A 115,343-nucleotide genomic window follows, 5' to 3' on the forward strand; every position below is an offset into this window, starting at 1 on the left:
GACCTTCCCGGACGGACGCATTCTGCGTACCGCCAAAACGCGTCATCCACGCGGGTATATGGAAGGCCGCTACCTGGAGCGTCAGCACGACGTCGAGGCGGTGGATAAGCCGTTTGAGTTCTTTATGAACCGCTTCCGTCTGCTGGAAGCCGCTCCGCGCGCGGAATTTACGCGTTATACCGGGCTGCCGGAGTCAGTGATTCGCCCGCAGATTGACGAGGCGCTGGCGCAGGGGTACCTGACCGAGTGTGATGTGTCCTGGCAGATCACCGAGCACGGCAAGCTGTTCCTGAACTCCCTTCTTGAGTTGTTCCTCGCTGAAAATCCTGAAGGCTGATTCAGAATTTTACATCCCGTTCTGCTGGCTGAGGGAAAGGCTGGCAGAGTGTGGGGATGGAAACAATACGTTCATACGCAAAGCAGCTCAGACGCGAGCTGACACAGGAAGAAAGACGGCTTTGGTATTTACTGCGCAGCCGCCGTTTCGAAAATTATAAATTTCGCCGACAGCACCCGGTAGGTAACTACATTCTGGATTTCGCCTGTTGCGCGGCTCGGCTGGCCGTTGAGCTGGATGGCGGACAACATGATGAAAATCAGGAATACGATCGACAAAGGACATTGTGGTTAAACCATAAGGACTGGCACGTCATTCGATTCTGGAACAACGAACTCTGGAATAACGAAGAGGCGGTGTTAGAAAGGATCCTTGAAACGCTGCAAGCGCTGCAACCCTCACCCCGGCCCTCTCCCTGAAAGGGAGAGGGGGCAAACATCCCCTCGCCCCTTTGGGGAGAGGGTTAGGGTGAGGGGCTAAGTGAATTACTTCAACGTCCCCACCAGCGCCTTCCGGCTGTCTTCCAGCGACACCACGCGCTTACACACGTCTTTGCCGAACTGCTGGAAATCGGCTTCCTGATTCTTCCACTCGTTCTGAATCGAGGTTTGCAGTCCGCCCAGACTACCCAGTACACCCTGCAAAGGATTACCGCCACCCTTCAGCACCGCTTTGGCGCCCATCTCGTTGATGCTGTCCTGGAGAATGCCGCCCATCGCCTGGTTCACCAGTTGCTGACCGTCGGCACGCACCTGATCGATCGCCTTATAATGGAACGTAAGGCCATCAGAGCGCGTCTCGATAATACGGTTCATCTGCTCTTTCAGCTGCTTATCCAGCTTCGTCAGGCGGGTGCGCATATTGCTGCTCTCCCCCACCTCTTTGGTGATGATTTTATCCAGCGCCACGCGGCTCTTTTCAACGCGGGTCAGCGCGCCATCGTTGATCCAGGGCAGCGCGGTACGCAACTCGGCCTGGTAGTCCATCGCCTGCTCGCGCTGGGCGGCCGTCAGGTTTTGCGGTTTGCCGTTAAAGGTCACGTTGCCATCCGGCGTAATCACCAGATTGCCATTCTCGCCCTTAACCTGCACGGTTTGCGGACTCAGCACCACGTCATCACGCGGGGTGACGCTACATTTATACTCCGCATGGGCGGTGGATCCGATTGCCAGTAAAGCAACAGCCAGCAACGTTTTGCGCATCTTAAACACTCCCTCAGACAAAATGGGCCAGCTAATGCTGGCCCCGTTCTTGCTTTATTAGTCCCACCAAACGTCGAAAAGTTCGCTAACGCGGACATCTTCCAGTTTGTGGTCTTCAAGCCATTTGCGTACCAGCGCCTGATGCTCTTCGGTGCATTTCCCCACTTCCTGGGTGCAAATCAGACCTTCCCACGCCAGATAGCCGCTACCGTCGAAGGCCAGCTTGTTTGGCTCGATCACCTCGTTGATGAACGCATCAACGTCCTGATCGATCTGCTCAACGCTGGTGCCTTCCGGGAAACGCCAGGCAACGGAGAAACCCACTTCCTGGAATTCTTCGATGTGCATCTTTTTACGCAGACGACGGCTACGATTCTTTGCCATTATTTCACCCTCTCGAACATTAAGTCCCATACGCCGTGACCAAGACGATGGCCACGCTGTTCAAATTTTGTCACCGGACGTGAATCCGGACGCGGTACGTAGTCGTTGCTTTCAGACTGATTTTTATACCCGTTCAGGGACGACATCACTTCCAGCATATGTTCCGCATAAGGTTCCCAGTCGGTTGCCATGTGGAAAACGCCGCCCAGCTTGAGCTTACTTTTCACCAGCTCGGCAAACGGTGCCTGAACGATACGGCGTTTATTATGACGCGCTTTGTGCCATGGGTCAGGGAAAAAGAGCTGAACCATGTTCAAAGAATTGTCAGGAATCATTTTGTGCAGCACTTCCACCGCGTCGTGACACATGACGCGCAGGTTCTCAACGCCCTCTTCATGGGCCGTTGCCAGGCATGCGCCGACGCCCGGCGAATGTACTTCAATACCGAGGAAGTTCTGCTCCGGGCGCGCTTTCGCCATAGTGACCAGCGAGGTGCCCATACCAAAGCCGATCTCCAGGGTCACTGGCGCGTCGCGGCCAAACAGGTCGGTGAAGTCGAGCGGTTGCTCGCTGAACTCAACGCCCATCACCGGCCAGTAGTTGTCCAGCGCGTGTTGCTGACCTTTTGTCAGGCGCCCCTGACGGCGGACAAAGCTGCGAATACGGCGCAGCGGGCGACCGTTTTCATCAAATTCCGGTGAAATGACGTCGTTTTTCATAAAAGAGTTGTCTGCTTGTGAGAATGTTCGGGAAACGGGCATTATCCAAAGTTAAGGCTTCTATGCAAGCATGGGAAAGATCCGGTTTACAGCAGATTGACGCTGTGCTGCAATCTGCGTCCCTGATTAAGCGAATCGATGACCATGCAAGCCTCTCAATTTTCAGCCCAGGTGCTGGACTGGTACGACAAATACGGGCGTAAAACCCTGCCCTGGCAAATTGAAAAAACGCCGTACAAAGTATGGCTCTCCGAGGTGATGTTGCAACAAACGCAGGTCGCGACGGTCATTCCTTACTTCGAGCGTTTTATGGCGCGCTTCCCGACAGTCACCGATCTGGCGAACGCCCCGTTGGACGAGGTGCTGCACCTGTGGACCGGGCTTGGCTATTACGCCCGCGCGCGCAACCTGCACAAGGCCGCACAGCAGGTCGCGACGCGCCACAACGGTAAATTCCCGGAAACCTTCGACGAGGTGGCGGATTTGCCCGGCGTCGGGCGTTCGACCGCAGGCGCAATCCTCTCCCTCTCTTTAGGCAAACATTTCCCTATTCTCGACGGCAACGTCAAGCGCGTGCTCGCACGCTGCTACGCCGTAGATGGCTGGCCGGGTAAGAAAGAGGTTGAGAAACGCCTGTGGGAGATAAGTGAAGCGGTCACTCCGGCGAAAGGGGTGGAGCGTTTTAACCAGGCGATGATGGATCTGGGCGCGATGGTCTGTACCCGTTCAAAACCGAAGTGCGAACTCTGCCCGGTAAACAACCTCTGCGTGGCCTATGCGAACCACACCTGGGCGCAGTATCCGGGGAAAAAACCGAAGCAGACGCTGCCTGAACGCACCGGGTACATGCTGCTGATGCAGCATGGCGACGAGGTGTTTCTCGCTCAGCGCCCGCCGAGTGGCCTGTGGGGTGGTCTATACTGCTTCCCACAGTTTGAGGATGAAGCCTCGCTTCGGGCATGGCTTGAACAGCGCGGCATTGCGGCCGAAACCCTGACGCAACTCAACGCGTTCCGTCATACCTTCAGCCATTTCCATCTGGACATTGTGCCGATGTGGCTTCCCGTGTCCTCATTCACGTCGTGCATGGATGAAGGCACCGCTCTCTGGTATAACTTAGCGCAACCGCCATCAGTCGGGCTGGCGGCTCCCGTGGAGCGCCTGTTACAGCAATTACGTGTCGGTGCAATGGTTTAGCATCGGCAAGACAAAGAGGAATGAGTATGGCTAGAACCATTTTTTGTACTTTCCTACAGCGCGACGCTGAAGGCCAGGATTTCCAGCTCTACCCGGGCGACCTGGGTAAGCGCATTTACAACGAGATCTCCAAAGAAGCCTGGGGACAGTGGCAGAAAAAACAGACCATGCTGATCAACGAGAAAAAGCTCAGCATGATGAACCCGGAACACCGCAAACTGCTGGAGCAGGAGATGGTGAACTTCCTGTTCGAGGGTAAAGACGTCCACATCGAAGGCTATACGCCACCGGAAAAATAATAACGCGCAGCTGCTGCCCGGCTGCGCTGCGCTTGCACGGGCCTACGGTTTTGTAGGTCGGGTAAGCGCAGCGCCACCCGGCAACAGCAACCCCAAAGCAAACACAACACGCACTCCCGGAATGATGAAAAAACTTTTAGCGCTAGCCCTTGTTGCGCCGTTGCTTGTGTCTTGTTCTTCCAAAAAAGGCGATGAATACAACGAAGCCTGGGTCAAGGACACCAACGGTTTTGACATTTTGATGGGGCAGTTTGCCCACAACATCGAGAACATATGGGGATTTAACGAAGTTCTTATTGCCGGACCGAAGGACTACGTTAAGTACACCGACGCCTATCAGACCCGTAGCCACATCAACTTTGATGACGGTACGATTACGGTTGAAACCATCGCGGGGACTGAACCTGCGGCGCATTTACGTCAGGCCATCATTAAAACCCTGCTGATGGGCGACGATCCGGGGTCTATCGACCTCTACTCTGATGCCGATGACATCACCATCTCCAAAGAGCCGTTCCTGTATGGCCAGGTCGTTGACCAGACCGGTCAGCCGATCCGCTGGGAAGGCCGCGCCACGAAATTTGCCGACTATCTGCTGCAAACGCGCCTGAAAAGCCGTACCAACGGCCTGAAAGTGATCTACAGCGTCACCATCAACCTGGTGCCGAACCACCTCGACAAGCGTGCGCATAAGTATCTGGGCATGGTGCGTCAGGCGTCGCGTAAGTATGGCGTGGATGAGTCGCTGATCCTGGCGATTATGCAGACCGAGTCCTCGTTCAACCCCTACGCGGTAAGCCGTTCCGACGCGCTGGGGCTGATGCAGGTTGTGCAGCACAGCGCCGGTAAAGACGTGTTCCGCGCGCAGGGGAAATCCGGCACGCCGAGCCGCAGCTACCTGTTTGACCCGCAGAGCAACATTGATACCGGCACGGCCTATCTGGCGATGCTGAACAATGTCTATCTCGGCGGGATTGATAACCCAACCTCACGTCGCTATGCGGTGATCACCGCCTACAACGGCGGGGCGGGCAGCGTGCTGCGCGTCTTCTCAAATGACAAAGTGCAGGCCGCAAACATCATCAACAGCATGGCGCCGGGGGATGTGTACGCTACCCTCACCACCCGCCACCCGTCTGCGGAATCCCGCCGCTATCTGTATAAGGTGAATACGGCGCAGAAGAACTATCGTCGCCGCTAAAAACCAACACCATCCCTCACCCTGCCCTCTCCCCAAAGGGGAGAGGGTGTTCAAGTTCCCTCTCCCCTTTGGGGAGAGGGTTAGGGTGAGGGGGCATCAGGCCGCACTCACTCCACCCCACCCATACGAAAATGCTATTTGCATCACAATCCAGACTGCAAATTAATGTGGATTGCATTTTTTTGCGGGAGGTAACAAAACATAACGTTGCCAACTGATAGAATTGCATCAAATAACAACCCTGAATGTTCCTATAACAACATATCTCCCGCTCACTTGTGAGGAAAGTAACATGAACCTTAAGCTGCAGCTTAAAATCTTGTCGTTTCTGCAGTTCTGCCTGTGGGGTAGCTGGCTGACTACACTCGGCTCCTATATGTTTGTGACGCTCAAGTTCGATGGTGCGTCGATCGGTGCCGTTTACAGCTCGCTGGGCATTGCGGCTGTTTTCATGCCAACGCTGCTCGGTATCGTGGCGGATAAATGGTTAAGTGCGAAATGGCTATACATGCTTTGCCATCTGGTGGGTGCGGGGACGCTGTTTATGGCGGCCGAAGTGACCACGCCGGGGGCGATGTTTATGGTGATCCTGCTTAACTCGCTGGCGTATATGCCAACGCTTGGCCTGATCAACACCATCTCCTACTACCGCCTGAAATCTGCCGGACTGGATATCGTCACCGACTTCCCGCCTATCCGTATCTGGGGCACCATCGGCTTTATCATGGCGATGTGGGGCGTGAGCTTCGCGGGCTTCGAGCTGAGCCATATGCAGCTGTATATTGGTGCCGCGCTCTCCGTGCTGCTGGCGCTGTTCACCCTGACGCTGCCCACCATTCCGGTGTCTAACCAGCAGAAAAACCAGAGCTGGAGCACCATGCTTGGCCTGGACGCCTTCGCACTGTTCAAAAACAAGCGCATGGCGATCTTCTTTATCTTCTCCATGCTGCTGGGCGCGGAACTGCAAATCACCAACATGTTCGGTAATACCTTCCTGCACAGCTTCGATAACGATCCGCTGTTTGCCGGGAGCTTTATCGTCGAACACGCGTCGGTGATGATGTCCATCTCGCAGATCTCCGAGACGCTGTTCATCCTGACCATCCCGTTCTTCCTGAGCCGCTACGGTATCAAGAACGTCATGCTGATCAGTATCGCCGCCTGGATGTTGCGCTTCGGTCTGTTCGCCTATGGCGACCCAAGCGCGTTCGGCACCGTGCTGCTGGTTCTGTCGATGATTGTTTACGGCTGTGCCTTCGACTTCTTCAACATCTCCGGCTCGGTGTTTGTGGAAAAAGAGGTGAAGCCTGAAATCCGCGCCAGTGCGCAGGGCATGTTCCTGATGATGACCAACGGCTTCGGTTGTATTCTGGGCGGCGTGGTGAGCGGTAAAGTGGTTGAGATGTATACCACCAACGGTATTACAGACTGGCAGCCGGTGTGGCTGATCTTCGCCGGGTACTCGCTGGTGCTGTTCTTCGCGTTCATCGCGCTGTTCAAGTACAAGCATGTTCGCGTGCCGAATGGTGCGCAGCCGATCGCGCATTGATTGTTGTGCCCGGTGGCGCTGCGCTTACCGGGCTTACAAAACCAGACCGTAGGCCGGGTAAGGCGAAGCCGCCACCCGGCTATTTTATTGCAGAGAGCACCCACCCCACCGACAGCAAATCCGCGCTGCCGCCCGGACTCAGGTTTCGTTCAATCAGTGCCTTATCCATCTTAAGCAACGCCTCGCGATCCCAGCCGTTAGCCAGCAGTTCCCGCGCGTAGCCCTGAACATAGCGCAGCCCCTGAATGCCGCCGCGTGACACGAGATTACTGTCCTGATTGACCGCCATCAGGCGCAACAGCAGGTCGTGAAGCAACTGTCCGTTCCACTGCCCCAGCGCCTTACGCACCGTCGCAAAGCCGCTCTCCGCCTCGCCTCGCGCCCCGGTTAAGCCGTAATGCTGAAACTGCCGCTCCCCCGCCGTTGCCTGCCCGCTGCGCCCGGCCAGCTCCCGCGCCACCAGCCCGCGACAGATGTTACTTACCTCACAACAGAGGCTATCCGCAGAGATATTTTTCACACGACCGGCGGCGAAGCAGAGCAAACCAAGAGCAAAAATACCGCCCTTGTGGGTATTTACCCCGCCCGTGGCGGCGTACATTGCCTGCTCGCAGGCCATTCCCATTGGGCGGAGAATCCGCAACTGCCGATCGGCAGGTTTGGCCGCATGTGCTTCACCCAGTTCCGCAAACCGGGCAAACCACGGCGTAATCGCCATAATGCTGCGGACAAACAAGGCATGGTCCATATCCCGATGCGAGCCGTTATTGAGCCTGTCCACCAGCCCCGGCTTGGGCGTCAGCTCCAGCTCCTGCCACAGTGCCGCTTCGGCAAGCGCGGGCACATCAATCGGGCGCGGTTTAGTCGCGAGCAAACCAGTCATCGATCGTCTTCTCCACGCGGGAAACTACCTGCTCAACGGGATGGCGCCGCGAACGGGAGCAGGCGTGGGCGGGCTCGTCGCAGATCAGGCAGCGCCTGAGGTTTGCCCCCAGCGACTGGCGTCCGACGTGGCCATGCTGAGGACAGATCACATCCAGGTCCCACAGTCTGCCGAGCGGGTGCGTCTGCTCCAGTTCCGCACAGTGCGCTTTGATTTCCGCCGCCGGATGCGCGACGCACCACAATGCTTCAGGTCCGGTGGGTAGCCAGAGCACCTGGCGGTCCAGCACCTGCCAGCGGTTTTCCCACAGCAGCTGGTCGCACATCTGTAACGCCACGCCCATGGTGTTGCGATAGCGCAGGCTGTCTTTGATTTGCCCGGGCGTGACCAGCGTGAGGGAGATCACCGGTTGTTGATAGTGCGTAAGCCAGTCAGCCTGACGGGCTGCGCGGCGCTCTTTCGCCGCCAGCAGTTCCTCCAGGCTGACACCCGCCCGCACGGGTGTCGCAAAAGTCATACTTCCTCCTTCACCTGTCGCACAGTGTCGATCACGCTGCCGTCGCGGTAGCGGATCACCCCGACGATTTTGTCGGTGAACTCAATCGGTTTCGGTACGCCTGTCAACGAAATCGCTCGCTCATACAGCGCGTTGATATCTACAACCTTCATCCCTGCTTCCATGAGTCGTTCGCGGATCTCCGGGCGCGCCGGGTTGACCGCAATACCGTGGTCGGTGACCAGCACGTCAATGCTCTCCCCCGGCGTGAGGCGAGTGGTAACGCGCTTCACGACGGTCGGGATGCGGCTTCGCAGCAGCGGCGCGACCACAATGGTCAGGTTGGCTGCCGCCGCCACGTCGCAGTGTCCGCCGGATGCGCCACGCATCACGCCATCGGAGCCGGTGATGACATTGACGTTAAAGTCGACGTCGATTTCCAGGGCGCTGAGGATCACCACGTCGAGCTGGTCGCAGCTTGCCGCCTTGCTGCCGGGGTTGGCGTAGACGTTGGTGGAGATCTCCACGTGGTTCGGGTTACGCGCCAGCGAGGCCGCCGCCTGACCGTCAAAACACTGGGTATCGAGCAGCTTTTCGATGAGCCCCTTCTCGTGCAGATCCACCAGGCTGCCGGTGATGCCGCCGAGCGCAAAGCGCGCCTTCACGCCGCTGCGCTCCATCTTCTCTTCCATAAAGCGAGTGCAGGCCGTGGCCGCCGCGCCGGAGCCGGTCTGCATCGAGAAGCCCGGTTTGAAGTAGCCGGAGTGTTCAATCACGTCCGCCGCATAGCGGGCAATCATCAGCTCGCGCGGGTTGCTGGTGACGCGCGCTGCGCCGACGCTGATTTTCGCCGGGTCGCCCACGCTCTCCACCTGCACGATGTAGTCCACCTGATCCTGCACCAGGCTGGCGGGCATATTGGGGAACGGCACCAGCGCTTCGGTCAGCAGCACCACCTTGCGGGCAAACTGCGCGTCCACCATCGCGTAGCCCAGCGAGCCGCAGCACGATTTGCCGTGCGTGCCGTTGGCGTTGCCAAACTCATCGCTGCACGGCACGCCGAGAAACGCCACGTCGATGTTCAGTTCGCCGTCCTGGAGTAGCTTCACGCGCCCGCCGTGGGAGTGAATTTGTACCGGCTCGTCCATCAGCCCGTGAGAGATGGCATCCGCCAGCCTGCCGCGCATGCCGGAGGTGTAAATCCGGGTGATGACGCCGCTTTCGATATGCTCGATCAGCGCGTCGTTGCAGGTCATCAGCGAGCTGGAAGCCAGGGTCAGATTTTTGAGGCCCATCCGCGCCAGCAGCGCCACGACGGTGTTGATCACCCGGTCGCCTTCGCGAAAGGCGTGGTGGAAGGAGATGGTCATCCCGTCCTGCAAGCCGCAGCGCTTAACCGCCTCTTCAATAGAGGCGCAGAGCTTGCGGCTGTGCTTCGCCTCGCTGTCCGCCAGCCACGGCGTCGCGCTGTGGGCGGTATCAAAGGGTTTCAGATCCCGCAGATGGGGGAAATTCATATGGAGAAGTTCTGTCTGATTCATTATGTCATCCTTACCGACGCACGCCGGAGGCCGCCGCGCGCTCCAGCACCACCTGCGCGTGGTTAATAATCGGTGCATCCACCATTTTGCCGTTGAGCGACACCACGCCCAGGCCGTTACGCTCGCCCTCTTCTGCCGCCTCAATCACCCGTTTCGCGTGTTCCACTTCTTCCCGTGTCGGGGCGTAGGCGTTGTGCAGCAGGTCTATCTGGCGCGGGTTAATCAGCGATTTGCCGTTAAAGCCCATCTTGCGGATCAGATCGACTTCGCGCAGGAACCCGGCCTCGTCGTTAACGTCTGACCACACCACGTCGAAGGCGTCGATGCCTGCCGCGCGGGCGGCGTGCAGCACGGCGCAGCGGGCGTAGAACAGCTCGGTGCCGTCGCCGCGCTCGGTCTGCATGTCCATCACGTAGTCAAAGGCGGCCAGCGCAATGCCGATGAGGCGCGGAGAGCTGCGGGCAATCGCCACGGCGTTGATGACGCCAATGGCCGATTCAATCGCCGCCATCACGCGGGTGGAACCCACCTCGCGGCCGCACGCCTGCTCGATACGCTCGAGGTGGCCTTCCAGCTCGTAAATATCGTCCGGGGTGTCGGTTTTCGGCAGGCGTATCACGTCCACGCCCGCGCGCACGGCGGCCTCCAGATCCAGCAGGCCAAACGGCGTGCTCAGCGGGTTAATACGCACCACGGTTTCGATATCCTGATACATCGGGTGCTGCAACGCGTGGAACACCAGCATGCGTGCGGTGTCTTTCTCGCGCAGGGCCACGGCGTCCTCAAGGTCAAACATGATGGAGTCGGGACGGTAGATAAAGGCGGTAGAGAGCATGGCGGCATTGGCGCCTGGCAGGAACAGCATACTGCGGCGGAGTTTGCTCATTTCAGCGCCCCCCAGTTGATGGCCTGTTCATCGGCGGCACGCATCAGCGCGCTTTGCAGGCGGGCGCGAATAACACAGTCCAGCGCCCCTTTGTCTTCAATAATGATTAATCCCTGGTGCACGTTCATGGCGCGCAATGTGTCGTTGACCACCTGGCGAATCTGCTCGCCAAACTGCTTAATCACTTCGCTGTGGATGACGATCTCCAGCTCACCGTGAGCGGGGGCGATTTTCACCATCAGGTCGCTGGACTCCTGCGTTCCGGCCAGCGCCTCCCTTACAATATTCATGATAAATTCCTGGTAGTTAAGCGACTTCGGCACTCGCACGGTAATGCGTTTCGAGGTGCGCGAAGGTGGAGTCCGGGACAATCTCCCGGATCCGGGAAAACTGCTGTGTCTTCAGTAAGCGGCGCACTTCGGACGCCGATATGGCGTTACCGGTGGCCTTGATGCGCGGCATTTCAACCACCTCGATATGCGAGGCCAGCAGGTCGTGCAGCGTCTGGTTGTACTGGCGGGTGATGTCGCAGAACGGCTCCGAGCCGATGAAGCGGTGCGTGATGCCGAGCGCCGGGGCGATGAAGTCCCGGAAGATCAGCACGTCGATCTCGCTCCACGCCTGCTGCACCTTGCCGGTCTCCTTCAGGAAGTAGGCCGGAAAGGTGGCGCGAGAGATGATGTACTGCGAGCCTTCATGCACCACCACGTTCGGCAGATGCGCCACGCCCGCCCGCACCATCTCCAGACGCGCGCTGAACGGGAAGAACGATGCGTCTTCACGCACCACGAACAGATGCAGGGCATCGCACCGCTGCGCCGCCTGCTCCACCAGATGGCGGTGGCCGAGGGTGAACGGATTGGCGTTCATCACGATGGCGCCAATGTTCTCCCCGCACTTGCGCTTCGCGCGCAGGGAACGGCAGTAGCGCGCGATCCCCTGCGGGGTGTTCTCCATCAGCACCGCGTTGTTCCCGCTCTGGGCGATAGGCCAGAAGCCGCTGCGGGCAAAGCGCTCCCGGTTGCACGGCCGGGTGCAGAGGAAGAGGTGAAAATGGCCGCGCTCCAGCGCCGCATTTTCCACCTCTGCCAGCAGACGCGCACTGAGGTTTTCCCCACGAAGCTGCTCGTTGACCGCCACGCATTTGATGACGTTGGCAGCCAGCCCGGCGCAACCCACCAGCTGCGCGCCGGACCAGGCTTCGACAAACAGCGTGATGTCGTTGTCCAGGCCAAGGCCGCTGTCTGCCAGCAGGTAGCGGATCTGGCTTAAGCGTTCCGGGTGTTCCGCCACAACGGTGTGCCGAAAATCAATGGGTTGCGATTGCATGCTGCCGCCTTACTCAGTGCGCTGCCGCGAGCCCGACGGCTGGCGCTTCCACGATCACGTTGCTCAGATGACCGATATGCTCGATCTCCACCTCAATGCGATCCCCCTCCTTCATAAACAGCGGCGGGTTGCGCTTTTTACCCACGCCGCCAGGTGAGCCGGTGATGATCACGTCGCCCGGGCTGAGACGGGTGAAGGTGCTGATGTACTCGATCAGCTCCGCCACCTTGTGGATCATGCTGCTGGTGTTGTCTTCCTGCACCATGCGGCCGTTCAGCCAGGTGCGGATTGCCAGTTGGTGCGGATCGGGGATCTCATCCGCCGTCGCCATCCACGGGCCGAACGCCCCGGTCTGCCGCCAGTTTTTCCCGGCGGTGAACCAGGTGTGCTGCCAGTCGCGGGCGGAGCCGTCCATGTAACAGCTGTAGCCCGCCACGTGGCGCAGGGCGTCGTCGCGGCTGATGTTCTCCCCGCCTTTGCCGATGATCACCGCCAGCTCGCCTTCGTAGTCGAATTCGCTGGAGTGGCGCGGCTTCAGCACCGGCTCGTTGTGGCCGGTCTGTGAGTCCGGGAAGCGGACAAACAGCGTCGGGGCCGGGTTGTGCTGGTCAAACTCCTTGCGCTTGTCGGCGTAGTTCATGCCCACGCAGAGGATTTTTTCCGGCTGGACAATCACCGGTAAGAAGGTGATGGCGTTCAGCGGTACATCCACCGCGTCGTTCAGGAATCGGGTGGCCTGCGCCAGCCCGTTCCCCTGCAACAGCGCTTTAAGGTCGCCATAGCGGTCGCCGAGGCGGCGGCCTAAATCAATCACGCCGTCGGCCTGAACGATGCCGTAGCTGCGTTTTCCCTGGTATAAAAAGCTTGCGAGTTTCATTGTTCTTTCCTGAAAACTTAAACGAGGAAGTTGCCCAGAATCAGCAGAGAGATGGAGACGTTAATCGCCCCGCCGATACGGGTAGCAATCTGGGCGAACGGCATCAGGCTCATGCGGTTGCCTGCGGTCAGGATCGCCACGTCACCAGTACCGCCCTGGCCGCTCTGGCAGCAGGAGACGATGGCGACATCAATCGGGTGCATACCAATCTTTTTGCCGACGAAGAACCCGGTTGCCACCAGCGCGGAGACGGTGCTGATAATCACCAGCAGGTTGGTCAGCGTGAAGGCGGCCACCAGTTCATGCCATGGGGTGATGGCTACGCCAACGGCAAAGAGAATCGGGTAGGTCACAGAGGTCTGGAAGAATTTGTACACCACCTGAGAGCCCTCCAGCAGACGCGGAGAGGCACCGTTGCAGAGCTTCACCAGCACCGCCATAAACAGCATGCCGACCGGCGCAGGCAGACCAATCAGCTTGTGACCGAGCATGCCCAGCATGTACAGCAGCACCGCCAGCAGCGCGCCGGAGGCGATGGTCGTCACGTCCGCTTTGCCGGAGAACGCAGGCTGAGAGACAGTGGCATCGGCATTGGCGCGATTCGGCATCAGCTGGCCTTCACCGGTCAGGTGCGGGTAGCGTTTCCCGAGCTGGTTGAGGCAACCGGAGATAATGATCGCCGTCAGGCCGCCGAGCATCACCATCGGCAGTACGCGGCCGAGCGCCACGCCCTGATCCATATGCAACAGGGTGGCATAGCCGATGGAAAGCGGGATTGCCCCTTCCCCGACGCCGCCCGCCATGATCGGCAGAATGATAAAGAAGAAGATCTGGAACGGCTCGAGGCCCAGCGCCAGCCCAACACCCATGCCGACAATCATGCCGACGATTTCACCGCACAGCATCGGGAAGAAGATGCGCAGGAAGCCCTGGATCAGCACGGTGCGGTTCATACTCATGATGCTGCCGACGATAATGCAGCAAATATAGAGATAAAGAATGTTGGTGGATTTATAGAACTTAGTGGTGGATTCCACTACTACATCCGGCAGCAGGCCGTAATAGACCAGCGCGGAAGGGATAAAGGTGGCGCAAATTGCCGCCGCGCCGAGCTTGCCGACAATCGGCAGGCGTTTGCCGAACTCACCGCAGGCAAAGCCGAAGAAGGCCAGCGTGGCCACCATGACCACAATGTCGCTCGGTAGTTTTCCGCCCAGGCAATCAATCGCAATCAGCGCGCCCGCCAGAACGAACAGCGGCAGAGGTATAATGCCGATTTTCCAGGTATCCATAATATGCCACCAGCGCTCTTTGAGCGATGGCCGCTGAATATCAATCGGGTCGTGGGTAACAGAGAATGAATCGTCAGTTGTGCTCATAATAAGCCCCTTAGTTATTTTGTGCGTTCAGCTTAGAGTCACAAAGGCTTACTTTATGTGAGGGATGGCATATTAAAAGCGAAGTTTTAATGGACACTATGGTTTTAATGGTTTCTTTTATTTAATGTGATTTATGCCTTATTTATTGCCGTGGTTTTTATGGTTTCTTTTCTTAACTGAACAAAGAAATAACATTTATTCATTTAACCTTAAGAGGATGAGACTTTCGGAAAAATCTTTTACAGGCTGCGCTGTGCAAGGGATCACAAGTTTTCGGCAAAGCGGGCATCCTGGCCTTAAAAGATGATATATTCAGCCGACCTGTTGATATCTCGCGTGATAGTTATGAAAGTATCGTTTCAGATCAAGCTGTTTATTTCGCTGGTCGCCTTTTTCTCAGTGCTGTTCGCATTACTGGGCGGATATTATTATGTCGATGTCGGCAGGCAGCTTTATCAGGAAATGAGCGCGCGCGCAAAAATACAGGCTGAAGAAATTGCGCTTATTCCAACCCTGCGAAAAGAAGTCGAACAAAAGGATATCCAGGGCATCCATGACTTTATGCAGAAAATAGCCGCCCGCAGCGACGCCAGTTTTATTGTGATTGGTGACAATAAGGGGCTGCATCTTTTCCACTCCGTGTTTGCCGACCGGGTAGGCAAAACGCTGGTTGGCGGAGATAACGACGAGGTATTACACGGCAAAAGTACCATCACCATCCGCAAGGGCGGGTTAGGCATTTCACTGCGCAGCAAAGCGCCCATTTTTAATGATGCCGGGCAGGTGGTGGGGATTGTTTCGGTAGGCTATCTCACAAGCTATCTGGACACCATCACCGTCAGCAAGGTGGTTAATATCCTGATTGCCGCCGTGCTGCTGCTTATCGCCCTGTTTATTTTCTCCTGGTTCTTCACCCGCAGCATCAAGAAGCAGATATTCTCTCTGGAGCCGCGCGAAATCGGCCTGCTGGTGCGCCAGCAAAAGGCGATGATGGAATCCATTTATGAAGGGGTGATTGCCATCGATGACGATCTCCGCATTGAGGTGATCAACCAGGCGGCGCGTAAATTATTAGGCTTACGCCAGCCCGCCCGCGAACTGCGGGGTCAACTCATCAGCCAGGTGATCGCGCCCGTCCCGTTCTTCAATGCGCAAACCATGCTTGCGAAAGACACCCACGATGAGATCTGTCGCTTTAACGATCTCACGGTCATTGCCAGCCGGGTGCGGATAATGCTGGAAGATGCATTGCAGGGCTGGGTGATCACCTTTCGCGATCGCAACGAGATCGACTCGCTCAGCGCCCAGCTCAGCCAGGTGAAGCGCTACGTTGATAACCTGCGCATCATGCGCCATGAACAGCTGAACCGCATGACTACGCTGTCCGGCCTGCTGCATATGGGCCGTTATGACGAAGCAATTCGCTACATACAGGCGCAGTCGGAACACGCTCAGGAGCTGCTGGACTTTATCTCGTCCCGCTTTAGCTCTCCGACGCTGTGTGGTTTGCTGCTTGGAAAGGCCGCCCGCGCGCGTGAAAAAGGCGTTGAGCTGAGTTTCGATCCGGCCTGCCGGGTGGATAAACCGTTCCTGCCGCTGCTCGAATCGGAACTTATCTCGATCATCGGGAACTTGCTGGATAACGCCATTGAAGCGACCCAGCGTGCACCGCTCCCGCATGCCCCGGTGGACGTGCTGATAAAGCTGAACGAGCAGGAACTGATTATTGAAGTCGCCGACCAGGGCGTCGGCATCACACCGGAGATCCGCGACCGGATCTTTGAGCGCGGCATCACCACCAAAACGCGCGGCGATCATGGTATTGGCCTGTATCTGATTGAAAGCTATGTCACACAGGCTGGCGGTGCAATTGAAGTTGCCGATAACACCCCACGCGGTGCCATTTTCTCACTGTTTATTCCCGCCACGGGAACGGCCCGGCACCCCGTACAGGAACTGGAAGATACCGACTATGCAACATGAACTTATCGACGTACTGATTGTTGAAGACGAGAACGAACTGGCGCAACTGCACGCGGAGCTTATCGGTAAACATCCGCGTCTGAGGCTGGTGGGGATTGCCGCGTCGCTGGCCGACGCGCAGGTACAACTGGAGAGCAAACAGCCGAAGCTGATGCTGCTGGATAACTACCTGCCGGACGGCAAAGGCATCACCCTTATCAGCAACCCGATGCTCACCCGCGCCAACTGCTCGGTGATTTTCATCACCGCCGCCAGCGATATGGACACCTGTAGCCAGGCCATTCGTAACGGCGCGTTCGACTATATCCTTAAGCCGGTCTCCTGGAAGCGGCTCAGCCAGTCGCTGGAGCGTTTTGTGCAGTTTGCCGAACAGCAGCGCGTCTGGAAGATTGTCGACCAGCAGAACGTGGATTCACTCTATCAGTTACAGGCGAAAAACTATCGTCTGGACAACGGCAGCAAAGGGATAGAGGAGAACACGCTGGCGCGGGTGCAAATGCTGTTTAACAACAAGGCGGCGCACTGTTTTACGGTGGATGAGGTGGTGAGCGAGACGGGCCTGAGTAAAACCACCACCCGGCGCTATCTGGAACACTGCGTGGAGGTGGGTTTTCTGACGGTGGAGATGCTGTACGGTAAGATTGGACATCCGAGAAGGATGTACAGGCGTAGTGCGACTTAACTCCCCTCACCCCGGCCCTCTCCCCAAAGGGGCGAGGGTGAAAAGACGGCTCCGTGCAATCCCCTCTCCCCTTTGGGGAGAGGGTGAGGGTCCCTACTTCAATACGTACCCATACAGCCGCTTAATCCCGTCCGCATCCTTCTCGCTGTAAACGCCCTGCAACTCTGGGGAGAAACCCGGCAGCATATTAATGCCCTCTTCCAGTGCCAGGAAGTAGCGCTGTACTGCTCCACCCCAGACTTCCCCCGGCACCACGCACAGCACGCCCGGCGGGTATGGCAGCGCACCTTCGGCGGCAATGCGTCCTTCGGCGTCACGAATACGCACCAGTTCGACGTTCCCGCGAATGTACTCCTGGTTGGCATCCTGGGGGTTCATCACCACGGCAGGCAGGCTCTCCTGACGGAACATCGCCTTCTGTAAATCCTTCACGTTAAAGCTGACGTAGAGATCGTGCATCTCCTGGCATAGCTGACGGATCGTATAGTCGCGGTAACGCACCGGGTATTTCTGATAGATGGTCGGAAGCACATCCGCGAGCGGTGTGTCGTCTTCAATATGCTGTTCAAACTGCCCCAGCATCGCCACCAGCTGCATCAGCTTCTCCGCGCTCTCGGCTGGCGTCAGCAGGAACAGGATGGAGTTGAGATCGCACTTCTCCGGCACAATGCCGTTCTCGCGCAGGTAGTGGGCGAGAATGGTCGCCGGAATGCCGAAATCGGTATAGTGCCCTGTTTCAGCATCAATGCCCGGCGTGGTCAGCAGCAGCTTGCACGGATCGACGAAATACTGCTCGCGGGCATAGCCTTCAAAACCGTGCCATTTTGCACCCGGTTCAAAACTAAAGAAGCGACGTTCGCTGGCGATGGCCTGCGTGGGGTGATCCTGCCATGGCCGCCCCGCCACCACCGGTGGGATAAACGGTTTGATCATATGGCAGTTAGCGATGATGGCCTTGCGCGCTTCAATGCCCAACTCGACACACTCCGCCCACAGCCTGCGTCCGCTTTCGCCCTCGTGGATCTTGGCGTTCACGTCCAGCGCCGCAAACAGCGGGTAAAACGGGCTGGTGGAGGCATGCAGCATGAACGCGTTGTTCAGCCGCTTGTGCGGGCAGAAGCGCGACTGACCGCGAATATGGTTATCCTTTTTATGGATCTGCGACGTTTGTGAGAACCCGGCCTGCTGCTTGTGGACCGACTGGGTCACGAAAATTCCCGGATCGTTCTCGTTCAGTTCCAGCAGAAGCGGAGACGTTTCCGCCATCATCGGGATAAATTGCTCGTAGCCGACCCAGGCGGAGTCAAAGAGGATGTAGTCGCAAAGGTGCCCGATCTTGTCGATCACCTGACGGGCGTTGTAGATCGTGCCATCGTAGGTGCCGAGCTGAATGATCGCCAGACGGAACGGGCGCGCCTCGGCGGCTTTCTGCGGCGCGACGTCACGGATCAGTTCCCGCAGCCAGGCCTCATCAAAGCAGTGCTCATCAATCCCGCCGATAAAACCAAACGGATTACGGGCTGCCTCAAGATAGACAGGCGTTGCCCCGGCCTGGATCAGCGCCCCATGATGGTTGGACTTGTGGTTGTTACGATCGAACAGCACCAGATCGCCACGAGTCAGCAGCGCATTGGTCACCACTTTATTGGCCGCCGACGTGCCGTTCAGCACGAAGTAGGTTTTATCCGCGTTGAACACTTTCGCCGCGAACTTTTGCGCGTGCTTGGCAGAACCTTCGTGGATCAGCAAATCACCGAGCTTCACGTCGGCATTGCACATATCGGCACGAAACACGTTTTCACCGAAGAAGTCGTAAAACTGCCGCCCCGCCGGGTGTTTTTTGAAAAAGGCGCCGTGCTGGTGACCCGGACAGGCAAAGGTGCTGTTTCCCATCGCCACATACTGGCTCAGGGTGTCAAAAAAGGGTGGCAGCAGGTTCTCTTCATACCGGCAGGCGGCAGATTCCAGTTCCAGCAATTCCTGTGCTTTACCCGAGATGATCGCCGTGACACCCTCTGGCACCTCTCCTGGCTCTGTTGAGAACATAAATACCGGTAGCTGAAAGCCCGTACGCTTCAGCAACGCGAGAATGCCGCTGTAGCTTTCAACAACCGTAATGACGACTGCCGCCACATCGGTGAAATCAGTGTTATCCAGCATAACCTTTTCGCGATGCGTAGAAACTTTGGATACCAGCTCGCGGCTGACGGCAATTTTCATGGTTTTCATAGGCGCAAATACCCTCACCGAGCGGTGAGACAGGAAGGAGAAAATTCGCGCAATCATGTCACCTTTTATTTTCAGGTGCAAGAAGGAATCAGTATGCGTTACGCCTCCCAAAGCTAAGCGTAATCAGGGACGAACGTGCCATAATGATGCAATGCCAGTGCTTAAATAACAGGAGTTAAACGTGGTAATTGGACCCTTTATCAATGCGGGAGCCGTATTGCTGGGCGGTGTACTTGGGGCAGTATTAAGCCAGCGGTTGCCGGAGCGTATTCGCGTCTCCATGCCCTCCATTTTTGGCCTGGCGTCGTTAGGGATTGGTATCCTTTTAGTGGTGAAATGCGCCAACCTGCCGGTGATGGTACTGGCGACGCTGCTCGGCGCGCTGATCGGCGAATTTTGCTATCTGGAAAAGGGCATCAATCACGCGGTAGGCAAAGCCAAAAATCTGATTGCCCGACCGGGCAAGGCGAAGCACGGCACGCACGAGTCGTTTATTCAAAACTACGTTGCGATCATTATTCTGTTCTGCGCCAGCGGCACGGGGATATTCGGTTCGATGCAGGAAGGGATGACCGGCGATCCCAGCATATTGATTGCGAAAGCGTTTCTGGATTTCTTTACTGCCACCATCTTTGCCACCACCCTCGGCATCGCCGTCGCCGCGATTTGCGTGCCGATGTTGCTTATTCAACTGGCGCTGGCCACCTGCGCCACGCTGATCCTGCCGCTGACAACACCAGCGATGATGGCAGACTTTACCGCCGTCGGCGGCCTGTTGCTGCTGGCGACAGGGCTGCGAATCTGTGGCATTAAGATGTTTGCAGTGGTGAACATGCTCCCTGCCCTCCTGCTCGCGATGCCGCTATCCGCGCTCTGGACGCACTTTTTCGCTTAAGTTTGCGACGAAATGGTGAGAGAGTGTGCAGTCTGCACCGAAAGCAATAAATTTCGTTGACGCCGGAGGGAGGATCGGGTTTAATGCGCCCCGTTGCCCGGATAGCTCAGTCGGTAGAGCAGGGGATTGAAAATCCCCGTGTCCTTGGTTCGATTCCGAGTCCGGGCACCAAATTTCCTATTAACGGACCTCCACGGAGGTCCGTTTTTGCATTCTGAGCCCGCCAGAATCATTACTTCTGCATTCCCTTAACGACACCCCAACCACTGCGTCAGCAGCGCATGCAGTTTAGCTGGCTCCAGAGGCTTACGGAGTACCAGGTACCCCTCCTGCTCCGCCTCCAGCAGAACCGGTGAATTAAATTCGCCGCTAACTATCGCGCCGCTCATATCCGGCAGACGTTCAAAAAGCGCTTTCAGGATATCGAAGCCGCTTTCGCCGGATCGCAGGCGCTGGTCGCACAGCACGGCGAACGGCGTAAAGCCGTCGTCGATTATGGCAAACGCTTCTTCAGCTGAGGCCGCACAGCGTACGTCGATTCCCCAGACGCTCATCAGACTCTCCCAGGCAGACGTCACCAGCGGGTCGTCATCGACAACCAGGCAGGAACCGTGCAGCGGCGCATAGCGTACCGGCGTGGCGGTGTTATCAGCGGCGGGCGGGGTATCCAGCACGCTATCTTCGCCAGTATATTGGGTAAAGCGCATCCAGAAGCGTGAGCCTTTACCTTCAATGGATTGCATCCCGTATTTCACCTTCATCAGCTTGGCGCAACGGGCAACGACGGCCAGTCCCAGCCCGTGTCCGGCGCTGTCGATCTTCCATGCCAGCTCGGGGCGGTAGTAAGGTGAGAAGATTTTGCCCTTCTCTTCATCGGCGATACCGACTCCCGTGTCCCACACCTCCACCATACACTCGTCACCGCGCGGTCGGATGGCGACCAGCACCCCGCCCTGGAGCGTGTAGCGAAGGGCGTTTTGAATCAGGTTGATCAGGGACTGTCGCACCAGTAGCGGATCGCCCATCACGTAGATATGGCGTTTAGGCCGCCGGATGCACAGCCTAAGCGCGCGGCTGTTGGCCTCTTCACGAAACAGCGTGATGACCGAGTCGAGCAGAGCACCGATATCCACTTTGGTCGGGGCAGAGAGGACATTCCCGGATTCTATTTTGCTGAGATCGAGCAGAGAGTTGAGCATTAAATGTACCGAGCGAACGCTCTGCTGAAGGTCAAGAAGCTGTGGCGTCAGGCTGCCGTCCCGGTTTCGGTGGAGGATAGCTTCGATCAGAAAGCCCATAGCATGCACAGGCTGGCGCAGATCGTGGCTGGCGGTGGTCAGAAACTGATTTTTATCCAGCAGTGCCTGCTCCGCGTCCTCTTTGGCCTGACGAAACTGTTCCGCCAGCCGTGAGCTTTTTTCCTCCAGCAGCGCCTGCTGAATAAAGAACGCATGGGAAGTTAACGCATGGCGGTAAATTGCGAAGCCGTAAAGCAGATTCAGCATGAGCACGATGAACATCAACTCATCCAGCCGCCAGATAATACCGAGGTTCAGCACCCCCCAGGAGGCGAAGAAAAAACGCGTGAAGGTACTAATGACAGGCGTCAGATGTGTCGCATTGGCGGCGACGATGGCGGCGATGCTGATATTAAGTAACAGGAAAAAGTCAAAATTCTGCGTCTGTGGCGTAATTAAATAGAGTGAAGAAATTCCCAGCCCGTGAATAAAGGCGATATTATTAATACGCGGAAGCCAGCGTCGCAGGACGTCCCTCTCACCGTTTTCTTTCGCTTCACGCTGATAGCATCGGTACAATAGTCGTATCGCCACGGCACATAGCAGATAAATAATTATCCAGATAATCGTTGGGCCGAGGTCGTCCCCAAGCATATAAATCCATATGGCGAAAGGAATACCCACAAAGGGCACAGCACTAAAGCTAAATACCAGCCGCAGAAAGGTGTTGTTTAGCAAACGGATCTGCGCCGGAGCAGAGATACCATCATTTTGTAAGCTCTGGAAAAACCTCATTCCGACGGTTCCTGCTTGCCATGCAGAAGCGTGATGGCTTCAACCCGGCTGTTAACGCCTATCTTTTTCAATATATTGCTGATGTGTTCTTTGACCGTGGGCTCAGAAATTGAAAGCTGTGCGGCGATTCGTTTATTTGGCAGGCCGCGCATAATCATATTTAACACGTCTATTTGTCGCGGCGTTAAGTTAAATTTACTTAACTTCTCATTATTGGCCTTAACGGAAATTTCGTTTCCCTCAGGAAACCAGGTCTGATTATCAGTGAGCGCGAAAACGGCCCGCGAGAACATCTCAGGTGGCTCGCTTTTCAATACAAAACCGTGTCCCCCGGCGGCATTAACTTTGCGCCAGATATCATTATTGTCATCCCCGCTGACCACCAGGAGTCGTACCTGTGGGTAAAGTTGTTTTACTTCTTTGAGTAATTTCAGGGCCGTTCCGGAAGAGAGCCAAAAATCGATTACCAGCAAACGTGGCGGGCCATGATCTCTAATTTGTCGGTAGCAATCATCCTCATTCGTCACCACACACGCCTGTTTAAACTGGCAATGTGTAATCAGAAAATTGGCGATGCCGCTTGCTACCAATGGATGGTCATCAACGACTAACGCATAATTCTGTCCCAAAGGAGCCTCCTTTTACCTTCGCATATCTTAGAGTACAGATGAATTATTATCTACCCACCCTACTTTAGGAGGGTTTTTTCGATTAGGAAAGAGAAATATATTATTCGCTGATTTGGGTAAAAGAAAACATAAATACAATCAGTGAAATTAACTGGTTGGATATCAAGGATAATTTATGAAAAAACCACTAATCGTTTTAACCGTTACGTTGATGTTAGCCGGTTGTTCCACGTTGAAAACCGATCAGGCTATTCCACTCCTCCAGGCGGAGACCGCTAAAATGCTGGGATTGGGCTCATCGGATGAAATAACTGTGACCAACGTTAATGGTGCCCAGCCGGACGCACTGGGAGGACAAAAACTCTCTTATCGCGCCACGACGGAAAAAGGGCGTATTTTCGATTGTTCATCGATGATGATGCCGGGAATTTTAGGATCCGCACCGACGCTGAGCGCGCCAACCTGTACACCTGTTGTCACACATAAATAATTAACGCCGCATCAAAAGGCGTACATAAATAACGCCTTTTACATTATCTGGCGTATCTGAGTTTTCATAAAAAAACGATGTTCCTGACATCATGCTAATGAGTACGGAGATAGCCCGTGAATAACTCTACATCGCATTCTTTAGCGGTTAAGACACCGCTTTCCAGACTTTACCTCGCTCTATTTTCCGCGCCGCTGTTACTGTTTTTACCTGCCGATATCGCGCGTGCAGCCGATGCCTTTTTTGATGGCGACTCGCGTATTACCGAAACGCTGGGTTACACCGGTGATGTGTATGTTGGACGTAATCAACGCGGAAATCTGTTGATCGATAATGGCAAAATCACCGCCTATAACATCAATATCGGTCGGCTGTTCGACGGCAAAATTTATGAAAGCGTGGTCACGGTCCGTGGGCCAGACGCTGAGCTTAACGCGGTGAACGATCGGTACGTCCTGCGCGGCGACCTGAATCTTGGCCTCGGCACCCTGCGAGTCGAAGAGGGCGCGCTGGCGAGTGCAAAGGAGATTGTTGTCGGCACCACCCGCGGCTACGACAGCCACCTTATCGCCACGGGTGCTGGCTCTCGTGTGACCAGTAATTTTCTCAGCGTAGGCACCGATCTGGGCGCACGCTCCACGCTTGCGATTGAAGACGGCGCTGCGCTCAATACCGCTTACGATGCACGCATCGGCAACGGTACCGGACCGGGTGAAACCGACACGCTGAGCCCGAAAGCCACCGTCACAGGTAGCGGCTCACAGTGGAACGTTGGCCGTACGTTGACGCTTTATGGCGACCTGGACGTGCTGAACGGCGGAACGGTTAACGTTGGCGGCGTGCAGGTGGCAGGCGTCTCCGGGGCAGGGAAAACCGCCGAGCTGGTTATTGCGGGCGAGGACTCGCGCTTTACCAGCGGCAGCAGCGTGAGCGTGGGCGATTACGGCAATGGCGTGCTGTCTGTGATTGACGGCGGTTCATTTTCCGCTGGCAGCAATGCGCTGATCGTGGGGACATCGGGTTCCGGCTCGAACCGGGGTGCGCTCATCATCGGCAGCCGCGGCAATATGGACACCGGCACGGGTTTAACTGAGCCAACGCTTGGCACGGCGGGCGGCGCAGGTACCCTCGATGCGAAGACGGCAATAAGCCTGCGTGGCGGACTGTTCGGCAGCTATGTCTACTTCAACCATACCGACGGAAATTACATCTTCAGCAACACGATGAGCGGTGAAGGTGATGTGATCAACACCTCCGGGCAGACGACGCTGAACGGCGATCTTTCCGCACTCAAGGCGAACGTCACCGCGCGGGGCGGTAAAGTCATTATTGCCAGCAATATTAATACCCAACCAGAAGACGATATTTTTGACGTCCAGACGCTTAGCGCGGAGAACGGCGGCACGCTGATCCTCAATGCGACGGCGGGTTCAGACGTCAGCAACGGGGTGGGTTACAGCAGCGCCGCGTCAATCAAGTCCGGCGGCACGCTGGGCGGCAACGGGACGCTGGGCCAGACCGAGATCCTGTCCGGCGGACATATCTCGCCCGGCGACGGCACTATCGGTACGTTGACGCTGAAACGCTATCTGAACTTTATCGGCGAATCCTTCTATGACGTCGATATCGCAGGAGATGGCCGCAGCGACCAGCTACTGGTATCGGGCAAAACCACCATCAGCAATCAGGCTAAGGTACAGGTCACCGCGCTGGATCCGCAAACCAGCTATAAAACGGGCCAAAGCTACCGCATTTTGACCTCCGACGGGGGAATTGACGGTGAGTTCGCCGGCGCGATCTCCAAATCCGCCTTCCTCGACGTGGCGCTTAAGCAAAGCACCAACGCCGTCGATCTGACCATCGCGCAGAAAGAGACCGGTGGCGAGAATCCTGGAGGAGAAAATCCCGGAGGCGAAAACCCTGGCGGTGAGAATCCTGGTGGTGAAAACCCCGGAGGCGAAAACCCTGGCGGTGAGAATCCTGGTGGAGAAAACCCCGGAGGCGAAAATCCTGGCGGTGAGAATCCTGGCGGTGAAAACCCCGGAGGTGAAAACCCGGGCAGCGGCAAGCCGGGCATTTTCCAGACCGTGGCCCAAAGCAGCAACCAGTGGAATACCGCTGGCGCGCTCTCCACGCTGACGCAAAGCGGCCCGTCTCTGGCGCTGTATAACTCGCTGCTTCTGCTGAGCGCACCGGAAGCGCGCGAGGCGTTCAACCAGCTTTCTGGTGAAGTTTATCCGTCAATGCAGTCCAACCTGATCGCTGGCAGCACGCAGGTGTTTAACGTGTTAAACCAGCGCATGCAGCGCGCGTTTGATAACGACAGCCTGCCGATACCACCGTTAGCCATGTCGCTGGTGCAGCAGCCGGAGCCGCAAAACAATGGCGTCTGGGGCCAGACCTTCAGCTCCTGGAGCCGAAACAGCGGCGACGGTAACGTGGGCAAGCTGGACGGCAACACCACCGGCTTCCTGCTGGGGGCAGATCGCAAGCTGGCGGACCATAACGTGCGTGTCGGCGGCTACTTCGGCTACAGCCGGGGTGATTACGACGTCGACAGCCGTCGCTCCTCAACGGATACCGACAACTATCACCTTGGCCTGTATGCGGCGGGTCAACAGGATGCGTTCTCCCTTCGCGGCGCGCTGGGGTACACCTGGCACAAGATTGAAGGCGAGCGCAATGTTGATTTCAGCGGTTTCTCGGATCGGCTGAAGTCAGATTACGACGCCAACTCCCTGCTGGCGTTCACCGAAGCGGGCTACCGTTTCGGCCAGCCAGACAGGAATATTGAGCCGTTCGTCAATTTATCGTACATCCGGCTGCATACCGACAGCTTCAGGGAAGACGGCGGTGCCGCTGCGCTGAGCGTCCGTAACGAAACGATGAACACCTTCTACACGACACTCGGGTTGCGCGGTGTGACCGAGCTGCCGAAGCACGTTAACCTCTACGGTTCGTTGGGCTGGCAGCACGCCTATGGCGATAAGAATACCTCTTCGCGCATGGCGTTTGCGGGCAGCGACGCGTTCATTACTCAGGGACAGGCCGTGGATGAGGATGTGATGGTCGGTGATATCGGCGTGAGCGTACAGCTGTCGCGTGCTGCGACGCTGGATGTGGGTTACCAGGGACAATATGGTGCGGATACCCGCGTCAACTCGGTTAACGCCAATCTGCGCTGGTCGTTCTGAATTATTTCCATTAAAAGAACCCGCCCTTGTGGCGGGTTTCTGCTTTTGGCTTCTGACGAAGCTAGGGATCGTTCCCAACCGCGTCCAGCAGTTTGTTTTTAAAGATAAACAAACACGCCTCGTTGAAATTCCCTGCCCCTAACCGCTCTGACAGCACCGTTCGCTTGCGATAGAGGCTTTTAACCGACATATTCAGCTTATCTGCAATCTCTTCCATTGACCTCCCTGCCTTCAGCAACCGGATCATTATCGCTTCGTGTCGACTCAGCCGTAAGTTAAGCAGCCATTTGGTGGTCAGACGCCTGCCTTTCATATCAAGCACCAGATTGAATAACGACGCCATATCCGGAGCCGTAAGCGACGTGTTCATAAACAGCTTCATACTGAGAAGATCCTCCTCTCGAGGACGCATATCCAGCATAACGCAGCAGATCGTTTTTCTCGTTCTGGCCGGATGGCGTATCAGGTAATCATATAAACGGAGCGGCGTACGGCTATCAATCAGTACAGTATATTCATTTGCGTCGGTATCAAATATGTTTCTGTCTATCGAACTGAGGCAAATTATATCCGGGAAAAATAGCCGCATCCCCCTGACAAGGAAACAATCCTGAGTCACTAACACTATTGAAGTCGCCACTAACCATCCCTTTTAGATTAAAGCAAGCCCGCCTCTTAAGAAACAAGAACGCTTTCGTTTATAGCGTTTTACATTAACGGCAAATGTTTTCTGGCTTTGATCATCCCTCAATATGACATTGGTGAGCTAGACTTTTTGCAGACTATCACTCAATGCCTGGCGTTAATTATAAATAAAAAAGAATTTCAGAAAAGTCACTTCTCTGAACATTAAGAATTTTTGTCATGAAACTTCCCAAACATGCACCAGAAAGTACTTTAATTAACTCAGAAGAACTTCATTTTGAATATAACAAAACAGGAAGCAGAGAAAGAAAAATCATTTAATATCAATTAATTAAAAACATCAACCCTGCACTAAATTATCTAAAAAACTTACTTCTCCCAGAATTATCTCAAAACCTCCCAGCCGCTTTTCAACTTATTTATCCCCCAACACATCGGGTGTACATTAAGCCCAATCAGACCACTGAGATGAGGGCTCATAATTACCTTTAAGTAAGTACCCCATAACGTAGCATCATTCAGATTTAATGTTCTCCTTTATGCCCTTTAACGCAGAGTTAAAAGGCGGCCGTGTTATGCAATGGATTCACAATAAACAAATGGCAAATAGATATGGAAAGATCGCTTAGCTTCACTACGTTATTCTTTTATCGCACCACAATATTATTGTTCCTGCTTTTACTCTTTCCTGTTCTGGTTCAGGCTGATGAATCCGTTTATGAGCATCAGATACAACAGGCACGTAACGGTAATTACGCTCTGTTTCTTGATTACCTACAGCGCTATGAGCAACAACATGCTTTAACACCCGGACAGGTTGCGGACTGGTTACAGGTAGCCTCCTGGGCAGGACGCGATGACGAAGTTATCCGGGTCTGGCAGCGTTATGGTATTTATATGCCGCTTCCCGCTCGCGCCATCGCTGCCGTCGCCCAGTCCAGAAGAAACCAAAAAGCCTGGCCATCCGCCTTATCGCTGTGGAAAGAGGCGCTCAGCCTTGCGCCGGATAACGACGATTACCGCATCGGCTATGTGAAGACTCTGGCCGATGCCCGCAAAGATCGCCTCGCGCTTTCGGAAGCCCGGCAGCTGGTTAAAGACAATCCTTCTCCCGCGCACCTTGAGACGCTCTCCTATGTCTGGATGCGCCAGGGAAAAAACAGGGATCGGCTGCTGGCTGACATGCGCGCGCTGAGCGCCGCGCCAGGGAATGAGGCCCTTCTTCGCGAGACGATCGATGCGCTAACGGATAACCGGGTAAGCACGCCCGCACTCTGGCTGTCACAAAACGCGGCGCTCTCTCCTGCGGAGCGCCGCCGCCTTGAGCGTAACGCCGCGGCTGAACGGGTACGCCTGGCGGATGTGCCTGGCAGAACGGAGAAAGAGCGCCTGCGGCTGGCACAAAACGCATTAGATCGCTATCACGCCCTGCTTTCCCGCTGGCAAAACGACCCGCAGGCGGCTGAAGACGTCATCCTTGCCCGTATCGATCGGCTTGGCGCCCTGTATGCGCAGGGTAATTACCGGCAGGTCATTAGCGAATATGAGTCGCTGACGGCCGCACAGCATCCGGTGCCGGACTGGGCCATCGGCTGGGTGATCTCTGCATATTTGCAGGAGAAAAACACCGTTGCCGCCTTCTCGCTTGTGCAACGCTATCCACACTACGCCTCCGATCCGCAGGATGAGGAGCATGCGCTTTTCTACGCCTGGCTGGATACGGGGCAGTATCAGGCCGCCCGCCGCTACGTTGAGCGCGAGACCCGCAGCGTTCCCTGGACCCGCTACGATTTCGGGTCCCCCGCCGCCCAGCCAAACGATCGGTGGCTTACCGGGCAGTCACTCAAATTTAACTATTTGCTGGCAACCAACGCCCTGCCGGAGGCCGAAAAGCTGTCGTATCGTCTGGCGTCAACGGCGCCGGGAAATCAGGGATTACAGATTGATTATGCCGCCCTGCTTCAGGCCAGAGGCCTGCCGCGCGCGGCCGAGCAAAAGCTTAAACGAGCAGAGGCGCTCGAACCCACGAATCTGGAGCTTGAAAAACAGCAGGCTTACGTCGCAATGGACCTTCAGGAGTGGCGCCAGATGGATTTACTGGCTAATAACGTAATTGCTCGCGCCCCCGCCGATCGCAGCGCCCGTCGCCTGGACAGACTCAGAATGGTCCACCATATGTCTGAGCTGCGTCTGAAGGCGGGTAAAGGATTGCACTCAGATAACCCCGTCAGCGGTAGCCACGACATGAACTGGGACGCCACGCTCTATGGCCCGCCCGTGGCGGATAGCTGGCGGCTGTTTGCCGGCACCCGCTATGCCCAGGGGAATTTCGACGAAGGTAAAGGCATCAGCCGCCACCTGTTGGGCGGCGTTGAGTGGCGCCCCCGTGACCTCACGCTCGAAGCCGAGCTCTCCGGCAACCACTATCACGGCAAAAACAGGCCGGGCGCACGGCTCTCAACAACTTACAGCCTGAGTGATAACTGGCAGGTCAGTGGTAACCTCGAGCGCTTGTCACGCGCCACACCCTTACGGGCATTACGCAATGGGATTAGCGCCAACCGGGGTGAAGGTGGGGTGCGCTGGTATCAAAACGAGCGACGTGAATACCAGTTCAACGCCGCAATCAGCCGCTTCTCAGACCACAACCGCCGTCAGGAATACACCCTCTCTGGGAAAGAGCGTCTCTGGCAGACCCCGACCCTGACGCTGGATCTCGAACCGGGGATCGCCGCCAGTAAAAACAGCCTGCGGAATACGCTCTATTACAACCCGGCACGGGATCTGTCCGTGACGGCTGCCCTGTCCGTTGACCATGAGATGTACCGCCACTACGACACCCTCTGGAGCCAGCAGTTCGTGGCAGGCGGGGGCAGCTACTGGCAGAAAAATCAGTCACCTGGCGCCGTTACCCTGCTGGGTTACGGGCAACGCATCCAGTGGAACAACGTTGTCGATACTGGCGTGATGCTGAACTGGGATAAGCGCCCTTACGACGGCAAACGCGAGAGCAATCTCTCCGTCACGTTAGATGCGACTTTACGCTTTTAAGGATGAATATGCTGAACACACGTTTTTCTGTAAGCCTGATCGTCATCGGCTGGCTCTGCCTCAGCGCGAGCCTCTGCGCGCAGCCGCTCTCCTTTATGGCCCCTGAAGAGAGGCCGCAGCTGGAGGCCAGCAAACCCTGGCCGGAGAATCAGTTTTTGGTCCTGGCCTACCACGACGTCGAAGATGATGCCGCCGATCAGCGCTACCTCTCCGTTCGCACCAGCGCGTTAAACGAGCAGATAAGCTGGCTTTTGCACAACGGCTATCACGCCATTAGCGTGCAGGACATTCTGGATGCGCATGAAGGAAAAAAAGCGCTGCCGCCGAAAGCCGTTTTGCTCAGCTTCGACGACGGTTATAGCAGTTTTTACACCCGGGTCTGGCCCCTGCTTCAGGCCTGGAACGTTCCTGCGCTGTGGGCACCGGTGGGCAGCTGGGTGGATACGCCGGCAAATCAAAAAGTTAACTTCGGCGGTCTGATGACGCCCCGCGATCGCTTTGCCACCTGGGATATGGTTCGCGAGCTCAGCCAGTCCCCGCTGATTGAGATTGGCTCGCATACCTGGGCCTCGCATTACGGCATTCCGGCCAACCCGCAGGGAAGCCGTGAACCCGCCATCGCTAACCGTTTTTTTGATAACGCGACGGGGCATTACGAAACCGATGAACACTTCAATCAGCGGATCGCCGCAGACGTACGGAAAGTCACCGATAAAATCACCCAGGTGACGGGAAAAGCGCCGCGTGCCTGGGTGTGGCCCTATGGGGCTGCTAACGGTACATCGCTCGCTATCGCCCAGAAACAGGGCTATCAGCTGGCCTTTACCCTGGAGGACGGGCTGGCAAACGTGCGCGACCTCGGCAACATCCCGCGCCTGCTGATTGCCGGAAATCCGTCGATAAAAACCTTTGCCAACACGGTTAGCCGCGTTCAGGAGTTTGAACCGGTGCGCGTCATGCATGTTGATCTTGATTACGTCTACGATCCCGATCCGGCCCAGCAGACGAAAAACATCAACAAACTCGTCCAGCGGGTCTACGACATGAAAATCAGCCATGTGTTTCTCCAGGCGTTTTCGGATCCGCGGGGCGACGGCAGGATCAGCGCGCTCTATTTCCCCAACCGTCGTCTTCCGGTCCGGGCCGATCTCTTTAATTTTGTCGCCTGGCAGCTACAAACCCGCGCGGGAGTGAAAGTCTTCGCGTGGATGCCGGTTCTCTCTTTCGATCTCAGTCCAGCCTTGCCGCGCGTGCAGCGCCGTGAGCGTCAAACGGGAGAGTTGACCGTGGCCGCCGAGCCCTATATCCGGCTCTCCCCCTGGAGTCCGCAGGTTCGCCAGCAGGTGACGGAGATCTATGAAGATCTGGCCCGCTATGCCAGCTTCAACGGGATCTTGTTCCATGACGACGCAGTGCTGACGGACGTTGACGATGCCGGACAGGATACGACCCGGCAGAAGAGCCAGCGGCTTATCGGCTTTACCCGCACCCTGAGCCAGGCGGTGAAAAACATCCGTGGCCCGCAGATCAAAACCGCGCGGAACATGTTCGCGTTACCCATTCTCGAGCCGGAAAGCGAGGCATGGTTTGCGCAAAATCTGGATGATTTTCTGGCGGCCTACGACTGGACGGTGCCGATGGCAATGCCGCTGATGGAGTCCGTCCCGGCAGAAGAGAGCAATGCCTGGCTGACGCGTTTAGTCAAAGCCGTCGCCGCACGCCCCGGCGCGCTGAATAAAACGATTTTTGAGCTACAGGCCAGGGACTGGGCGCAGAAACCGCAGCGTGCCGTAGCCGATGAACGTCTGGTGGAGTGGATGCGGGTGCTCCAGCTGAACGGCATCAAAAATTACGGTTATTACCCCGACGACTTCCTCAACAACCAACCTGATATTTCACGTATCAGACCTGAATTTTCTTCGTACTGGTATCCTGACAATGACTGATCGCATTATCGCCTTCTCTATTTTGTGTCTGGTATTCGGGTTGCCGTTAGGCGTAGCCGCGCTGTTTACTGGCGAACTGATTCTGGACTTTGTCTTTTTCTGGCCGCTGTTTATGTCCGTGCTCTGGGTAACCGGCGGCCTCTATTTCTGGTTTCAGCTTGAACGGCACTGGTCGTGGGATAACGCAACACCCGCCCCCGCCTTAGCCGGTGAGCCGTTAATCTCGATTCTTATTCCCTGCTTCAATGAGGAACGCAACGCACGGGAGACCATTAGCGCCGCGCTGGATCAGCGGTACTGGAATGTAGAAGTTATCGCCATCAACGACGGTTCTTCTGATAACACGGCGGAGGTACTGCAACAGCTGGCGCGGGAGCAGCCGCGCCTGCGGGTGATTAATCTCGCGGAGAACCAGGGGAAAGCCGTGGCGCTCAAGGCCGGCGCTGCGGCGGCCCGGGGCGATCTGTTGGTCTGCATTGACGGCGACGCCCTGCTCGACCGCGACACCGCGGCGTATCTGGTGGCACCGCTGATTCAGTATCCCCACGTTGGGGCCGTCACCGGAAATCCGCGTATTCGCACGCGCTCAACGCTGATTGGTCGTATTCAGGTGGGCGAGTTTTCTTCAATTATTGGCCTCATCAAGCGAACGCAGCGGATCTATGGCCGGGTCTTTACCGTCTCCGGCGTCATCGCCGCCTTTCGCCGACAGGCGCTGGCGGATGTCGGGTACTGGAGCCCGGATATGATCACAGAGGATATCGACATAAGCTGGAAGCTTCAGCTTCGCCACTGGGATATCTTTTTCGAGCCGCGGGCACTGTGCTGGATCCTGATGCCGGAGACGCTAAAGGGACTGTGGAAGCAGCGTCTGCGCTGGGCGCAGGGGGGGGCAGAGGTGTTTCTGGTTAACCTGCGCAAGATGGCCCGCTGGGAGCATCATCGCATGTGGCCCCTGTTTCTCGAGTACGCCCTATCAACGCTGTGGGCATTTGCCTATGGGGCGACCGTGGTGTTGTTCATTCTCAGCCATATTATCCCTCTTCCCGCGAACCTGGCCGTTGCGAGCCTGTTTCCCCCGGCGTTTACCGGGCTGCTGCTGGGCGTAATGTGCCTGCTGCAATTCCTCGTCAGTTTGTATATCGAGCGGCGCTACGAGCGGAAAGTGGCAGGCTCGCTGTTCTGGGTAATCTGGTTCCCGATGGTGTACTGGATGATTGGCCTGTTTACCACCCTCGTGGCATTTCCGAAAGTCATGCTTAAACGTAAACGCGCCCGCGCGCGCTGGATCAGTCCGGACCGGGGTAAAGGGAGCATTCAATGAACGAGAGTACGTTAATTTTGACTGAACATCGGCTGGCACCGCGTCTTTTCGATGCTGCATTAACGCTGATAGCCTGGGGAGGATTCCTGTTTTTCCTGTACGCCAGGCTGTGGATGCAGTTAACCGAGGAGGGCGATCACCGCTGGAACGCAATTATCGCCTCTTTTAATACAGTGCTGGTTTATCTGCTGATTGCCGCGTTCAACGGCTGGCTGCTGATCCTGTGGTATCAGTACAATCGCCGCCGCGCGCATGTGAGGCGGCGTCATCCGGAAATGTTGCGCCATGACGAGCTTGCCCAAAGTTTTAACGTCACGCCGCAAATTATGTCCGAGATGAGCCAGTACAACCTGCTGACGGTTTACCATGACCAGATTGGCCGGATCATTGATTTGAAGATCAGCGAGCAGCAGGACGAGAAAGAAGAGTAAGAAAAAGCCCCCGCAGGTTATCCGGCGGGGGCTTTTTTTTCGCGGGTATGAATTAGTTATCCTTCACCACAATCAGCGGTTCAATATCGCTCTCTTTCTTCACCACCAGCGAGTTATCCCCACGCAGACAGGTTCCGCCATAGTTCCCGCCCACGGTAAAGGTGCAGACCTGAATGTATCTGCCGTCAACCTTCGGCAGGCACCATAGCTGCTGGTAGATATTCTTGCGGTCAACAAACTTGCCGCTGGACTGGTCCAGCAGTTCGTCCTGGGCGCCGATCAGATCGATATTGCTCCCGCAGCGTCCGGCGATCGGTTTAACGGCATAACCGGTCCGTTTGAGCAGATCGTTGACCTCAAAATCGGTATCCAGCAGGTAACGGTGGTTCGGGAAGAGCTGCCACAGCACCGGCAGGATCGCCTTGTTACCTGGGATCACCGTCCACAGCGGTTCAAAGACCAGCACTTCCGGACGCAGCAGGACATCAATCAGGCGCACTTCACCTTGCGGGTGACCGGTGCGGATAGGCACGGCGGCGTACTCGGTTTCGCTCACCTCGCGGATCTGCTCAATCGCCGTTTCCCATGCCCAGGTTTTCCATACGCAGTTAACGTGACGGCCTTCATCATCAATCAGTTGCCCGGCGGCATCCCAGCTCAGCGCGCCCAGTCCATGCAGGATTTTGGTTTCAAACCCGGCCTGGATCAGCGAGCGCTGAATAAAGAGCGCGTGGTAATCCTCTTCAATATCGTTGTCCTGCATGATATGGACGAACGGCCGCGCGTGGCTGTGCTTCCATGCGCCGGTCAGCTCCTCCAGCAAGCCTTCCGCCGGATTGTGGCCGGTGCCGCGATAGCCGTTTTTCACCCACTCTTCAAGAATCAGCCCGCCCTCGGTATGGCAGGAGGCGGAATCCGCGTTGTACTCGTAAACCTTAATGCCGCGCTCATCCATGCAGAAATCCATACGACCGGTGATCATATGGTGGCGACGCCACTGCCAGGAGAGGCGCAGACGCGGCCAGAGGATTTTTGGGATGTCGAAAAGCGCGAGTAAGCTGTCGTCTTTCAGCACCTTGTCGGTGGCATGAAGGTACATCAGGTGCAGTTCGTTGGTGGCTTTGATCAGCTCCTGCTCGGCGCTTTCGGTAATGGTGAAGTACTGGCAGGGATCGTTGTTGATAACGTGGCCGTTGGCGCGAACGTACGCCTGTTGCAGGGCGTCGTTTTCATTGAGCCATTTTCCGTCGAACTGGCGGTTGTTCTTCAACCGCGCGCCGCTGATTTTCAGCAGTTCACCGTCGATCTCCGGCTGAGGAATACTGTGTTCCGTCTCCTCCGTCTGGATCATCCAGCCGAGGATCTCGGTATCGTTGAACGTGTCATGAAGCGTATAGCAACCGTCCTCCACGCTCAGACGCAGCTCGCGCGTCCACTGCTGCCCCATCGGCAGCGGGGAGTGAATAACGTTCTGCTCGGCAATGCGCACTCTGTCATCCAGCAGCTGGGTAATGACGGCGACGTGGCCGGTCTCATGAAACTCACCGCCCTTTTGCCAGATGAGCAGCGCACCGGCCTGCGGCGCGCGTTTTGAGCCATTGGCAAAGGCCTGTAGCGGCAGAATATTGTCGTTTACCACCTGGCGCAAAAAACGCAGGGAGAAGATCTCCCACGCCATCCCGACGTCGGTAAAGACAAACCCGTGATTGAGAAACAGGAAACGGCGCGCAAACTCAACGCACTGCCATTTATGGCCCATGTACTCGTTGCCGATATAGCTGCGGAATTCCGCATCTTCCGGGTAGTGACGCGGATCGAGACTGCCGTAATTTGAAGAGTAAATCGCCACGCCACCCGGCGCATAACCTAATAACGTCCCGAAGGGGGCGTCACTGCTTAACGTTCCTTTACGCATGTGTCCAACCTAAAACAGGCAGGCGGCAATTTTTTTGTGGGGTTGTCGTCGTCTGCACGTTGTAATTAACTGACAGAGGTGGCGTTATCATACACCCGCCCTGCCCATTACGCTCGCATCGTTAAACGGTTCCTGCATCTCCTGCTACACTGCCTCAACACAACACCAAAGAGGCAGGCCAACATGTCAGATAACACCTATCAGCCACCGAAAGTGTGGGAATGGAAACAGAATAACGGCGGCGCGTTCGCCAATATCAACCGTCCCGTCTCGGGCGCGACGCACGAGAAAGAGCTACCTGTGGGCGCGCACCCGCTCCAGCTGTACTCTCTCGGTACGCCGAATGGACAGAAAGTTACCATCATGCTGGAAGAGCTGCTGGCGCTGGGCGTGACGGGCGCGGAATACGACGCATGGTTGATCCGCATTGGCGAGGGCGATCAGTTCTCCAGCGGTTTTGTCGACGTGAACCCGAACTCGAAGATCCCGGCCCTGCGTGACCACTCCACCACCCCGCCGACGCGCGTCTTTGAATCCGGCAATATCCTGCTCTATCTGGCCGAGAAATTTGGTCACTTCCTGCCAAATGATCCGGCAGGACGAACGGAAACCCTGAACTGGCTGTTCTGGTTACAGGGCGCGGCCCCGTTCCTCGGCGGCGGTTTTGGCCACTTCTATAACTACGCGCCAGTGAAGATTGAGTACGCTATCGATCGCTTCACCATGGAAGCTAAACGCCTGTTCGACGTGCTGGACAAACAACTGGCGCGCGGTCGTTACGTAGCGGGTGAGGAATATACCATTGCGGATATGGCAGTCTGGCCATGGTTTGGCTGCGTGGCGCTGGGCAGCGTCTATAACGCCGCCGAGTTCCTGGATGCCGGGAAGTACACCAACGTGCAGCGCTGGGCAAAAGATGTGGCGAATCGTCCGGCCGTGAAACGCGGGCGCATTGTTAACCGTACCAACGGCGAGCTGAACGAGCAGTTGCATGAGCGTCATTCAGCAAGCGACTTCGATACCCAGACGGAAGATAAACGTCAGGCCTGATCCATGACCGGGCGGTTCGCCGCCCTTATTCCGCGATGAGAAAAATGCGTCAGCACGCGTGCGCAAGGAGCCTCGTATGTCAGACCAGACGCTAAAAGCGACCCGACAGCATAGCCTTATCACCCTGCTGAGTCAAAGCGACTGGCTGACTACCGAGGTGCTGGCTGAAAAGCTCTCCGTCAGCAAAGAGACGATCCGCCGGGATCTGAAGTCGTTGCAGCAGCAGGGGAAGCTTCTGCGCCAGCACGGGCGCGCGCGTCTGATTCACCCGGACAGCCGCGACAGCGGTGAACCCTTCGGCGCACGCCTGAAAAGCCATTATGCCGACAAAGCCGATATTGCCCGCCACGCGCTGGGCTGGATCAGCGAAGGGATGACCATCGCCCTCGACGCCAGCTCAACCTGCTTTCATCTGGCGCGCCAGTTGCCGGACATCGACCTCACCGTATTTACCAACAGCCTGCCTGTCTGCCACGAGATGGCAAAGCGCGAGCGGATCACGCTTATCTGCTCCGGCGGAACGCTTGAGCGTAAGTATCGCTGCTATGTTAATCCGGCGCTGGTGACGCAGCTAAAAGGGCTGGAGATCGATCTGTTTATCTTCTCGTGTGAAGGGGTCGATGAGCATGGCGTCCTCTGGGATCCGTCCGAGCACAACGCGGGCTTTAAGGCGCTGCTGTTAAACCGCGCCAGCCAGTCGCTGCTGCTGATCGACAAAAGTAAATTTATGCGGGCAAGCGAAGTGAAAATTGGTCAGCTGTCGCAGGTAACACAGATTATTCAGAGCGATAAACGTCAGGCCGCCAGAGACGGCCTGACACGATGAGGTTACGCGGTGAGACGGAATTTCTGCACTGAGCGCTGGAGTTCTTCGGTCTGCCGTTCCAGTGCGGCGGCGGCGGCGGAAACCTGCTCCACCAGCGAGGCGTTCTGCTGGGTCACGCCGTCCATCTGCGTGATGGCAACGCCGACCTGAGAAATTCCTTTGCTCTGCTCCTCTGACGCGGTGGCGATCTGCTTCATAATGACGGTCACTTCCGTCACGTCGCGCAGGATTGCTTCCATCGTGGTGCCGGTATCGTTCACCAGCTGCGCCCCCTGCTCCACGCGGGCAACGGAATCCGCAATCAGCCCTTCGATCTCTTTGGCCGCATTCGCGCTGCGGCTGGCCAGATTACGTACCTCACCCGCCACGACCGCAAAGCCTCGCCCCTGCTCCCCGGCCCGGGCGGCTTCCACCGCGGCGTTCAGCGCCAGAATATTAGTCTGGAAAGCGATGCTGTTGATAACGGTGGTGATTTCAGCGATTTTTTTCGAGCTGTCCGAAATGCCGCTCATGGTCGTAACCACATCTTCCACCAGCGACCCGCCGCGGCTGGCCGTGCTGGAGGCGACATCCGCAAGCTGGCTGGCCTGGCGCGCGCTTTCGGCGTTCAGCTTCACCGTTGCGGTAAGCTGCTCCATGCTGGCCGCGGTCTCTTCCAGCGCGGCGGCCTGCTCTTCGGTACGCGAAGAAAGATCGTTATTCCCGCTGGAGATCTCCGTTGCCCCGCGCCAGATATTCTCGCTGCCGGAACGAATCGTGCTGACCGCCTCCCGCAGGCTGTCCTGCATTGCACTCAGCAGCGGTACCAGTTGCCCCACGCAGTTGCGGCCCAAAGATTCAATCGGCTGGCTGAGGTCGCCCTGCGCAATCTGGCGGAACTGCTGACGGATACGATCCAGCGGTTTTACCAGTATCGCCACCAGGTAGCGGTCGGTGAAAAGCAGGATCAGCAGACCCACGATCGTGGCGGTGATAATTACCGTCCGGGTCATGCTGGTGAGGCCGTCGACCACCACGCGCGTGCTGTCGAGCGCCTTCGCCGCGGTATTGTTAAAGTTCTCAGCCGCTGACCCGAATGCACGGCTTAGCGGCGGCGTGACGTTGTTGGCATGCTGACGATAGCCTTCGAGCGTCGCCTGCTTCGCCTGCGCCATCTGCGGTGTAACGTCCTGATCGAGCAGCGCCTGCCAGGTGGAAATCACCTGCGCAGACACCTTTTCATCCATCGGGCCCGGGGAGATAGCTTTCATCTCTGCCAGCTTTTTACTCATGTTATCCAGCGCCTGCTGAGCAGGAGCCAGGTCCGGCGTGCCGCCCGCCGCTTTAACTTCCATTGCCCGGCTCAGGCGGGTGACGAAACGGAAATACTGATCGTTGCCCTGGCTCAGCACCGTCATTTGCCGGACCAGCTGGCGGTCAACGTCATTACCATCAGAAACACGAGACAGAGACCAGGTGCTGTAAAGCCCCACGCCTGCCCACATGACACAAAAGATCCCCAGTATCGTCAGCATGACGAAACGGATGGTGAAATTACGAAGCATCTTCATTGAGTATTCCTTGCCGTGAGGGTGAATTCGCCCAGAGGCGAGTACTCCCCTCGTTATCGGCAGATACTGTAGAAAATATACTTTTTTCGTTATCGAGTCGGCATAGAATGAAAACGTTGTTTCGAAAATTCACCGACAAGAAAGGAGACATCATGTCCTGGCACCCTTACACCGGCCGATACGAAAACATGCAGTACCGATACTGCGGCAAAAGCGGCCTGCGCTTACCGGCACTGTCGCTGGGCCTGTGGCACAGCTTCGGTCACGTTCAGCCGCTCGATTCCCAGCGCGCGCTGCTGCGTAAGGCCTTCGATCTCGGCATTACCCACTTTGATCTTGCCAACAACTACGGCCCCCCTCCGGGCAGCGCTGAAGAGAATTTTGGCCGTCTGCTGCGGGAGGATTTTGCCGGGTATCGTGACGAGCTGATCATCTCCACCAAAGCGGGCTACGACATGTGGCCAGGACCGTATGGTTCGGGCGGTTCACGTAAGTACCTGCTCGCCAGCCTCGACCAGAGCCTGAACCGCATGGGTGTGGAGTATGTGGATATTTTCTATTCTCACCGCGTAGACGAAAACACGCCGATGGAAGAGACCGCCGCCGCGCTGGCACACGCGGTGCAGAGCGGAAAAGCGCTGTATGTCGGCATTTCGTCTTACTCCACGGAACGCACGGCGGCGATGACCGAATTGCTGCGCGAGTGGAAGATCCCGCTTTTGATCCACCAGCCGTCTTACAATCTGCTTAACCGCTGGGTCGACAAGACCGGCCTGCTGGACGCGCTGGAGAAAAACGGAACGGGCTGTATCGCCTTTACCCCGCTGGCACAGGGCCTGCTCACCGGAAAATACCTGAACGGCATTCCGGACGGTTCACGTATGCAGCGCGAAGGGAAAAAAGTGCGCGGCCTGACGGAGAAAATGCTGACGGAAGCCAACCTGAGCAGCCTTCGTCTGCTGAACGAGATGGCGCACGCGCGCGGGCAGACGATGGCGCAGATGGCGCTAAGCTGGTTGTTGAAAGATGAGCGTGTAACGTCGGTACTGATTGGCGCGAGCCGCCCGGAGCAGCTGGAAGAGAACGTTCAGGCGCTGAATAACCTGCGCTTTAGCGAAGATGAACTGATGCGGATTGACCAGCACGTTGCGGATGGTGAGCTGAATTTGTGGCAGGCGTCGTCGGATAAATAGTGCGGCCTGCTGCCCTTACCACGCCCCCTCTCCCACAGGGAGAGGGGGCGTGGTGAATTTATTTCTTACTGATCTTATCCAGATACCCCATCACAAACGCCGACAGCACAAACGTCAGGTGGATAATCACATACCACATCAGCTTATTATCCGGGACGTTTTTCGCGTCCATAAAGACGCGTAACAGGTGAATAGACGAAATTGCAACAATCGACGCCGCGACTTTATTCTTCAGCGATGAGGCGTCCATTTTCCCCAGCCAGCTGAGCTTTTCTTTGTGCTCGGCGATATCAAGCTGAGAGACGAAATTCTCATAACCGGAGAACATCACCATCACCAGTAATCCTCCCACCAACGTCATATCTACCAGCGACAGTAGAACCAGAATCAAATCGGCTTCTGCCACGGAGAAAATGTTTGGCAGGACGTGGAATATCTCCTGAAAGAACTTAATCGTCAGGGCGACCAGCGCCAGGGAGAGACCAAAATAGACGGGTGCGAGCAGCCAGCGAGAGGCATACATTGCGTTTTCAAAGAAGCGTTCCATAAAATCCTGTCTGCAAACGAAACCAGCGCTGAGTATATCTCAACTATACCTCGTTGGGATCTACATCCGGACGCGCATACTCCGGCCAGACCAGCGCGACCAGTTCCGGGTAGGCTTTCAGGCTAAACTCACGAAAACACTGGCGCAGATTTAATACATCTAAATCGGAGTACGACACCTTCTCGCCATTCAGACAGCGCTTTTTGATATTGTCGTAATATTTATAGACCGCCGAATTAAGGTCGCTACAGCGGCGCTGCGCGTCGAACAGGCCGGGCGTATCATTAATTTCGGCCATTTTCATTCGCTTAATTGTCGCATGGAGGAAATCGATATATTCGTGATTTACTCGCCAGTACCAGACCGGCGTCACGGCGTTCATCAATACGGAGAAATGATCTTCCCCCTCCTCTTTCGACATCAATTCAGGCTGCGGCGGTTCACTGACGTCTTTTGACACTTTCGTTTTATTGAACTCTTGCATCAATAAAAGCACGCCAGCGGTCAGTAATAGTAACGTTATGACCGTGAAGAAAATGCTGTTCATGGGTAGGCTCCATTTTTTTTGATTTTAAAATTGCCTCATGATATTGTCAACGAATCTCACCCTTTTTCCAACCCCACCCTTTTGAAATTAAAGGAAATTAAAATGCTGCCCGACAATCTTGTCCCGGCAAAGTACCACATTACGCCTGTGGAACAGCCTTCGACGGAAGCAGATAAAGAGGCGAATTTCACTCAAGGAAAAAGAAAACTCTCCGACTATGAAGCCGACATATTAATTGGTGTTTCACGCACTGGCAAATCCCGTAATATGGTGCTGGAAGAGCACGATCGCCATTTAAAAGAGCGTTTATTTCGCGCGATCAAGATTGAAGCCTTAGTTCATCTGCTGAATGATTTACAGGCCGAAGGGGAAATAGACGCCCAGACGCTAAGTCAAATAATGGTCGAGAAAACGCAGCAAATAAATGAAGCCGGCAATGAAATTTGGCTTAATTTAATTACGCGTGAAAAAAACAATCCCATTTTTTATAACCTGGGGGAAGATTAACGTGAATGATGATAGCGGTAATAACGTTTATTTGACTTTAGATGATAAAAAAAGCGATGAATTTATCTTAAAGCAGAATCTCGACGCCCTGAAAAAGATAAAAAATGACGAGATGACGCGAATTACGCAGGATTTGGTTTCGATTCCGGCCACGCTGGTACGCCTGAAATGGCAGAACCGTCGGGAGATTTACGCCTTGCAGGCCAAGGAGGAGATTTACGGCGCGGTGATGAACGCCATTATTGAACAGCGTCCTGAGCTTAAAGAGAAGATCCTCGGGCGACTGGAGGCGAACTATCAGTACCTGCTGGCACGCGAGACAGCCACCCTGCGCCTGACCCGTAAATTCTCGGAAGGCAATTACCGTACATCAAACGTGACCTGTGTGGCGCTTGATGAAGAGGCGCCGACGGCACCTTCAGAGTGAGACAACAATGATTGTTGCGGAATGCAGGCCGGGTAAGGCGACGCCGCCACCCGGCAGGCAAGGCTGCAAGAGCCTTCGTTTTACTTCGCGGCCGCTTTCTCTTCGCCGACCAGACCAATCTTCAGGTATCCCGCCTGATGCAGCGTGTCCATTACCTTCATCATGGTTTCATAATCGACGGTTTTATCCGCGCGGAAGAAGACGGTGGTGTCTTTCTTGCCGCCGGTGAGCTGGTCCAGCGCCGGAATAACCGAGGCATCCGTTACCGGATCGTTGCCCAGGAACATGGACTTATCGGCCTTCACGGACAGGTAGATAGGCTTTTCCGGACGCGGCTGCGGCTGGCTGGAGGACGCAGGCAGATTCACCTTCACGTCCACCGTCGCCAGCGGTGCGGCAACCATAAAGATAATCAGCAGAACCAGCATGACGTCGATAAACGGCGTCACGTTGATCTCATGCATTTCACCGTTATCGTCCAGATTTTCATTAAGACGCATTGCCATACAATCAACCTACGCGCAGTTTGGACGCCGCATGAACCGGTTTAACGGCGCTGGCGTTCAGGTCCAGATCGCGGCTTTGCAGCAGCAGAACCTGCGCGGCAACGTCACCCAGTGTGGCTTTGTAACTGCCAATCATGCGCGCGAAGATGTTATATATAACAACCGCCGGGATAGCGGCAACCAGACCGATAGCCGTTGCCAGCAGCGCTTCTGCGATACCCGGCGCGACGACCGCAAGGTTAGTGGTCTGCGTCTGGGCGATACCGATAAAGCTGTTCATGATGCCCCAGACGGTACCGAACAGGCCGACGAACGGGGAGATAGCGCCGATAGTCGCCAGGTAGCCGTTACCGCGGCCCATATGACGACCCACGGCCGCAACGCGACGCTCCAGACGGAAGCCGGTACGCTCTTTAATGCCTTCGTTATCTTCACTGCCTGCGGAGAGTTCCAGCTCGTTCTGCGCTTCGTTCACTAACAGGGTAGTCAGGCTTTTTGCATGGAAGGATGAGGTGATATCAGAAGCCTGATCCAGAGAACGGGCTTCCGCCAGCTGCTTCTGCTCACGCTTGAGGCGGCGTTTTTGTGAAAGAAGTTCGGCGCTCTTGCTGAAGAAGATAGCCCAGGTGATCACGGACGCCAGAATCAGGCCGATCATCACAATCTTAACTACGATGTCAGCATGTTGATACATGCCCCAAACGGAGAGATCCGTCTGCATCAAATTATTACCCACTCTGTATCTCCAGGACGCAAATCACAAAATCTGAACGTAATAATATCAAAACGTCGTCGAATTGATAGTAGTTCTCATTAGTATTTACATAGTGCCGTAATTTTCGCTCACTTTCCTTGCGCTTACGCAGTAAAAATTTCTTATGCGAATTTTTGATAATATTTTCTGCTTATTCGATAAGCATCCGGATGCACATTCTGACAATCGTGGTAGTCTGGACGTCCAGACGTATAAAAATAGGGTTAGCGAACATGACTAAAAAGCAGCTTGAGACCACGCTGGTGCAGGCAGGACGCAGTAAGAAATACACTCAGGGCTCGGTCAACAGCGTGATCCAGCGCGCCTCCTCGCTGGTGTTTGATACCGTTGAAGATAAAAAAATCGCTACGCGTAATCGCGCGAAGGGCGGGCTGTTTTACGGTCGTCGTGGCACGTTAACCCATTTCTCGTTGCAGGAAGCCATGTGCGAACTGGAGGGCGGCGCGGGCTGCGCGCTGTTCCCGTGCGGCGCGGCGGCGGTCGCCAATACCATTCTGGCGTTTGTGGAACAGGGTGACCACGTCCTGATGACCAATACCGCTTACGAGCCAAGCCAGGACTTCTGCACCAAAATACTCAGCAAGCTCGGCGTCACCACCAGCTGGTTCGATCCGCTGATTGGGGCCGGTATTGCCGGGCTTATTCAGCCCAACACGCGCGTTGTGTTCCTGGAATCTCCCGGCTCCATCACCATGGAAGTGCATGACGTCCCGGCCATCGTGAAGGCGGTGCGCAGCATAGCGCCGGAAGCGATCATCATGATCGACAACACCTGGGCGGCAGGTGTGCTGTTTAAAGCCCTGAAATTTGACATCGATATCTCGATTCAGGCGGCGACCAAATACCTGATTGGCCATTCCGACGGCATGATCGGTACGGCGGTGTCTAACGCCCGCTGCTGGGATCAATTGCGTGAAAACGCCTACCTGATGGGCCAGATGGTGGATGCCGATACCGCCTACATGACCAGCCGGGGCATCCGTACGCTCGGCGTGCGTCTGCGTCAGCATCACGAAAGCAGCCTGCAAATTGCACAGTGGCTGGCGCTGCATCCGCAGGTGGAGCGCGTTAACCATCCGGCGCTGCCGGGCAGCAAAGGGCATGAATACTGGCAACGTGACTTTACGGGCAGCAGCGGGTTGTTCTCATTTGTACTTAACAAGCGCCTGAATGACGCCGAACTGGCAAGCTATCTGGATAACTTTACACTCTTCAGCATGGCCTATTCATGGGGTGGGTTTGAATCGCTGATCCTGCCTAACCAGCCGGAGCAGATTGCGGCCCTGCGCCCGGGCGGCGAGGTGGACTTCGAAGGGACCTTAATCCGCCTGCATATCGGGCTGGAAAATGTGGACGATTTAATTGCGGATTTATCGGCAGGATTTGAGCGCATCGTGTAAAGTGCTGACTGAAATGTACTCCCCGGACGCAATTCTGAACACCGCAAGCAGAAAAGTCTGTATGAGATGCGCCTGCGATCAACCCCGACAGGCAAAATTGGGAGTACAATAGCGTTATATCTGCTGTTCCACAGGAAAGTCCATGGCTGTTATTCAAAATATCATCACGGCGCTCTGGCAACACGATTTTGCCGCGCTGGCGGACCCGCATGTCGTCGGGATTGTCTATTTCGTGATGTTCGCGACGCTGTTTCTGGAAAATGGACTACTGCCAGCCTCATTTTTACCCGGTGACAGCCTGCTCCTGCTCGCAGGGGCGTTGATCGGCAAGGGCGTGATGGACTTCGCACCGACAATGGTGATCCTCACCTCTGCGGCCAGTCTCGGCTGTTGGCTGAGCTACCTGCAAGGGCGCTGGCTTGGAAACACCCGCGTGGTGAAAGGCTGGCTGGCGCAGCTGCCGCATAAATATCACCAGCGCGCCACCTGCATGTTTGACCGCCACGGCCTGCTGGCGCTGCTCGCCGGGCGTTTTCTGGCGTTTGTTCGCACCCTGTTGCCTACCATGGCGGGCATATCGGGTCTGTCCAACCGCCGCTTCCAGTTCTTCAACTGGCTGAGCGCCCTGCTCTGGGTGGGCGTGGTCACCACGCTCGGCTACGCGCTGAACATGATCCCGTTTGTTAAGCGCCATGAAGACCAGGTGATGACGTTCCTGATGTTGCTGCCGATATTCCTGCTGGTTGCGGGCCTGGTCGGCACAATCGCGGTGGTGATTAAGAAGAAGTATTGCAGCGCCTGATACCCCATCCTGATTCTCTTCCCGCGGGGAGAGAATCAAAAGCCTAAGCGCCCTGCATCGTTCTGATGCGCGACGCATCTTCCCCCGGCGTGACGCCGAAGTAGCGCTTAAACTCCCGACTAAACTGCGACGCGCTTTCATACCCAACCCGCATCGCCGCGGCGCTGGCCTTCATGCCATCGTGGATCATCAGCATCCGCGCCTTATGTAGACGGTAGGTTTTGAGGTACTGCAACGGCGACGTGCTGGTGACGGATTTAAAGTTATGGTGAAACGCCGAGACGCTCATGTTGGCTTCCGCCGCCAGCTGGTCAACGCTGAGGTTTTCCGTGTACTGGCTCTCGATGCGCTTGAGCACGCGGCTAATCAGGCTGAAGTGCGTTTGCCGGCTTACCAGCGCCAGCAGCGCCCCGCCGCCCGGTCCCAGCAGCACATGGTAAAGAATTTCGCGGATAATCTGCTTTCCGAGAATACGCGCATCCAGCGGCCTTTCCATCACGTCTAACAGGCGTTCAATCGCGCAGAGAATTTCCTCCGATAGGGTCGCGGAGTTGATACCGCTTGCCGCCATCGACGGCCGGAAAAGTTCGTCCTCCCCAATATCCATCAGCAGCTCCTGCAACTGGAGGATGTCGACGTTGACGCGGATCCCGGCCAGCGGTACCTCCTCTGTCGCGAAAGTTTCACATTCGAAGGGTAAAGGTACTGTCAGAAGCAGATATTCATTGGTGTCGTAACGGAACACGCGCTCATTGATATAGCCAATCTTATGGCCAGAAAAGAGAAACACGATGCCGGGCTGATACATCACCGGGGTGCGCGTCCCGGGCTGGGTACCGTACAGCAATCGAATATCCGGCAACAGCTCAGCCGAATCATTTCCGTTATCTATCAGTCTTTTAATCTGCGACGTTAGCTGGCGGCAGATGGCATCACGGTTCATTTTCAGTTACTCCGGGTACGGTTTCCGACGCTGACAGTGTGCGCATTTTCTTACCGTTTCTCCAGCGCGCTGTAGAAATGGGCAAGACATCGGCAGGAATGTGCATTGAGAGGATAGCGCCTGCCCGCCACAATGAGCAGCATCAGGTTGCCTTCTGCGCCACCACGATTTTTTACCCACTACAGGGAACAAGCCATGAACAACTTTAATCTTCATACCCCAACCCGCATTCTGTTTGGTAAAAACGCTATCGCTGACCTGCGCGCGCAAATCCCGACGGACGCCCGCGTCCTGATTACCTACGGCGGCGGCAGCGTGAAAAAAACCGGCGTACTGGATCAGGTGTACAGCGCTCTGGAAGGTCTGGACGTGCGCGAGTTCGGCGGTATCGAGCCTAACCCGTCTTATGAAACGCTGATGAACGCGGTAAAAATCGCCCGCGACGAGCAGATCACCTTCCTGCTGGCGGTGGGCGGCGGTTCCGTGCTGGACGGCACCAAATTCATCGCGGCGGCGGCCCATTACGCTGACGGCATCGACCCGTGGCATATTCTGGAAACGGGCGGCAGCGACATCAGCAGTGCGATCCCGATGGGCTCCGTGCTGACGCTGCCGGCCACCGGATCAGAGTCCAACAAAGGCGCGGTCATCTCCCGTAAAACCACCGGTGACAAGCAGGCCTTTATGAACGAACACGTTCAGCCCGTGTTCGCGATCCTCGATCCGGTTTACACCTATACCCTGCCTGCGCGTCAGGTGGCGAACGGCGTGGTCGACGCCTTTGTTCACACCGTTGAGCAGTACGTTACTTACCCGGTAAACGCCAAAATTCAGGATCGTTTCGCGGAAGGCATTCTGCTGACGCTGATTGAAGAAGGTCCGAAAGCGCTGAAAGAGCCTGAAAACTACGACGTGCGTGCCAACGTGATGTGGGCAGCCACCCAGGCGCTGAACGGCCTGATCGGCGCAGGCGTGCCGCAAGACTGGGCTACCCACATGCTCGGCCACGAGCTGACGGCGATGCACGGCCTGGATCACGCCCAGACGCTGGCGGTGGTTCTGCCTGCGCTGTGGAACGAAAAACGTGACGCTAAACGCGCCAAACTGCTCCAGTACGCCGAACGCGTGTGGAACATCACCGACGGTTCCGACGATGCGCGTATCGATGCCGCGATTGAAGCCACCCGTCACTTCTTTGAAAGCCTGGGCGTGCCAACGCGTCTCTCTGGCTACGGCCTGGACGGCAGCTCCATCCCTGCCCTGCTGGCGAAACTGGAAGCACACGGTATGACGCAGATCGGCGAGCATGGCGACATCACCCTTGACGTCAGCCGTCGTATTTACGAAGCGGCACGCTAAGCGTTTTTAGGATCCTGACTTTCGTTTTTTGACATTTCGTCCAGACTTAATGCACATCACATCGTCGGAGGTTCCCTCCGGCGATGAGCACCTGAAGGAGGAAAAATGGCAAACCAAACCGTAATCAAGCTACAGGACGGCAACGTGATGCCCCAGCTGGGGCTAGGTGTATGGAAAGCCGGTAACGACGAGGTCGTCTCCGCCATTCATAAAGCCCTGGAAGTCGGCTATCGGTCCATCGATACCGCCGCCGCCTATAAAAACGAGGACGGCGTGGGAAAAGCGCTTGCCAGCGCCGGCGTTCCCCGGGATGAGCTTTTCATCACTACCAAGCTGTGGAACGACGATCAAAAGCGTCCCCGCGAAGCGTTGCAGGAGAGTCTGGAGAAACTCCAGCTCGATTTCGTCGATCTTTATCTCATGCACTGGCCGGTACCGGCTATCGACCATTACGTTGATGCCTGGAAAGGGATGATTGAACTGCAAAAAGAGGGGCTGATAAAAAGCATCGGCGTCTGTAATTTCCAGGTTCATCATCTGCAACGCCTGATTGATGAAACGGGCGTCGCGCCGGTGATTAACCAGATTGAGCTGCACCCGCTGATGCAGCAGCGCCAGCTTCATTCATGGAACGCCACGCACAAGATCCAGACTGAATCCTGGAGCCCGCTGGCCCAGGGCGGCGAAGGGGTGTTTGACCAGCAAATCATCCGTGAACTGGCGGATAAGTACGGTAAAACCCCGGCGCAGATCGTCATTCGCTGGCATCTGGATAGCGGTCTGGTGGTGATCCCGAAATCGGTCACGCCATCGCGTATCGCCGAGAACTTCGACGTCTGGGATTTCCGCCTGGATAAAGACGAGCTGGGTGAAATTGCGAAGCTGGATCAGGGCAAGCGGCTTGGGCCGGACCCGGATCAGTTTGGCGGGTAATCCCCTCACCCTGCCCTCTCCCCGGAGGGGAGAGGGTTAGACCTGTAGACCCGGTAAGCGCAGCGCCACCGGGTATTGTTACAGGTTTAACCGGTCTTACGTTTTACGTTCTTCTTCGTTCCCGCAACACCATTCGAACGCTGATGCGCAATCGGGGTATGTTTGGTCAGCGCCGGGCGCGTGTTGCGGTTCTGGCGGCGCGCTTCGCGCATCTCTTCCAGCGTTGGCGCAGGCACCAGGCAATCACGACGCGAGCCGATCAGGTGCTTTTTCCCCATCTCTTCCAGCGCCTGACGGATCAGCGGCCAGTTTTTCGGATCGTGATAGCGCAGCAGCGCTTTATGCAGACGGCGCTGTTTATCCCCTTTCGGCACCACCACGTCTTCGCTCTTATAACCAATCTTACTCAGCGGGTTTTTGCCGGTGTAATACATGGTCGTCGAGTTGGCGAGCGGCGACGGGTAGAAGTTCTGCACCTGATCCAGACGGAATCGACGCTGCTTCAGCCACAGCGCCAGATTCACCATGTCTTCATCACGGGTGCCGGGGTGTGCGGAGATGAAGTATGGGATCAGATACTGCTCTTTCCCCGCCTGTTTTGAGTAGGTGTCGAAGAGCTGTTTAAAGCGGTCGTAGCTGCCCATGCCCGGCTTCATCATTTTGGACAGCGGGCCTTCTTCGGTGTGCTCCGGGGCGATCTTCAGATACCCGCCCACGTGGTGCGTCGCCAGCTCTTTAATGTAGCGCGGATCTTCCACAGCGATGTCGTAACGCACGCCAGAGGCGATCAGGATCTTCTTGATGCCTTTCAGGTCACGGGCGCGACGGTAAAGGTTGATCGTCGGCTCGTGGTTGGTGTCCATATGCTCGCAAATGCTCGGATAGACGCAGGAGAGACGACGGCAGGTCTGCTCGGCGCGCGGCGATTTACAGCGCAGCATGTACATGTTGGCCGTTGGACCACCCAGATCGGAGATCACACCGGTAAAGCCCGGCACCGTGTCGCGAATGGCTTCGATCTCGTTAACAATCGACTCTTCGGAACGGCTCTGAATAATACGGCCTTCGTGTTCGGTGATCGAACAGAAGGAGCACCCGCCGAAGCAGCCGCGCATGATGTTGATCGAGAAACGAATCATCTCGTACGCCGGAATGCGGCTGCTGCCATATGACGGATGCGGTACACGCTTGTACGGCAGAGCAAACACGCTGTCCATCTCTTCGGTAGAGAGCGGGATCGCCGGCGGGTTAACCCAGATATAGCGCTCGCCGTGCTTTTGCATCAGCGCTCGCGCGCAGCCGGGGTTGGTTTCATGGTGTAAGATGCGCGACGCGTGGGCGTAGAGTACTTTATCGCTTTTTACTTTTTCGTAGGACGGCAGCAGCACATAGGTTTTTTCCCACGGCTTCGGACGCGGCGGCTGCACCACCACGGCTTTTGCTTCCGCTTTCTTCGGCTCAACCGGTTTGTTATCCGCGCACGGCAGATCGTCACCGTACGGATGCGGGATAGGATCGATTTTGCCCGGCATATCGATAATGCGGGAATCCACCCCGCTCCAGCCCGGCAGCGCCTCTTTCACCATGATCGCGGTGTTGCGCACGTCGCGGATCTCGCTGACCGCTTCGCCCTGCGCCAGACGGTGTGCCACCTCTACCAGCGGACGCTCACCGTTACCGAAGATCAGCATGTCGGCTTTCGAATCCACCAGCACCGAACGGCGCACGGTGTCGGACCAGTAGTCATAGTGTGCGGTACGGCGCAGGCTCGCTTCGATGCCGCCCAGGATCACCGGCACGTCTTTCCATGCTTCTTTGCATCGCTGGGTGTAGACGAGGGTTGCGCGGTCGGGACGTTTACCCGCCACGTTGTCAGCCGTATAAGCGTCGTCATGGCGCAGCTTACGGTCGGCGGTATAGCGGTTGATCATCGAGTCCATGTTGCCCGCGGTCACGCCGAAGAACAGGTTAGGCTTGCCCAGACGCATAAAGTCGTCTTTGCTGTTCCAGTCAGGTTGGGAGATGATCCCCACGCGGAAGCCCTGGGCTTCAAGCATACGGCCGCAGATCGCCATGCCAAAGCTCGGGTGATCGACATACGCATCGCCCGTCACCAGAATAATATCGCAGCTGTCCCAGCCCAGCTGGTCCATCTCTTCACGGGACATCGGCAGGAAAGGCGCCGGTCCAAAGCAGGCTGCCCAGTACTGGGGCCAGGAGAAGAGGTCGCGATCCGGCTGGATCAGGGAAATAGCGCTCATAATGCTTCCGAAGAAAAAATAGACAAAAGGAGCGGGATTATACGCTGGTTTACCGGGGGAAATGAAGGGGTATTGTGCGGGCTGTTGCCCTCACCCCAACCCTCTCCCACAGGGAGAGGGAGAAAGTGTTTTACGGTGCCGGATTCACCAGCATCTGCCCTACCGATCCCCTGTCCATCATCTCCAGGGTCTGGCTGTGGAACAGGAACGGGAAGTGCGGCCAGGAAGGCTGGCCGTAGTAGACGAGCAGTTCGACCTGGCCATCCACCCAGACGGTATCTTTCCAGCCCCTGTCTTCCGGGAACGGCATCGCCCCGTTGACGTTGCGGATCAGGAATGACACCCCTTCAATATGGAACGACTGCGGCATCTCCGAGCGGACGGTCCAGCGCTCCCAGGTTCCCTGCTGGGCGGTGATATCAATACGGTTTACGTCCCACAGCGCGCCGTTGATGCCCGGATCGTCGCCAAGGCTGATATCGCGACTGCGTACTGCCGGGCCGGTCACAATTTCCTGCGGCAGCAGGCGCATCGGCAGGCTGTCGGTCACCAGCGGCAACAGGCCGGTCGGGCGCAGCGTCAGCACCAGCGTGGAGACCAGCACGCTCGACGGTTCAAAGAAGCCGCGAATACGGTCAACAATGCTTGCCGCTTCGCCGCAGGTCACGGACACTTCATCCCCGTTGGTCATATCCACGAGGATTTCACGACGTTCGCCTGGCGCCAGCGCCAGCTGCTTCACCGACACCGGCGCAGGTAATAACCCCTGATCGCCTGAAATCACGTGCAGCGCGCGGCCGTCGCTCATCTGCAACTGGTAGCGGCGCGAGTTAGAGGCATTCAGCAGACGCAGGCGCACCCAGCCACGAGACACTTCGACATACGGGCTTTGCGCGCCGTTAACCAGCAGCGTATCGCCCACAAAGCCACCGCTGCCCGGCTCGCTGTACTCCGGGGTACCAAAGTTATCCAGTCGCTTATCCTGAATAATGATCGGGAAATCATCGACGCCGTAGTGATTCGGGATCGGCAGCGTTTTACTGACCTCATCTTCAATCAGCCACATTCCGGCCAGGCCGTTGTAGACCTGCTGGGCGGTGCGGTTCGGGGTATTGGCGTGATACCACAATGTCGCCGCGCTCTGACGAATCGGGAGGACGGGCGCCCAGTCGGCATTCGGCGACATCATGCGTGCCGCGCCGCCAATCAGCGGCCCCGGCACCTGCAAACCACTGACGGTCATCGCGACATTTTCCGTCGTACGGTTACTGTAGATGAGCTTAACGTCATCGCCATTCCACACGCGAATGGTCGGCCCGAGGTAGCGTCCGTTAATGCCCCATACCTGCGCGCGCGTTCCCTGGGTAAAGAACCAGTGGCTACGCTGAAGCGTGAGGAATAGCGGCTGCCCGCGACGGGATTCAATCAACGGCGGAATAGGCAGCGGCTGTTGCTGCCCGGCGGCGCTGGCTGTCCGCGGTATCGCACCCGCACAAAGGGCGATACCCGAAGCCTGAATAAACTGACGCCGACTGAGTGACATATAAGCTCCATCTGAAACGACTAACAACGCGGGAATTCGTTTTCCCTTACACGACACCGGGTTAAATCTTACCGGCGGCTTCTCGCTCTGCAACTTCTTTATCGAGCTGCGCAATATGCTGAGCCATCAGCTCGCGGCAGTGCGTGGCCAGCTCGCGCACCTGGTCTTTACCGTATTTAGAGGTATCTACCGGCGGCAGCATTTCGACAATGACCAGTCCGTTATTCAGACGGTTAAGATTAATCTTATTCGATGTATTGGAAACACACACGGGAATAATTGGAACGCCAGCCGCAATTGCAGCATGAAACGCGCCGGTCTTGAACGGCAGCAGGCCGCGACCACGGCTGCGCGTCCCTTCCGGGAACATCCAGATGGAAATCCGGCGCTTTTTAAACTGATCCACCACTTCCGCAATAGTGCCATGCGCTTTGGCGCGGTTGTTGCGGTCAATCAGCAAGTTACCGGTGAGCCAGTACAGCTGGCCGAAAAAGGGGATCCACAGCAGGCTTTTTTTGCCCACGGTTACGGTCGGCGGAAGAACAATATTTGAGGCCGTCACCATATCGTAGTTGTTCTGATGGTTAGCGATATAGATGGCGTTACCGAAATTCTCCGCCCCTTCAGGCAGACGCTTTTCAACCTTCAGGCCAAACAGCGGCGCAAGACGACCAAACATGTGGCCAAACGTCGCGACATGCTTTGGGTTACGCGGGCTGAACAGGCAATAAATCGATCCGAAAATACAGACCAGAATGCAATAAATAACGGTAAGAATGAGACGAATAATGTATAGCATAGCGACCTCTGAAGCCCTGACAGCTGACAATTATACTTCACCTGTGGCCAGGTAAGGACTTTATTACGAGCGCGTATTGTTAATCGCAACGCACGAATTAACAACGTTTTTACGGGAAATTTTATGGTAATTCCCCCTCCGGAAAGAGGGGGATGAAACAGGTTACTCTTCGCTGTCGTCCGCTTTGCTGCGCGCCGGCGAGTCAATCTCCACGCGGTCGATTCGCTGGAGGCCGCGCATCAGTGAGCCGCGACGTCCGCGCTCACCCACCACCTTCTGCAACTCTTCCGGACGCAGTTTGATTTTACGCTTGCCGACATGAATGGTCAGCGTGCTCTGCGGCGGCAGCAGGAAAAGATGCGCGAGGCTATCTTCGCCTTTTGCCGCTTCCGCTGACGGGATACTGATGATCTTGTTGCCCTTGCCTTTCGACAGCTCTGGCAAATCGCTGACCGGGAACATCAGCATACGTCCGGCAGCGGTGATCGCCAGCAGCATGTCGCTTTCGTTCTCGATGATCAGCGGCGGCATGACGTGTGCGTTATCCGGCAGGCTAATCAGCGCTTTACCGGCACGGTTACGCGACACCAGATCGTTGAAGGTACAGATAAAGCCGTAGCCCGCATCAGACGCCATCAGCAGTTTTTGATCGTCGGCTTCCATCAGCATATGCTCAACCGTGGCACCCGGCGGCAGCGTCAGCTTACCGGTGAGCGGTTCGCCCTGGCCGCGCGCAGACGGCAGCGTGATCGGGTCGATGGCGTAGCTGCGGCCCGTGGAGTCGATGAACGCCACCGGCTGGTTACTCTTGCCCTTCACCGCCGCCTTGAAGCTGTCACCGGATTTGTAGCTCAGACCCGGCGCGTCGATATCGTGGCCTTTGGCGCTACGCACCCAACCGCTCTGGGAAAGCACGATGGTCACCGGCTCGGACGGCAGCATGTCGTGCTCGTTCATCGCCTTCGCCTCTTCGCGCTCGTGCAGCGGAGAACGTCGGTCGTCGCCAAAGGCGTCGGCATCGGCCTGCAACTCTTTCTTCAGCAGGGTGTTCATCTTGCGCTCGGACGCCAGAATCGCCTGAAGCTGATCGCGCTCTTTTTCCAGCTCGTTCTGCTCGCCTCGGATCTTCATCTCTTCCAGTCTGGCGAGATGGCGCAATTTCAGTTCGAGGATCGCTTCGGCCTGGGTTTCGCTGATGCCAAAGCGCGACATCAGGGCAGGCTTAGGTTCGTCCTCGGTACGAATGATCTCGATCACTTCGTCAATGTTGAGGAACGCCACCAGCAAACCTTCGAGGATATGCAGGCGCTTAAGCACTTTTTCCAGGCGATGGTTCAGACGGCGGCGCACCGTATCGCGGCGGAAGGCCAGCCATTCGGTGAGGATCTCCAGCAGGTTTTTCACCGCCGGACGACCGTCCAGACCAATCATGTTCAGGTTGATGCGGTAGCTTTTTTCCAGATCGGTAGTGGCGAACAGGTGGTTCATCACCTGCTCCATGTCCACGCGGTTAGAACGCGGCACAATCACCAGACGGGTCGGGTTTTCGTGGTCCGATTCGTCGCGCAGGTCGTCCACCATCGGCAGCTTTTTATTGCGCATCTGGGAGGCGATCTGTTCCAGCACTTTGGCACCCGACACCTGATGCGGCAGCGCGGTGATCACCACGGCACCATCCTCTTTATTCCACACCGCGCGCATGCGCACGGAGCCGCGACCGTTCTGGTAGATTTTGCGGATTTCCGCACGCGAGGTGATGATCTCGGCTTCGGTCGGATAGTCCGGCCCCTGCACGATATCCAGCAGATCGTCCAGCGAGGTTTTTGGCTGCTCAATCAGGGTGATGGCCGCTTTTGCCACTTCACGCAGGTTGTGCGGCGGAATGTCCGTCGCCATGCCCACGGCGATACCGGTCGTGCCGTTCAGCAGAATGTTCGGCAGACGCGCAGGCAGCATTTTCGGCTCCTGCATCGTACCGTCGAAGTTTGGCACCCAGTCGACCGTGCCCTGCCCCAGCTCGCCCAACAGCACTTCGGCATATTTAGACAGGCGAGATTCGGTATAACGCATTGCCGCGAAGGATTTCGGATCGTCCGGCGCCCCCCAGTTCCCCTGGCCATCCACTAACGGATAGCGATAAGAGAACGGCTGGGCCATCAGCACCATCGCTTCATAGCAGGCGCTGTCGCCGTGCGGATGGTATTTACCCAGCACGTCGCCGACGGTACGGGCGGATTTCTTAAACTTGGCGGTAGCATTCAGCCCCAGTTCGGACATCGCATAGACGATGCGGCGCTGAACGGGCTTCAGGCCATCCCCGATAAACGGCAACGCCCTGTCCATGATGACGTACATGGAGTAGTTCAGGTAGGCATTTTCCGTGAATTCATGTAGCGCGAGGCGCTCTGCCATATCGCTCATTACGTGTGATTCCTCAACTCAGAAACCGATGGGTTTCAGGCAATATTGCCGCAGATACTACCTCATCTGGCGAGTTGAGTCACAAAGAAAAAGGGCCGCTCATGCGGCCCTTTCCGGGTTATTTGTTCAGCTTGATAACCTGCTTCACGTCGATTTCAAACTCGTTCCAGTCTTTATCGATTTTACCCTGGAGTTCGACTTTATCCTGCGGCGTCACCGTCACGCCGTTCCAGCGCTTGTGGTCGATCTCCACCACCACCGTGCCGCTTTCATCGCGGAAGGTGTAACGGTCATCGGACAGGCGCTCGGTAATGTTCCCGCGCAGCTTCACCCAGGCATCGTCCTTCAGGTCTTTCACTTTAGCCGCGGTGGTGAGGTTGGCGTTGTTATCGACAAAGCCACCCTGCTGGGTTTGCGTCTGATTCTGTGTCGCAGATGGGCCAGAGAAGCCACCCTGTGCAGCAAAGACAGGGGCCGTGGTCATCATCATGATGGCAGCAATTGCAGCGAATTTTTTCATCTTTATCTCTCCCTTTAATGTCGTTTCACAATCCATTAAACAGGGTAAACCTTAACAACTTCTTAAGGGGAAAATTTATTTATTTTTACTGTACAGCAGGCGCTTGCAAAAGGTTTACTGACGGCATCAAGGAGGAAATATGCGCATTTTACTGGTAGAAGACGACAAGCTCATTGGCGACGGCATCAAAGCGGGCTTAAGCAAAATGGGCTTTAACGTGGACTGGTTTACCGACGGGAAAACCGGGCAGGCGGCCCTGTACACCGCGCCGTATGATGTCGTGGTGCTGGATCTAACGCTGCCGGAGATCGACGGGCTTGAGATCCTGCGCGCCTGGCGCGAAAGCGGAAAGAGCGAACCGGTGCTGATCCTGACCGCGCGGGATGCGCTGAATCAGCGCGTCGAAGGGTTACGCCTGGGGGCGGATGATTACCTGTGTAAGCCGTTCGCGCTAATTGAAGTGGCGGCCCGTCTGGAAGCGCTGGTACGCCGCAGCCACGGGCAGGCGCGCAGCGAGCTGCGTCACGGCAAGGTCACGCTCGATCCGGCAAGCCTTGTCGCCACGCTGGAGGGCGAACCGCTGGTGCTCAAACCCAAAGAGTTCGCCCTGCTGGAACTGCTGATGCGCAACGCGGGCCGCGTGCTGCCGCGCAAGGCCATCGAGGAGAAGCTCTACAACTGGGATGATGACGTCTCCAGCAACGCTGTCGAAGTCCACGTTCATCATTTACGCCGCAAGCTCGGCAGCGACTTTATCCGCACCGTGCACGGCATCGGTTATACCCTGGGTGACGCATGAAACTGACCCAACGCCTGAGCCTGAAGCTGCGCCTGACGCTCCTCTTTTTGCTGCTTTCCCTGGCGGCCTGGTTTGCCGCAAGCGTGGTGGCCTGGCACCAGACGACCGACAAGCTCGATAAACTGTTCGATACCCAGCAGATGCTGTTTGCCAAACGGCTGCTGACGATGGACGTGGACGAACTCCGCGCGCCGGAACGCATGCGCGAGGTGCCGAAAAAAGCCAAACACGGCCATCTTGACGACGATGCGCTGGCCTTCGCAATCTTCACCGCCGACGGCAGCATGGTGCTTAACGACGGCGAAAACGGGCGCGACATACCTTACCTCTACCGCCGGGACGGGTTTGATGACGGTCGGTTGCAGGATGACAACGACGAATGGCGTTTCCTGTGGCTGACTTCTCCGGACGGGAAATACCGCGTGGTGGTTGGCCAGGAGTGGGAGTACCGACAGGATATGGCGCTGGACGTGGTCAGCTCGCAGCTGACGCCGTGGCTGGTGGCGCTGCCCGTGATGCTGCTGTTGCTGATTGTCCTGCTGAGCCGGGAGCTGAAACCGCTGAAAAACCTGGCGCAGACCCTGCGCTCGCGCTCCCCGGATGCGACCGATACGCTGCCCACCCACGGCGTGCCGACGGAGGTTCGCCCCCTGCTTGATGCGCTTAACCATCTTTTCGCCCGTACGCAGGAGATGATGGCCCGCGAGCGTCGCTTCACCTCGGATGCCGCCCATGAGTTGCGCAGCCCGCTGGCCGCGCTGAAGGTGCAAACCGACGTGGCGCAGCTTTCCCTTGACGATCCCGGGGCGCAGTCTAAAGCGCTGGGGCAATTGCATGCAGGCATCGACCGCGCCTCCCGGCTGGTGGATCAGCTTCTCACCCTGTCGCGCCTGGATTCACTGGATAATCTTGATGACGTCGAACCCGTGATGATGGCTGATTTGCTGCAATCCGCGGTGCTGGATATCTGGCATCCGGCGCAGCAGGCGGGCATTGATGTTCGGCTCAACGTTAATGCGCCCGAGGTGATGCGTCACGGACAGCCGCTACTGCTGAGTCTGCTGGCGCGAAACCTGCTGGACAACGCCGTTCGTTACAGCCCGCGCGGCAGCGTGGTGGACGTGACGCTGAACACCCAAAGCTTTACCGTGCGCGACAACGGCCCGGGCATTTCAACCGATGCGCTGACGCGTCTCGGCGAGCGCTTTTATCGTCCACCGGGCCAGGACGCCACTGGCAGCGGTCTGGGGTTGTCTATCGTCATGCGTATCGCGGCGTTGCACGGGATGCGCGTCTCGCTGGGCAATGCGCCGGAAGGGGGCTTTGCAGTGACCGTCAGCTGGTAAGATTATTGCGCTGAGCGCAAAAGACTTTGCACATTTTGCTTATTTTTCCGCTCCGTCCTCGCGCGTAGAATACCCGGCATACTCTCATCATCGAGGACAAATAATGAGCAACATTCTGATTATCAACGGCGCGAAAGAATTTGCGCACTCTAAAGGCCAGCTCAATGACACCCTGACCGAGGTCGCGGATGGTTTCCTGCGCGACGCCGGACATGATGTTAAGGTCGTGCGCGCGGACAGCGATTACGACGTGAAGGCCGAAGTGCAGAACTTCCTGTGGGCCGACGTGGTGATCTGGCAGATGCCGGGCTGGTGGATGGGCGCACCGTGGACCGTGAAAAAATACATGGACGATGTGTTTACCGAAGGTCACGGTTCGCTGTATGCCAGCGACGGTCGTACCCGTTCAGATGCGTCTAAAAAATACGGTTCCGGCGGTCTGATTCAGGGCAAAAAATATATGCTCTCCCTGACCTGGAACGCGCCGCTGGAAGCGTTCACCGAGAAAGATCAGTTCTTCGAAGGCGTGGGCGTAGACGGCGCGTATCTGCCGTTCCACAAGGCGAATCAGTTCCTGGGTATGGAGCCGCTGCCGACCTTTATCGTCAACGACGTAATTAAAATGCCGGACGTCCCGCGCTATATCGCAGAATATCGCAAGCATCTCGCGGAAATTTTTGCTTAACTGGTAGCCTGGAATTAGAAGGAGTTAATTATGCTTACCGTTATTGCTGAAATCCGTACGCGTCCTGGCCAACATCACCGCCAGGCAGTACTGGATGAGTTCGCGAAGATCATCCCGACCGTACTGAAAGAAGAAGGCTGCCACGGCTACGCGCCGATGGTAGACGCCGCCACCAGCGCAAGCTTCCAGGCGACCGCGCCAGACTCTATCATCATGGTGGAGCAGTGGGAAACCGTCGCGCACCTTGAAGCCCATTTGCAGACCGCGCATATGAAAGCGTGGAGCGACGCGGTGAAAGGGGACGTTCTGGAAACCCACATCCGTATTCTGGAGCAAGGGGTTTAAGTTCTGTGAAATTTGCCGGGTGGCACTACGTTTACCCGGCCTACAACTTTCCCCCGCAGGCCCGGTAAGCGTTAACGCCACCGGGCTTTTTTTATCACCTTACCGCTCAACTGCTATGCTTATTCTGACTTCATGTTTAACAGGAGGATGGAATGGGTCTTTTTAACTTCGTGAAAGAAGCAGGCGAAAAGCTTTGGGACAACCTGACCGATCATAAGGGTCAGAGCGACAAAATCACCGAGCACCTCAAGAAACTCAACATTCCCGGTTCCGATAAAGTTCAGGTTAACGTCACCGATGGCAAGGCCAGCGTAACGGGCGACGGGCTAACGCAGGAGCAGAAAGAAAAAATCCAGGTCGCCGTCGGCAACATCGCGGGCGTCAGCGAGGTGGAGAACAATATCACCGCGACAGACGCCAAAGATGAAGCAACCTACTATACGGTGAAATCCGGCGATACCCTGAGCGCCATCTCTAAAACCGTGTACGGCGATGCCAATCAGTACAACAAGATCTTTGAGGCGAACCGCCCGATGCTCTCCAGCCCGGATAAAATTTATCCCGGCCAGACGCTGCGTATTCCTAAGGCATAACGTCTGAGGCTATTGGTTCACGTCGCGCAGAGGAACAGCATGAAAATCGCTTGTCTTGGCTGGGGCTCGTTAATCTGGAAAAGCGGCGCGCTACCGGTAGCCGGTGAGTGGCAAACCGACGGGCCTTCTTTGCCCGTCGAGTTCTGTCGGGTCAGTGATGGCGGTGAACTGGCGACCGCCATCTGTATGAATGCCCCTGCCGTGCCGGTGCTTTGGGCATGGCTGGAGGCCACAACGTTGAGCGTGGCCTGCCGCGCTTTGCGTGAGCGCGAAGCCATTCCCGAGGATCGCTGCGATGGCATTGGCTCGTTGCTAATCACCGGACGCGACACGGGTATCCTGACAACATGGGCCAGGGAGAAAGGTATTGAAGCGATCATCTGGACCGGGCTTCCGCCGAGAAGCGCGTCGCAGGAAGGCAGGGTTCCTGCCGTGGACGAGGCCATCGCTTATCTCGACGGCCTCAGCGGACAGACCCGCAGCCATGCGCGGGACTATATTTGCCGCGTGCCTGCCCAGCTTGATACGCCCTACCGGCGCGCCATTAAAGAGGTGCTTGGGTGGTGATACCGCTGCCCGTTACCAGTACAGCTTCCAGCTCTGGGTGAAGCGCACCAGCGCCTCGACGTAGAAGTAATCGCCCCAGCTCGCGCACTCATCCACGCCTTTATTGCTCGCCAGGTGATACACCGAGTGCTTAAGCAGCCCGTTGCCCTTCTCTTCTTTGCCCATCAGATAGTGCTTTGTCAGCGTGGACATAATCCCTTTCGCCCATTCGAGGTAACGTTCGCGATCCGGATCCGTGACCGGCAGGTGTTTTACCAGCTCCAGCAGCCCACATACCGCAATCGCCGCCGAGGAAGAGTCACGCAGCGCGTCGGTGCCCACCAGCGCCAGATCCCAGTGGCAGACGTAGTCTTCCGGCAGGCGATTGAGGAAGTAGTTCGCCAGCCGTTTTGACAGAGCGATCATCGTTTCGTCGCCGGTATAGATATAGCTCAGCAGGAAACCGTAAATGCCCCAAGCCTGCCCGCGCGACCAGCAGGAGTCGTCGGCGTAGCCCTGCTGGGTGTTGCCGTAGCGCGGTGCGCCGGTTGCTACATCCATATAGTAGGTGTGGAAGGTGGAGGCATCGTCACGAATGAGATACGTCGCCGCCTGCATGACGTGCGCTTTTGCGGCGTCGGCAAAGCGCGGATCGCCCGTCTGCTCTGTTGCCCAGTAGAGCAGCGGCAGGTTCATGTTGCAGTCGATGATCATTCGCCCGGCCTGCTCCGGATCGGAGAGATCGCCCCACGCCTGGATGATCTTCGCCTTCTCGTGGAAGCGTTCCAGCAGGGCTTCCGCCGCCAGCAGCGAGAAGCCGCGCGCCTCGCGGTTTCCGGTCAGCCGCCACGCGGCTACGCAGGAGAGCGTGTAAAGGAAGCCTAAATCGTGGGTATTGGTGTCGTTGCGCCCGGCGATGCGCAGGCCAAACGAGCGCACGTGTTTTTCCGCCATCGCACGGAATTTTTCCTCGCCGCTCATCTCCCACGCCAGCCACAGCTGCCCGGTCCAGAAGCTGGTGGTCCACTCCACGTTGTCAGTCAGCGGATAAAAACCGTTCTGGCAGGTTTCCGCCGGGAATTTGTCGCCGAACTCCGTTAAATGACGGCTAATCAGGTCCAGAACGTGGCTGCGCGCCGAATTCAGTTCATCGCTGAATGCGCGGGAGTCAACGGGCGCAGCGATAACAGGCAGGCGTTCTTCTTTGATACGACTTAACATATTTCGGTTCCTTCTTTGACGGCGTAATTTATCGTGTTGACGTTTCTGCTACGTTCAGCGCACGAGCCCCGCGCCATTTGCTCTGACAGGCGGATAACGTAAAAGCAGAAATAAGGGTAAAGGTCAGCGCCGTTGCGCCCATGATGATATAGGTGTGCTCAAAGCCAATACGGTCATACATATAGCCGGCAGGGGAAGAGACCACCACGTTGCCAACGTAGAGCATCGCCTGATAGCCGAGTAAATACATGGTGGCATTGACGCGCTTGTCGAAATGCTCGGCGATATATTTAAATACCGACACCAGCAGGAGACAAATTTCCAGACCGTACAGCGGCTTAAGCACTGAAATTAACAGGTGAGAATCACACATGCCGGAAATAATCAGACGCGCCCCGACCACCAGCCCGACAATTAATAGCCCGCGTTTGGCGCCAATAAAGTTCACAAACAGCGGGATCACCATATACATGACGAACTCCATGCCCGACTGCACGGTCCCGAGATAACCGAATACCGCGTTGCCCTGGTGAATATCGTCGAAGAAGGTGACGAAATAGCGCGAGAACTGCTGCTCGGCGATAAACATCATCCACGCCACGCCCGCCACGTACAGGCAGAAGGCCCAGAATTTGCGGTTTCGCAGCAGGGCGTAAACGTCTGACGGGGCGATTTTCTCTTTCGTCAGCACCTCGCCCGCGTGAATGGAGTTAGTGTTCACTTTCAGGCTCAGCAGGACGATCAGCATCACCACCGACGCCACGCTGCCGAGAATAAAGTTATACGCCGGTGAGAGGTTGAACAGCAGGCCGGAGAAGGATGACGCCACCGCCCAGCCGAGCGATCCCCACATACGGATCTGCCCGAACTCCATGCCGTTTAAGCGGCTAAAGCGGTCGGAATACGATTCGCACGCCGCCACGCCCGCGTACCAGGCAAAGCTTAAATAGAGCGCGCCGATAATAATCCCCAGCAGGGTATTAGACATTAACAGCGGCTGGTATACGTAAATAAAGAACGGCGCCATCAGGGCCGACATGATCACCACAAAATAGAGCAGGTATTTGCTCATGCCGATCTTATCGAGAATATAGCCGTAGATCGGTTTAAGAATTACGGAGAATATCCCGTTCACCGCAAAAACGGTTCCAATCACCGAGCCGCTGAGATTGGCTTTCTGGCCAAGCCAGATCGCCAGCAGTCCAATACTGGCAGACCAGGTAAAGAAATAGAGAAAGATAAAGCTACTGATTTTGTAATATTCAGTTCTGTTAGTTGTCGATGTGCTTTTCATATCATCCTCGCCGACGTGTAGGGCCAGATTTTTATAATGTGAACGACAGCTTACGTTCGCTTCCGGGTTCGCTAATGACGACCCGGCTATGGGTTATATTCAGCTGCGGCGTCGCCGCAGCAGGCTGTCTTCCGCCAGCCAGGACGGCGCAACAGAGCCAGCTTTCCCCTTGCGGGAGGTCAGCTTTTAACAGCGGAATGGAGGCGCACTCCGCAAACATAATGCTGCTGTTCGGCGGCGTGACGATGCTGTCTGGCTTGCGCTGAATGATCGGCGAAAGATCGACAATGACGCTGCTGCCGTTTTCAGCCAACAGATAACAACCGCGTTCGCGCACCTGGTGGGCGGTTTTCATCACCGCAAAGCCGCCCTCGACGGTTTGCAGAGTGCGCGTGCTGTTGATACGGTGCAGGCGCAGGTGCCACTCCCCGAACGGGATCTGCCAGGTCGCAATCTGCACGTCGCGCCACGGCGACCAGCGCGAGAAAATGTAATTTTCATCCACCCGAACCTCTTCGCACTCGCGACGACCGCGGAAATAGTCATCTCCGTCCGCCAGCAGCAGCATGGAATCGCAGGCGGCATGCTTCAGGCCAAAACGCCCGCGCTCAAGGGTGAATCCGAAGCGGCTGGAGTAGGCAAATTTGGTGTATTTCGCTTCGGTGTTGACGTAGTTGTTCAGCTCCAGCTGACCAGCGGTGAGCATGACGACGTGCTGCGAATCTTTCGAATGCATCAGGATCTGCTGCGCATGCGGAATCACATGTTTTTCAGCAAGCGCGGGCAGCGGCTGCTCGTCGGCCTGCCAGAACGGATGCGCCTCCGGCAGCGCCAGGATCAGATAGGTTTTCAGCGCCCAGTACGGTGAACCGGGGGAGTTGTAATCCTCGCACATCGCCAGGTTCGGATACGCAAACCCCAGGGTGAGAATGCCGTCGCGATCGACAATCGACTGCTGCTGCCACCAGCGCAGATGCCGCAGCACAATGCCTTTCACGATGCCCGGGGTGAAGACGTCCAGCTGGGAAAAAGCCACCGCGCTCCAGAAGGCAACCATGGCAAAGCGGTAGGTCAGGCTGCGGCCAAACGGCACCGAGGCGCCATCGGCGGCGGACCAGTAGATAAAGTCTTCCGCGAACAGACGCGAGCGCTCGCGCAGAACATTCGCCCTCGCCTCGTCGTCACTCAGGGTGGCGTAAATCAGGCCGTAGAAATGGAAAGCCATGGAGATGTAGTAATCTTTCGGGCGGCCGGGACCGTCGGAATACCAGCCGTCGCCGAGGTAGTAGGCGTCCATCAGCGCAAAGCGGTGGTCAATGGCGGCCTGATCGTACGGCAGGCCGGCGCGCTTAAAGCCTAGCTGAACCATGATGGCAAAATAGTTCCAGTTGCTGTCCGGCATCTGCGCGTCGGTGATTTGGTTGAGCCACGCGTGCAGGTTCATCACCTCGCGACCGGTAAAGTGCGCGGTGAGTTTATCTCCCAGCAGAGCGAGCCCCAGACCGTAGGCCGCCATCTCCACCAGACGCTGATCGTACGGGCCGGTTTCTCCCCAGTAACCGCTGCTTTGCGGGTCGGTACCAAGCTTAATGGCAGTAAGGTACTTCTCGCTGAACGGCGTGCTTTCGCCGGACGCCATCAGCGGAAACAGCCCCCACAGCGCGCGGGAAAGTCCCTCCATCTGCGCAATATCTGCTGTGTAATGGGCGCAGGTGTCGCCCAGCGGGAATCGTGAACGGTTCGCCGGAAATTGCGTGTCCAGCGCCTGTAAAAGTGCATTCAACGACGCCACTACCTCCTGGCGTGAAGACAACGGATTTGATTTTTCTTTGTTTGCCGCCCACATCGGTTCGCCCTCGTAATCAACTGCGGCAAAGCATAGTGAATCCGCAAGGTGCAGAAATGTTAGCCGTGTCACAGGCATGAACGATGAATAAACCTCCAGTTGAGAAAATTTAAAAAGGTGGTTTATAAAGACGATCAGACGGGAAAAAGTTGAGTTTTATTGCACTATGCACGACACGCCGACAACCGACCTTCTGGAACTGATCGCCCTGAACGATACCGTGGCCTCGTTCAGCCGCCTGTTTGCCAATACGGTGCGCTACCATCACTGGCATCAGTGTCTGGAGATCCTCTATGTGGAAGAGGGCTTTGGCGTGGCGATTGTCGATAATCGTCACTACACCATGCGCCCCGGACGACTGTTTTTCTTCCCGCCTTTTACGCTGCACAAGGTCATGGTGGACGAACAGGCGGAGGCAATTTACCGCCGCACCATTATTCATCTCGACCAGCACGCGGTGCTGAAGATCCTGCGGGATTTTCCCCAGACCCGGCAGCGCCTGGAGCGGCTGTCACGCCGTGGCGGCGAAGCGTGGGTCGCCGATTTAGCCCACTGTCACCACCATATCGACCATCTGTTTAGCTGCTATAAACCGCCGATGAACGGCGAGAGCATCGCCAGCCTGCTGATCGGCCTGTTCGCGATGCTGCCCGACGATCGCGACGGCGAGCCGGGCAACAGCCAGGGGATCGCCAGCCAGGTCATGATCTGGCTCGACGAGCATTATCAGGAGAAATTTCGTCTGGATGCGCTGGCTGCAGAGCTGGGTAAATCGCGCAGTTACGTATCGCGAAGATTCCATGCGGAAACAGGCGAAAAAATTCACGACTACCTGAACACGCTAAGGTTGCGTAAGGCGTGCGAGTGTTTACTCCACACTGATTCGAGCGTGCGTGACATTGCCGCACAGGCGGGATTTTCCGACGTGACGTGGTTTATCAGCGCGTTTAAAAAGGGGATTGGCGAGACGCCGTTGCAGTACCGGAAAAACCATTCATCGTGATGAGCTGCATTTCTTGTCCGGCGGCGCTACGCTTGCACGGGCCTACGGGTTAAGTAGGCCGGGTAAGGCGCAGCCGCCACCCGGCAAAAAGACAGCGTGTATCAGGCCTCTATATCCGCCATGTCGCCTTTCTCCTGTAGCCAGTTACGTCGATCTTCAGAACGTTTCTTGGCCAGCAGCATGTCCATCACGGCGTTAGTTTGCTGTTCATCTTCATCGCTGATGGTCAGCTGCACCAGACGGCGGGTATTCGGATCCAGCGTGGTTTCACGCAGCTGCATCGGGTTCATCTCACCCAGCCCCTTAAAGCGCTGAACGTTCGGTTTGCCCTTCTTGCGCTTAAGCTGTTCCAGCACGCCCGCTTTCTCTTCTTCCGTCAGTGCATAGTAAACTTCTTTGCCGAGGTCGATTCGGTACAGCGGCGGCAGCGCCACGTGGACGTGACCGTTTTTCACCAGCGCGCGGAAATGCTTCACAAACAGCGCACAGAGCAGCGTGGCGATGTGCAGGCCATCGGAGTCCGCATCCGCGAGAATGCAGATCTTGCCGTAGCGCAACTGGCTCAGATCGTCGCTGTCCGGATCGATACCGATCGCAACCGAGATGTCGTGTACTTCCTGCGAGGCCAGCACTTCATCAGACGAGACCTCCCAGGTGTTGAGGATCTTACCCTTGAGCGGCATGATCGCCTGATATTCACGATCCCGCGCCTGCTTGGCCGATCCGCCTGCCGAGTCTCCTTCCACCAGGAACAGCTCGGTGCGGTTGAGATCCTGCGCGGTACAGTCCGCCAGCTTGCCCGGCAGCGCGGGGCCGCTGGTCAGCTTTTTACGCACCACTTTCTTCGCCGCGCGCAGACGACGCTGGGCACTGGAGATCGCCATTTCAGCCAGCATTTCCGCGGCCTGAACGTTCTGGTTCAGCCACAGGGTAAAGGCATCTTTCACCACGCCGGAGACGAACGCCGCACACTGGCGTGACGACAGGCGCTCTTTAGTCTGACCGGCAAACTGCGGATCCTGCATTTTCACGGAAAGCACGTAGGCGCAGCGATCCCAGATATCTTCCGCCGACAGCTTCACGCCGCGCGGCAGAATGTTGCGGTATTCGCAGAACTCGCGCATCGCATCCAGCAGCCCCTGACGCAGGCCGTTGACGTGGGTCCCGCCGAGCATAGTGGGGATCAGGTTAACGTAGCTTTCGGTCAGCAGCTCGCCGCCTTCCGGCAGCCATAGCAGCGCCCAGTCCACCGCTTCAGTATCGCCTTCGAAATTCCCGACGAACGGTTTTTCCGGCAGGGTTGGCAGGCCGTTAACCGCTTCGCACAGGTAGTCGTTCAGACCATCGGCGTAGCACCAGGTTTGTTCGGTATTATTAACGTGGTCTTTAAAGGTGATTTCCACGCCCGGGCACAGCACCGCTTTGGCTTTCAGCAGGTGCGTCAGGCGGGAAACAGAAAAGCGTGGGCTGTCGAAGAAGCTTTCGTCAGGCCAGAAGTGGACGCTGGTGCCGGTGTTGCGTTTACCGCACGTCCCGACGACCTGCAAATCCTGCACTTTTTCGCCGTTTTCAAACGCGATGTTATACACCTGGCCGTCGCGACGGACGTTCACTTCCACGCGCTTTGACAGGGCGTTAACCACGGAGATCCCCACGCCGTGCAAGCCGCCGGAGAACTGGTAGTTTTTGTTGGAGAACTTACCGCCCGCGTGCAGACGACAGAGGATCAGCTCAACGGCGGGAACACCCTCTTCCGGGTGGATATCTACCGGCATGCCGCGGCCGTCGTCGATGACTTCCAGCGACTGATCGGCGTGCAGGATAACGTCCACGCGTTTGGCATGGCCTGCCAGCGCTTCGTCCACACTGTTATCAATTACTTCCTGGCCCAGGTGGTTTGGGCGCGTCGTATCGGTGTACATCCCCGGGCGGCGGCGAACCGGCTCAAGCCCGGTGAGTACCTCAATGGCATCAGCGTTATAGGTTTGCGTCATGATTTAAGCTAGCAATTCGCATTGATTGTCAGTGGCTGTGCAGTCCAAGAAAATCGACAATCTGGGTGAAATGATCTTCAAAGCCCGTGAAAGCATGGTTACCGCCCTCTTCTACAGTCTGGCGGCAGGATGCGTAATACGCCACTGCCTGGCGGTAATCCAGCACTTCATCTCCCGTCTGTTGCAGCAGCCAGATAAGATCGGGCGCTTCAAGCGGGTCGACCTGCATAACTTTGAGATCGTAAATATGGCGTGACTCTAGCACATATTGTTGGCCGGTGTAGGGGTTCTCGTTTTCGCCAAGAAAGTCCCTTAACAGCTCAAATGGCCGGACCGCCGGGTTGACGACGACAGCGGGCAACATAAAGCACTGCGACAGCCAGGTGGCGTAGTAGCCGCCGAGCGACGACCCGACAACGCCAAACGATTCGCCGCCGTGTTCCAGCACTAGCGATTCCAGCATCTCTGCCGCATCCGCCGGATAAGGGGGCAACTGCGGAATAATCATCTCCACGTGGGGATGATGCGCGCTCAGCCACTGGCGAAGCTGCGTCGCTTTCGCCGAACGCGGTGAGCTGTTAAACCCATGCAGATAGAGAAGCGTCGACATCAATAGCCTTCCGAAGCGGTATCCGGGCGGAATTGTGCCCCGGCCAGACGGCAAACTTCGGTGGTCAGCGAGCCATCGGCATGCAGCTCCAGCCAGCGCCAGCCCGGTGCGATGGTATCCAGCGTAAAGTTGGCGCAGTGCGGCTTAAACTGCACGCAGGTAGAGGGCGTCGCGAGCAGACGTCGACCGTTCCAGTCGAGATCCTGTTCCTGGTGAATATGACCGCACAGCAAATTTTTTACGCGCGGGAATTTCGCCAGCACGCCGTCCAGCGCCGCAGAGTTGCGTAAGCTGTGCTGATCGAGCCAGCTACAGCCCGCCGGCAGCGGGTGATGATGCAGTAACAGCAACGTATTGCGATTCGGTTCGGCGGCCAGTTTTGTCTCCAGCCAGTCAAGCTGATAGTCGCTCAACTCACCGTGCGGAACGCCAAACACCTGACTGTCGAGGAGCAGAATTTGCCACTGGTCCCCCGCAAAGACACATTTTGCCGGTGAAATCCCCGCATCCTGAAGCGAACTGTACATCGCGGGCTGAAAATCGTGATTGCCCGGCAGCCAGACGCAAGGCACGCTAAAGCTCGCAATCCCTTCAGCAAAATGCTGATAGGCTGCGGAGGATTGATCCTGCGCCAGATCGCCCGTCGCGACGATCAGATCGCATGGCCGCTTTTCAGCATGGATCGCGTCAAGAACCGCCTGATAACTCTCCCAGGTGTTCACGCCCAGAAGCGTCTCATGCTTTTCGGCAAAAAGGTGGGTGTCGGTGATTTGTAATATCCTGACTGGCGCCCCACCAGCAACAGTCAGGTTCAACAGGCTTTCCAAATGGTGTCCTTAGGTAGGTTTATGACGCTAACAAACCGGAATCGCCATTGCTCCATGTGCTAAACAATATCTTAGCCAGTCGGCTAAAAACTGGTTAATTTGATGCTTTTCGTCGCGTTGATGCAACTTTTTATTCGGATAATCATACCGCGCTTTAAAGCGAAAGATCTGCTGGCTTGAACACACTTCAGCGACCATCGCGTCATGATAAAGACGTACCGTCATCGACGGCAGGCTCCAGTAGCTGATGCTCGGCGCCGTTTGCTCAATCTCCACCAGCGTAGTGTAGCGCGTTGATTCTGTTATCGTTAACCGATACTGCGCGTTGCTCACCTGATAGCTCACCGTTTCGCCGGGCGCGTCGTTTCGCGGCAGCAGGCGGCGCAGCTGGGCGAAATTTGTTTCGCACAGGCGCATCATTTCTGGGAAGTCAGGTGTATAACGCTTCATTTTTTCCACTCGTGTCGTAATGTCTGATAATGCAGCTGTAGCCATTGCAGAGCGATGACAGACGCTGCGTTGTCGATTTTCCCCTCTTCTACCCACTGGTAAGCCAGCTCCCGACTCACCACATGAACCCGAATATCTTCGTTTTCATCTGCCAGACCATGGATCCCTTCCGCTGTCGTGGCGTCCACTTCGCCCACCATAATAGATGAACGTTCCGTTGTCCCACCCGGGCTTGCCAGGTAGCTCAACACCGGCTTCGTCCGGCCAACCACCAGGCCCGCCTCTTCCAGCGCCTCGCGGCGAGCGACGTCTTCGACCGACTCACCTTCTTCGATCATCCCGGCCACCATCTCCAGCAACCACGGCGTTTCGCTGGTATCATAAGCCGCAATACGCACCTGCTCGACCAGCACAACTTCGTCACGCACTGGGTCATAGGGTAGCAACACAGCCGCATGCCCGCGCTCAAAAATTTCGCGTTTGATTTCACCGCTCATCTCACCGTTAAACAGACGATGCCTGAAACGGTAAAGTTCCATTGAAAAAAAACCGCTATAAAGCGTTTCTCGTGCAATAATTTCTACATCGTTTTTGGCGAAGGTGACAGGCACGTTTTCTGGTTTTTGCATCGGTCGAGTCCTGGTAGCAATGGTGATGAAATTGTGAATTTCAAGGCTGTTTGGCTGCCGTTTGTATGGCTATATGGTAGATTGGAGCAAATTACCGCCAGATGGCACGTTACGCCAACCTTTTGGTGTGGATGATTCTGTTAGAATCGGCAATTATTTTTAATTAGATCAGCGCTAATACTGCTTCACAACAAGGAATGCAAATGAAGAAATTGCTCCCCATCCTTATCGGCCTGAGCCTGACGGGCTTCAGTGCAATGAGCCAGGCAGAGAACCTGTTACAGGTCTACCAGCAGGCACGTCTGGGCAACCCTGATTTACGTAAATCAGCGGCCGATCGTGATGCTGCGTTTGAAAAGATTAACGAAGCACGTAGTCCACTGCTGCCGCAGTTAGGCTTAGGTGCAGATTATACCTACACTAACGGTTTTCGCGATAATAACGGCATCAACTCAAATGCCACCAGCGCCTCTTTACAGTTAACGCAAACCCTGTTCGACATGTCCAAATGGCGTGAGCTGAGCTTGCAGGAAAAGAGCGCCGGCATTCAGGATGTCACCTATCAGACAGATCAGCAGACGCTTATCCTGAATACCGCGACCGCCTACTTCAACGTACTGAGCGCGATTGACGCCCTCTCCTACACCGAAGCGCAGAAACAGGCGATTTATCGTCAGTTAGATCAGACCACCCAGCGTTTTAATGTGGGTCTGGTTGCGATCACTGACGTGCAGAACGCCCGTTCACAGTACGATACCGTACTGGCTAACGAAGTGACCGCACGTAACAACCTCGACAACGCGCTGGAAGCACTGCGTCAGGTCACCGGTAACTACTATCCTGAGCTGGCCTCTCTGAACGTGGACAGCTTCAAAACAGACAAGCCGCAGGCGGTTAACGCCCTGCTGAAAGAGGCGGAAAACCGCAACCTGACCTTGCTGCAGGCACGCCTGAGCCAGGACCTGGCGCGCGAGCAGATCCGTCTTGCACAGGATGGTCACCTGCCAACCCTGAGCCTGAGCGCCTCTACCGGCGTATCGGATACCAGCTACAGCGGTTCTAAAACCAACACTGCCCAGTATGACGACAACAATATGGGCCAGAACAAAGTTGGCCTGAGCTTCTCTCTGCCGCTGTACCAGGGCGGGATGGTTAACTCTCAGGTTAAGCAGGCGCAGTACAACTTCGTAGGCGCGAGCGAGCAGCTTGAAAGCGCGCACCGCAACGTGGTCCAGACCGTGCGTTCTTCCTTCAACAACGTGAACGCGTCCATCAGCAGCATCAACGCCTATAAACAGGCCGTTGTCTCTGCGCAAAGCTCTCTGGACGCGATGGAAGCGGGTTACTCCGTCGGTACGCGTACTATCGTTGATGTGTTAGACGCAACGACCACGCTGTACAACGCGAAACAGCAGCTCTCCAGTGCGCGTTACCAGTACTTGATCAACCAGCTGAACATCAAGCAGGCGCTGGGTACGCTGAACGAGCAGGATCTGCAAATGCTGAACAGCACGCTGGGCAAACCGGTTTCCACGTCGCCTGACAGCGTCGCGCCGGAAAATCCACAGCAGGATGCCGCCGTGGATAATTTCACCGCTAACAGCAGCACCCCGGTTGCACAGCCAGCGGCAGCGCGTAGCACCTCACCTGCCAGCAGCGGCACGAATCCGTTCCGCAATTAAGCGTGTCATCAGGCCCACTGCGGCCTGATGCCCTCACCTCAGCCCTCTCCCACAGGGAGAGGGAGCACATTAATCCCCCCCGAACGTAAGCCAACGTAAAGATCCCCCGGATTTCGCCCCTCGTCGCTTCATTTTCAACCACTCATCCTCTATCCTGAGCGTTATTACCACTGGGTCCTGGAAGACAAATATGAAACGGACAAAAACGATGAATCACGCGTCGTTCCGCAAAAGCTGGAACGCACGCCACCTGACACCTGTCGCGCTGGCGGTCACCGCCGTCTTTATGCTGGCAGGCTGTGAGCAAAACGACGAAACGGTTTCGCTGTATCAAAACGCCGACGACTGCGCGAGCGCAACCGGTAAAGCCGCTGAGTGTACGACGGCGTATAACAACGCCCTGAAAGAAGCGGAACGTACCGCGCCGAAATATGCCTCACGCGAAGACTGTGTAGCCGAATTCGGTGAAGGCCAGTGCCAGCAGGCACCTGCTCAGGCGGGTATGGCACCGGAAAACCAGGCGCAGGCACAGTCCAGCGGCAGCTTCTGGATGCCGCTGATGGCGGGTTATATGATGGGCCGTTTGATGAGCGGCGGTGCGGGCTACCAGCAGCAGCCGCTGTTTAGCTCCAAAAACCCGAACAGCCCGGCCTACGGGAAATACACCGATGCCACCGGCAAGGGTTACGGTGCTGCAACGCCTGGCCGTACGATGACCGTACCGAAAACCGCAATGGCGCCGAAACCAGCCACCACCAGCACCATTACCCGTGGCGGCTTCGGTGAGTCTGTTGCCAAACAAACCACCATGCAGCGTAGTGCGACCGGCTCCTCAACTCGCTCAATGGGCGGCTGATCATGGAACGAGTCAGTATTGCCGAGCGCCCGGACTGGCGCGAAAAAGCCACCGAATACGGTTTCAACTTTCACACCATGTACGGCGAGCCGTACTGGTGTGAAGATGCTTACTATAAGCTCACGCTTGCTCAGGTCGAAAAGCTTGAAGAAGTGACCGCAGAGCTGCACCAGATGTGCCTGAAGGTGGTTGAGAAAGTCATCGACAGCGATGAGCTGATGACCAAATTCCGCATTCCGAAGCACACCTGGAGCTTTGTTCGTCAGTCCTGGAAAACGAACCAGCCTTCGCTCTACTCTCGCCTCGATCTGGCATGGGATGGCGTGGGTGAACCGAAGCTTTTAGAAAACAACGCAGATACGCCAACCTCCCTGTACGAAGCCGCGTTCTTCCAGTGGATCTGGCTGGAAGATCAGGCGAATGCCGGAAACTTGCCGGAAGGCAGCGATCAGTTCAACAGCCTTCAGGAAAAGCTGATTGAACGTTTCGTCGAACTGCGTGAACAGCACGGTTTCAACCTGTTGCACCTCGCCTGCTGCCGCGATACCGAAGAAGACCGCGGTACGGTTCAGTATTTGCAGGACTGCGCAGCCGAAGCGGAAGTGGCGACGGAATTTCTCTATATCGAAGATATCGGTTTAGGTGAAAAAGGTCAGTTTACGGACATGCAGGATCAGGTGATCAGCAACCTGTTCAAGCTCTATCCGTGGGAATACATGCTGCGGGAAATGTTCTCTACCAAACTGGAAGACGCTGGCGTGCGCTGGCTGGAACCAGCCTGGAAGAGCATTATCTCCAATAAAGCCCTGCTGCCGATGCTGTGGGAGATGTTCCCGAATCACCCGAACCTGCTGCCTGCTTATTTTGCCGAAGATGATTTCCCACCGATGGAGAAATACGTCGTTAAGCCAATCTTCTCCCGTGAAGGGGCAAACGTCTCGATTATCGAAAACGGTAAAACGCTGGAAGCAGTTGAAGGGCCGTACGGTGAAGAAGGGATGATCGTCCAGGCGTTTTATCAACTGCCGAAGTTTGGCGACAGCTATACGCTGATCGGCAGTTGGCTTATTAACGATCAGCCTGCCGGGATTGGCATTCGCGAAGATCGCGCGCTGATTACGCAGGATCTGTCACGTTTCTACCCGCATATTTTCGTCGAGTAAGACTTGCCGGGTGGCGGCTTCACCTTACCCGGCCTACATGTCGAGCGTAGGCCCGGTAAGCGCAGCGTCACCGGGCATGTGTTTACCCCACCTGCACCGACAGCATACTCAAACTCCCCATCTCAATGCCGTCGACCGGGGTTGTAATAACCTCCTGACCGTCCCATGCGCCTAATACATACAGCAATGGCAAGAAGTGTTCCGGCGTCGGGTTAGAGAGCGAACCGCCATCGTGCTCCAGATAGTTCACCAAAGGGTGCCGTTCGACCGGCCCTTGCCAGGCCAGGTTGTCTTTTACATAGTCATTAAAGGCTGTTGCCCAGGGGTACGGCGTATTTTCACCGTGCCAGCGTACCGTACGCAGATTGTGTACCACGTTGCCACTGGCTATCAGCATGATGCCCTCATCACGAAGCGAAGCCAGCTTACGCCCCATCTCCATGTGCCAGGCAGCTGGTTTGGTGCTGTCGATACTCAGTTGTACCATCGGAATATCGGCATCCGGATACATTTTGATCAACCCCCCCCATGAGCCATGGTCAAAGCCCCAGGCTTCTTTGTCCAGCGCAACCGGAACAGGGGCAAGCAGATCAACCAGCCGCTGCGCCAGCTCAGGGGAGCCCGGCGCAGGATAATGCGTGTCATACAGCGCCTGCGGAAAGCCGCCAAAATCATGAATCGTTTTTGGCGTTTCCATGGCCGTCACGCCGGTACCCCGGGTAAACCAGTGCGCAGAGACCACCACAATTGCCTTCGGACGCGGTAACGTCTCACCCAACTGACGCCAGGCGCGGGTATAGACGTTATCTTCCAGGACGTTCATTGGGCTGCCATGGCCTAAAAACAGTGCTGGCATACGAGAAGAAGACATGGTGATATCCTTAGAGGAGGTGTCAATGTGATAGGCCTACATTACGCGCATTCAGGTGAAGATGAACGCAGATAACCGTGAAGATCATCATCAGGAAATTTGAATGCCAGATATCGCTTAAGGAGAATGCATGTCAGTACCGTTGATTTTGACCATACTTGCGGGCGCCGCAACCTTTATCGGTGCGTTCCTCGGGGTACTCGGGCAAAAACCCTCTAATCGCCTGCTGGCCTTCTCGCTGGGTTTCGCCGCCGGGATCATGCTGCTTATCTCGCTGATGGAGATGCTGCCCGCCGCGCTTCACACCGAAGGGATGTCGCCTGTTCTGGGCTATGGCATGTTTATCATTGGCCTGCTGGGTTATTTTGCACTCGACCGTATTCTTCCTCACGCGCACCCGCAGGATTTAATGCAAAAAAGCGTTACCCCCGTTCCGGGAAATATCAAACGCACGGCCATTCTGCTGACGCTGGGTATCAGCCTGCATAACTTTCCGGAAGGTATCGCCACCTATGTCACGGCCAGCAGCAACCTGGAAATAGGTTTTGGTGTGGCGCTGGCCGTGGCTTTGCACAATATTCCTGAAGGACTTGCCGTTGCCGGGCCCGTTTATGCCGCCACGGGTTCAAAACGTACAGCTGTCTTTTGGGCAGGTATCTCCGGCATGGCTGAAATTCTCGGCGGCGTGCTGGCGTGGCTGATCCTCGGTAGCCTCGTATCCCCGGTTGTAATGGCTGCAATTATGGCTGCCGTGGCCGGGATTATGGTCGCGCTCTCTGTCGATGAGCTGATGCCGCTGGCAAAAGAGATCGATCCCAACAATAACCCAAGCTACGGCGTGCTGTGTGGAATGTCAGTGATGGGGATGAGCCTGGTTCTGCTGCAAACGGCAGGTATTGGCTAAGAATTAATGCCTCCGTTTTTATACGGAGGCTTTATATTATTCAAAAAAACAATTCTATATATTTTACCTATAATAACCCACAAAATATAAATCTATTAAAACCCCGAAAAAAGAAGCCTCTTCAGATAGCCTGAAAATATTAATTAAAACCATCTAAAAATATATTTAAGTCACGTTAATCGCGTCTCCCCGCCCCAATCCGTATACTTTGCGAGTATTCTGAAATTAATATTCACATTACGAATCAATCTGAAAAAGGATATTTTCATGTATATGGGTAAAAAATTGCTGTTAGCGGCAGCTATGGCTGCCATTGTATCGGGTTCTGCGTTTGCTGATGATCAAGGCTCAGGCAAAATCAAATTCAAAGGCGTGGTTATTGACGCACCATGCAGCATCGCTCCAGACAGCGTTGATAAAGAAGTCGACCTGGGTGAAGTGACTACGGCCGTTATCAACGCCAACAAAAAATCCACGCCGGTTCCGGTCGATATCAATCTGGAAAACTGCCAGCTTGACGATCCGGCAGACGAAACCGACACGCCAATTACTAAAGTGGAAGTGACCTTTACCAGCGCAGCGACAGATGCGACGGATACCAGCCTGATGAGCAACACCTTTGCAAACGGTGCGCAGAACGTGGGCGTCCGTCTGCTGGATAACGCGGAAGGCAACATCACGCTTGGTCAGCCAAACGTGCTTGATCTGCTGGCGGGTTCAACCACCCAGACGCTGCATTTCAAAGCGGTTATGGAAGTCCCAACAGGTAAAACTGCGACGGCAGGCCAGGTTGAAGCCACGGCTAACTACGTCCTGATGTACAAATAATTCCGTTACGTCACGGTATCAGCCGACTGGCAATCCATGCCGGTCGGCACTCTTTATTTATTCGAGTAACAGGATGATGACATACAAAGTACAATGGATAATCATCATTGCGTCCCTGTTAATGACGATAGTTGCCTCTGCCACTGAATTTAATATAAACGCCATCGATAAAGATCAGCGCGGCAGCGTCGATTTATCACGTTTTAAAGATCAAATATCGGTTACGCCGGGAAGCTATTTCGTTACGGTTTCAGTTAATGATATTCCGCTGGCAAATGGCTGGCAGCTTCGCTGGCGAGACATAAATAACGCAGTTCAGGTCTGTATTCCCCCCGAGCTGGCCGATACATTCGCATTTCAGGATGACGTTCGTCACGCTTTACCGGAAAAAGAGGGATGCGTTGATTTCGCCGCCAGACCAGACATCAAATTTACTTTTGAGCAAGGCAGCCAGACCCTGAAAGTAACGATCCCCCAGGCGTGGCTGCAATACCGTGCGGTTGACTGGATGCCGCCATCCACCTGGGACAACGGCGTGCCAGGCGTACTGCTGGATTACAATCTTTTTGCCAGCCATTATCAGCACAATAGCAGCGGCAGCAATGACAACGCCAATACCTATGGTACCGCCGGTGCGAACATGGGCGCGTGGCGCCTGCGAAGCGATTACCAGTACACGCGAAGCGATACTGAAGCAAGCTCAGAGCAGGATGGCCGTTTTTCACGCGTGTATATGTTCCGCCCTCTGCCCTCGATCGGTGCGAAACTGACGCTGGGTGAAACGGATTTCCAGTCCTCCATTTTTGACGCCTTCACCTACACCGGCGCATCGCTAATCAGCGATGAACGTATGCTGCCATGGTCGCTGCGCGGCTATGCCCCACAGATTACCGGAATAGCACAAACCAACGCCACCGTGGCCGTAAGCCTTGCCGATCGCGTGATTTACCAGAGTAAAGTGCCACCAGGACCCTTTGTTATTCAGGATCTTAACCAGTCGGTTCAGGGCACGCTGGACGTCAAAGTCACGGAAGAAGACGGACGCGTCAACACCTTCCAGGTCTCGGCTGAATCCGTGCCGTTTTTAACGCGCAAGGGCCAGGTGCGCTATAAGCTCGCGGCGGGTAAAGCGCGCCAGGGCGCCTCCCATGATGTTGAAGATAATGCCTTCATGAGCGGCGAATTTTCCTGGGGCATGCTGTCGCACACCTCTCTGTATGGCGGCACGCTGGCCGATGGCGACCGTTATCGTTCCGTCGCTGCCGGGATCGGCCAGAATATGGCCTGGCTGGGGGCGCTCTCTTTTGACGTCACGCAGGCTACCAGCCAGCTGCCACACCAGCGCAGCCAGACGGGTTACAGCTATCGCATTAACTACAGCAAGCGTTTCGATACCACCGGCAGTCAGCTTACGCTCGCCAGCTACCGCTACTCAGACCCACAGTTTTTGAGCTACGCCCGCTACCTGGATTATGACAACGGTGACCGCCAGTCGGAAAAACAAACCCTGAGCGTGACGGCAAGCCAGTACATTTCAGCGTTATCCCTTAACCTGTACGTCAATATGCTGCGTCAGACATGGTGGAATGATTCACCCTCCACGACCGGCAGCATCACGGCGGGCTACAACTTTGATATAGGTCGCTGGAAGAACCTTGGCGTAACCCTGTCCTGGAGTAAAACGCATTACGAGGAGGAAGACGAAAATGACGATACTCAGTTTTATCTCTCGCTCAGCGTACCGCTCGATCCCGATCATCGACTTAACTATGACCTGCGTAACAGCGACACGCTGAGCCATAACGTGTCGTGGTATGACACGTCGGATCGCAATAATACCTGGGGCGTTTCCGCAGGTACGGAGAGCGGGAAGCCAGATTCCGGCGCGCAGGTCAGCGGGAATTATCAGCATTATTCTGCGTACGGCGATCTCAATCTCTCCGGCAGCTATAAAGCTAACGAATATAACTCCCTCAGCGCGAGCTGGAGCGGTTCCTTCACCTCAACGGCGAAAGGCGCCGCGCTGCACCGGCGCAGTTACGGTAATGAACCCCGCGTAATGGTCAGCACCGACGGGGTAGGCCATATCCCGCTGAACATGTCGCGCGATGAAACTAACCGTTTTGGCATCGGCGTTTTACCGTCATTCTCCAGCTATTCCCCCTCCAGCGTGCAGGTCAATATGAACAACCTTCCGGATGGCGTGGACGTGGACAACCGCGTCGTGACCTCAACCTGGACTGAGGGAGCCATTGGTTATCGTCAGATTGCCACGCGCGCAGGTCAGGACGTAACAGGCGTTTTGCGGATGTCGTCAGGAACACCACCACTCGGGGCGATTGTTCGCCTGGATGAAAGCAATTTACAGGTTGGGATGGTGGCCGATGAAGGCCGCGTCTGGCTCGGCGCCGTTGAGCCAGAACAGCAGTTTCGCGTGACATGGGGCGACAACCAACAGTGTCGCTTCTCGTTACCTTCTCACTTAGAAAACAGTATGCAGTTGATACTGCCGTGCCAGTAAGAAATCATCATGAAATTAACGCCGATTAAAAGCCTGTGCCTGATGCTGATCAGCACAACATTTACCGCCCACGCGGCCATTAACCTGGACCGCACGCGCATTGTTTTTCCAGAAAGCGACAAGGCCAGCAGCCTGAAAGTGGACAACCAGAGCAAGGCGCTGCCTTATCTGGCGCTCTCCTGGATTGAAGATGAAAAGGGGCAAAAAGAAGATGTGCACTTTATGGCGCTTCCCCCCATTCAACGTATCGAAGCGGGCGCCTCGTCGCAGGTAAGAATTGTTAAACAAGCCGCTACCCGCCAGTTGCCAAAAGACAGGGAATCGCTGTTTTATTTCAACCTGCGTGAAGTACCGCCTAAAAGCACCAGCGCCAGCGAGGAGCGCAGCGTGATGCAGGTTGCCATGCAGAGCCGAATTAAGCTCTTCTGGCGTCCGGAAGCGATTCGCAAAAAATCTGGCGAACTGACTGAAATGCGTATGGAAATTACTGCCAACGCGAAAGGGCTCACGGTCCACAACCCTACGCCGTACTACATCACGCTGGCGTGGCTGAGCAAAAATGCCAAAACCATGCTGCCGGGTTTTGACAGTCTGATGATTGCGCCTTTCGCCACGACAACTGCCTCTACCGGCGATTACCACGGTAGTTATTACAGCATCGGCTACATCGACGATTACGGCGCACTGAAAAAAGTCGACGTACAGTGCACCGGAACGGCGCAATGTAAGCTTAACGAACGGAAAATCGATAAAGATGCGAAAGCTCACTAGTTTCCTGCTTACATTGCTGCTTACAGCGCTGCCTTTGAAAGAAGCGCTGGCGCTCAACTGCTATCTGGGTGGATCTGGCGGCCCCGTCGAGGAGACAAAAACGATCTCCCCTTTTGCCATACCCAGCAACGCTCAGGTTGGCCAAAAAATATGGGAGTCTGATGACATTAAAATTCCGGTGACGTGTGACAATAACGTCACAAGCGGTTTCAAGCCGGAAGATGTTTTTGCCTGGGTAAACCCTTATCCTGCCGCAACCGATCCCTATTATGAACTGGGCGTCACCTATGAAGGCATAGATTACGATGCCACAGGCCAGCCCAACGGCGTGGATACCCGCCAGTGCCTGGACAACGATAACATCACCATTTACACCCCGGACCAAATCCGCCAGATGGGTTGGGAGAATCGCATCTGCTCTGGCAATCCGGATGATATCCACATTACGCGCACGTTCGTCGCCCGTTTACGACTTTTCGTGAGAATTAAGGCTATGCCGCCACATGGCTATGTCAGCTCGCTCAGCGATTACATCGTTGTGCAGTTTGACGGTAAGGGCGGCGTTAATCAGATGGCCGATGCGAAGAACCTTAAGTATCACATCAACGGACTGCAAAACATTACGGTGCTTGATTGCGGGGCGACGTTTACCATTTACCCTGAGAATCAGGAGATCGACTTTGGCACCTTCAGCGCGCGCGACATCGTGAATCAGCAGACGCGTATGCGCACGTTTTCAATACGAACCACCAAAGTGCAGGATGCCCAGTGCTCGGATGGATTTAAGATGGACTCGTCGTTTTACACAACCGAAACGCTCAGCGCAGACGACACTGCGGTACTGATAGGGAATGGGTTAAAACTGCGTATTCTTAACGGAACGGCCCCTTACACCTTCAACCAGTACAAAGAGTACGCCGATTTTACGGGCGATAAGATGAATGTTGAGCAAAACTACACAGCTGAACTTTCACGGGAAGAAGGGAAAGCGATTCAGTCCGGGCCGTTCGAAACCGTGGTACTGTTCAAAATTAACTACCACTAGAAACAAAAAAACCGGGTTTCCCCGGCTTTTTTACATCAGCATGTTCAGCTGGCTTTGCGCTCGTGCGCGCGGCGGTACTCTACCAGATCTTCAATCGTCACCACTGGCATATTGTGCAGACGCGCAAAGGTGATGCACTCCGGCGCACGCGCCATGGTGCCATCATCGTTGGTCAGTTCGCACAGCACGCCTGCGGGTTTGAAGCCAGCCAGCGTCACCAGATCGATGGTCGCTTCGGTATGACCACCACGGGTCAGCACGCCGCCCGGCTGCGCGCGCAGCGGGAAGACGTGACCAGGGCGGTGCAGATCGGAAGGTTTCGCACCATCAGCAATCGCTGCACGCACGGTGGTCAGACGGTCAGCCGCCGACACACCGGTGGTTACGCCATGCGCCGCTTCAATGGTCACAGTGAAGCCAGTACCAAAGGCGCTGGTGTTGTTTTCAACCATCATCGGCAGATCAAGCTGCTGGCGACGGTCTTCGGTGATGCACAGGCATACGATGCCGCTACCGTGACGGATGGTCAGCGCCATCTGCTCAACGGTCATGTTCTCGGCGGCAAAAATCATGTCGCCTTCGTTTTCACGGTTTTCATCGTCAAGCACCATCACACCGCGGCCTTCGCGCAGGGCATCCAGTGCATGTTCAACACGTTGAGTTGAAGTGCCAAAAGAGGAAAGTAGCGTCTGATTCATGGTAAAAAAACCTCATTAACTTTATGGTTACCAGAATCAGGGCAGTCTTAGGAGCGCCGTACAAGCGGCAAAAAAATAACGTGAGCGGGCTTTGCCCGACTGGATCGTTACTCTCTCCCATCCGGACTCTAACCGTCGGCCCCGGAATTACACCGGATCTGCTGACCTTTGAGAATTCACCCAAAGCGCTCGCGGGCTTTCAGCGTTAAGCTGATTTACCGCCGGTGGGGAATTTCGCCCCGCCCTGAGAATAAGCGAGATAACTATAACGCTATTGATTACCCTGGGCAATGCATAAGCTTCAAACAATTTTGTTTAACCCGCGGCATGACACGCTACAATAGGCACTAACACCTTTTCATCAAGGGAAACGACAATGATTGACCCAAAGAAAATTGAGCAGATCGCACGTCAGGTTCATGAGTCCATGCCGAAAGGTATTCGTGAGTTTGGTGATGACGTTGAGAAGAAAATCCGCCAGACGTTGCAGGCACAGTTGGTTCGCCTTGATTTAGTCAGCCGCGAAGAGTTTGACGTGCAGACGCAGGTGCTGCTGCGCACCCGCGAGAAGCTGGCGCTGCTGGAACAACGTTTGACCGAGCTGGAAAACCGCAATGCGCCGGAAGAAGTGAAGCCAGCGCCAGCTATTCCACCGGTGGATGACCAGGCATAAGTGCGGCCTGATGCCCTCACCCCAGCCCTCTCCCACAGGGAGAGGGTGAAAAACGAACGGGCCAACAGGCCCGTTTTTTACTGACTGTCTTTCTGGATCTTCTTAATGATGTTGGTGGTTGAACACCCGTCCTCAAAGTTGAGCACCATTACTTCACCACCATTCGCCCAGACCTCTTCGCTACCTGCGATTTGCTCTGGTTTGTAATCACCGCCCTTCACCAGCAGGTCAGGCAAAATTCCGGCAATCAGGCGCTGCGGGGTGTCTTCTTCAAATGAGACCACCCAGTCCACCGCTTCCAGCGCGCCGAGCACTATCATGCGCTGCTCCAGCGGGTTAACCGGACGCGTTTCACCCTTCAGACGTTTGGTTGAGGCATCGCTGTTGACCGCCACAATCAGGCGGTCGCCCAGCTTGCGCGCATTCGCCAGATACGACACGTGGCCCGCATGCAGGATGTCGAACACGCCGTTCGTCATCACCACTTTTTCACCGCGTTTGCGCGCGGCGGCAACGGCCACTTTCAGCTCGTCTTCGGTCATGACGCCAAAGCCGGTATCCGCACGCCCACGCACCGCGTTTTCCAGCTCAATTGGCGAAACGGTGGAGGTCCCGAGTTTACCGACGACCACGCCCGCCGCGGCGTTCGCGAAGTAGCATGCTTCTTCCAGGGAGTTACCCGCCGCCAGCGTCGCCGCCAGCACGCCAATCACCGTATCACCGGCACCGGTCACGTCGTACACTTCCTGCGCCTGGGTTGGCATATGCAGCGGCGCCTTGCCCGGTTGCAGCAGCGTCATGCCCTGCTCGGAACGGGTCACCAGCAGCGCAGACAGCTCGAAATCAGCGATGATTTTCATGCCGCGCTCAACCAGCTCTTCTTCAGTTTTGCACTTGCCCGCCACCGCTTCGAATTCAGAGAGGTTTGGCGTCAGCAGGGTTGCGCCGCGATAGCGCTCAAAATCGGTGCCTTTCGGGTCGATCAGCACCGGAACGCTGGCTTTGCGCGCCAGCTGGATCATGGTCTGCACGCTCGCCAGCGCGCCTTTGGCATAATCAGACAGCACCAGCGCGCCAATATTGCCCAACGCCTGGTTAATGCGCTCGTGCAGCGGCTCGGGATCAACGCCTTCGAACCCTTCTTCAAAGTCGAGGCGGATTAGCTGCTGGTTACGCGACAGCACGCGAAGCTTGGTGATGGTTGGGTGGGTCGGAACAGAAACGAAGTCACACTTCACATTCACGTCCGCCAGCGACTTGCTCAGCGCACGCGCCGCATCGTCAATGCCGGTCAGGCCAACCAGACGCGAATGTGCGCCCAGAGAGGCTATGTTCATCGCCACGTTTGCCGCGCCACCGGGACGCTCTTCAATGGTGTCGACCTTTACCACCGGTACCGGTGCTTCCGGAGAGATGCGGCTGGTCGGCCCATACCAGTAGCGATCCAGCATCACATCACCGACAACCATAACTCCAGCACGTTCAAACTCTGGCAGTGTTACTTTCATTCCTGACTCCAGAAAGATTCACAATTTGCGCGCGATAATATCACACTTGTTTTGTTACGCACGGTTCCACTAGCCACTTCTGCCAGCTTGTAGTCACCTGCGCGCGTTCGTCGGCGAAACAGTCCAGCGCCACATGGCCCGGCTGTTCCTGTAATGCCAGATGGTGCAACTCATCACGCAGTGTGGTGTAGGCGCGGGTTAAGGCCTGCGCCTCCTGCTCATCCATAATGTCGTTCTGCGCCAGCAGTTCCAGTATGCGCACGTTATCCGACCAGCGGGTCAGCTTCGGCTTATCGTGCGCGTGCAGCAGCACCAGGTACTGAGTGATAAACTCAATATCGGTAATCCCGCCTTCATCGGCTTTGATATCAAAGCGATCGCGATGTTTGTTGCCAAGGTGCGCGCGCATCTTCTCCCGCATTTCCCGCACTTCGGTTTGCAGCGTACTGCCCTCGCGCGGGGTCGTCATGACCGCCTTGCGGATCGCATCGAACTGCGTTTTGAGCTGCGGATCGCCATACACCACGCGGGCGCGCACCAGCGCCTGATGCTCCCACGTCCAGGCTTCGTTCTTCTGATAGTCGGCGAAAGCCTCCGTCGAGGTGACCAGCATGCCTGCCGCGCCGGACGGGCGCAGACGCGCATCCACTTCATACAGAATGCCGGATGAGGTGCGGGTGCTGAACAGGTGCATAATGCGCTGGGCCAGACGCAGGTAGAACTGCCGTCCGTCAATCTCACGTTCGCCGTCGGTCATGACGTCTGCCGGACAGTCGTGGAGGAAAATCAGATCCAGATCGGAGCTGTAGCCCAGTTCCCAGCCGCCCAGCTTGCCGTACCCCACCACCGCAAAACCGCGGCCTTCACGGTCAGCAAGGTGCTTCGGCTGGCCGTAGCGGGCTACCATCTGCACCCACGCCTGATGGACAACCGCGTCGATGATCGCTTCCGCCAGCCAGGTTAAGTGATCGCTCACTTTCATTACCGGCAGGGTACCGGCGATATCTGCCGCCGCCACGCGCAGCATCTGTGCCTGCTTAAACTGACGCAGCGCCTCAAGCTGTTGCTCTTCGTCCTCTTCCGGCACGCGCAGCAGATACTGACGCAGCTCGTCGCGGTAGGCATCCGTCGCCGTCGGCTGATAGAGGGTATTCGGGTCGAGCAGTTCGTCCAGCAGCAGCGGATAACGCGCCAGCTTGTTCGCCACCATCGGCGAGGCGGCGCAGAGGGAAATCAGGTGCTTCAGCGCACCGGGAAACTCGCTTAACAGCTCGAGGTAAGTGGTACGCGTGACGATCCCGCTCAGCAGCGGCATCATGCGCGACAGCGGCACCGGCGCATCCTCGCGGGAGCAGACATCGCTCAGCAGATGCGGCATCAGATGATCCAGCACCTGACGACCGCGTGGGCCGATAGCGCGTTTGTTCAGTTCGAGGCGGAAATCGGCAATCAGCGCCACCACGCGATGGCGGGCATCGTCGCTTAAGTGCGCCAGCACCGGCGTGGTGTCATCTTCCTGGAGCGCGTCCTGCCACAGTTCGCGCCAGTGCTCGGAGAGCGCATCGTCCTGCGATTCAGTTTCGTCGTCGCCGATCAGATCGTTAAAGATGCGGCGCACGCCCGCCATATGCGCTTCCAGCCGTTGCGTCAGCGCCGCCCAGTCATCCACCCGCATCCCCCAGGCCAGACGCGCCCGGTTCAGCTCATCGCCCGGCAACGTCTGGGTCTGTTCGTCGTTGATACTTTGCAGCAAATTTTCCAGACGACGCAGGAAGAGATAAGAGTCACGCAGCGTTTGCGCGTCGCCTTCCGGCAGCAGATGCAGCTGATCGATAGCGCTTAGCGTCGGCAGCAGCGAGCGGGATTGCAGAGAAGGTTCACGCCCGCCGCGTATCAGCTGGAAGACCTGGACGATAAATTCGATCTCACGAATACCGCCAGCACCGAGCTTGATGTTGTCTTTCAGGCCACGGCGACGCACCTCGCGGGCAATCATCCCTTTCATATTTCGCAGGGACTGGATAACGCTGAAGTCGATGTAGCGGCGGAACACGAACGGGCGCAGCATGGCGCGCAGCTCGTTGGCGTAGGCATCGTCGCTGTCGCCCATGATCCGCGCTTTGACCATCGCGTAACGCTCCCAGTCGCGACCCTGCTCCTGGTAGTAATCTTCCAGCGCGGCAAAGCTCAGCACCAGTGGCCCGCTGTCGCCAAACGGACGCAGGCGCATGTCCACGCGGTAAACAAAACCATCCTGCGTGGGCTGATCCAGCGCCTTAATCAGCCGCTGCCCCAGACGAGTAAAGAACTGGGCATTGTCCAGCTCGCGACGGCCGCCGCGCGTGGAGCCGTTCTCGGGCCAGGCAAAAATCAGATCGATGTCTGAGGAGAAGTTCAGCTCGCAGCCGCCCAGCTTGCCCATCCCCAGGATCAACAGTGGCTGAGGAACCCCTTCCTCGCTGCACGGCGTGCCCCACTCTTTACAGCAGGCGGCGTAGAGCCAGTCCCGCGCGGCGACAATCAGCGTCTGCGCCAGCTCGCTCAACTGCTGCAAGGTGCTCTCTTCACTCACCAGCTCCAGCGCCTGCGCCCAGGCAATGCGTACCATCACCCGGCGGCGGAACTGACGCAGAACGCGCATCAGCGTGGCTTCGTCTGCCACCTCTGCCAGCGCGGTTTGCAGCCAGCCAGCATAATGCCGCCACTCGTCAGCCTGCGGCGGCGCGCTTTCCAGCTCTGCCAGCCAGTCCGGGTTAGCGCTGACGCTCTCCTGCACAAAATCACTGAACGTGAGCACGCTTTTCGCCTGCTCGCTTAACGATGACGCGGGTAACGACTCAGGCAGGCGTTCGCAAACGGTCTGCCAGTGCTGCTGTAACTGCGAAGAAAGCGGCATATCAGGGGTTCCTTGCCAGAATTAACGTTTTCCGCTGTGCAGCCAGTACGGATCCTGCGAAATGGCCTCGTTGCGGAAATGCTCGATCTCAATCTGCTGACGGGTCTCGATGGCATGCTTAAGCCCCTGCCAGTTCTCCAGCCAGGCCTGCGCCTTCACGCCCTCATACGCACCCGACAGCAGCAACATGCTGTCGATGTTACGCGCCAGGCGGGGAAGCTGATCGCCATACTGGTCGCCCAGCGGATGCGCAAAGGTGGTTCTCAGTTCGGCCGCGTGACGGGAGAGGTGGATATCCGCAAAACGTTTGAAGTTTTCCGCAATTTTGGCCTGCCCTTTCGCATCGAGGAAGGTGCGCCAGCCGCGCGTCACCAGAAATTCGGTCAGCGCCAGTTTCGCGCTGGCGTTTTGCGGGCTGTAGATCGCCGTTTGTGCCGACACGTCGGAAAGCATCAGCGTTTCGGTTTGAGTGAGCAAATCACGTAAGTGAGTGCTGGCTTTACGCGGTACAATGCCGCCAAAGAGCGTCAGGGTATGACGTACCAGCCCCATAGCGGCCAGCACCTGTTTTTTGGCATTTTTCACGTTACGCGCCCACAGCTCCTCGTGGAACTGCCACTGAGAGAGTGCCAGCTCCAGCGCCGCTTCCATCCCCTGCTCAACGGAGGCTTTCGGCACAACGCGCAGAATCGGGGTTTCTCGCAGCACGCGCGGCGCATTCCCGGCGGCCAGGTGATAGCCGCGTGCCGCTTTACTCAGGCTGCCCTGACGCAGTCCAGGCTGGTTCACCAGCTTGCGCGCCAGCTTCAGCACATCGCTCGCGTCGCCATCAAGCAGTTCGAGTTCCAATTCGCAGATCGGCTCCTGCTCTTCACCAGCCTTAATTTCACCCCGATCAAACGCGATCTCAATGCGGCTCTTGCCTTCCGTCACCAGCCATTTCTCGCGCCAGAAATCGGTGCTGAACAGCGGTTGCGCCTCTGCCGACAGCGTTGCGGGCAGCGTTCCTTCCGGCCACACTTCCGCCGGAAAACGATCCAGCTCAAGTTCTGGCTTACTGATGTCGATATTGTATTCCGGACGCTGGTGTAAACCGCCCACCACGCGACCGGCGATTTTCATCGTCATCTCGTAGCGCCCGTTCGCCCCCCGGATGCGCAGGCCCATATCATGGTTGCGCAGCCAGTTGTCCGGCGTTTCGTAATAGATGTTGAGCAGCTGTACGGGTTCATGGTGCTCGCCGGACAGCGTATTCAGATGCTGGCGGAGCGCGTCAGCGCTGTCTTTTTCGACGATAAACTTTAATTCGATCTCTTGTGCCATAGCCTTGTACTTTTGCGTGCGTCACAGACGCGTCGATGAAGGCGAACTTCCTCGCCATTTGTTTGTCAGTACATAGTATTTTGCGCCAAATTGCCACGCAATGAGCAATTTGACGGGCGTAAAAGTTTAAAGCGGTGGAAATCATGACACAGATGATTCCGATTGATGATGAATCCTTTGCGTAGCGACACTGATACCACTACTATCGTTCCACTTTTTATGAAAATAACGACTGATATGCTTAAATTACGCCTGATTGGACTTACTTTACTCGCTTTTAGCGCCGCAACCGCGGTCCACGCTGAAGAGAAACGTTACGTTTCTGATGAACTGAATACCTGGGTACGCAGCGGCCCTGGAGACAATTATCGCCTCGTGGGTACGGTAAATGCCGGCGAGGAAGTGACCCTGCTGCAAACTAACGCAGACACCAATTACGGTCAGGTTCGTGACAGCTCTGGCCGCACCTCATGGATCCCGCTGAAAGAGCTGAGCACGGTGCCAAGCCTGCGCACCCGCGTGCCGGATCTGGAAAATCAGGTGAAAACCCTGACTGACAAGCTGAACAACATCGACGGCACCTGGAACCAGCGCACCGCAGAGATGCAGCAGAAAGTGGCGCAAAGCGACAGCGTGATCGCCGGTCTGAAAGATGAAAATCAGAAGCTGAAAAATGAGCTGATCGTCGCGCAGAAGAAAGTGAACGCCGCGAATCTACAGCTGGATGACAAACAACGCACCATCATCATGCAGTGGTTTATGTATGGCGGCGGAGTGCTGGGCGTCGGTCTGGTGCTGGGTCTGGTGCTTCCTCACCTTATCCCAAGCCGTAAACGTAAAGACCGCTGGATGAACTAACTCGTCTTCTCTGCCACACTTACGTATCATCTTGCGAAAAGAGAAAACGGGAGTGTTGGCGTGAAGAGTTATCTGGTCGGTGGTGCGGTACGTGATGCGTTATTAGGTCTGCCGGTCAAAGATAAAGACTGGGTCGTGGTCGGTGCCACGCCCGAAGCGATGATTGACGCGGGCTACCAGCAGGTAGGCCGCGATTTTCCTGTGTTCCTCCATCCGAAAAGCCGGGAAGAGTACGCCCTGGCGCGAACCGAACGGAAATCCGGTTCCGGTTATACCGGCTTCACCTGCTATGCCGCGCCGGATGTGACGCTGGAGCAGGACTTACTGCGCCGCGATCTCACCATTAATGCCCTGGCGCAGGACGAAAACGGCCATATTATCGACGTCTACGGCGGCCAGAACGATCTGCGCGACCGTCTTTTACGCCATATTTCCCCCGCCTTTTCTGAAGATCCGTTACGCGTACTGCGCGTGGCGCGTTTTGCCGCCCGTTATGCCCATCTCAGCTTCCGCATCGCCGACGAGACGATGGCGCTGATGACGGCCATGACCGACGCGGGCGAGCTGGAACACCTGACGCCAGAACGCGTCTGGAAAGAGACCGAAAACGCCCTGACTACCCGTAATCCGCAGATCTTTTTCCAGGTTCTGCGCGACTGCGGGGCGCTGAAAGTGCTGTTCCCGGAAATAGATGCGCTGTTTGGCGTGCCCGCCCCGGCGAAATGGCACCCGGAAATTGATACCGGCATTCACACCCTGATGACGCTGAGCATGGCCGCTATGCTCAGTCCTGAAGTGGACGTGCGCTTTTCCACTCTCTGCCATGACCTCGGCAAAGGGTTAACGCCAAAGGAATTGTGGCCACGCCATCACGGGCACGGTCCGGCTGGCGTAAAGCTGGTTGAAGGGCTTTGCCAGCGCCTGCGCGTGCCGAATGACATTCGCGATCTGGCAAAGCTGGTCGCCGAGTTCCACGACCTGATCCACACCTTCCCGATCCTAAAACCCGCCACCATCGTCAGGCTGTTTGATAACATCGACGCCTGGCGCAAGCCGCAGCGCGTGGAGCAGATCGCGCTCACCAGCGAGGCTGACGTGCGCGGGCGTACCGGGTTTGAAGCGTCCGATTATCCGCAGGGTCGTTTGCTGCGTGAGGCGTGGGACGTAGCGAAAGCGGTGCCAACGAAAGAGGTGGTGGAGGCAGGGTTTAAAGGCCCGGAGATCCGCGAAGAGCTGACGAAGCGGCGGATTGATGCGGTTGCGGCGTGGAAGGAAAAACGTTGCCCTCAGCCGAAAGACTGAGGGCGGTCGGTCATCAGAAGAAGACCACGTACACGGCAGCCGCGACGATAAAGCGGTAGATCGCGAACGGAATAAACGAAATACGCTTAATCAGTTGCAGGAAGGTTTTGATGGCGATCAGCGCCACAATGAAGGCGGTGATAAAGCCCACGGCGAACATCGGAATGTCACCCACGGTCAGGAAGCCGATGCTTTTGTAGAGATCCAGCGCGGTGGCGCCCATCATCATCGGCACCGCCAGCAGGAACGAGAACTCAGACGCCGCGTAACGGCTCACGCCCATCAGCATCCCGCCGGAAATGGTTGCCCCTGAACGGGAGAAGCCCGGCCACAGCGCCAGACACTGGAAGCAGCCAATCATAAACGCCTGACGATACGTCATATCGTCCAGACCTTCCGCACGCGGGGTTTTTGGCTTCAGCACTTCGGCGGCAATCAGCAGGAAGCCGCCGACAACCAGCGCGTACATCACGTTAATCGGGTTGAAGAGCGATTTAATGGTGTCGTGGAACACCAGCCCCAGCACCACTGCCGGGATCATCCCGAGCAGAATATGAATCAGCGTCAGACGCCCCTTGCCCTCTCCTTCACGCTGCGGCAAACGCCCGAAGTGGATGCCGATCAGACCAAACAGACGACGCCAGAACATCACAACCACCGCCAGGATAGAGCCCAGCTGGATCACCACCTCAAACGTCTTTGCGGTATCGCCTTCAAAGCCCAACAGATGGCCAACGATAATCATATGGCCCGTACTGGACACCGGCAAAAACTCCGTCAATCCTTCGACCACACCCAGTATTGCCGCCACCAGCAGCGAGTGCATATCGCTCATCTATAAACCCCTAAAAAGATATAAAAAAACGGTCGCCACAACGGCTACCGTGAAACATACAGCTCTAAGACCGATATAACCTAAAATGGTTTAGCTATTATGACGTTAAATCTTTCCTTTCAGATTTGTGCCACGCTCGATAATCACGCCCACGTTGGCGGCGCGCGCCACCGCGCCCGGCTTGCTTAGCTTAATGCGCACCCACGGGGAGTTAAATTTGCTCAGCAGCAGGTCTGCCACCTCTTCCGCCACGCGTTCTACCAGCGCAAATCGTTGCCCTTCCACATGGCCGATGACCGTTTCACTGATGTCGGCGTAGCTCAGACAATCATTCACATCATCGCTTTTCGCTGACTTGCGGTTATCCCAGCCCATTTCGATATCGAACACCAGTTTCTGCTCGATGGTCTGTTCCCAGTCGTAAACACCAATTGTGGTGATTACCGAAAGTTGCTCTATAAATACAATATCCATCACGACCTGCCTGCTTTTTGGCTAAACCGGATACCACTTCCGGCGAATTATGCGTATTATCCACAGATGCTGAGAATACAGATACATTTTCAAAACGGAACAGCGTTATGAGTGCAATCGCGCCTGGAATGATTATCCTCGCCTACCTTTGCGGCTCAATCTCCAGCGCCATTCTGGTCTGCCGCATCGCCGGGTTGCCTGACCCGCGTGAAAGTGGTTCCGGGAATCCGGGGGCGACCAATGTACTACGAATTGGCGGCAAGGGAGCAGCCGTAGCGGTTTTGATTTTTGACGTTCTGAAAGGAATGCTTCCCGTCTGGGGCGCGTATGCGCTCGGCGTCACACCCTTCTGGCTGGGGCTGATAGCCATCGCCGCCTGCGTCGGCCACATCTGGCCTGTTTTCTTTGGTTTTAAAGGCGGTAAAGGCGTGGCCACTGCGTTTGGCGCGATTGCGCCGATCGGCTGGGATCTCACCGGCGTGATGGCGGGCACCTGGCTGCTGACCATCCTGCTGAGCGGTTATTCGTCGCTGGGCGCCATCGTCAGCGCACTGATCGCCCCGTTCTATGTCTGGTGGTTTAAACCGCAGTTTACCTTCCCGGTGTCGATGCTCTCGTGTCTGATCCTGTTGCGCCATCACGACAACATTCAACGCCTGTGGCGTCGTCAGGAAACGAAGATCTGGACGAAGCTCAGACGTAAAAAGAAAGACGCTCAGTAAACCGTTCGTTATGCCTTATAACCAAATGTGATTTTTGTCACCTTCTGCCTGTGGTAACTGTTAGAGACACAACACAACCACACAAAAAGAAAATGGCAGAAATCACAGATTCAACTCCCCTTCCAGCGGCAGGAAACACCCCGGATGGCGATATCAAGTGGGTACGCAGCGCATCGGACGTTTCACGTCTCGTTAATGACGGCTCTCAGGGCCGGGCCAATGCCCGCATCGTGGTCGGTATCGCGCTCGGGGGAATTTTTCTCGATGCCTACGATCTCGGCGCGCTGGCATTCGGCATCAAAGACATCACCCGCGAATTTAACCTGACGCCCGCCGGTACCGGCATGGTGGCTTCAGCCATTACGTTTGGCGCGATTGTCGGGGCGCTGCTCGGCGGCTATCTTACGGATAAAATCGGGCGCTACCGCGTCTTTATGGCCGATATGGTATTCTTTGTCGTTGCCGCTATCGCCTGTGCGCTGGCCCCGAACGAATATGTGCTGGCGGGCGCGCGCTTTGTGATGGGTCTTGGCGTTGGGATCGACCTTCCCGTCGCGATGGCGTTTCTCAGCGAGTTCGCCAGACTGAAAGGCCCGGGGAATAAAGCCTCCAGCGTCGCGATGTGGTGTCCCACCTGGTATGCTGCCATCAGCATCTCTTATCTTCTGGTGCTCTTCTTTTACGCCGTGCTGCCGGAAAGCCACAGCGACTGGCTCTGGCGTCTGATCCTTGGCTTTGGCGCGGTGCCCGCGCTGGTGATTATCGCCATCCGCAGCCGCTATATGAGCGAATCCCCGGTCTGGGCGGCGAATCAGGGCAATCTGAAGGAGGCGGCGTCTATCCTGCGGCAGTCTTACAACATTAATGCCCACGTACCGCAGGATGCGCTCGACCAGCCCGCGCCTGTTGTGAACAAGGCAAAATGGTCGAACTACCTGAACCTGTTCCGCGGTATCTATCTGCGGCGTACCACGCTCGCCACGCTGCTGTCGGTCGTCTCCTCGTTCGCCTATAACGCCGTAGCCTTTGGCCTGCCGGTGATCATCTCCAGCTTCTTTGTGCAGTCGATGCTGACCACCATTCTGATCTCGCTGGCGCTTAATCTGCTGTTCGCGTTTGTCGGCGGGCTGCTGGCGGTGCGCTATGTTCCGCGCTTCGGCGCATGGCGGATGTCACTGGCGGGTTATGCGTGCCAGCTGGCGGCGCTGCTCGGCCTGGCGCTGATTGGCCGCCCTGACGGGTCCACGGAAGGCGTGGTCGCCGTCGCGATGCTGGCGCTGTTCCTGTTTGGCCAGGGTTTTGGTCCGGGTGCGCACACCATGACGTTTGCCTCTCTGAGCTACCCGACCTCGCTGCGCGGCGTGGGTGTGGGGCTTAACCAGACGCTGATGCGCAGCAGTTCAACGCTATCACTGTTTCTGTTCCCGCTGCTGGTCGCCTCGCTGGATACCGCCGTGTTCTGGGTGATTGCGCTGGCGCCGTTTATCGGCCTGGCCTCGCTGCTGGCGATCCGCTGGGAGCCGTCGGGGTATGATGTGGATGCAGAGGATTATCGCTAGCCTTTCTTGCCGGGTGGCGCTGCGCTTACCCGGCCTACATTACTGAAACCGGCTCACATGATCCGGTTTTTTTATCCATAAGCGACTCATATGACAGCCTTCATTTCCGCCAGGGCATACTGAAACGTATCCCGATAGTGCGGAAGTGGAAGCACCATGTTAGCAACTCAGGTCACTGATAATTCATACAAAGGCTGGCAGGCCTCGCTTGCCCTCCAGTTTTGTCATACCCCTGAGAAAACCCTCCTCCATTCCGCGCGTCACACCGGGCCACTTACCGTTCAGCGTCCGTTTTATCCCGAAGGGGAAACCTGCCACCTTTACCTGCTGCACCCGCCAGGTGGAATTGTGGGCGGGGATACGCTGGATATTTCCGTGCGGCTCGACGCCAAAAGCCATGCCCTCATCACCATGCCCGGCGCCAGCAAGTTCTATCGCAGCAGCGGCCCGCTGGCCTGCCTCAGTCAGCATTTTTACCTCGACGAAGAGGCCACGCTGGAGTGGCTGCCGCAGGACACCATTATTTTCCCCGGCGCTAACGCCGCGCTGCGTTCCGTCTTTCACCTGCACGCCACCAGCACGCTGCTGGCGTGGGAGCTGTACTGTCTGGGCCGTCCGGTGATAAACGAAACCTTCAGCCAAGGCACGCTGGAGAGCCGCCTTGAGGTGTGGGTGGATGGCGAGCCGCGTCTGATTGAGCGACTGCATCTCAGCGGTGGCGATCTGACGCCCGTCGCGGACCATCCGTGGGTCGGCACGCTGCTGTTCTATCCGGCCCGGGAAGCACATCTCGACACGGTGCGCGAGCGGCTCGCCCCGCTGGAAAACTTTGGCGGGGCGACGCTCACCGACGATCTGCTGTCGGTGCGTTTTCTCTCGCACGACAACCTGATTTGTCAGCGGGTGATGCGCGATATCTGGCAGTCGCTTCGCCCGCTTTTAACCCCCAAAACCGCCTGTTCGCCGCGCATCTGGCAGACATAAGAGAAACGCTATGGAACTGACTCCCAGAGAAAAAGACAAGCTGTTGCTGTTCACCGCCGCGCTGGTTGCCGAACGCCGCCTCGCGCGCGGGGTAAAGCTCAACTATCCGGAATCGGTCGCGCTGATCAGCGCCTTTATTATGGAAGGCGCGCGCGATGGCGAAACCGTCGCCTCGCTGATGGAAGCCGGCCGCCACGTCCTGACGCGCGATCAGGTGATGGAGGGCGTACCGGAGATGATCCCGGATATTCAGGTGGAAGCCACCTTCCCGGACGGATCCAAGCTCGTCACCGTCCACAACCCGATCGTGTAAGGAGCGCGTGATGATCCCAGGTGAATACCGGATCCAGTCCGGCAACATTGCTCTCAACGTCGGGCGCGAAACCCGAAGTGTGATAGTGGAAAACCACGGCGACAGGCCGATCCAGGTGGGATCGCACTATCACTTTTACGAGGTCAACCCGGCGCTGAAGTTCGATCGCGAGGCCACCCGAGGCTACCGGCTGAACATCCCGGCGGGCACCGCTGTGCGCTTCGAGCCCGGCCAGAAGCGGGAAGTGACGCTGGTGCAGGTGACGGGCGCACAGCGCATTTTCGGTTTTCGCGGCGAGATCATGGGCGAGGTGAAACATGGCTGAGATTTCACGCCAGGCGTATGCCGATATGTTCGGCCCCACGACCGGGGATAAAGTGCGGCTGGCCGACAGCGAACTGTGGATCGAAGTAGAAGACGATCTCACGATCTACGGAGAAGAGGTTAAATTCGGCGGCGGAAAAGTGATCCGCGACGGCATGGGACAGGGGCAGATGACCGCCGACGACTGCGTGGATCTGGTGCTCACCAACGCGCTGATCGTCGATCACTGGGGGATCGTGAAAGCGGATATCGGCGTAAAAAATGGGCGGATCTTCGCCGTCGGCAAAGCCGGAAACCCGGACATTCAGCCCGGCGTGACGATCCCGATTGGCGCAGCAACGGAAGTGATCGCCGCCGAAGGCAAGATTGTCACCGCTGGCGGGATCGACACCCATATCCACTGGATCTGTCCGCAGCAAGCGGAAGAGGCGCTGGTCTCTGGCGTCACCACCATGATCGGCGGCGGCACCGGGCCCGCGGCAGGTACAAACGCCACCACCTGCACGCCGGGGCCATGGTATATCGCCCGCATGTTGCAGGCTGCCGATACGCTGCCGGTGAATATTGGCCTGCTGGGCAAAGGGAACAGTTCAAACCCGGACGCGCTGCGCGAGCAGATCGCGGCAGGTGCCATCGGGCTTAAGATCCACGAAGACTGGGGTGCGACGCCTGCGGCCATCAACTGCTCGCTGGAGGTCGCTGAAGAGATGGATATCCAGGTGGCGCTGCACAGCGACACGCTGAACGAGTCCGGTTTTGTCGAAGATACTCTGGCCGCCATCGCCGGGCGCACCATCCACACCTTCCACACCGAAGGGGCGGGCGGCGGCCATGCGCCAGATATCATCATCGCCTGCGCGCACCCGAATATTCTGCCCTCCTCCACCAACCCGACGCTGCCCTACACGGTCAACACCATCGACGAGCACCTGGACATGCTGATGGTTTGCCATCACCTCGACCCGGATATCGCCGAGGACGTGGCGTTTGCCGAATCCCGCATTCGCCGGGAGACCATCGCCGCCGAAGACGTGCTGCACGATATCGGCGCGTTCTCACTCACCTCGTCAGATTCACAGGCAATGGGCCGCGTGGGGGAAGTGATTATCCGCACCTGGCAGGTCGCGCACCGCATGAAGGTTCAGCGCGGCGCGCTGCCGGAAGAGACCGGCGATAACGACAACTTTCGCGTGAAGCGCTATGTTGCCAAATACACCATCAACCCGGCGCTGACCCACGGCATTGCCTATGAGGTGGGGTCGGTTGAGGCGGGCAAGCTGGCGGATCTGGTGGTCTGGTCCCCGGCGTTCTTCGGCGTCAAGCCCGCCACCATCGTCAAAGGTGGGATGATCGCCTGCGCACCGATGGGCGATATCAACGCCTCTATCCCGACGCCGCAGCCGGTGCATTACCGCCCGATGTTTGGCTCGCTGGGCGCCGCACGCCACGCCACGCGCCTGACGTTTATCTCACAGGCCGCCAGTGCGAACGGCATCCCGCAGCAGCTCAACTTGCAGAGCGCCACGGCGGTGGTGAAAGGCTGCCGGACGGTGAAAAAGGCGGACATGATCCACAACGCTCTGCAACCGAACATCACCGTCGACTCGCAAACCTACGAGGTGCGCGTCGACGGCGAACTGATTACCAGCGAACCGGCTGACGTTCTGCCGATGGCACAACGCTATTTCCTGTTTTGAGGAGTGATGATGATTTATCTGACCCAACGCCTGGACCACGCACACCCGACTACCGCCAGCGTCACGCTGCCGATTGACGTGCGGGTGAAAAGCCGCGCCCGCGTGGCCCTGAACGACGGTCGCGAAGCCGGGCTGATGCTGCCGCGCGGTTTGCTGCTGCGCGGCGGCGATCTGCTGACCACCGACGACGGCAGCGAGGTGATCGAAGTGATCGCGGCCCCGGAGTCGGTTTCCGTGGTGCGCTGCGCCGATCCGTTCCTGCTCGCCCGCGCCTGTTACCACCTGGGCAACCGTCACGTGCCGCTGCAAATTATGCCCGGCGAGCTGCGCTACCACCACGACCACGTTCTTGACGACATGCTGCGTCAGTTCGGGCTGGAGGTGACCTTCGCCAGCCTGCCGTTTGAACCGGAAGCGGGGGCTTACACCAGCGATGCCCACAGCCATGGCCACTCCCACGCTCATTCACATTAAGGACTCATCATGCGCAAGTATTTACCGCTGTTTCTGCTGGCCTTTTCCGTTCCGGCGCTTGCCCATCCGGGCCACGGGACCGACAGCTTCCAGGCCGGATTTCTCCATCCGCTGACCGGGCTGGATCACCTGCTGATGCTGACGGGGGCTGGCGTGCTGTCCGCCCTGAGCGGCCGCAAGCTGCTGCTGCCGTTAGCAACGCTCGGCATGATGCTTGCTGGCGCCGTTGCGGGCAGCCTGCTCGGCGGTTTTAGCGGCATGGAAATGCTGATTATCGCCTCGCTGGCGGTCTGCGGCGTAATGATGTTCAAGACTGAAAATCGCCTGCTGCTGGCGGTGCCAGCCCTGGCGATGTTCCACGGCTGGGCGCACGGCGTGGAGATGTCCGGCCACAGCTTCTGGCTCTTCACCAGCGGGTTTATGTTAGCCAGCGCCACGGTGCTGTGCGCCAGCTTCGCGGCAGGGCTGCTGCTGCGCCGTCACGACGGCCTGCGTAAAACCTTCGGTGGCGGGCTGATCGTCTCTGCCCTGCTGGCGCTGATGAGCTGATGGAGCACGCCCGCCAGCGGCTGCGCCTGATGCAGCTCTCCAGCAGTAGCCTGCCGGTCGGATCGTTTACCTGGTCGCAGGGGCTGGAGTGGGCCGTTGAGGCCGGATGGGTCACGGACGCTGAGGCCTTCAGGCGCTGGCAGATCCAGCAGATGGAGCAGAGCTTTTTCTGCGTCGACCTGCCGCTGTTTATCCGCCTTTATCGTGCCTGCGAGAAGCAGGACGTCGCGACAGCAAAACGCTGGACGGCATACCTGCTCGCCTGCCGGGAAACGCGCGAGCTGCGCGATGAAGAACGCAACCGTGGCGCGGCCTTTACGCGCCTGATTAAAAGCTGGGAACCCGCCTGCCCGCCAGAATGGTTGCCGCTGTTGACGCAGAGCCAGCTCTGCGGTATGGCGTGGCTCGGCGTGCGCTGGGGCATTAGCGCGCGCGAGCTGGCGCTAAGCCTGGGCTACAGCTGGATTGAGAGCGCGGTGATGGCGGGCGTCAAGCTGGTGCCGTTTGGGCAGCAGGCCGCACAACAGCTGATTATCGACCTGAGCGACCATTTTGCCGCCGGGTTTGAACAGGCATTTTTACGTGGCGACGACGCGCTGGGGGCCGCTACGCCGCTGTCCGCCATCGCCTCCGCGCGCCACGAAACCCAATATTCACGACTATTCCGTTCCTGAGGAGTCAATATGGCTGATTACAAACATCCCCTGCGCGTTGGCGTGGGCGGCCCGGTAGGGTCGGGCAAAACCGCCCTGCTGGAAGCGCTCTGCAAGGCGATGCGCGATACCTATCACCTGGCGGTGGTGACTAACGATATCTACACCAAAGAGGATCAGCGCATCCTGACCGAGGCGGGTGCGCTGGAGCCAGAGCGCATCGTGGGCGTGGAAACGGGCGGCTGTCCGCACACCGCCATCCGCGAAGATGCCTCAATGAACCTGGCGGCGGTGGAAGCACTCAGCGAGAAGTTCGGCAATCTGGATCTGATCTTCGTCGAAAGCGGCGGGGATAACCTGAGCGCGACCTTCAGCCCGGAGCTGGCGGACCTCACCATCTACGTCATCGACGTGGCCGAAGGGGAAAAAATCCCGCGCAAGGGCGGGCCGGGGATCACCAAATCCGATTTTCTGGTGATCAATAAAACCGACCTCGCGCCGTACGTGGGGGCGTCGCTGGAGGTAATGGAGCGCGACACTAATCGCATGCGCGGCGAGCGTCCGTGGACCTTTACCAACCTGAAAGCGGGTGACGGGCTGGCGACGATCATTGCGTTTCTGGAAGAGAAAGGGATGCTGCGGGTGTAGTGCGGGTTGTTGCCGGGTGGCGGCTTCGCCTGACCCGGCCTACGGTTTTGTAGGCCCGGTAAGCGCAGCGCCACCGGGCAAAAAAACTCACGCCTCCGGCAGCTCCGCCAGCGGCCAGCGCGGACGCACGGACACGCTCAGGTCAGCCGTTGCGCCAGCGTTCAGGCGCACCATCCCGGCGTAGGCGATCATCGCCCCGTTATCGGTACAAAATTCAGGACGCGCGTAGAACACTTCCCCACGACGCTTTTGCATCATCTCTGCAAGCTTCGCGCGCAGCGTACGGTTGGCGCTCACGCCGCCTGCCATCACCAGGCGCTTAAAGCCGGTCTGATCCAGCGCGCGTTTGCACTTGATCATCAGCGTATCCACCACCGCATCTTCGAACGCACGAGCGATGTCGGCACGCGTCTGCTCGCTGTCGTCGTTATTGCGGATGGTGTTCGCCGCGAAGGTTTTCAGACCGGAGAAGCTGAAATCCAGCCCCGGACGATCAGTCATCGGCCGTGGGAAGACAAAGCGCCCTTCCGTGCCCTGTGCGGCCATTTTCGAGAGCATCGGGCCGCCCGGGTAATCCAGCCCCAGCAGCTTGGCGGTTTTGTCGAAGGCTTCACCGGCTGCATCGTCAATTGACTCGCCCAGCAGCTCATACTTGCCAATACCCGTTACGCTGATCAGTTGGGTATGACCACCGGAAACCAGCAGCGCCACAAACGGGAACGCTGGCGGATTGTCTTCCAGCATCGGCGCCAGAAGGTGCCCTTCCATATGGTGAACCGGAATGGCCGGAACATCCCACGCGAAGGCCAGTGAACGCCCTACCGTTGCGCCGACCAGCAGCGCGCCGACCAGGCCCGGTCCTGCGGTATAGGCCACGGCATCAATATCTTTTGCACTCAACCAGGCCTCTTTCAGCGCCGCCTGGATCAGGGGAACCGTTTTACGCACGTGGTCACGAGAGGCCAGTTCAGGCACGACGCCGCCGTAGTCAGCGTGCAATTTCACCTGACTATACAGTTGGTTGGCCAGAAGCCCTTTTTCGTCGTCGTAAATCGCGATGCCGGTTTCATCGCAGGATGTTTCAATACCCAGTACACGCATGACTTGTTTTACCTCGTTTCAATACCGCGCAGTGTAGAGCCTGGGCGGATTGTTGTAAAACTTTGTTCGCCCCAGGAAGAAGCCTCGTGTATACTCCTCACCCTTATTAAAGTCCCTTTCAAAATCGCATCGGTGCTTTACAAAGCAGCAGCATTTGCAGTAAAATTCCGCACCATTTTGAAATAAGCTGGCGTTGATGCCAGCGGCAAACCGAATTTATTAAAGGTGAGAGTTACATGCCGGTAATTAAAGTACGTGAAAACGAGCCGTTCGACGTAGCACTGCGTCGCTTCAAACGTTCATGCGAGAAAGCAGGTGTTCTGGCTGAAGTTCGTCGTCGTGAGTTTTATGAAAAACCAACGACCGAACGTAAGCGCGCTAAAGCTTCCGCTGTGAAACGTCACGCGAAGAAACTGGCTCGCGAAAACGCACGCCGTACTCGTCTGTACTAATCTGTTGAGGGCCACAGCCCTCAATTGACAGACAGAGTTGTAGTCGTAAGGCCGTGCTTCCGGAAGGAATGCGCGGCTTGTTTTCGTTTATAAGTCGCTTAAATTTTTGGGGCATATGGCCGGAAGAATCCCACGCGTTTTCATCAATGACCTGCTTGCCAGAACCGACATCGTCGATCTCATCGACGCGCGGGTGAAGCTAAAAAAGCAGGGCAAGAACTACCATGCGTGCTGTCCGTTCCATAACGAAAAAACCCCCTCTTTCACCGTAAACGGTGAAAAGCAGTTCTACCATTGCTTCGGCTGTGGCGCACACGGTAATGCCGTCGATTTTTTGATGAACTACGACAAGCTCGAGTTCGTTGAAACCGTCGAAGAGCTGGCGGCGATGCATAACCTTGAAGTGCCGTATGAAGCGGGCAGTGGGCCAAGTCAGATCGAGCGCCATCAGCGGCAAACGCTGTACCAACTGATGGATGGCCTGAATTCGTTTTACCAACAGTCTCTTAAGCACTCTGCGGCTGAGCCTGCGCGTCAGTATCTGAACAAGCGCGGACTGAGTGACGATGTGATTGCGCGTTTCGCTATTGGTTACGCCCCGCCCGGCTGGGACAACGTGTTAAAGCGTTTTGGCGGCAATAGCGAAGATCGTAAATCCCTCATCGACGCAGGCATGCTGGTCACCAACGACCAGGGACGAAGCTACGACCGCTTCCGTGAACGGGTGATGTTCCCGATCCGCGACAAGCGTGGCCGGGTGATAGGTTTTGGTGGTCGCGTGCTGGGTGATGCCCTGCCGAAATACCTTAACTCCCCGGAAACCGATATTTTCCATAAGGGCCGCCAGCTTTACGGTCTTTATGAGGCACAGCAGGATAATGCGGAACCTCCGCGTCTTCTGGTCGTCGAAGGCTATATGGATGTTGTTGCGCTGGCGCAGTACGACATTAACTATGCCGTTGCGTCGCTGGGAACGTCCACCACGGCGGACCATATCCAGCTGCTGTTCCGCGTCACCAACAACGTGATTTGCTGTTACGACGGTGACCGCGCAGGACGCGACGCCGCCTGGCGAGCGCTGGAAACCGCGTTGCCGTATATGACCGACGGGCGTCAGCTACGCTTTATGTTCCTGCCCGACGGTGAAGACCCGGATACGCTGGTGCGTAAAGAGGGCAAAGCGGCGTTTGAAGCGCGGATGGAGCAGGCTCAGCCGCTCTCCACGTTTCTGTTTAACAGCCTGATGCCGCAGGTTGATTTGAGTACCCCTGACGGGCGCGCGCAGCTCAGCACGCTGGCGCTGCCGTTAATCAGCCAGGTGCCCGGCGAAACGCTGCGCATCTATCTGCGTCAGGAGTTAGGCAACAAGCTCGGCATTCTGGATGACAGCCAGCTTGAACGTTTAATGCCGAAACAGGCTGAAAACGGCACGGTACGCCCCGCGCCTCAGCTAAAACGCACAACCATGCGTATACTGATAGGGTTGCTGGTGCAAAACCCCGAACTTGCTCCGCAAGTGCCGTCGCTGGCGGGTTTGAACCACGAAAAATTGCCCGGGCTTGGCTTATTTTCAGAATTGGTCAACACTTGTTTGTCTCAGCCAGGTCTGACCACCGGACAACTTTTAGAGCATTATCGCGGCACAAAAGAGGCCGCTACCCTTGAAAAACTGTCGATGTGGGACGATATAGCAGATAAGGATATCGCAGAAAAAACGTTCACCGACTCACTCAACCATATGTTTGATTCGATGCTTGAGTTGCGCCAGGAAGAGTTGATAGCTCGCGAGCGCACCCATGGCCTAAGCAGCGAAGAACGCCGGGAGCTCTGGATGATTAACCAGGAACTGGCGAAGAAATAAAAAATTTAACGGCTTAAGTGCCGAATATCGATCGGGAAGCCCCCGGCAGCCGCACTGAGAGGCAGCGGCAAAAATATAAGTACGCCCTCGCTTTAAATGTTGGCAGCCCATCGCCGACACCAATCAAACGAATTAAGTGTGGATACCGTCTTATGGAGCAAAACCCGCAGTCACAGCTGAAACTTCTTGTCCAACGCGGTAAGGAGCAAGGCTATCTGACCTATGCCGAGGTCAATGACCATCTGCCGGAAGATATCGTCGATTCAGATCAGATCGAAGATATCATCCAAATGATCAATGACATGGGCATTCAGGTGATGGAAGAAGCACCGGATGCCGATGATCTGTTGCTGGCTGAAACCTCCAACAACACTGACGAAGATGCGGAAGAAGCTGCTGCACAGGTACTGTCCAGCGTGGAATCTGAAATCGGGCGTACCACTGACCCGGTCCGCATGTACATGCGCGAAATGGGTACCGTTGAACTGTTGACCCGCGAAGGCGAAATTGACATCGCAAAACGCATCGAAGACGGGATCAACCAGGTTCAGTGCTCTGTTGCCGAATACCCGGAAGCGATCACCTATCTGCTGGAGCAGTACGATCGCGTTGAAGCAGAAGAAGCGCGTCTGTCCGATCTGATCACTGGCTTTGTCGACCCGAACGCTGAAGAAGATATGGCGCCAACCGCCACTCACGTCGGTTCTGAGCTGTCTCAGGAAGAGATGGATGACGACGAAGACGAAGATGAAGAAGAAGACGACGACAGCAGCGATGACGACAACAGCATCGACCCTGAACTGGCGCGTGAGAAATTTGCCGAGCTGCGTACCCAGTACGAAGTGACGCGTGACACCATCAAAGCGAAAGGCCGCAGCCATGCCGCCGCTCAGGAAGAGATCCTGAAGCTGTCTGAAGTGTTCAAACAGTTCCGCCTGGTGCCAAAACAGTTCGACTACCTGGTGAACAGCATGCGCGTGATGATGGATCGCGTACGTACCCAGGAACGTATCATCATGAAGCTGTGCGTTGAACAGTGCAAAATGCCGAAGAAGAACTTCATCACCCTCTTCACCGGCAACGAAACCAGCGAAACCTGGTTCAACGCCGCTATCGCGATGAACAAGCCGTGGTCTGAAAAGCTGCACGACGTGAAAGAAGACGTACAGCGCGGCCTGCAAAAACTGCATCAGATTGAAGAAGAGACCGGCCTGACCATCGAGCAGGTAAAAGACATCAACCGTCGTATGTCCATCGGTGAAGCGAAAGCCCGCCGTGCGAAGAAAGAGATGGTTGAAGCGAACTTACGTCTGGTTATCTCTATCGCCAAGAAATACACCAACCGTGGCCTGCAATTCCTGGATCTGATTCAGGAAGGCAACATCGGTCTGATGAAAGCGGTAGATAAGTTTGAATACCGTCGTGGTTACAAGTTCTCCACCTATGCTACCTGGTGGATCCGTCAGGCGATCACCCGCTCTATCGCAGACCAGGCGCGCACCATCCGTATTCCGGTGCATATGATTGAGACCATCAACAAACTCAACCGTATCTCTCGCCAGATGTTGCAGGAGATGGGCCGCGAGCCGACGCCGGAAGAGCTGGCTGAACGCATGCTGATGCCGGAAGACAAGATCCGTAAAGTGCTGAAAATCGCTAAAGAGCCAATCTCCATGGAAACGCCAATCGGTGATGATGAAGATTCGCATCTGGGTGATTTCATCGAGGATACCACCCTCGAGCTGCCGCTGGACTCTGCCACCACCGAGAGCCTGCGTGCCGCTACGCACGACGTGCTGGCTGGCCTGACCGCCCGTGAAGCCAAAGTGCTGCGTATGCGTTTCGGTATCGACATGAACACCGACCACACGCTGGAAGAAGTGGGTAAACAGTTTGACGTGACCCGCGAACGTATCCGTCAGATCGAAGCGAAGGCGCTGCGTAAACTGCGCCATCCGAGCCGCTCTGAAGTGCTGCGTAGCTTCCTGGACGATTAATCGGTCCTGAAATGAAAAAGCTCCCAATCGGGAGCTTTTTTTTGTTTATTCCCTCTCCCTGTGGGAGAGGGTCAGGGTGAGGGCATCAGGCCGCAGAGGAGCTAAAGCCCCCTCACCACAAGCGCCTCATCAAGTTCCCGATACGCCTCCACCAGCTTGTCCAGCGTCGCCCTGTTCAGCCCGCTGGGGTTCGGCAACACCCAAACCTGCGTTACGCCAATGGTAATGTCCTGCTTACCCCACTTCACACCGCGCTGGCTGAACGCCTGCTCGTAGGCCTGCTTGCCGAGGATCGCCAGCGCCGCGGGCTGATAGTCTTCAATTTTCGCGATCAGCTCACGCCCGCCAGCGCGCAGCTCATGCAGATTCACTTCGCTCGCCTGCACCGTGGGTCGCTCGACCAGCATGGTGATGCCACAGCGCGTATCCAGCAGCTGCTGCTCTTCTTCCGGCTTAAGCTGTTTGTCGGTAAATCCGGCCTGGTGGATCACCTTCCAGAAGCGATTTCCCGGATGAGCAAAGTGAAAACCGGTGTGCGCCGATGACTTGCCCGGATTAATACCGCAGAACACCACCCGCAGGCCAGGGGCCAGAATATCGTTGATCATCTCTACTCCTGTCTATGCATCTTAAGATAAGTATAAAGGATTGATTATGCGTTGTTTATAAAAACAGCAGGCAGGTGTGAATGGCTGGATTGCTGAGGGGAGTTACTTTATAATTCACCGCCACGGCCCCTTAGCTCAGTGGTTAGAGCAGGCGACTCATAATCGCTTGGTCGCTGGTTCAAGTCCAGCAGGGGCCACCAAATTTTAGCTTTAGAATCATCCAGTTAAGCCACTCGATTGAGTGGCTTTTTTGTAAGTAATCCACCACACGTAGCCCGGCCTGCCGCTTCCCCTCACAAACCCTAAAAACTAAAGAAATCCCCCATCGCGCCGATCATCATCCGTGTGTATTATTTCCTGTAGCTTTTACAACAACTAACCTTAACTCAAATACTTAAGCGCCAGAGCGAAAGGCATCATGAGCACACCGATCAAACGGCTAGAAATCATTAAAAATGCCATTGAGCTGGAAGATGACGACATCATCCGGAGCCAGTTGAAACGTCTCAAAGAGGAAGCCTTTGACGATGAACTCCTGTCCATCGTCGCGGCGCTTGAGCAGAAAAACTACACCGCAGCCCTTCGCGCTATCACCACCTGGCTGCAAAGCCAGCGCGCCGTTACCCCGTGGCGTGACCCGCAACTGGCGGCCAGCAAGCTGGAGCTAAAAGCCCTGGAAGAGCGTCTGCGCGATCTGATTGATCGTCGTAACGCCCGGGTACAGCAGCTTGACGAATTCAACGATCTCTATTTCTCCCGCCTCGGGCCGTTGATGCAGCAGATCCTCGCCCTGCGTAAAACGCTGGCGGAGCTTAACCTGCGTCGTCAGCAGGCGGAGACGCGTCGCCGGGAAGAGGATTACCGCCGCTGCCAGAGCTATATGGCGCAGGCCGTAGAGGTTCTGACAACGCTCACCCGGCGCTGGCGAGATCTGCCTGCGGATTCCGTTCAGGCGGCAGAGGCGCGCAAGCATCTTCAGCAGCAAAGTAATCTGATTGCCAACCTGCTGGCCGAAGCGATGGAGCTGGAGACCGGTTTAACGCGTGAAGAAGAGCCAGCACGTCAGGCGCGCGATGAGGCCAACGAAGAGTACAAGAAGTATCGCGAACAGCATCATGATGCCGAAGTTCGCCTGCGTAAAGGCAAGGATCTCTCTGAAGAGGATCGGAACGAGCTGAAGCGGCTCTGGCGTCAGGCTAGCAAGTTATGCCACCCGGATCTGGTTGCCGATGATTTAAAAGAAGAAGCCAACAGGATGATGGTGCAACTCAACCAGGCCAAACAGCGCGGCGACGTGAAGGCCATTCGCTCGCTGGTCGCCCGTCTGCAACAAGGGTTTGAACCGATGATGGCGAGCGACAGGCTGAACGACCTGGAACGTATTCGCAAAAAAATGGCACAGGTGCGTGAGCAAATCGACACCCTGGTGAACGAGCTGGCAGAGCTGGAGAAAGAAGAGTCCTGGCTGCTCGTCTCGTCGCTCAGCAATATGGAAGCCTACTTTGCCCAGCAGGAGAAAGCGCTGAAAGAGGTATGCGCCTCGCTCGAACATCAGGTGAGCGAAGCGCAGCTGGATCCCGCTGCCTGATTATTTGGCGTGCCAGTACGCGCTGGCACGCACCAGCTGTGGGTCAATTGCGTCGGTTTCAAACTGACGGCTCAGGCGTTTTACCACTTTCCCCTCTCCGGTCAGCCAGATAAAGTAATCCTCTTCCGGCACGGCCAGCGCTGCAAGATGGTCGGCTACCGCCTGCTCGTTGTGGCCAATAACCCAGGTAATGTTGAACCCGCTCAGGTGCGCCAGATAGTCCTGGTACGTCGCATCGCCCACGGTGACGATGGCGTGGATCGCCGGGCGAACAGGCAGTTTTGCGATGCCTTCTAAACGGCGGCGCAGCGCGGGCATGCCCGACTCGTCGCACACGTACAGCTGCCAGGCGTAATCTTCCGGCACCACCAGCGAACCACGCGGACCAGCGATGGTCAGCTTGTCGCCCACCTTCGCCTCTACCGCCCAGTTGCTGGCAATGCCGCCATCATGAACGAAGAAATCGAGCGCCAGCTCATGTTTTTCGTCATCGTACAGCGGGGTATAGTCACGCGCTTGCGGACGCACGCCGTCGCCCCAGTCGATGCCTTCATCAGTCACCACAGGCGGCACGAAAGTGGTGCCCGGTGCCGGGAAAAAGACTTTGGTATGGTCGTCAAAGCCGCGAGAGCTAAAGCCCTCCAGCGCCTCGCCGCCTAGCACAATGCGCTGAAATCCTGCACTGACTCGCTCAGTGCGCATCACGTTCAGCTCACGAAAACGCAGGTCATTGCGGACACGTTGAGGGTAACGGGTAGATGCCATGTTGATGCCCTTCTCAGGTGAATACGATATATCGGAATGAATTTTTAATGATAATGATTGCTATTAACTCAGAAATCAAGATTTTTTAGATTGCATCTGAATATATCTTAGATATATTTTAGATATATCAAATTGAGGAAGAAACATGCGACACGAACACGACGGCGGCGGACGCCGGCCACGATTTTTTGGTCATGGCGATCTGCGGCTGGTGATCCTGGATATCCTGACCCGCAACGCGAGCCATGGTTATGAGCTGATCAAAGAGATCGAGAACCTGACGCAGGGACATTACACGCCAAGCCCTGGCGTGATCTATCCGACTCTGGATTACTTGCAGGATCAGTCGCTTATCATCATTACCGAAGAAGAGAACGGCCGTAAGCGGATTGCGATTAACGCCGCCGGAGAACAGTGGCTGGAAGATAACCGGGAACAGCTGGAGCAGATCCAGACGCGTATCAAGGCGCGCTCCGTCGGTTTCCAGCTGCGCAAAAACCCGCAGATGAAGCGGGCGCTGGATAACTTCAAAGCGGTTCTGGATCTGAAGGTTAATCAGGGAGAGCTCAGCGACGCGCAGTTAAAACAGATTATCGGCGTGATTGACCGCGCGGCACTGGAGATCTCCCAGCTGGATTAAGCCAGCACGCCGTCGCTCACGCGGAACACGCGGACCAGCTCTTTCAGGTGCATCGCCTGTTCGTTAAGGGATGCCGCCGCCGCAACGGACTCCTCCACCAGCGCGGAGTTCTGCTGGGTGGTGGCGTCTATCAGGCCAATCGCGCTGTTGATCTGCGAGATGCCTTCCGTCTGTTCGTGGCTGGCCTGGCGAATCTCACGCAGGATGACGTCCATCTCCTCTACGTTGCCGACCATGCCGTTGATAAGCCCGCTGGCCTTCTCCACAAGGTTCATGCCGTCCTGCGTCTGGCTTGTGGAGCTTTCAATCAGCTGGCGGATCTCACTTGCGGATGTTGCACTTTTCTGCGCGAGCTGACGTACCTCGCCCGCCACCACCGCAAAGCCGCGACCATGCTCACCCGCGCGCGCCGCTTCGACCGCCGCGTTCAGCGCCAGAATATTAGTCTGGAAGGCAATGGCGTCGATCAGGTCGATAATGTCGGACATCCTGTTCGATGTTTCGTTGATCAGGCGCATCTTGCTGGTGACCTGCTTCATCATCTCGCCGTTGTTTTTGACCACAGCAGCCGCATCGGCAGACAGGTTCGTCGCTTCTCCGGTGTGGGACGCGGTATTCTTCACCGTGGCGGTAATCTGCTCCATCGACGCAGCTGTCTGTTCAACGGAACTGGCCTGCTCTTCCGTGCGGGCAGCCAGATCCTGGTTGCCCGCGACAATCTGCGCGGCGGCGCTGGAGATGTTTTCCGATCCGGTTTGCACCTGCTGCACAATCTCCAGCAGGCGCGTTTTCATCTCCATCAGTGCGGTGAGTAGCAGTCCGGTTTCATCTTTACCGTGCGAGGTAATGCTGCCGGTGAGATCGCCATCGGCAATGGCCTCCGCAAAATTCACCGCGTCGTTCAGCGGGCGGGTAATGGATCGCACAATGAACCAGCCAGTCAGGCTGGCTGCCGCGACGCTAAAAAGCGTAATCAGGATCAGCAGGAGACGATTGGTGCGGAAATCACCTTCCACCTGCTCGCCCGCACTCTGCATTTCATGATCCTGGATCGCAATCAACGCCTGCACTTTCACTTTATAGGACTGTTGCAGGTTCAGGGTGTTGGTCATCATTTCGTTTATCGCGCCCGCACGGTCGTTATTCTGCACGGCCTGCAAAATGCGGTAGCGCGAGTCAAGATATTGCTGGCGCACGCCGTGGATATCGGCCAGCACCTGTTGGGATTTTTTATCCTTGAGAGCGTTGTCCAGCTCGCTCAGGATTGCGGCGATGCGCTCGCTGATCGCCTTCAGACGCTGCTCTGATTGCGCCGTGTACGTCCCCTGTTCGTCCAGCAGCATGAGCTGCTGCGTGCTGATAAATTCCTGGAAGTTGTCGATTAACTGGTTCGCTTTTACCGTCGTTGGATAATCGCTGGTAAGGATGGTTTGCATTCCATTGTTTGCCCGATTCAGGCTCATCAGAGACAAGCTTGCGCTGACGACCATCAGGACAATAACTAATCCAAACGCCAGAAATAATTTCGTGCCGATCTTTACGTCATGTATGAACATATTTACCCCATCGATGTGATTATTTCTCAGACGATCGCTGTTATCGACAGAAAAATCTCTAACTTTATGACTTTGATCGTTTTTTTATTTATCACTTTCAATAAATCCGGGGCGTAGCAATTAAAAATCGGGTGCTTTTTTTAGTTAATTAATATTTCATTAACAACATAACGTATTCTGAAAAACAAAAAAGCCGTTTACCCCGGAGGAATAAACGGCTTTATCGAAGCATGCATTTCTTAATGCAGCACGGTAACCGCATCTTCAAGACGTCCGGCCCGGTGCTTAACCATCGCGGAAATCTGCGCGCTCTCTTCGACCAGGTCAGCATTTTTCTGCGTAATGCTGTCCAGCTCTGCCACGGCACGGGTCAGCTCTGTCAGGCCTGTCGCCTGCTCTGAGGTGGCGTGGCTGATCTGCGCGATAAGCTGCGTGACGTTTTTCACCTGCTCGACAATATCATCCATGGTACGTCCCGCGGCGTGGACCTGATCGGCGCCCGACTGCACTTTGCTGGCGCTGGCGTCGATCAGCTTACGAATATCGTTAGCTGCATTCGCGCTGCGGCTGGCAAGATGACGCACTTCGCCCGCCACCACCGCAAAGCCTTTCCCCTGCTCGCCCGCGCGTGCCGCCTCAACCGCGGCGTTCAGCGCCAGAATATTGGTCTGGAAGGCAATGTCATTGATAAGCGAGGTAATAGAGCCAATGCGCTGGGTACTGTCGGCTATGTCATCCATGGTTTTCACCACGGTCTGCATCACGGTGCCCCCCTGCGTGGCCGCGCTGCTGGCGGCCATCGACAGCTTGTCGACTTCGGCTGCGGTCTCAGAGTTACTCTGCACCGACGCCGCCATCTGGTTCATTGTTGCCACGGTCTGCTGCACGTTAGCCACGGTCTGGCGCGTGCGATCGTTGAGATCTTCATTGCCCTGCGCCAGCCTGTCGCTGCCGTCGCGCACGCTCACCACCTGGCTGGAGACGTCGTTGATCAGCCAGCGGCACATCAGCCCCAGCTGTCCGACGGCCCGCAGCGTCAGCCCCAGTTCATCGCTGCGGCTAAGATGCTGCACGCTGTTACGCTCTCCGGTAGCGACCCTGAGCGCCTGCCGTGCGACGTTTTCCACCGGGCGGACAATCTGTTGTTCAAACACCAGGGTGCCAAGCAGCATCACCACGGCTGCCGCCACCAGCGAAGCCCAGCCCGCAGCACTGGCAACCAGCGTTGCGGCCATCACCGCAAAAAGTACCGCCATTACGCTGCGCACGCGCCAGCGCAGCGGCATCGCCGGTAATTTGCCGAGCCAGCCTTTGCGCACCACCAGCCCTTTATGAATGCGTTTTTTGCTACGTCCTTCGTTGAGCGCCTTATAAAGCGGCTCCACTGCGGCGACCTCGTCCTCGGTGGCGCGGGTACGAATGGACATATAGCCCGTCATCTGGCCGTTACGCACCATCGGAACCGCATTGGCGCGTACCCAATAGTGATCACCATTTTTACGTCGGTTTTTGACAATCCCGCTCCAGGGTTCGCCCTTTTGCAGCGTGTACCACATGTCGGCAAAAGCCGCTTTCGGCATATCCGGATGGCGCACAATGTTGTGCGGTTGCCCGAGCAGCTCCTGGAGCGTAAAGCCGCTCACTTGCACAAAGGTGTCGTTAGTGTGGGTCATGTAGCTGTGGAGGTCGGTGGTCGACATAAGCGTGGTGTCATCGTCCAGCGGATATTCATTCTGGGTGACATAGTCAGGAGAGGACATAGTGAGCATCCCTTGCAGGTTATTTGAATGTTAATTTTGTGGCTTATGTTTTTTCGGCGATAAAAAATTTATCTTTAGTTGTTAAATATGATTGAGATCGCAAATCTCGGTTAAACCGCACTTTTCGTGCGTTTTTCTAATTAATTGATTTAAAATACTTTCGAGACGAAACTACCTACAAAGCATGATCCCCCGGCGCACACTTAAGGCGCATTACCTGCCCTGGGGTAGTGCAATTGACGACACCCCATCCCCGGCTCGTTATCCCTTATCCCGTGCGGCGCGCAATGGCATGATTAAATATTGTGCAAATTTGATTTCACCTGGCGTTTATCCCGATTTTTGTTAAGGCATCTGAGGTGGCGTAATCCCTGCAATAATTAACTCAGTATCATGTGATACGCGATCCCCGGGAGCATATTTTGAACAGGTTACCTTCCAGCGCCTCGGCTCTTGCCTGTACCGCGCACGCACTGAATCTCATTGAAAAGCGAACGCTTGATCATGAGGAGATGAAACAACTTAACCGTGAGGTCATTGATTACTTTAAAGAGCATGTGAATCCTGGTTTTCTGGAGTATCGCAAATCTGTTACCGCCGGCGGGGATTACGGAGCCGTAGAGTGGCAAGCGGGCAGTCTGAATACGCTTGTCGACACCCAGGGACAGGAGTTTATCGATTGCCTGGGTGGTTTTGGTATTTTCAACGTGGGGCACCGTAATCCAGTTGTGGTTTCCGCCGTACAGAATCAACTTGCGAAACAACCTCTCCATAGCCAGGAACTGCTCGATCCGCTTCGCGCCATGCTCGCGAAAACGCTGGCAGCCTTAACGCCCGGCAAACTGAAATACAGCTTCTTCAGCAACAGCGGCACCGAATCGGTCGAAGCGGCGATTAAACTCGCCAAAGCGTACCAGTCGCCACGCGGGAAATTTACCTTTATCGCCACCAGCGGCGCGTTCCACGGGAAATCCCTGGGCGCGCTGTCGGCGACCGCTAAATCCACTTTCCGTAAACCGTTTATGCCGCTGCTGCCGGGCTTCCGCCACGTACCGTTCGGCGACATCAACGCCATGCGCACCATGCTCGGCGAATGCCGTAAAACCGGCGACGACGTGGCGGCGGTGATCCTGGAGCCGATTCAGGGTGAAGGCGGCGTGATCCTCCCGCCGCAGGGCTATCTGCCCGCCGTGCGTCAGCTGTGCGATGAGTTTGGCGCGCTGCTGATCCTCGACGAAGTGCAGACCGGGATGGGGCGCACCGGCAAGATGTTCGCCTGTGAGCATGAGAACGTTCAGCCGGATATTCTGTGCCTGGCAAAAGCGCTCGGCGGCGGCGTGATGCCGATTGGCGCAACGGTCGCCACTGAAGAGGTGTTCTCGGTGCTGTTCGACAATCCATTCCTGCATACCACCACCTTTGGCGGTAACCCGCTGGCCTGCGCGGCCGCGCTGGCGACCATCAACGTGCTGCTGGAGCAAAACCTGCCTGCGCAGGCGGAGCAGAAAGGCGACATGCTGCTGGACGGCTTCCGCCAGCTGGGCCGGGAATACCCGGATCTGGTACAGGATGCGCGCGGGAAAGGGATGCTGATGGCGATTGAGTTCGTTGATAACGAAACCGGTTATAGCTTCGCAAGCGAGATGTTCCGCCAGCGGGTACTGGTGGCGGGAACGCTTAACAACTCGAAAACCATCCGCATTGAACCACCGTTGACGCTCACCATTGAGCAGTGTGAGCAGGTGCTGAAGGCGGCGCGTAAGGCGCTGGCGGCGCTGCGGGTGAGTGTGGAAGAGGCGTAAAAAAAGCCGGGTGGCGCTACGCTTTCCCGGCCTACAACATACTGAATATGCAAGCCCGGTAAGCGTAGCGCCACCGGGCTGCTTTTTATCGGTGAAACTCTGCCACCGTCATGGTGAAGCGAAGCACGGTATCGCTTTCATTGGCATAGCCGTGCGCCGCTTCCGTTTTCGCCACCGCCGACGCGCCAGCATTAACCTGTGCCACCGTCTCGTCCACCGTCAGGGTTAATACGCCTTCGTTCACATGCAGCAGCTCAAACGTTCCCGCCGGATGTCCCGGAGAAGTGAACGTTTCTCCCGGATGCATCTCCCACTGCCACAGCTCAATCATATCCGGGCCTGCGGTGCCTGCCAGCAATCTGGCGTAACCGCCCTGTGCGCCCTGCCACAGAACCGGGATCGCCTCTTCCTGAATAATGTGTATCTGCGGCTCGCTGGAGACGTTAACGATATCTGCCACCGAGACGCCAAGCGCGGCGGCCAGTTTACACAGAATGGCAATGCTGGGGTTGGCAGCCCCTTTTTCGATCTCCACCAGCATGCCTTTGCTGACGCTGGCGCGGCGAGAAAGCTCGTCCAGCGACAGTTTTTTCTCTTTCCGCCAGCTGCGGATACGGTTCGCGACGGCCAGGCTTACCTGGGCAACATCGGCACCCGCATCGGTCATTATATTGACTTTATCGGTCATTGGTCACTACCATGGTATAAAACAGTCAATACAGGATTATTTATGTCTCTTGTAACACCGTCAATAGATTCGCGACTTGTCGGGATCGCGCCCGGCTTTCGGGCGCTGAGCATTCTGGTTGAAGCTGCCCCGATTACCCAACCGGAGGTTGCGCCCGCTGCGCTGGCGCAGGCCTGCCAGCAGATGCTCAATGATGATGTGCCCTGGGCAGAAAATCATCTCGCCGCCTGGGATGAGGTGTTTAAAGCCTTTGGTGCAAAACCCAAACGTACGCCCTGCTCGGCCTCGGCCCTGCGCAAGCGCGTGATGAGAGACGGTTCGCTGCCGCCGCTCGACCCGGTGGTGGATATCTATAATGCCATCAGTATCCGCTACGCTATTCCGGTAGGGGGAGAAAATCTGGCGGCTTACTCGGGAGCGCCGCGCCTGACGCTGGCCGACGGCAGCGAGCCGTTTGATACCGTCAAAGAGGGTGAGCCGGTAGTCGAAAATCCGGAGCCAGGCGAAGTTATCTGGCGTGACGATCTTGGCATCACCTGCCGCCGCTGGAACTGGCGACAGGGGATACGCA

Annotated in this window: 107 protein-coding genes, 2 tRNA genes and 1 riboswitch (2 of these 110 only partly in view); of the genes, 61 read left to right on the forward strand and 48 right to left on the reverse strand. The window is 56.6% G+C overall.

Going from position 1 to position 115,343, the window contains the following annotated elements:
- Positions 1-337 carry the 3' end of a radical SAM family heme chaperone HemW gene (gene hemW, locus SK53_RS13290; protein ID WP_045332868.1) on the forward strand. The gene continues 812 nt to the left of window position 1, outside the view, so only the last 337 of its 1,149 coding nucleotides appear in the window; its start codon lies beyond the left edge, outside the window; the stop codon is at positions 335-337.
- Between the two features lie 56 nt (positions 338-393).
- Positions 394-756, forward strand: a complete 363-nt coding sequence (locus tag SK53_RS13295; RefSeq protein WP_022651832.1) for an endonuclease domain-containing protein — start codon at positions 394-396, stop codon at positions 754-756.
- A gap of 66 nt (positions 757-822) precedes the next feature.
- Here the strand turns inward: SK53_RS13295 and SK53_RS13300 are convergent, their stop codons facing one another.
- From SK53_RS13300 to trmB, 3 genes are read right to left on the reverse strand one after another with little or no spacing between them, the layout of a single operon-like run.
- On the reverse strand, positions 823-1,539 hold the full coding sequence (locus SK53_RS13300) for a YggN family protein (RefSeq protein WP_003862419.1): 717 nt from the start codon (positions 1,537-1,539) through the stop codon (positions 823-825).
- Between the two features lie 57 nt (positions 1,540-1,596).
- Positions 1,597-1,923, reverse strand: coding sequence for a YggL family protein (locus SK53_RS13305; protein WP_003862421.1), 327 nt, complete (start codon positions 1,921-1,923; stop codon positions 1,597-1,599).
- On the reverse strand, positions 1,923-2,642 hold the full coding sequence (gene trmB / locus SK53_RS13310; protein ID WP_048209590.1) for a tRNA (guanosine(46)-N7)-methyltransferase TrmB: 720 nt from the start codon (positions 2,640-2,642) through the stop codon (positions 1,923-1,925). The genes SK53_RS13305 and trmB overlap by 1 nt, the downstream gene beginning before the upstream one ends.
- A gap of 144 nt (positions 2,643-2,786) precedes the next feature.
- Here trmB and mutY point away from each other — a divergent pair, with 144 nt between their 5' ends.
- From mutY to SK53_RS13330, 4 genes are all read left to right on the forward strand, one after another.
- Entirely contained in the window at positions 2,787-3,839 is a 1,053-nt protein-coding gene (gene mutY / locus SK53_RS13315) for an A/G-specific adenine glycosylase (RefSeq protein ID WP_023314826.1), read from the forward strand.
- A 26-nt stretch (positions 3,840-3,865) separates the two neighbouring features.
- Positions 3,866-4,138, forward strand: coding sequence for an oxidative damage protection protein (locus tag SK53_RS13320; protein ID WP_003862425.1), 273 nt, complete (start codon positions 3,866-3,868; stop codon positions 4,136-4,138).
- A gap of 124 nt (positions 4,139-4,262) precedes the next feature.
- Positions 4,263-5,339, forward strand: a complete 1,077-nt coding sequence (gene mltC, locus SK53_RS13325; RefSeq protein WP_003862427.1) for a membrane-bound lytic murein transglycosylase MltC — start codon at positions 4,263-4,265, stop codon at positions 5,337-5,339.
- Between the two features lie 292 nt (positions 5,340-5,631).
- Entirely contained in the window at positions 5,632-6,888 is a 1,257-nt protein-coding gene (locus SK53_RS13330) for a nucleoside permease (RefSeq protein ID WP_003862429.1), read from the forward strand.
- 79 nt (positions 6,889-6,967) lie between these two features.
- Here SK53_RS13330 and citG read toward each other — a convergent pair whose 3' ends face one another.
- The 8 genes from citG to SK53_RS13370 are packed head-to-tail and all read right to left on the reverse strand — an operon-like array spanning position 6,968 to position 14,279.
- Positions 6,968-7,771 (reverse strand): triphosphoribosyl-dephospho-CoA synthase CitG, encoded by an 804-nt coding sequence (gene citG, locus SK53_RS13335; protein ID WP_048209591.1) that lies wholly within the window; start codon positions 7,769-7,771, stop codon positions 6,968-6,970.
- Entirely contained in the window at positions 7,749-8,288 is a 540-nt protein-coding gene (gene citX, locus SK53_RS13340) for a citrate lyase holo-[acyl-carrier protein] synthase (RefSeq protein ID WP_047654199.1), read from the reverse strand. Before citX ends, citG begins: the two co-directional genes overlap by 23 nt.
- Entirely contained in the window at positions 8,285-9,808 is a 1,524-nt protein-coding gene (gene citF, locus SK53_RS13345) for a citrate lyase subunit alpha (protein WP_047654200.1), read from the reverse strand. Before citF ends, citX begins: the two co-directional genes overlap by 4 nt.
- A gap of 10 nt (positions 9,809-9,818) precedes the next feature.
- A complete protein-coding gene (citE, locus tag SK53_RS13350) occupies positions 9,819-10,694 on the reverse strand; it encodes a citrate (pro-3S)-lyase subunit beta (RefSeq protein WP_003862436.1) in 876 nt (291 codons plus the stop codon).
- A complete protein-coding gene (gene citD, locus SK53_RS13355; protein WP_010435508.1) occupies positions 10,691-10,984 on the reverse strand; it encodes a citrate lyase acyl carrier protein in 294 nt (97 codons plus the stop codon). The genes citE and citD overlap by 4 nt, the downstream gene beginning before the upstream one ends.
- Before the next feature lie 16 nt (positions 10,985-11,000).
- Entirely contained in the window at positions 11,001-12,023 is a 1,023-nt protein-coding gene (gene citC, locus SK53_RS13360) for a [citrate (pro-3S)-lyase] ligase (RefSeq protein ID WP_047053914.1), read from the reverse strand.
- A gap of 13 nt (positions 12,024-12,036) precedes the next feature.
- Entirely contained in the window at positions 12,037-12,900 is an 864-nt protein-coding gene (locus SK53_RS13365; protein WP_023314832.1) for a fumarylacetoacetate hydrolase family protein, read from the reverse strand.
- 17 nt (positions 12,901-12,917) lie between these two features.
- Entirely contained in the window at positions 12,918-14,279 is a 1,362-nt protein-coding gene (locus SK53_RS13370) for a 2-hydroxycarboxylate transporter family protein (protein WP_022651841.1), read from the reverse strand.
- 345 nt (positions 14,280-14,624) lie between these two features.
- On the opposite strand from SK53_RS13370, the gene SK53_RS13375 reads away from it, so the two are divergent.
- Together SK53_RS13375 and SK53_RS13380 are read left to right on the forward strand one after the other, a co-directional pair.
- Positions 14,625-16,262 carry an ATP-binding protein gene (locus SK53_RS13375; protein ID WP_003862446.1) on the forward strand — a complete coding sequence of 546 codons (1,638 nt, stop codon included), beginning with the start codon at positions 14,625-14,627 and terminating at the stop codon, positions 16,260-16,262.
- Positions 16,252-16,944 carry a response regulator gene (locus SK53_RS13380; protein WP_003862448.1) on the forward strand — a complete coding sequence of 231 codons (693 nt, stop codon included), beginning with the start codon at positions 16,252-16,254 and terminating at the stop codon, positions 16,942-16,944. Before SK53_RS13375 ends, SK53_RS13380 begins: the two co-directional genes overlap by 11 nt.
- Positions 16,945-17,037: 93 nt before the next feature.
- Here SK53_RS13380 and SK53_RS13385 read toward each other — a convergent pair whose 3' ends face one another.
- Positions 17,038-19,173, reverse strand: coding sequence for an ornithine decarboxylase (locus SK53_RS13385; RefSeq protein ID WP_003862450.1), 2,136 nt, complete (start codon positions 19,171-19,173; stop codon positions 17,038-17,040).
- Between the two features lie 181 nt (positions 19,174-19,354).
- Here SK53_RS13385 and SK53_RS13390 point away from each other — a divergent pair, with 181 nt between their 5' ends.
- Complete coding sequence (locus SK53_RS13390) at positions 19,355-20,068, forward strand: DUF554 domain-containing protein (protein ID WP_003862452.1); 714 nt, start codon at positions 19,355-19,357, stop codon at positions 20,066-20,068.
- Positions 20,069-20,163: 95 nt separating this feature from the next.
- Positions 20,164-20,239, forward strand: a tRNA-Phe gene (locus SK53_RS13395).
- 77 nt (positions 20,240-20,316) lie between these two features.
- On the opposite strand, the gene SK53_RS13400 is transcribed toward SK53_RS13395, so the two are convergent.
- Complete coding sequence (locus tag SK53_RS13400; RefSeq protein ID WP_048209595.1) at positions 20,317-22,101, reverse strand: hybrid sensor histidine kinase/response regulator; 1,785 nt, start codon at positions 22,099-22,101, stop codon at positions 20,317-20,319.
- Positions 22,098-22,730, reverse strand: coding sequence for a response regulator transcription factor (locus SK53_RS13405; RefSeq protein WP_003862456.1), 633 nt, complete (start codon positions 22,728-22,730; stop codon positions 22,098-22,100). The genes SK53_RS13400 and SK53_RS13405 overlap by 4 nt, the downstream gene beginning before the upstream one ends.
- Before the next feature lie 175 nt (positions 22,731-22,905).
- Between SK53_RS13405 and SK53_RS13410 the strand changes: the two genes are divergently transcribed.
- Both SK53_RS13410 and SK53_RS13415 read left to right on the forward strand, forming a co-directional pair.
- Positions 22,906-23,220, forward strand: coding sequence for a lipoprotein (locus SK53_RS13410; RefSeq protein WP_003862457.1), 315 nt, complete (start codon positions 22,906-22,908; stop codon positions 23,218-23,220).
- Between the two features lie 116 nt (positions 23,221-23,336).
- Positions 23,337-26,414 carry an autotransporter family protein gene (locus SK53_RS13415; protein ID WP_045342438.1) on the forward strand — a complete coding sequence of 1,026 codons (3,078 nt, stop codon included), beginning with the start codon at positions 23,337-23,339 and terminating at the stop codon, positions 26,412-26,414.
- Positions 26,415-26,475: 61 nt separating this feature from the next.
- Here SK53_RS13415 and SK53_RS13420 read toward each other — a convergent pair whose 3' ends face one another.
- The gene (locus tag SK53_RS13420; RefSeq protein ID WP_003862459.1) at positions 26,476-27,003 is read right to left on the reverse strand and encodes a helix-turn-helix transcriptional regulator; all 528 of its coding nucleotides are present in this window, start codon (positions 27,001-27,003) and stop codon (positions 26,476-26,478) included.
- A gap of 668 nt (positions 27,004-27,671) precedes the next feature.
- On the opposite strand from SK53_RS13420, the gene pgaA reads away from it, so the two are divergent.
- From pgaA to pgaD, 4 genes are read left to right on the forward strand one after another with little or no spacing between them, the layout of a single operon-like run.
- On the forward strand, positions 27,672-30,110 hold the full coding sequence (gene pgaA, locus SK53_RS13425) for a poly-beta-1,6 N-acetyl-D-glucosamine export porin PgaA (RefSeq protein WP_048209597.1): 2,439 nt from the start codon (positions 27,672-27,674) through the stop codon (positions 30,108-30,110).
- A gap of 8 nt (positions 30,111-30,118) precedes the next feature.
- Positions 30,119-32,056, forward strand: a complete 1,938-nt coding sequence (pgaB, locus tag SK53_RS13430; protein WP_003862461.1) for a poly-beta-1,6-N-acetyl-D-glucosamine N-deacetylase PgaB — start codon at positions 30,119-30,121, stop codon at positions 32,054-32,056.
- On the forward strand, positions 32,049-33,380 hold the full coding sequence (gene pgaC, locus SK53_RS13435; protein WP_023314840.1) for a poly-beta-1,6-N-acetyl-D-glucosamine synthase: 1,332 nt from the start codon (positions 32,049-32,051) through the stop codon (positions 33,378-33,380). Before pgaB ends, pgaC begins: the two co-directional genes overlap by 8 nt.
- A complete protein-coding gene (gene pgaD, locus SK53_RS13440) occupies positions 33,377-33,811 on the forward strand; it encodes a poly-beta-1,6-N-acetyl-D-glucosamine biosynthesis protein PgaD (protein WP_003862463.1) in 435 nt (144 codons plus the stop codon). Before pgaC ends, pgaD begins: the two co-directional genes overlap by 4 nt.
- A gap of 52 nt (positions 33,812-33,863) precedes the next feature.
- On the opposite strand, the gene gss is transcribed toward pgaD, so the two are convergent.
- The gene (gene gss / locus SK53_RS13445) at positions 33,864-35,726 is read right to left on the reverse strand and encodes a bifunctional glutathionylspermidine amidase/synthase (protein ID WP_003862464.1); all 1,863 of its coding nucleotides are present in this window, start codon (positions 35,724-35,726) and stop codon (positions 33,864-33,866) included.
- A 183-nt stretch (positions 35,727-35,909) separates the two neighbouring features.
- Here gss and yghU point away from each other — a divergent pair, with 183 nt between their 5' ends.
- Both yghU and fucR read left to right on the forward strand, forming a co-directional pair.
- Complete coding sequence (yghU, locus tag SK53_RS13450; protein WP_048209599.1) at positions 35,910-36,776, forward strand: glutathione-dependent disulfide-bond oxidoreductase; 867 nt, start codon at positions 35,910-35,912, stop codon at positions 36,774-36,776.
- A gap of 76 nt (positions 36,777-36,852) precedes the next feature.
- Positions 36,853-37,602 (forward strand): L-fucose operon activator, encoded by a 750-nt coding sequence (fucR, locus tag SK53_RS13455; protein WP_048209600.1) that lies wholly within the window; start codon positions 36,853-36,855, stop codon positions 37,600-37,602.
- A gap of 2 nt (positions 37,603-37,604) precedes the next feature.
- On the opposite strand, the gene SK53_RS13460 is transcribed toward fucR, so the two are convergent.
- Positions 37,605-39,152, reverse strand: coding sequence for a methyl-accepting chemotaxis protein (locus SK53_RS13460; protein ID WP_048209601.1), 1,548 nt, complete (start codon positions 39,150-39,152; stop codon positions 37,605-37,607).
- A 152-nt stretch (positions 39,153-39,304) separates the two neighbouring features.
- On the opposite strand from SK53_RS13460, the gene SK53_RS13465 reads away from it, so the two are divergent.
- Positions 39,305-40,345: an aldo/keto reductase gene (locus tag SK53_RS13465; RefSeq protein WP_003862471.1), complete on the forward strand. Its 1,041-nt coding sequence runs from the start codon at positions 39,305-39,307 to the stop codon at positions 40,343-40,345.
- Positions 40,346-40,403: 58 nt separating this feature from the next.
- Here SK53_RS13465 and SK53_RS13470 read toward each other — a convergent pair whose 3' ends face one another.
- Positions 40,404-40,892 (reverse strand): TIGR00645 family protein, encoded by a 489-nt coding sequence (locus tag SK53_RS13470; RefSeq protein ID WP_003862473.1) that lies wholly within the window; start codon positions 40,890-40,892, stop codon positions 40,404-40,406.
- 43 nt (positions 40,893-40,935) lie between these two features.
- Positions 40,936-41,439: an ESA_00282 family adhesion-associated protein gene (locus tag SK53_RS13475; protein ID WP_048209602.1), complete on the reverse strand. Its 504-nt coding sequence runs from the start codon at positions 41,437-41,439 to the stop codon at positions 40,936-40,938.
- Between the two features lie 102 nt (positions 41,440-41,541).
- On the opposite strand from SK53_RS13475, the gene SK53_RS13480 reads away from it, so the two are divergent.
- Positions 41,542-41,946 (forward strand): hypothetical protein, encoded by a 405-nt coding sequence (locus tag SK53_RS13480; RefSeq protein ID WP_045335726.1) that lies wholly within the window; start codon positions 41,542-41,544, stop codon positions 41,944-41,946.
- A 1-nt stretch (position 41,947) separates the two neighbouring features.
- The gene (locus tag SK53_RS13485) at positions 41,948-42,373 is read left to right on the forward strand and encodes a hypothetical protein (protein ID WP_048209604.1); all 426 of its coding nucleotides are present in this window, start codon (positions 41,948-41,950) and stop codon (positions 42,371-42,373) included.
- An 80-nt stretch (positions 42,374-42,453) separates the two neighbouring features.
- On the opposite strand, the gene exbD is transcribed toward SK53_RS13485, so the two are convergent.
- Together exbD and exbB are read right to left on the reverse strand one after the other, a co-directional pair.
- Positions 42,454-42,879 (reverse strand): TonB system transport protein ExbD, encoded by a 426-nt coding sequence (exbD, locus tag SK53_RS13490; RefSeq protein ID WP_001251472.1) that lies wholly within the window; start codon positions 42,877-42,879, stop codon positions 42,454-42,456.
- Positions 42,880-42,883: 4 nt separating this feature from the next.
- Positions 42,884-43,615, reverse strand: coding sequence for a tol-pal system-associated acyl-CoA thioesterase (exbB, locus tag SK53_RS13495; RefSeq protein WP_003862482.1), 732 nt, complete (start codon positions 43,613-43,615; stop codon positions 42,884-42,886).
- A 251-nt stretch (positions 43,616-43,866) separates the two neighbouring features.
- Between exbB and metC the strand changes: the two genes are divergently transcribed.
- The gene (gene metC / locus SK53_RS13500) at positions 43,867-45,054 is read left to right on the forward strand and encodes a cystathionine beta-lyase (protein ID WP_048209606.1); all 1,188 of its coding nucleotides are present in this window, start codon (positions 43,867-43,869) and stop codon (positions 45,052-45,054) included.
- 142 nt (positions 45,055-45,196) lie between these two features.
- Positions 45,197-45,856 carry a DedA family general envelope maintenance protein YghB gene (gene yghB, locus SK53_RS13505; protein ID WP_048209608.1) on the forward strand — a complete coding sequence of 220 codons (660 nt, stop codon included), beginning with the start codon at positions 45,197-45,199 and terminating at the stop codon, positions 45,854-45,856.
- A gap of 43 nt (positions 45,857-45,899) precedes the next feature.
- Here the strand turns inward: yghB and SK53_RS13510 are convergent, their stop codons facing one another.
- A complete protein-coding gene (locus SK53_RS13510) occupies positions 45,900-46,799 on the reverse strand; it encodes an AraC family transcriptional regulator (RefSeq protein WP_032660319.1) in 900 nt (299 codons plus the stop codon).
- 195 nt (positions 46,800-46,994) lie between these two features.
- Here SK53_RS13510 and yqhD point away from each other — a divergent pair, with 195 nt between their 5' ends.
- Together yqhD and dkgA are read left to right on the forward strand one after the other, a co-directional pair.
- The gene (gene yqhD / locus SK53_RS13515) at positions 46,995-48,158 is read left to right on the forward strand and encodes an alcohol dehydrogenase (RefSeq protein ID WP_023323745.1); all 1,164 of its coding nucleotides are present in this window, start codon (positions 46,995-46,997) and stop codon (positions 48,156-48,158) included.
- A gap of 105 nt (positions 48,159-48,263) precedes the next feature.
- Positions 48,264-49,091, forward strand: a complete 828-nt coding sequence (gene dkgA, locus SK53_RS13520; RefSeq protein ID WP_023314848.1) for a 2,5-didehydrogluconate reductase DkgA — start codon at positions 48,264-48,266, stop codon at positions 49,089-49,091.
- An 86-nt stretch (positions 49,092-49,177) separates the two neighbouring features.
- On the opposite strand, the gene SK53_RS13525 is transcribed toward dkgA, so the two are convergent.
- From SK53_RS13525 to SK53_RS13545, 5 genes are all read right to left on the reverse strand, one after another.
- Positions 49,178-51,352, reverse strand: a complete 2,175-nt coding sequence (locus SK53_RS13525) for a YgiQ family radical SAM protein (protein WP_023323746.1) — start codon at positions 51,350-51,352, stop codon at positions 49,178-49,180.
- Between the two features lie 130 nt (positions 51,353-51,482).
- Positions 51,483-52,895, reverse strand: coding sequence for a cell division protein FtsP (ftsP, locus tag SK53_RS13530; RefSeq protein ID WP_048209610.1), 1,413 nt, complete (start codon positions 52,893-52,895; stop codon positions 51,483-51,485).
- A gap of 61 nt (positions 52,896-52,956) precedes the next feature.
- Positions 52,957-53,694 (reverse strand): 1-acylglycerol-3-phosphate O-acyltransferase, encoded by a 738-nt coding sequence (gene plsC, locus SK53_RS13535; protein ID WP_047654209.1) that lies wholly within the window; start codon positions 53,692-53,694, stop codon positions 52,957-52,959.
- A 162-nt stretch (positions 53,695-53,856) separates the two neighbouring features.
- Positions 53,857-56,115 carry a DNA topoisomerase IV subunit A gene (gene parC / locus SK53_RS13540; RefSeq protein ID WP_003862499.1) on the reverse strand — a complete coding sequence of 753 codons (2,259 nt, stop codon included), beginning with the start codon at positions 56,113-56,115 and terminating at the stop codon, positions 53,857-53,859.
- A 118-nt stretch (positions 56,116-56,233) separates the two neighbouring features.
- On the reverse strand, positions 56,234-56,635 hold the full coding sequence (locus SK53_RS13545) for a YgiW/YdeI family stress tolerance OB fold protein (RefSeq protein WP_003862501.1): 402 nt from the start codon (positions 56,633-56,635) through the stop codon (positions 56,234-56,236).
- A gap of 139 nt (positions 56,636-56,774) precedes the next feature.
- Between SK53_RS13545 and qseB the strand changes: the two genes are divergently transcribed.
- From qseB to SK53_RS13575, 6 genes are all read left to right on the forward strand, one after another.
- Entirely contained in the window at positions 56,775-57,434 is a 660-nt protein-coding gene (gene qseB / locus SK53_RS13550) for a quorum sensing response regulator transcription factor QseB (protein WP_048209612.1), read from the forward strand.
- On the forward strand, positions 57,431-58,780 hold the full coding sequence (gene qseC, locus SK53_RS13555; RefSeq protein ID WP_023323748.1) for a quorum sensing histidine kinase QseC: 1,350 nt from the start codon (positions 57,431-57,433) through the stop codon (positions 58,778-58,780). The genes qseB and qseC overlap by 4 nt, the downstream gene beginning before the upstream one ends.
- 103 nt (positions 58,781-58,883) lie before the next feature.
- The gene (locus tag SK53_RS13560) at positions 58,884-59,465 is read left to right on the forward strand and encodes an NAD(P)H-dependent oxidoreductase (protein ID WP_032607911.1); all 582 of its coding nucleotides are present in this window, start codon (positions 58,884-58,886) and stop codon (positions 59,463-59,465) included.
- Between the two features lie 30 nt (positions 59,466-59,495).
- Complete coding sequence (locus SK53_RS13565; protein WP_003862506.1) at positions 59,496-59,810, forward strand: putative quinol monooxygenase; 315 nt, start codon at positions 59,496-59,498, stop codon at positions 59,808-59,810.
- A gap of 152 nt (positions 59,811-59,962) precedes the next feature.
- A complete protein-coding gene (lysM, locus tag SK53_RS13570) occupies positions 59,963-60,403 on the forward strand; it encodes a peptidoglycan-binding protein LysM (protein ID WP_003862507.1) in 441 nt (146 codons plus the stop codon).
- A gap of 39 nt (positions 60,404-60,442) precedes the next feature.
- The gene (locus SK53_RS13575) at positions 60,443-60,970 is read left to right on the forward strand and encodes a hypothetical protein (RefSeq protein ID WP_032607912.1); all 528 of its coding nucleotides are present in this window, start codon (positions 60,443-60,445) and stop codon (positions 60,968-60,970) included.
- Between the two features lie 12 nt (positions 60,971-60,982).
- On the opposite strand, the gene SK53_RS13580 is transcribed toward SK53_RS13575, so the two are convergent.
- The 3 genes from SK53_RS13580 to SK53_RS13590 are packed head-to-tail and all read right to left on the reverse strand — an operon-like array spanning position 60,983 to position 65,310.
- On the reverse strand, positions 60,983-62,170 hold the full coding sequence (locus tag SK53_RS13580) for a glycoside hydrolase family 88 protein (protein WP_032660336.1): 1,188 nt from the start codon (positions 62,168-62,170) through the stop codon (positions 60,983-60,985).
- Positions 62,171-62,198: 28 nt separating this feature from the next.
- Complete coding sequence (locus tag SK53_RS13585) at positions 62,199-63,464, reverse strand: oligosaccharide MFS transporter (protein WP_045345594.1); 1,266 nt, start codon at positions 63,462-63,464, stop codon at positions 62,199-62,201.
- Positions 63,465-63,495: 31 nt separating this feature from the next.
- Positions 63,496-65,310, reverse strand: a complete 1,815-nt coding sequence (locus SK53_RS13590) for a DUF2264 domain-containing protein (protein WP_048209615.1) — start codon at positions 65,308-65,310, stop codon at positions 63,496-63,498.
- A 166-nt stretch (positions 65,311-65,476) separates the two neighbouring features.
- Between SK53_RS13590 and SK53_RS13595 the strand changes: the two genes are divergently transcribed.
- Positions 65,477-66,313 (forward strand): AraC family transcriptional regulator, encoded by an 837-nt coding sequence (locus SK53_RS13595; protein ID WP_048209616.1) that lies wholly within the window; start codon positions 65,477-65,479, stop codon positions 66,311-66,313.
- Positions 66,314-66,414: 101 nt separating this feature from the next.
- Here SK53_RS13595 and parE read toward each other — a convergent pair whose 3' ends face one another.
- The 5 genes from parE to nudF are packed head-to-tail and all read right to left on the reverse strand — an operon-like array spanning position 66,415 to position 70,823.
- Positions 66,415-68,307 (reverse strand): DNA topoisomerase IV subunit B, encoded by a 1,893-nt coding sequence (parE, locus tag SK53_RS13600; RefSeq protein ID WP_003862513.1) that lies wholly within the window; start codon positions 68,305-68,307, stop codon positions 66,415-66,417.
- A gap of 28 nt (positions 68,308-68,335) precedes the next feature.
- Positions 68,336-68,917 (reverse strand): esterase YqiA, encoded by a 582-nt coding sequence (gene yqiA / locus SK53_RS13605; RefSeq protein WP_023314863.1) that lies wholly within the window; start codon positions 68,915-68,917, stop codon positions 68,336-68,338.
- Entirely contained in the window at positions 68,917-69,744 is an 828-nt protein-coding gene (gene cpdA, locus SK53_RS13610; protein WP_023314864.1) for a 3',5'-cyclic-AMP phosphodiesterase, read from the reverse strand. The genes yqiA and cpdA overlap by 1 nt, the downstream gene beginning before the upstream one ends.
- A 27-nt stretch (positions 69,745-69,771) precedes the next feature.
- The gene (locus tag SK53_RS13615; protein WP_003862516.1) at positions 69,772-70,194 is read right to left on the reverse strand and encodes a DUF1249 family protein; all 423 of its coding nucleotides are present in this window, start codon (positions 70,192-70,194) and stop codon (positions 69,772-69,774) included.
- Entirely contained in the window at positions 70,191-70,823 is a 633-nt protein-coding gene (nudF, locus tag SK53_RS13620; protein WP_003862517.1) for an ADP-ribose diphosphatase, read from the reverse strand. The genes SK53_RS13615 and nudF overlap by 4 nt, the downstream gene beginning before the upstream one ends.
- A 203-nt stretch (positions 70,824-71,026) precedes the next feature.
- Here nudF and tolC point away from each other — a divergent pair, with 203 nt between their 5' ends.
- From tolC to SK53_RS13635, 3 genes are all read left to right on the forward strand, one after another.
- Positions 71,027-72,505, forward strand: a complete 1,479-nt coding sequence (tolC, locus tag SK53_RS13625; protein ID WP_023314865.1) for an outer membrane channel protein TolC — start codon at positions 71,027-71,029, stop codon at positions 72,503-72,505.
- Positions 72,506-72,695: 190 nt separating this feature from the next.
- Positions 72,696-73,361: a DUF1190 family protein gene (locus tag SK53_RS13630; protein WP_003862522.1), complete on the forward strand. Its 666-nt coding sequence runs from the start codon at positions 72,696-72,698 to the stop codon at positions 73,359-73,361.
- Between the two features lie 2 nt (positions 73,362-73,363).
- Positions 73,364-74,524, forward strand: coding sequence for a glutathionylspermidine synthase family protein (locus SK53_RS13635; RefSeq protein ID WP_023314866.1), 1,161 nt, complete (start codon positions 73,364-73,366; stop codon positions 74,522-74,524).
- An 82-nt stretch (positions 74,525-74,606) separates the two neighbouring features.
- Here SK53_RS13635 and ygiD read toward each other — a convergent pair whose 3' ends face one another.
- Positions 74,607-75,395, reverse strand: coding sequence for a 4,5-DOPA-extradiol-dioxygenase (gene ygiD / locus SK53_RS13640; RefSeq protein WP_048209617.1), 789 nt, complete (start codon positions 75,393-75,395; stop codon positions 74,607-74,609).
- 130 nt (positions 75,396-75,525) lie between these two features.
- Between ygiD and zupT the strand changes: the two genes are divergently transcribed.
- From zupT to SK53_RS13665, 5 genes are all read left to right on the forward strand, one after another.
- Entirely contained in the window at positions 75,526-76,299 is a 774-nt protein-coding gene (gene zupT / locus SK53_RS13645) for a zinc transporter ZupT (protein WP_003862527.1), read from the forward strand.
- Positions 76,300-76,566: 267 nt separating this feature from the next.
- Complete coding sequence (locus tag SK53_RS13650) at positions 76,567-77,127, forward strand: fimbrial protein (protein WP_003862529.1); 561 nt, start codon at positions 76,567-76,569, stop codon at positions 77,125-77,127.
- A gap of 76 nt (positions 77,128-77,203) precedes the next feature.
- Positions 77,204-79,648: a fimbria/pilus outer membrane usher protein gene (locus SK53_RS13655; protein ID WP_048209619.1), complete on the forward strand. Its 2,445-nt coding sequence runs from the start codon at positions 77,204-77,206 to the stop codon at positions 79,646-79,648.
- A 9-nt stretch (positions 79,649-79,657) separates the two neighbouring features.
- Complete coding sequence (locus SK53_RS13660) at positions 79,658-80,419, forward strand: fimbrial biogenesis chaperone (protein WP_048209621.1); 762 nt, start codon at positions 79,658-79,660, stop codon at positions 80,417-80,419.
- On the forward strand, positions 80,403-81,464 hold the full coding sequence (locus SK53_RS13665; protein WP_032660365.1) for a fimbrial protein: 1,062 nt from the start codon (positions 80,403-80,405) through the stop codon (positions 81,462-81,464). Before SK53_RS13660 ends, SK53_RS13665 begins: the two co-directional genes overlap by 17 nt.
- 44 nt (positions 81,465-81,508) lie before the next feature.
- Here the strand turns inward: SK53_RS13665 and ribB are convergent, their stop codons facing one another.
- Positions 81,509-82,162, reverse strand: a complete 654-nt coding sequence (gene ribB / locus SK53_RS13670; protein ID WP_003862538.1) for a 3,4-dihydroxy-2-butanone-4-phosphate synthase — start codon at positions 82,160-82,162, stop codon at positions 81,509-81,511.
- A gap of 105 nt (positions 82,163-82,267) precedes the next feature.
- Positions 82,268-82,418: riboswitch (FMN riboswitch) on the reverse strand.
- A gap of 120 nt (positions 82,419-82,538) precedes the next feature.
- On the opposite strand from ribB, the gene ubiK reads away from it, so the two are divergent.
- Positions 82,539-82,835 carry a ubiquinone biosynthesis accessory factor UbiK gene (gene ubiK, locus SK53_RS13675; protein WP_003862539.1) on the forward strand — a complete coding sequence of 99 codons (297 nt, stop codon included), beginning with the start codon at positions 82,539-82,541 and terminating at the stop codon, positions 82,833-82,835.
- Between the two features lie 77 nt (positions 82,836-82,912).
- On the opposite strand, the gene hldE is transcribed toward ubiK, so the two are convergent.
- Genes hldE through SK53_RS13690 form a run of 3 tightly spaced genes read right to left on the reverse strand, consistent with a single transcriptional unit; the run spans position 82,913 to position 88,562 of the window.
- Complete coding sequence (gene hldE, locus SK53_RS13680; protein WP_003862540.1) at positions 82,913-84,343, reverse strand: bifunctional D-glycero-beta-D-manno-heptose-7-phosphate kinase/D-glycero-beta-D-manno-heptose 1-phosphate adenylyltransferase HldE; 1,431 nt, start codon at positions 84,341-84,343, stop codon at positions 82,913-82,915.
- A 40-nt stretch (positions 84,344-84,383) separates the two neighbouring features.
- Positions 84,384-87,239, reverse strand: coding sequence for a bifunctional [glutamate--ammonia ligase]-adenylyl-L-tyrosine phosphorylase/[glutamate--ammonia-ligase] adenylyltransferase (gene glnE / locus SK53_RS13685; RefSeq protein ID WP_032607925.1), 2,856 nt, complete (start codon positions 87,237-87,239; stop codon positions 84,384-84,386).
- A gap of 21 nt (positions 87,240-87,260) precedes the next feature.
- The gene (locus SK53_RS13690; protein ID WP_048209624.1) at positions 87,261-88,562 is read right to left on the reverse strand and encodes a CYTH domain-containing protein; all 1,302 of its coding nucleotides are present in this window, start codon (positions 88,560-88,562) and stop codon (positions 87,261-87,263) included.
- 237 nt (positions 88,563-88,799) lie between these two features.
- Between SK53_RS13690 and SK53_RS13695 the strand changes: the two genes are divergently transcribed.
- Together SK53_RS13695 and SK53_RS13700 are read left to right on the forward strand one after the other, a co-directional pair.
- Entirely contained in the window at positions 88,800-89,420 is a 621-nt protein-coding gene (locus SK53_RS13695; protein ID WP_001303390.1) for a TIGR04211 family SH3 domain-containing protein, read from the forward strand.
- A 60-nt stretch (positions 89,421-89,480) separates the two neighbouring features.
- Positions 89,481-90,722, forward strand: coding sequence for a multifunctional CCA addition/repair protein (locus SK53_RS13700; RefSeq protein WP_003862543.1), 1,242 nt, complete (start codon positions 89,481-89,483; stop codon positions 90,720-90,722).
- Between the two features lie 13 nt (positions 90,723-90,735).
- On the opposite strand, the gene bacA is transcribed toward SK53_RS13700, so the two are convergent.
- Positions 90,736-91,557 carry an undecaprenyl-diphosphate phosphatase gene (bacA, locus tag SK53_RS13705; protein ID WP_003862545.1) on the reverse strand — a complete coding sequence of 274 codons (822 nt, stop codon included), beginning with the start codon at positions 91,555-91,557 and terminating at the stop codon, positions 90,736-90,738.
- Positions 91,558-91,662: 105 nt separating this feature from the next.
- A complete protein-coding gene (gene folB, locus SK53_RS13710; protein ID WP_003862547.1) occupies positions 91,663-92,031 on the reverse strand; it encodes a bifunctional dihydroneopterin aldolase/7,8-dihydroneopterin epimerase in 369 nt (122 codons plus the stop codon).
- Positions 92,032-92,138: 107 nt separating this feature from the next.
- On the opposite strand from folB, the gene plsY reads away from it, so the two are divergent.
- The 10 genes from plsY (at position 92,139) to ureG (ending at position 99,954) form a co-directional block, all read left to right on the forward strand.
- Positions 92,139-92,753: a glycerol-3-phosphate 1-O-acyltransferase PlsY gene (gene plsY / locus SK53_RS13715; protein WP_003862548.1), complete on the forward strand. Its 615-nt coding sequence runs from the start codon at positions 92,139-92,141 to the stop codon at positions 92,751-92,753.
- Between the two features lie 92 nt (positions 92,754-92,845).
- Positions 92,846-94,312 (forward strand): MFS transporter, encoded by a 1,467-nt coding sequence (locus SK53_RS13720; RefSeq protein ID WP_048209626.1) that lies wholly within the window; start codon positions 92,846-92,848, stop codon positions 94,310-94,312.
- 156 nt (positions 94,313-94,468) lie between these two features.
- A complete protein-coding gene (locus tag SK53_RS13725; protein WP_003862554.1) occupies positions 94,469-95,296 on the forward strand; it encodes an urease accessory protein UreD in 828 nt (275 codons plus the stop codon).
- Positions 95,297-95,306: 10 nt separating this feature from the next.
- Positions 95,307-95,609: an urease subunit gamma gene (locus SK53_RS13730; protein ID WP_003862556.1), complete on the forward strand. Its 303-nt coding sequence runs from the start codon at positions 95,307-95,309 to the stop codon at positions 95,607-95,609.
- A 10-nt stretch (positions 95,610-95,619) separates the two neighbouring features.
- The gene (locus SK53_RS13735; RefSeq protein ID WP_003862557.1) at positions 95,620-95,934 is read left to right on the forward strand and encodes an urease subunit beta; all 315 of its coding nucleotides are present in this window, start codon (positions 95,620-95,622) and stop codon (positions 95,932-95,934) included.
- Entirely contained in the window at positions 95,927-97,630 is a 1,704-nt protein-coding gene (gene ureC, locus SK53_RS13740; RefSeq protein WP_048209628.1) for an urease subunit alpha, read from the forward strand. The genes SK53_RS13735 and ureC overlap by 8 nt, the downstream gene beginning before the upstream one ends.
- Before the next feature lie 9 nt (positions 97,631-97,639).
- Entirely contained in the window at positions 97,640-98,104 is a 465-nt protein-coding gene (gene ureE / locus SK53_RS13745; RefSeq protein WP_003862559.1) for an urease accessory protein UreE, read from the forward strand.
- Positions 98,105-98,113: 9 nt separating this feature from the next.
- Positions 98,114-98,653 carry a HupE/UreJ family protein gene (locus tag SK53_RS13750; RefSeq protein ID WP_003862561.1) on the forward strand — a complete coding sequence of 180 codons (540 nt, stop codon included), beginning with the start codon at positions 98,114-98,116 and terminating at the stop codon, positions 98,651-98,653.
- The gene (locus SK53_RS13755) at positions 98,653-99,327 is read left to right on the forward strand and encodes an urease accessory protein UreF (protein ID WP_023314875.1); all 675 of its coding nucleotides are present in this window, start codon (positions 98,653-98,655) and stop codon (positions 99,325-99,327) included. Before SK53_RS13750 ends, SK53_RS13755 begins: the two co-directional genes overlap by 1 nt.
- Before the next feature lie 9 nt (positions 99,328-99,336).
- Positions 99,337-99,954 carry an urease accessory protein UreG gene (gene ureG, locus SK53_RS13760; RefSeq protein WP_014071813.1) on the forward strand — a complete coding sequence of 206 codons (618 nt, stop codon included), beginning with the start codon at positions 99,337-99,339 and terminating at the stop codon, positions 99,952-99,954.
- Between the two features lie 87 nt (positions 99,955-100,041).
- Here the strand turns inward: ureG and tsaD are convergent, their stop codons facing one another.
- Positions 100,042-101,055, reverse strand: a complete 1,014-nt coding sequence (gene tsaD / locus SK53_RS13765; protein WP_048209630.1) for a tRNA (adenosine(37)-N6)-threonylcarbamoyltransferase complex transferase subunit TsaD — start codon at positions 101,053-101,055, stop codon at positions 100,042-100,044.
- 236 nt (positions 101,056-101,291) lie between these two features.
- Between tsaD and rpsU the strand changes: the two genes are divergently transcribed.
- The 3 genes from rpsU (at position 101,292) to rpoD (ending at position 105,365) form a co-directional block, all read left to right on the forward strand.
- Positions 101,292-101,507: a 30S ribosomal protein S21 gene (rpsU, locus tag SK53_RS13770; protein WP_001144069.1), complete on the forward strand. Its 216-nt coding sequence runs from the start codon at positions 101,292-101,294 to the stop codon at positions 101,505-101,507.
- A gap of 115 nt (positions 101,508-101,622) precedes the next feature.
- Positions 101,623-103,368 carry a DNA primase gene (gene dnaG / locus SK53_RS13775; RefSeq protein WP_003862574.1) on the forward strand — a complete coding sequence of 582 codons (1,746 nt, stop codon included), beginning with the start codon at positions 101,623-101,625 and terminating at the stop codon, positions 103,366-103,368.
- 152 nt (positions 103,369-103,520) lie between these two features.
- Positions 103,521-105,365 (forward strand): RNA polymerase sigma factor RpoD, encoded by a 1,845-nt coding sequence (rpoD, locus tag SK53_RS13780; RefSeq protein ID WP_006812010.1) that lies wholly within the window; start codon positions 103,521-103,523, stop codon positions 105,363-105,365.
- Positions 105,366-105,466: 101 nt separating this feature from the next.
- Here the strand turns inward: rpoD and mug are convergent, their stop codons facing one another.
- Complete coding sequence (mug, locus tag SK53_RS13785; RefSeq protein WP_003862577.1) at positions 105,467-105,973, reverse strand: G/U mismatch-specific DNA glycosylase; 507 nt, start codon at positions 105,971-105,973, stop codon at positions 105,467-105,469.
- Positions 105,974-106,097: 124 nt separating this feature from the next.
- On the opposite strand from mug, the gene SK53_RS13790 reads away from it, so the two are divergent.
- Both SK53_RS13790 and SK53_RS13795 read left to right on the forward strand, forming a co-directional pair.
- Positions 106,098-106,173: transfer RNA gene (locus SK53_RS13790), tRNA-Ile, on the forward strand.
- A gap of 218 nt (positions 106,174-106,391) precedes the next feature.
- Positions 106,392-107,561 (forward strand): DNA repair protein, encoded by a 1,170-nt coding sequence (locus tag SK53_RS13795; protein WP_048209632.1) that lies wholly within the window; start codon positions 106,392-106,394, stop codon positions 107,559-107,561.
- Here SK53_RS13795 and SK53_RS13800 read toward each other — a convergent pair whose 3' ends face one another.
- Positions 107,562-108,326 (reverse strand): siderophore-interacting protein, encoded by a 765-nt coding sequence (locus SK53_RS13800; protein WP_048209634.1) that lies wholly within the window; start codon positions 108,324-108,326, stop codon positions 107,562-107,564.
- A 145-nt stretch (positions 108,327-108,471) separates the two neighbouring features.
- Here SK53_RS13800 and SK53_RS13805 point away from each other — a divergent pair, with 145 nt between their 5' ends.
- On the forward strand, positions 108,472-108,966 hold the full coding sequence (locus SK53_RS13805; RefSeq protein ID WP_022651881.1) for a PadR family transcriptional regulator: 495 nt from the start codon (positions 108,472-108,474) through the stop codon (positions 108,964-108,966).
- On the opposite strand, the gene SK53_RS13810 is transcribed toward SK53_RS13805, so the two are convergent.
- Both SK53_RS13810 and SK53_RS13815 read right to left on the reverse strand, forming a co-directional pair.
- Positions 108,963-110,522, reverse strand: a complete 1,560-nt coding sequence (locus SK53_RS13810; RefSeq protein ID WP_048209636.1) for a methyl-accepting chemotaxis protein — start codon at positions 110,520-110,522, stop codon at positions 108,963-108,965. The genes SK53_RS13805 and SK53_RS13810 overlap by 4 nt on opposite strands.
- Before the next feature lie 239 nt (positions 110,523-110,761).
- The gene (locus SK53_RS13815; RefSeq protein ID WP_003862598.1) at positions 110,762-112,282 is read right to left on the reverse strand and encodes a methyl-accepting chemotaxis protein; all 1,521 of its coding nucleotides are present in this window, start codon (positions 112,280-112,282) and stop codon (positions 110,762-110,764) included.
- A 422-nt stretch (positions 112,283-112,704) separates the two neighbouring features.
- Here SK53_RS13815 and ygjG point away from each other — a divergent pair, with 422 nt between their 5' ends.
- On the forward strand, positions 112,705-114,084 hold the full coding sequence (gene ygjG / locus SK53_RS13820; RefSeq protein WP_022651884.1) for a putrescine aminotransferase: 1,380 nt from the start codon (positions 112,705-112,707) through the stop codon (positions 114,082-114,084).
- Positions 114,085-114,169: 85 nt separating this feature from the next.
- Here the strand turns inward: ygjG and SK53_RS13825 are convergent, their stop codons facing one another.
- The gene (locus SK53_RS13825) at positions 114,170-114,772 is read right to left on the reverse strand and encodes a helix-turn-helix domain-containing protein (RefSeq protein WP_003862602.1); all 603 of its coding nucleotides are present in this window, start codon (positions 114,770-114,772) and stop codon (positions 114,170-114,172) included.
- Positions 114,773-114,814: 42 nt separating this feature from the next.
- On the opposite strand from SK53_RS13825, the gene SK53_RS13830 reads away from it, so the two are divergent.
- Positions 114,815-115,343 carry the 5' portion of a B3/B4 domain-containing protein gene (locus tag SK53_RS13830; protein ID WP_003862604.1) on the forward strand. It continues 161 nt past the right edge of the window, so only the first 529 of its 690 coding nucleotides appear in the window; the start codon lies at positions 114,815-114,817; its stop codon lies beyond the right edge, outside the window.

The organism is Enterobacter sp. MGH119 (genome assembly GCF_001037675.1).
Lineage (GTDB): Bacteria > Pseudomonadota > Gammaproteobacteria > Enterobacterales > Enterobacteriaceae > Enterobacter > Enterobacter hormaechei_C.

Bases quoted from the DNA above. Each gene is read 5' to 3' on its own strand.
- SK53_RS13295 (WP_022651832.1), top strand. From the start codon at position 394: ATGGAAACAATACGTTCATACGCAAAGCAGCTCAGACGCGAGCTGACA.
- SK53_RS13300 (WP_003862419.1), bottom strand. From the start codon at position 1,539: ATGCGCAAAACGTTGCTGGCTGTTGCTTTACTGGCAATCGGATCCACC.
- SK53_RS13305 (WP_003862421.1), bottom strand. From the start codon at position 1,923: ATGGCAAAGAATCGTAGCCGTCGTCTGCGTAAAAAGATGCACATCGAA.
- trmB (WP_048209590.1), bottom strand. From the start codon at position 2,642: ATGAAAAACGACGTCATTTCACCGGAATTTGATGAAAACGGTCGCCCG.
- mutY (WP_023314826.1), top strand. From the start codon at position 2,787: ATGCAAGCCTCTCAATTTTCAGCCCAGGTGCTGGACTGGTACGACAAA.
- SK53_RS13320 (WP_003862425.1), top strand. From the start codon at position 3,866: ATGGCTAGAACCATTTTTTGTACTTTCCTACAGCGCGACGCTGAAGGC.
- mltC (WP_003862427.1), top strand. From the start codon at position 4,263: ATGAAAAAACTTTTAGCGCTAGCCCTTGTTGCGCCGTTGCTTGTGTCT.
- SK53_RS13330 (WP_003862429.1), top strand. From the start codon at position 5,632: ATGAACCTTAAGCTGCAGCTTAAAATCTTGTCGTTTCTGCAGTTCTGC.
- citG (WP_048209591.1), bottom strand. From the start codon at position 7,771: ATGACTGGTTTGCTCGCGACTAAACCGCGCCCGATTGATGTGCCCGCG.
- citX (WP_047654199.1), bottom strand. From the start codon at position 8,288: ATGACTTTTGCGACACCCGTGCGGGCGGGTGTCAGCCTGGAGGAACTG.
- citF (WP_047654200.1), bottom strand. From the start codon at position 9,808: ATGAATCAGACAGAACTTCTCCATATGAATTTCCCCCATCTGCGGGAT.
- citE (WP_003862436.1), bottom strand. From the start codon at position 10,694: ATGAGCAAACTCCGCCGCAGTATGCTGTTCCTGCCAGGCGCCAATGCC.
- citD (WP_010435508.1), bottom strand. From the start codon at position 10,984: ATGAATATTGTAAGGGAGGCGCTGGCCGGAACGCAGGAGTCCAGCGAC.
- citC (WP_047053914.1), bottom strand. From the start codon at position 12,023: ATGCAATCGCAACCCATTGATTTTCGGCACACCGTTGTGGCGGAACAC.
- SK53_RS13365 (WP_023314832.1), bottom strand. From the start codon at position 12,900: ATGAAACTCGCAAGCTTTTTATACCAGGGAAAACGCAGCTACGGCATC.
- SK53_RS13370 (WP_022651841.1), bottom strand. From the start codon at position 14,279: ATGAGCACAACTGACGATTCATTCTCTGTTACCCACGACCCGATTGAT.
- SK53_RS13375 (WP_003862446.1), top strand. From the start codon at position 14,625: ATGAAAGTATCGTTTCAGATCAAGCTGTTTATTTCGCTGGTCGCCTTT.
- SK53_RS13380 (WP_003862448.1), top strand. From the start codon at position 16,252: ATGCAACATGAACTTATCGACGTACTGATTGTTGAAGACGAGAACGAA.
- SK53_RS13385 (WP_003862450.1), bottom strand. From the start codon at position 19,173: ATGAAAACCATGAAAATTGCCGTCAGCCGCGAGCTGGTATCCAAAGTT.
- SK53_RS13400 (WP_048209595.1), bottom strand. From the start codon at position 22,101: ATGAGGTTTTTCCAGAGCTTACAAAATGATGGTATCTCTGCTCCGGCG.
- SK53_RS13410 (WP_003862457.1), top strand. From the start codon at position 22,906: ATGAAAAAACCACTAATCGTTTTAACCGTTACGTTGATGTTAGCCGGT.
- SK53_RS13420 (WP_003862459.1), bottom strand. From the start codon at position 27,003: ATGCGGCTATTTTTCCCGGATATAATTTGCCTCAGTTCGATAGACAGA.
- pgaA (WP_048209597.1), top strand. From the start codon at position 27,672: ATGGAAAGATCGCTTAGCTTCACTACGTTATTCTTTTATCGCACCACA.
- pgaB (WP_003862461.1), top strand. From the start codon at position 30,119: ATGCTGAACACACGTTTTTCTGTAAGCCTGATCGTCATCGGCTGGCTC.
- pgaC (WP_023314840.1), top strand. From the start codon at position 32,049: ATGACTGATCGCATTATCGCCTTCTCTATTTTGTGTCTGGTATTCGGG.
- pgaD (WP_003862463.1), top strand. From the start codon at position 33,377: ATGAACGAGAGTACGTTAATTTTGACTGAACATCGGCTGGCACCGCGT.
- gss (WP_003862464.1), bottom strand. From the start codon at position 35,726: ATGCGTAAAGGAACGTTAAGCAGTGACGCCCCCTTCGGGACGTTATTA.
- yghU (WP_048209599.1), top strand. From the start codon at position 35,910: ATGTCAGATAACACCTATCAGCCACCGAAAGTGTGGGAATGGAAACAG.
- fucR (WP_048209600.1), top strand. From the start codon at position 36,853: ATGTCAGACCAGACGCTAAAAGCGACCCGACAGCATAGCCTTATCACC.
- SK53_RS13460 (WP_048209601.1), bottom strand. From the start codon at position 39,152: ATGAAGATGCTTCGTAATTTCACCATCCGTTTCGTCATGCTGACGATA.
- SK53_RS13465 (WP_003862471.1), top strand. From the start codon at position 39,305: ATGTCCTGGCACCCTTACACCGGCCGATACGAAAACATGCAGTACCGA.
- SK53_RS13470 (WP_003862473.1), bottom strand. From the start codon at position 40,892: ATGGAACGCTTCTTTGAAAACGCAATGTATGCCTCTCGCTGGCTGCTC.
- SK53_RS13475 (WP_048209602.1), bottom strand. From the start codon at position 41,439: ATGAACAGCATTTTCTTCACGGTCATAACGTTACTATTACTGACCGCT.
- SK53_RS13480 (WP_045335726.1), top strand. From the start codon at position 41,542: ATGCTGCCCGACAATCTTGTCCCGGCAAAGTACCACATTACGCCTGTG.
- exbD (WP_001251472.1), bottom strand. From the start codon at position 42,879: ATGGCAATGCGTCTTAATGAAAATCTGGACGATAACGGTGAAATGCAT.
- metC (WP_048209606.1), top strand. From the start codon at position 43,867: ATGACTAAAAAGCAGCTTGAGACCACGCTGGTGCAGGCAGGACGCAGT.
- yghB (WP_048209608.1), top strand. From the start codon at position 45,197: ATGGCTGTTATTCAAAATATCATCACGGCGCTCTGGCAACACGATTTT.
- SK53_RS13510 (WP_032660319.1), bottom strand. From the start codon at position 46,799: ATGAACCGTGATGCCATCTGCCGCCAGCTAACGTCGCAGATTAAAAGA.
- yqhD (WP_023323745.1), top strand. From the start codon at position 46,995: ATGAACAACTTTAATCTTCATACCCCAACCCGCATTCTGTTTGGTAAA.
- dkgA (WP_023314848.1), top strand. From the start codon at position 48,264: ATGGCAAACCAAACCGTAATCAAGCTACAGGACGGCAACGTGATGCCC.
- SK53_RS13525 (WP_023323746.1), bottom strand. From the start codon at position 51,352: ATGAGCGCTATTTCCCTGATCCAGCCGGATCGCGACCTCTTCTCCTGG.
- ftsP (WP_048209610.1), bottom strand. From the start codon at position 52,895: ATGTCACTCAGTCGGCGTCAGTTTATTCAGGCTTCGGGTATCGCCCTT.
- plsC (WP_047654209.1), bottom strand. From the start codon at position 53,694: ATGCTATACATTATTCGTCTCATTCTTACCGTTATTTATTGCATTCTG.
- parC (WP_003862499.1), bottom strand. From the start codon at position 56,115: ATGAGCGATATGGCAGAGCGCCTCGCGCTACATGAATTCACGGAAAAT.
- SK53_RS13545 (WP_003862501.1), bottom strand. From the start codon at position 56,635: ATGAAAAAATTCGCTGCAATTGCTGCCATCATGATGATGACCACGGCC.
- qseB (WP_048209612.1), top strand. From the start codon at position 56,775: ATGCGCATTTTACTGGTAGAAGACGACAAGCTCATTGGCGACGGCATC.
- qseC (WP_023323748.1), top strand. From the start codon at position 57,431: ATGAAACTGACCCAACGCCTGAGCCTGAAGCTGCGCCTGACGCTCCTC.
- SK53_RS13560 (WP_032607911.1), top strand. From the start codon at position 58,884: ATGAGCAACATTCTGATTATCAACGGCGCGAAAGAATTTGCGCACTCT.
- SK53_RS13565 (WP_003862506.1), top strand. From the start codon at position 59,496: ATGCTTACCGTTATTGCTGAAATCCGTACGCGTCCTGGCCAACATCAC.
- lysM (WP_003862507.1), top strand. From the start codon at position 59,963: ATGGGTCTTTTTAACTTCGTGAAAGAAGCAGGCGAAAAGCTTTGGGAC.
- SK53_RS13575 (WP_032607912.1), top strand. From the start codon at position 60,443: ATGAAAATCGCTTGTCTTGGCTGGGGCTCGTTAATCTGGAAAAGCGGC.
- SK53_RS13580 (WP_032660336.1), bottom strand. From the start codon at position 62,170: ATGTTAAGTCGTATCAAAGAAGAACGCCTGCCTGTTATCGCTGCGCCC.
- SK53_RS13585 (WP_045345594.1), bottom strand. From the start codon at position 63,464: ATGAAAAGCACATCGACAACTAACAGAACTGAATATTACAAAATCAGT.
- SK53_RS13590 (WP_048209615.1), bottom strand. From the start codon at position 65,310: ATGTGGGCGGCAAACAAAGAAAAATCAAATCCGTTGTCTTCACGCCAG.
- SK53_RS13595 (WP_048209616.1), top strand. From the start codon at position 65,477: ATGCACGACACGCCGACAACCGACCTTCTGGAACTGATCGCCCTGAAC.
- parE (WP_003862513.1), bottom strand. From the start codon at position 68,307: ATGACGCAAACCTATAACGCTGATGCCATTGAGGTACTCACCGGGCTT.
- yqiA (WP_023314863.1), bottom strand. From the start codon at position 68,917: ATGTCGACGCTTCTCTATCTGCATGGGTTTAACAGCTCACCGCGTTCG.
- SK53_RS13615 (WP_003862516.1), bottom strand. From the start codon at position 70,194: ATGAAGCGTTATACACCTGACTTCCCAGAAATGATGCGCCTGTGCGAA.
- nudF (WP_003862517.1), bottom strand. From the start codon at position 70,823: ATGCAAAAACCAGAAAACGTGCCTGTCACCTTCGCCAAAAACGATGTA.
- tolC (WP_023314865.1), top strand. From the start codon at position 71,027: ATGAAGAAATTGCTCCCCATCCTTATCGGCCTGAGCCTGACGGGCTTC.
- SK53_RS13630 (WP_003862522.1), top strand. From the start codon at position 72,696: ATGAAACGGACAAAAACGATGAATCACGCGTCGTTCCGCAAAAGCTGG.
- SK53_RS13635 (WP_023314866.1), top strand. From the start codon at position 73,364: ATGGAACGAGTCAGTATTGCCGAGCGCCCGGACTGGCGCGAAAAAGCC.
- ygiD (WP_048209617.1), bottom strand. From the start codon at position 75,395: ATGTCTTCTTCTCGTATGCCAGCACTGTTTTTAGGCCATGGCAGCCCA.
- zupT (WP_003862527.1), top strand. From the start codon at position 75,526: ATGTCAGTACCGTTGATTTTGACCATACTTGCGGGCGCCGCAACCTTT.
- SK53_RS13650 (WP_003862529.1), top strand. From the start codon at position 76,567: ATGTATATGGGTAAAAAATTGCTGTTAGCGGCAGCTATGGCTGCCATT.
- SK53_RS13655 (WP_048209619.1), top strand. From the start codon at position 77,204: ATGACATACAAAGTACAATGGATAATCATCATTGCGTCCCTGTTAATG.
- SK53_RS13660 (WP_048209621.1), top strand. From the start codon at position 79,658: ATGAAATTAACGCCGATTAAAAGCCTGTGCCTGATGCTGATCAGCACA.
- SK53_RS13665 (WP_032660365.1), top strand. From the start codon at position 80,403: ATGCGAAAGCTCACTAGTTTCCTGCTTACATTGCTGCTTACAGCGCTG.
- ribB (WP_003862538.1), bottom strand. From the start codon at position 82,162: ATGAATCAGACGCTACTTTCCTCTTTTGGCACTTCAACTCAACGTGTT.
- ubiK (WP_003862539.1), top strand. From the start codon at position 82,539: ATGATTGACCCAAAGAAAATTGAGCAGATCGCACGTCAGGTTCATGAG.
- hldE (WP_003862540.1), bottom strand. From the start codon at position 84,343: ATGAAAGTAACACTGCCAGAGTTTGAACGTGCTGGAGTTATGGTTGTC.
- glnE (WP_032607925.1), bottom strand. From the start codon at position 87,239: ATGCCGCTTTCTTCGCAGTTACAGCAGCACTGGCAGACCGTTTGCGAA.
- SK53_RS13690 (WP_048209624.1), bottom strand. From the start codon at position 88,562: ATGGCACAAGAGATCGAATTAAAGTTTATCGTCGAAAAAGACAGCGCT.
- SK53_RS13695 (WP_001303390.1), top strand. From the start codon at position 88,800: ATGCTTAAATTACGCCTGATTGGACTTACTTTACTCGCTTTTAGCGCC.
- bacA (WP_003862545.1), bottom strand. From the start codon at position 91,557: ATGAGCGATATGCACTCGCTGCTGGTGGCGGCAATACTGGGTGTGGTC.
- folB (WP_003862547.1), bottom strand. From the start codon at position 92,031: ATGGATATTGTATTTATAGAGCAACTTTCGGTAATCACCACAATTGGT.
- plsY (WP_003862548.1), top strand. From the start codon at position 92,139: ATGAGTGCAATCGCGCCTGGAATGATTATCCTCGCCTACCTTTGCGGC.
- SK53_RS13720 (WP_048209626.1), top strand. From the start codon at position 92,846: ATGGCAGAAATCACAGATTCAACTCCCCTTCCAGCGGCAGGAAACACC.
- SK53_RS13725 (WP_003862554.1), top strand. From the start codon at position 94,469: ATGTTAGCAACTCAGGTCACTGATAATTCATACAAAGGCTGGCAGGCC.
- SK53_RS13730 (WP_003862556.1), top strand. From the start codon at position 95,307: ATGGAACTGACTCCCAGAGAAAAAGACAAGCTGTTGCTGTTCACCGCC.
- SK53_RS13735 (WP_003862557.1), top strand. From the start codon at position 95,620: ATGATCCCAGGTGAATACCGGATCCAGTCCGGCAACATTGCTCTCAAC.
- ureC (WP_048209628.1), top strand. From the start codon at position 95,927: ATGGCTGAGATTTCACGCCAGGCGTATGCCGATATGTTCGGCCCCACG.
- ureE (WP_003862559.1), top strand. From the start codon at position 97,640: ATGATTTATCTGACCCAACGCCTGGACCACGCACACCCGACTACCGCC.
- SK53_RS13750 (WP_003862561.1), top strand. From the start codon at position 98,114: ATGCGCAAGTATTTACCGCTGTTTCTGCTGGCCTTTTCCGTTCCGGCG.
- SK53_RS13755 (WP_023314875.1), top strand. From the start codon at position 98,653: ATGGAGCACGCCCGCCAGCGGCTGCGCCTGATGCAGCTCTCCAGCAGT.
- ureG (WP_014071813.1), top strand. From the start codon at position 99,337: ATGGCTGATTACAAACATCCCCTGCGCGTTGGCGTGGGCGGCCCGGTA.
- tsaD (WP_048209630.1), bottom strand. From the start codon at position 101,055: ATGCGTGTACTGGGTATTGAAACATCCTGCGATGAAACCGGCATCGCG.
- rpsU (WP_001144069.1), top strand. From the start codon at position 101,292: ATGCCGGTAATTAAAGTACGTGAAAACGAGCCGTTCGACGTAGCACTG.
- dnaG (WP_003862574.1), top strand. From the start codon at position 101,623: ATGGCCGGAAGAATCCCACGCGTTTTCATCAATGACCTGCTTGCCAGA.
- rpoD (WP_006812010.1), top strand. From the start codon at position 103,521: ATGGAGCAAAACCCGCAGTCACAGCTGAAACTTCTTGTCCAACGCGGT.
- mug (WP_003862577.1), bottom strand. From the start codon at position 105,973: ATGATCAACGATATTCTGGCCCCTGGCCTGCGGGTGGTGTTCTGCGGT.
- SK53_RS13795 (WP_048209632.1), top strand. From the start codon at position 106,392: ATGAGCACACCGATCAAACGGCTAGAAATCATTAAAAATGCCATTGAG.
- SK53_RS13800 (WP_048209634.1), bottom strand. From the start codon at position 108,326: ATGGCATCTACCCGTTACCCTCAACGTGTCCGCAATGACCTGCGTTTT.
- SK53_RS13805 (WP_022651881.1), top strand. From the start codon at position 108,472: ATGCGACACGAACACGACGGCGGCGGACGCCGGCCACGATTTTTTGGT.
- SK53_RS13810 (WP_048209636.1), bottom strand. From the start codon at position 110,522: ATGTTCATACATGACGTAAAGATCGGCACGAAATTATTTCTGGCGTTT.
- SK53_RS13815 (WP_003862598.1), bottom strand. From the start codon at position 112,282: ATGTCCTCTCCTGACTATGTCACCCAGAATGAATATCCGCTGGACGAT.
- SK53_RS13825 (WP_003862602.1), bottom strand. From the start codon at position 114,772: ATGACCGATAAAGTCAATATAATGACCGATGCGGGTGCCGATGTTGCC.